Source organism: Rathayibacter sp. AY1E2 (genome assembly GCF_002932325.1).
Classification (GTDB): domain Bacteria; phylum Actinomycetota; class Actinomycetes; order Actinomycetales; family Microbacteriaceae; genus Rathayibacter.
On record NZ_PSVO01000013.1, the window covers coordinates 1 to 103,680 of the forward strand.

Genomic DNA, 103,680 nt, shown 5'->3' on the forward strand with positions numbered 1-103,680 from the left:
CCGTCCCGCCCGACCCTCGCCCGGTCTCGATCCGCCGCTCCGCGGCTACTCGACCAGCATCTACGGGCGCTCGCCCGGTCTCGATACGCCGCCGCGCGGCTACTCGACCACCAGGAGGACACCGGCGGCCGCAGGCTCGCCCTCCGATCCGCCACCCTCTCGCCCGACCCTCCGAGGCGATCCGCGTGCGAGCGGATCGCCCTAGACGTACGCACGACGCTCTTGAGAACCCGGCCACCCTCCCCAGCCGACCGCGCCGAGCCGGGCAGGGACCGGCTCGCCACAGACACCGCGAACCGGCGATCCGCGTGTCAGCGGATCGTCGTAGCCGGACGCACGACGCTCTCACCGACCCGGCCACCCTCCCCAGCCGACCGCGCCGAGCCGGGCAGGGACCGGCTCGGAATTCAATACAGACAGTTCGGCCCCAGCAGGCTCTTCAGCTCGCCGAAGAGGTCCGGGGTTATGCGCACGGGGAACGGCACCTCGAACACGCGGGCCGTGTCGCCCTTGATGAGCTTCAGGCGCACCTCGGTCTGGCCGGAGTGGCGGATGAGCACGTCGCTGAGCTGCGAGACCGTGTCGGTGGTCGCGCGCGACTCGGGCATCGAGACGGTGAGCGGTCCCGAGTCGCCGTCCTGGCTCATCTCGGGGGCGAACAGGCTGAACGCGTGCAGGTTCATCCCGTCGTCGCGCATGCTGACGCGGCCTCTGACGACGACGATGGAGTCGTTCGTGAGCGCCGGGGCGAACTCCTGGTACGCCTTCCCCATGAACATGCAGGTGATCTCGCCGCCGAAGTCCTCGACCTGGATCATCCCGTACTGGTTGCCGGAGGCCTTGGCCATGCGGTGCTGGACGCTCGTGACGAGGCCCGCGACGACCACGGTCTCGCCGTCGGCGATCGTCTCCGAGATCAGCAGGTCGGCGATCGTGGTGCTGTAGTGCTTGGCGAGCTCGGTCTCGAGTCCGGCGAGCGGATGGTCGGACACGTAGAGCCCGAGCATGTCGCGCTCGAAGGCGAGCTTGTCGCGCTTGGCCCATTCGGGCCGCTCGGGCACCTGGATCGCGGCCTGCGGCTCGTCCCAGAGGCTGTCGAAGTCGAAGCCGACCTGGCCGTTCGCCTCGTTGCGCTTCTCCCCCACCGCCGCCTCGACGGCGTCCTCGTGCACCTCGACCAGGGCGCGGCGGGTCGAGCCGAGCGAGTCGAAGGCGCCGGCCTTGATGAGCGACTCGATGGTGCGCTTGTTGGTCACCTGCAGCGGCACCTTGCGGAGGAAGTCGTGGAACGTCTCGAAGCGCCCCTTCTCCTCGCGGGCGGCCCGGATGCCCTCGACGACGTTCATGCCGACGTTGCGGACGGCGCCGAGGCCGAAGCGGATGTCGGTGCCGACGGCGGTGAAGAAGCCGATCGACTCGTTGACGTCCGGCGGGAGCACCTTGATCCCCATCCGCCGGCACTCGTTGAGGTAGGCGGCCATCTTGTCCTTGGAGTCGCCGACGCTGGTGAGCAGCGCGGCCATGTACTCCGCGGGGTAGTGCGCCTTGAGGTACGCCGTCCAGTAGGAGACGACGCCGTACGCCGCCGAGTGCGCCTTGTTGAAGGCGTAGTCGGAGAAGGGCAGCAGGATGTCCCAGAGGGTCTTGACGGCCTCCATCGAGTAGCCGTTGGCGATCATGCCGCCCGAGAAGCCCTCGAACTGCTTGTCCAGCTCGGACTTCTTCTTCTTGCCCATCGCGCGCCGCAGCAGGTCGGCCTGCGCGAGCGTGAAGCCCGCGAGCTTCTGCGCAATCGACATGACCTGCTCCTGGTACACGATCAGGCCGTAGGTCCCTCCGAGCACCTCCGAGAGCGGCTCCTCGAGCTCCGGATGGATCGGGGTGATCTCCTGCACGCCGTTCTTCCGCAGCGCGTAGTTGGTGTGGGAGTCGGCGCCCATCGGGCCCGGCCGGTAGAGCGCGAGGACTGCGGAGATGTCCTCGAAGTTGTCGGGCTTCATCAGTCGGAGAAGGCCGCGCATCGGGCCGCCGTCGAGCTGGAACACGCCGAGCGTGTCGCCGCGGGCGAGGAGGTCGTAGGCGGCCTGGTCGTCGAGCTCGAGGTCCTCGAGCACGAGGTCCTGTCCGCGGTTGGCGCGGATGTTGTCGAGGGCGTCGTCGATGATCGTGAGGTTCCGCAGCCCCAGGAAGTCCATCTTGATCAGCCCGAGCGACTCGCACGCGGGGTAGTCGAACTGCGTGACGATCTGGCCGTCCTGCTCCCGCTTCATGATCGGGATGATGTCCAGCAGCGGATCGCTGGACATGATGACGCCGGCCGCGTGCACGCCCCACTGGCGCTTGAGGTTCTCGAGCCCGAGCGCGGTGTCGAAGACCAGCTTGGCCTGCGGGTCCTCGGCGATGACGTTGCGCACGTCGAGCGCTTCCTTGTAGCGCGCGTGGGCGGGGTCGTTGATGCCGCTGAGCGGGATGTCCTTGCCCATGATCGCGGGCGGCATGGACTTCGTCAGCTTCTCGCCCATCCCGAACGGGAAGCCGAGGACGCGCGAGGCGTCCTTGAGAGCCTGCTTCGCCTTGATGGTGCCGTAGGTGACGATCTGCGCGACGCGCTCGTCGCCGTACTTCTCGGTGACGTAGCGGATGACCTCGCCGCGGCGACGGTCGTCGAAGTCGACGTCGAAGTCGGGCATGGAGACGCGGTCGGGGTTGAGGAAGCGCTCGAAGATCAGGCCGTGGCGCAGCGGATCGAGGTCGGTGATCTTCATCGCGTAGGCCGCCATCGAGCCGGCACCGGAGCCGCGGCCGGGACCGACGCGGATCCCGTTGCGCTTGGACCAGTTGATGAAGTCGGCGACGACGAGGAAGTAGCCGGGGAAGCCCATCTGCAGGATGACGCGGGTCTCGTAGTCCGCCCGGTCGCGCACCTCCTGGGAGATGCCGTCCGGGTAGCGCTCGCGCAGTCCGGCCTCGACCTCCTTCACGAACCAGGTGTCCTCCGTCTCGCCCTCCGGCACCGGGAAGCGGGGCATGTAGTTCGCCGAGGTGTCGAACTGGACGTCGCAGCGCTCCGCGATGAGGAGCGTGTTGTCGCAGGCCTCGGGGTGGTCGCGGAAGACCTGGCGCATCTCGCGCGGCGACTTGAGGTAGAACTCGTCCGCGTCGAACTTGAAGCGCTTGGGGTCGTCGAGGGTGGTTCCCGACTGCACGCAGAGCAGCGCCGCGTGCGAGGTCGCGTCGTGCGCGTGCGTGTAGTGCAGGTCGTTGGTGGCGACCAACGGGAGGTCGAGGTCCTTCGCGAGCCGGATGACGTCGCCGATCACCCGCCGCTCGATGTCGAGGCCGTGATCCATGATCTCGGCGAAGAAGTTCTCCTTGCCGAAGATGTCGCGGTAGTCGGCGGCCGCCTGGCGGGCCTCCTTGTACTGGCCGAGGCGCAGGCGCGTGTGGACCTCGCCGCTCGGGCAGCCCGTGGTGCCGATCAGGCCCTCGGAGTACTGCGAGAGGATCTCGCGGTCCATGCGCGGCTTGAAGTAGTAGCCCTCGATCGACGCGCGCGAGGAGAGGCGGAAGAGGTTGTGCATGCCCGTCGTGGTCGAGCTGAGCAGCGTCATGTGGGTGTACGCGCCGGAGCCGGACACGTCGTCCCCTCCGCCGTCGCCCCAGCGGATGCGGGTCTTGTCGGAGCGGTGCGTCCCCGGGGTGAGGTAGGCCTCGGTGCCGATGATCGGCTTGATCCCCGCCGCCGTCGCGGTGCGCCAGAAGTCGAAGGCGCCGAACACGTTCCCGTGGTCGGTCACGGCGATGGCCGGCATGCCCTCCTCGACCGCCGCGTCGATCAGCGGCTTCACCCGCGCTGCACCGTCGAGCATCGAGTACTCGCTGTGCACGTGGAGGTGGACGAAGGAATCGTTACTCGGCAAGGATGCGCCTCCGGCGGACTGCGGGCAGGGGAGGGATGGCCGGCGACCCGGGAGGGCCCGTGGACACGGCGGGAAGAAGTCTAACCGCGCCGGACGCGGGTCCGGCCGGGAGAGCGCGGATCACTCCCCGCGCAGCACCTCGAGGGCGTGCACCAGGTCGTCGGGGTAGGACGCCTCGAACTGCACCCACTCCCCCGAGCCCGGGTGGGTGAAGCCGAGCCGGACCGCGTCGAGCCACTGGCGGGTGAGGCCGAGCCGCTTCGAGAGGGTCGGATCGGCGCCGTACATGGCGTCGCCGACGCACGGGTGGCGCTGGGCGGCCATGTGCACGCGGATCTGGTGGGTGCGGCCGGTCTCGAGGTGGATCTCGAGGAGGGAGGCGAACGGGAAGGCCTCGATCGTCTCGTAGTGGGTCACCGAGGGCTTGCCGTCGGCGCGGACCGCGAACTTCCAGTCCGAGGACGGGTGGCGGCCGAGCGGGGCGTCGATCGTCCCGGCGAGCGGGTCGGGGTGGCCCTGCACGACCGCGTGGTAGACCTTCTCGACCGTGCGGTCGTGGAACGCGCGCTTCAGGTGCGTGTAGGCGCGCTCGGACTTCGCGACGACCATGAGGCCGCTCGTGCCGGCGTCGAGCCGGTGCACGATGCCCGCGCGCTCGGCCGCACCGGAGGTCGACACGGTGAAGCCCGCGGCGGCGAGGGCGCCGAGCACCGTCGGTCCCTCCCAGCCCACGGCGGGGTGCGCGGCCACTCCGACGGGCTTGTCGATCACCACGATGTCGTCGTCGTCGTGCACGATGCCGAGGCCGGGGACCGCCATCGGCACGATCCGCGGCTCCTCGCGCGGGCTCCACTCGACGCTCAGCCAGGTGCCTGCGTGCACGCGGTCGCTCTTGTCGAGGACCCGTCCGTCGGCGCTCACTCCGCCCGCCTCGGCGACCTCGGCCGCGAAGGTGCGCGAGAAGCCGAGCAGCTTCGCGACGGCCGCGTCCACGCGGAGGCCGTCGAGCCCGTCCGGGACCGGCAGCTCTCGGGACTGCGCCATCAGCGTCCGCCGGGGCGGTCGGCGTCGCGGGCCGCCTCCTCGACGGAGGAGGCCGCTGCGGGGGCGCCCGCTCCGGGGGCGGCGGGAGCGCCGTCCTCGGACGCGACCTGTTCGTCGCGGCCCGCGCGCTCGCGGGTGCCGTCGAGGCCGACGCCCCGCACGCTCAGGAGGACGAACAGCGCCATCGCCGTGCAGATCGCGATGTCGGCGACGTTGTAGATCGCCGGGAGCAGCCACGGCGTGAAGAGGAAGTCGACGACGTGTCCGAGCCCGAAGGAGGGCTCTCGGAACAGCCGGTCGAAGAGGTTGCCGAGGGTGCCGCCGAGCAGCAGGCCGAAGAAGACGCCCCACGCGGTGGAGCGGATCCGGCGCGAGAACCAGATCACGGCGACGACGACGCACGCCGCGATGATCGAGAAGATCCAGGTCGACCCGCTCGCGAGGGAGAAGGCGGCACCCGGGTTCTTCACGTAGTGCAGGATCAGGACGTCGCCGAGGACGTGGACGTCCTCGCCCAGGGTCAGGTTCGTCGTGACCAGGAACTTCGCGGTCTGATCGATCGCGAAGACCGCTAGCGCGACGAGGCCGAGGGTGACGAGCACCCTCGGCCTGACGTCCGCTGCGGCGGGACTACGCCCCAAAGCCCGACAGCGAGGACTCCGTCGACGCCGGCTGGGTGTCGAGGTCGCGGAGCTGGCCCTCGATGTAGCTCTTCAGCTTCTGGCGGTACTCGCGCTCGAAGGTGCGCAGCTCGTCGATGCGGTGCTCGACCGTCGCGCGCTCCTCCTCGAGCTTCGCGACCTGCTGGCGCTGCTTGGCCTCGGCCTCGGCGACGATGCGGGCGGCCGTGGCACGACCCTCGGCGACGAGCGCGTCGCGCTTCTCGGCACCCTCGCGCACGTGCTCCTCGTGGAGGCGGCGGGCGAGCTGCAGGAGTCCGCTGGAGCTCTCGGCCTCGTCGACCGGAGCCGACTGCGAGGAGCTGACGGGAGCGACGACCGGTGCGGGAGCCGGGGTGGGCTCGGGCTCGGGCTGCGGCTCCGGCTCGGGTGCCTCATCGACCACCGGGGCGGGAGCAGGAGTGCTCTCGCGCGGGGCGTCGGAGACTCGGGCGTCCGAGGGGCGGCTGTCGCCGGAGGAGAGGCGCTGACGAAGCTCCTCGTTCTCCTGGTTCAGGCGGCGGAGCTCCACGACGACCTCGTCGAGGAAGTCGTCGACCTCGTCCTGGTCGTATCCCTCACGGAACTTGGTCGGCTGGAACCGCTTGTTGACAACGTCTTCGGGAGTGAGCGCCATGGCTTTCCACCTTCGATTTCAAGTAGGTACACGTTTAACAACGCGCGACTAAAGCTAGCAACTTCAGGCGCACGGCGCAGTGCTGACACCGCGGGGAACGTCCGGACGTGCCAACGATACAGGGACGGTCAGGCGCGCTGGAGCCACGTGGCGATGTACATGCCCACGATGACGCAGAGCATGGTGAGGCTCCAGCCGAAATCGAGGGCGATCGGACCGATCGAGACCGGCTTGATCAGGCGTCGGAAGAAGCCGATCGGCGGGTCCGTGACGGTGTAGACGCCCTCCGCGGCGACGAGGCCGGCACCGCGGGGGCGCCAGTCGCGTCGGATCACGCGGACGAGGTCGAGCACGAACCGCGCCCACATCGCGAAGAAGTAGAGCAGCAGCACGAAGTACAGGACGCTCCCGAGGAGCGAGACGACGGAGGTCACCGGGGGCCAGGGCTCCCCGGGATCAGGACTTCGCGAAGAACGACGCGTCGGCGTCGCTCTCGGCGGAGGCGGAGTCGCCGGCGACGGTGATGTGCGACGGCGAGAGCAGGAAGACCTTGCTCGTCACGCGCTCGATGCGGCCGTAGAGGCCCTGCGAGAGTCCGCTCGCGAAGTCGATGAGGCGGCGGGCGTCCGCATCGCTCATCTGCGAGAGGTTGATGATCACGGGGATGCCGTCGCGGAAGTTCTCCGCGATGACCTGCGCGTCGCGGTACTGCTTCGGGTGGACGGTGAGGATCTCGTTCATCTCGGCGGGTGCCGTCGCCTTCGGGGTCTGGGGGGTGGGCTTGCGGAGCGGGGTGACCGTCGCGCGGGGCTGCTGCACCGGCTCGACGGGAGGGACGGGCTGCACCGGGGAGACCGGTGCTCGGTGGGCCGTCGCCGGGGCCGCCTCGACGGGCTCTGCGCGCTCGTACTCGACCTCTTCGTCGGCGAGTCCGAGGTAGACCATCGTCTTCTTCAGCGGGTTGGCCATGGGGTGTCCTCCGTGTCGTGTGTGCTCCCACAGGTGGGTCACCACGAGGTTAGGTGCGGGCGGGGCGTTCTCCGGTGATTGCCGATCCGATTCGCAGGTGTGTCGCACCCTCCGCGATCGCCTCGGCGAAGTCGTTCGACATGCCCGCCGAGATCGCCGCGGCGGAGGGCTCGACGGCGCGCACGCGGTCGGAGATGGACCGGAGCCGGGCGAACGCCGGACGGGGCTCCTCGTCCAGCGGGGCGACCGCCATCACGCCGCGCAGCGTGAGGCCGGGCGCCCCGGCGAGAGCCTCGGCGAGGGGCTCGACGTCGGCGGGCGACGCTCCCCCGCGGTCGGGATCCTCGGTGAGGTTGACCTGCAGGAACACGTCGAGCGGCTCCTCCCCCGCCTCCAGCAGCGGGACGAGCGCGAGCCGGTCGACGGAGTGGACCGCGTCGGCGTAGCGGCGCACCTGGCGCGCCTTCTTGCTCTGGAGCTGCCCGATGAAGTGCCAGCGCGCAGCGGTCCCCGCCAGCTCGGCCGACTTCTCCTGCGCCTCCTGGTGCCGGTTCTCGCCGAAGTCGACGACGCCCAGCTCGAGGAGGTCGCGGAGCAGCGACACGGGGTGGAACTTGGTCACCACGATGGTCGTGACCGAGGACGCCTCGCGACCGGCCGAGCGGGTCGCGTCGGCGACCCGCTCGGAGACCTCGGCCCAGCGCGCGGCCAGCTCCGGATCCGGCACGACTACTTGAGGAAGTCGGGGATGTCCAGGTCGCTGTCGTCGTCGTCGAAGGACGGGTCGGCGACAGGGGCCGGGGCGGCGACGGGGGTGCTCGACCAGATCGAGCCGGCCGCAGGGGCGGCTGCGGGCGCCGGGACGGGCTCGGCGGCCGACTCGCTCGCCGAGCTCTGCTGCTGGCGCGGCTGGGCGATCGCGGCCTGAGCGGTCCCGCCCGGCTCTCCGCCGTCGAAGCCCGCGGCGATGACGGTGACGCGCACCTCGTCGCCGAGCGTGTCGTCGATCACGGCACCGAAGATGATGTTCGCCTCGGCGTGCACCGCCTCCTGGACGAGGCGCGCCGCGTCGTTGATCTCGAAGATGCCGAGGTTCGAGCCGCCCTGGATCGAGAGGAGCACGCCGTGCGCGCCGTCGATGCTGGCCTCGAGCAGCGGTGAGGCGACGGCCAGCTCGGCCGCCTTGATCGCGCGATCGGCGCCGCGCGACGAGCCGATGCCCATCAGCGCCGAGCCCGCGCCCTGCATGACCGACTTCACGTCGGCGAAGTCGAGGTTGATCAGGCCGGGCGTGGTGATCAGGTCGGTGATGCCCTGGACGCCGGCGAGGAGCACCTGGTCGGCGGTCGCGAAGGCCTCGAGCATCGAGATGCCGCGGTCGCTGATCTCGAGCAGGCGGTCGTTCGGAACGACGATGAGCGTGTCGACCTCGTTCTTCAGCGTCGCGACGCCGGCCTCGGCCTGCGTCTGCCGACGGCGTCCCTCGAACCCGAAGGGCTTGGTCACGACGCCGATGGTGAGGGCGCCGATCGACTTGGCGATCCGCGCGACGACGGGCGCGCCGCCTGTGCCGGTGCCGCCGCCCTCGCCCGCGGTGACGAAGACCATGTCGGCCCCCGCGAGGACCTCCTCGATCTCCTCGGCGTGGTCCTCGGCGGCGCGGCGGCCGACCTCGGGGTCGGCGCCGGCGCCGAGTCCGCGGGTCAGCTCGCGGCCCACGTCGAGCTTGACGTCGGCGTCGCTGAGCAGGAGCGCCTGGGCGTCCGTGTTGATCGCGATGAATTCGACACCGCGCAGGCCGAGCTCGATCATGCGGTTGACGGCGTTGACGCCGCCACCGCCGATGCCGACGACCTTGATCACGGCGAGGTAGTTCTGGTTTGAAGTCACGTCTCCGGCCTCCGGGCTGAACCTTAAACCTGTAGTTGAGGCTTAAAGTTATGCTGAGTATGCATTTGGGGTTCGGCTCCGACGGTAGGCGGAGTCCGGTCGCGCTCCCAGCAGACACGCCCGCAACGCTCGAAAGAACGCGCGGATCCGCCGCCGGTCAGGGCCGGGGCGCCACGACGGCGGCCTGGGGCGAGGACACGTCGTAGGTGCCGACGACGGCGGGGTCGGTCGCGGCCATCAGCTTCTCGAGCACGACGGCTTTGAGCGCCGACTCGTCCGACCCGCCCCAGACGACTTCCGTGCCGTTCTGCAGGGTGAGCGAGACGTCGTCGCCGGTCGTGGCGGTGGCGGCCGTCACCTGCGGAGCGAGCGACGCGGGCAGGGAGCGCAGCACCCGCGCGGTCGCGCGGAAGCCGGCTCCCGAGGCGTCGCCGGACGCGGTGGTGAGGACCGGGTAGCCGGGCTGCGCCGAGTCCGCCGTCTCGATGACGACTCCGGCCGCGTCCACGAGCTCGAAGCGGCCCCCCGCCGCGATCACGCCGAGGGGCGTGCGCTCGACGATCGACACCACGAGGGTGCTCGGCGGCCGGGTCTGCACCGAGTAGCTCTGGATGAGCGGGGACGCGCCCAGCACGCGGCCGACCTCGTCCCGGTCCACGAGGGTGAGCGGGACGCCGAGCTGGTCGTCGAGCTCGCTCTGCAGGGCGGCGGCGTCGACGCGCTGGGTGCCCGAGATCTCGATCGTGCGCACGGCCATGAGCGGCGAGAAGGCCGCGACTCCGACGATCAGGGCGAGGGCGACGAGCGACCCGGCCACGACCAGGGCGATCAGGCGGCGCCGACGCGCGCGCTTCGTGAAGCGGCGGACCTCCCCCCGCTCGTAGCGCCTCCGCTCGCGGGCGGCCCGGGAGACGGCCCGGTTCTCGGCACCGGGCAGACGCAGGCCCGAGAGGGTGCGGCGGACCGCGCCTGCGCGCGACGGAGTGCGCTCGGCCGGCTCCGGGTCCACGCGGATCGCGGTGACGATCCGGATCGGCTCGGTGTCCGGCTCCGGCTCGCCGCCGCGCGCGGGGACGCTCCGACCGCGCGCCGGAGGGCGTCCGCCGTCGGGCCGCTTCACGGCCGCTCCCCCGCTTCGGGCGCGAGGACCGCGGTCATCGTGCGACCGGCGCGGCCTCGCTCGCGCCGAGCGACTCGAGCACCTGCGGGATGATCCGGTAGACGTCGCCGCAGCCGAGGGTGATGACGAAGTCGCCCTCGCGCGCGATGCCGGCCGTGAGGCGGGCCGCCTCCGCCCAGTCCGGGACGAACGAGACGTGCGACGGGTCGGCGAACTTCTCGCTGACCAGCGCTCCGGTCACTCCGGGCTCCGGATCCTCGCGCGCCCCGTAGACGTCGAGGACGATCGTCTCGTCGGCGTAGCGCTCGAGCGTCTCGGCGAACTCGCGGGCGAAGAGGCGGGTGCGGCTGTAGAGGTGCGGCTGGTGCACGGCGATGATGCGGCCCTCGCCGACCACGGTGCGCGCGGCGGAGAGGGCGGCGGCCACCTCGGTGGGGTGGTGGGCGTAGTCGTCGTAGACGCTGACTCCGCGGACCGCTCCGTGCAGCTCGAAGCGGCGCTCCGTGCCTCCGAACGCCGACACGGCCTCGAGCGAGGCGGCCGGATCGAAGCCCAGGCCCACCAGCACTGCGAACGCGCCGGCCGCGTTGATCGCGTTGTGCCGGCCGGGGATGCGGAGGCGGGCCGAGTAGCGCCTGCCCTCGTACTCGACCGAGAAGCCGACGGGGCCGACGAGGTCGAGGTCGACGACGCGGACGTCCGCCCCCTCGGCCTCGCCGAAGGTCAGCACCCGTCCGCCGTCCAGCCGCTCGGTGACGCGGACGGCGCCGGGGTCGTCGGAGGAGATGACGACGAGCTCGCTCGCGGAGGAGGCGAAGGTGACGAAGGCCTCCTCGAACGCCTCCAGTGATCCGTAGTGGTCGAGGTGGTCCGGGTCGACGTTCGTGATGAGGGCGACCGCGGTGTCGTACAGGAGGAAGCTGCCGTCCGACTCGTCGGCCTCGACGACGAAGACCTCGCCGGAGCCGGCGGCGGAGGAGGTGCCGAGGCTCTCGATGATGCCGCCGTTGACGAAGCTGGGGTCGGCGTCGACGCCGAGGAGGCCGGTGACGATCATCCCGGTCGACGTGGTCTTGCCGTGCGCTCCGGCGACCGCGACCAGGCGCTTGCCGCGCACCAGCCAGGCGAGGGCCTGCGAGCGGTGCAGCACGGGCAGGCCGCGCTCCTTCGCGAGCAGGTACTCCGGATTGTCAGGCCACAGGGCGGAGGTGACGACGACCGCCTCGGCGTCCCCGAGGTTCGCCGCGTCGTGGCCGATGGCGACCGGGACGCCGAGCTCCCGCAGCTGCTCGATGGGGTGGGACTCGCGGACGTCCGACCCGGTGACGCGGTGCCCGGCGTGGTGGAACAGCCGGGCGATCCCGCTCATCCCGGAGCCGCCGATGCCGATGAAGTGGACCGAGCCGAGCTCGTCGGGGACGGTGATGCCGAGGTCGGGCTTGATCACGGGGCTCTCGCTTTCGGGTGGGTCGCGGCGGGCGGGAGGGGCCTCCCGCGGTGCGCCGGATCAGTGTAGACGGTGGGCGGGAGTGCTCTCACGAGCCGCGCGGAGCGGGCTCAGCGCGGAGCGGAGAGGGTCGACTCGATCAGGTCGACGAGCCGCCCGGAGCCGTCGCGGACTCCCACGCGGGCGGCCCGGCGCGCCATCTCGTCGCGACGGGCGGTGTCGCCCAGGAGCGGTACGAGCTCCCGCTGGACCCAGCCGGGGAGGAAGGCGGCGTCCTCGACGAGGACCGCTCCCCCGGCGTCGACGACGCCGCGCGCGTTGTAGCGCTGCTCGCCGTTGCCGACCGGGTACGGGACGTAGACCGCGGGCAGGCCGAGGGCTGTCAGCTCGCTGACCGTCGCTGCCCCCGCGCGGGAGACGGCCACGTCCGCGGCGGACAGCGCGAGGTCCATCCGGTCGCAGTAGGCGAGGAGGTGGTAGCCGGCCACCCCCGGGTCCGTGATCTCGGCGCGGTCGCCCGTGATGTGGAGGACCTGGAAGCCGGTGGCGACGAGATCCCGGGCGGCGGCGTGCACCGTCGCGTTGATCCGTCGAGCGCCGAGGGAGCCGCCGGTGACCAGGAGGGTCTGCCGGGACGGGTCGAGGCCCAGCGCCGCCATCGCCTCGTCGCGGCGCGCGGCCCGGTCGAGCTCGGCGATCTCGCGGCGCAGCGGCATGCCGACCACCCGCGCGTGCGGCAGGGGCGTGCCCTCGAAGGCCACGCCGACCGAGCGGGTCGCGCGCGCGCCGAGGCGGTTGGCGAGCCCGGGGCGCGCGTTGGCCTCGTGGACGGTGAAGGGGACGCCGGCGCGGCGGGCCGCCAGGTAGGCGGGTGCTGCCGCGTACCCTCCGAAGCCGACCACCGCGTCGATCCGCCGGTCGCGGATCGTCCGGACGATGCCGGCGATGGTCGCGCGGAAGGCTCCGGGGAACCGCAGCGCCGCCGCGTTCGGGCGGCGCGGGAACGGCAGCCGCGGGATCACCGAGAGCTCGTAGCCGCGGAGGGGGACGAGGCGCGCCTCGAGCCCCTCGGCGGTGCCGAGCACGAGCACCTCGTCGCGCGGGTTCCGCCTGCGGATCTCGTCGGCCGTCGCGAGCAGCGGATTGACGTGGCCGGCGGTGCCGCCGCCGGCGAGCAGGTAGCGGGTCACTCCGCCGCCGCCTTCCTGCGGCGCAGCACGCCAGCGCCGGGCAGGGGCGCGGTCTGGGTGCGGGCGAAGGAGAGGACGACGCCGATGGCGAGGAGCGAGCTGAGCAGGGCGGTGCCTCCGGAGGAGATCAGCGGCAGCGGGACCCCCAGCACCGGGAGCACCCCCAGGACGACGCCGATGTTGACGAACGCTTGGCCGATCAGCCAGACCATGATCGCGCCGGTGCTGATCCGCACGAACGGATCGGAGGACGCGTGGATGACGCGGAAGAAGGCGACAGCGAGAACCACGAACAGCGCCAGGACGACGATCGCTCCGATCAGCCCGAGCTCTTCGCCGATGATGGCGAAGATGTAGTCGTTGTCCGCGGCGGGCAGCCAGGACCACTTGGCCTTGGAGTTGCCGAGGCCCACGCCGAAGATCCCGCCGGAGGCCATCGCCCAGGTCCCGTGCACCGGCTGCCAGCACGAGTTCTGGTACTCCTCGACGTTGGAGCAGTCGCCGAGGAAGGACATGATCCGGGTGAGGCGGTTGTCGCTGGAGACGGCGAACAGCACCGCTCCGATCGCGCCGACCACCACGATCGGCACGAGGACCTTCATCTGGACGTTCGCGTAGAAGAGCGCGGCGAGGACGATGCCCGCCATGATCACGACCGTGCCCAGGTCGCCTCCGATGAGGACCAGTCCGATCGCTGCGCCGCCGACGATCAGGACGGGGATGAGCGCGTCCTTCCAGTCCTTCGGCGACCGGTAGCGGCGGGCGAGCAGGAGCCCCAGCCAGAGGGCGAGCGCGAGCTTGATGATCTCGGAGGGCTGCATGCTGAAGGCGCCGAGGCGGATCCAGTTGCGGTTCCCGCCGACGGAGTCGCCGAGCGGCGTGAAGAGCACGAGGCACTGGAGGACGCAGCCGGCGATGAGCAGGATCGGCGTCACGCGCTTCCACACGCCGAGGGGCAGCCGCGAGACCACCAGCATCATCGGGATCCCGAGGAGGGCGAATCCGCCCTGGCGCAGGAAGCCGCCGAAGGAGTCGTCGCTCGACACGTAGGAGGTGACCGACGAGGAGGAGAGCACCATCGTCAGTCCGAACAGCACCAGGAAGAGCGTGGTGCCGAAGAGGAGGTAGAAGTTCGGCGAGTGGGACGCGAAGACCTTCGACAGGACGATCCGCGCGGAGCGGGCCCCGCTCCGGTCCTTCCCGCGCGGCTCAGTGCGCGAGCGGCCCGCGGGGCGGCTCGTCGTCGGAGCGGTCATCGGCTCCCCCTCCCAGGTGTGTCGCCACGGCGGCCGCGAAGGAGCGGCCCCGAGCCGCGTAGTCGAGGAACTGGTCCATCGAGGCCGCGGCAGGTGCGAGCAGGACGACGTCCCCCGAGCGGGCGAGCGTCGCGGCGGCCTCGACGGCCGCCTGCATCACCGCACCAGTGTCGTCCGGCACCGCCTCGCTCACGGGGAGGGCGGGCGCGTGTCGCCGGAATGCCGCGAGCAGCGCCGAGCGGTCGGCGCCGATCACCACGGCGCCCCGCAGGCGGCCGACGTGCGCGGCCACGAGGGCGTCCACGTCGACGCCCTTGAGCAGCCCGCCGACGACCCAGACGACCGACGGGTACGCGCGCAGCGAGGCGTCGGCGGCGTGCGGGTTCGTGGCCTTGGAGTCGTTCACCCAGGTCACCCCGTCGTGCTCGGCGACGACCTGGATGCGGTGGGCGTCGAGCTCGAAGGACGCCAGCGCGGTGCGGACGGCCGTGACCTCGATCCCGCACGCTCGGGAGAGCGCTGCCGCGGCGAGCACGTTCTGGACGATGTGCGGAGCGGCGAGGTTCCGTGCGGCGAGCTCGTCCACGGTGGTGATCTCGAGGGCACTGGTGCGGCGGTCCTCGAGGAAGGCGCGGTCGCAGAGGATGCCGTCGACGATCCCGAAGTCGCTCGGGCCGGGCACGCCGAGGCCGAACCCGATCGCCCGGGCGCCCTCCACCACCTCGGCGTCGAGCACCATCTGCTCGGTCGCCGCGTCGGCGCGGTTGTACACGCAGGCGACGCGGGTGCCGGCGTAGACCTTGCCCTTGGCCGCGCGGTAGGCGTCGAACGAGCCATGCCAGTCGAGGTGGTCGTCGGCGATGTTGAGGCACGCGCTCGCGATCGGCTCGATCGCGCCCAGGTAGTGCAGCTGGTAGCTCGAGAGCTCCACGACGAGGACGTCGAAGCCCTGCGGGTCGCGGACCGCGTCGAGCACGGGCACGCCGATGTTGCCGCAGGGGGCGGCGCGGAGGCCGCCGGCCACGAGCATCGTCGCCGTGAGCTGGACGGTCGTGGTCTTCCCGTTGGTGCCGGTGACGGCCACCCAGTCGGCCGGAGTGCCGTCGGCGCGCACGACCTTGTCGCGGACACGCCAGGCGAGCTCGACGTCGCCCCACACGGGGATCCCGGACTCCGCCGCCCACACGAGGATCGGGTGCGTCGGCCGGAAGCCGGGCGACACCACGACCAGCTCCGGTGCGAACGCGTGCAGCTCCTCCGGAGCGGAGTCGAGGCGGTCGGCCCGGTGCAGGCGGGCGCCGATCACCTCGAGCAGGCGCTCGCGCTCCTCATCGGCGCGGTCGGCGAGGACCAGCACCTCGGAGCCGAGCTCGGTCAGGGTGTCGGCCACCGAGAACCCGGTGACGCCCAGGCCCAGTACGGCGACGCGCAGGCCGCGCCAGTCCGAGTGCCAGCTGCGGAGGGAGTCGGGACGGGCGGGATCGGTCATGCCAGCGACAGCCATTCCAGGTAGAAGAGCCCGACTCCGGCGGCGACGAAGATGCCGGCGATAATCCAGAACCGGACCACGACCGTGATCTCGGCCCAGCCCTTGAGCTCGAAGTGGTGGTGGAGCGGGCTCATCAGGAAGATGCGCTTGCCCCGGGTCAGCTTGAAGTAGATCCGCTGGAGGATGACCGAGCCGGTCACGATGACGAACAGGCCGCCGATGAGGATGACCAGCAGCTCGGTGCGGGTGAGGATCGCCAGGGCCGCGAGCGCGCCGCCGAGGCCGAGCGAGCCGGTGTCGCCCATGAAGATCTGCGCCGGCGAGGTGTTCCACCAGAGGAAGCCCACCAGGGCACCGGAGACGGCCGCCGCGATGATGGCCAGGTCGAACGGGTCGCTCACCTGGTAGCACTTGTCGACGACCTCGGGGTTGAGGTGCTGGTCGAAGCACCACTGGTTCGACTGCCAGAACCCGATGATGACGTAGGAGCCGATCGCGAGGATCGAGGACCCGGTCGCGAGTCCGTCGAGCCCGTCGGCGACGTTCACGCCGTTCGACGTGCTGGTGACGATGATGCAGATCCACAGCACGAACAGGCCGATGCCGATCCAGCCGAGGGAGGCGAAGTCGAACGGCAGGTCGCGGATGAACGAGATCGAGGTCGACGCGGGGGTGAGCCCGTTGGAGTCGCGGACCATGATCGCGATCACCGCGAAGGCCGCGGCGACGATGACCTGGCCGGCGATCTTCGCCCAGCCGCCGAGGCCGAGGCTGCGCTGGTTGCGGGTCTTCAGGAAGTCGTCGACGAAGCCGACGAGTCCGAGCCCGACCATCATGAAGAGCACCAGCAGGGCCGACGGCGCGATCGCCCGGTTGCCGAACAGCATCCCGAGGAAGTAGCCGACCACGGTGCCGATGATGATGACGATGCCGCCCATCGTCGCCGTGCCGTGCTTGACGTGGTGCGACTTCGGTCCGTCCTCGCGGATGAACTGGCCCCACTGCAGGCGGTGGAAGAGGCGGATGAACAGGGGCGTCATCAGGAGCGTGAAGGCTCCCGAGAACGCGCCGGACAGGAGGAGTGCCCTCATCGGTGACGCTCCCCGAGACGGTCGGCGAGGAAGCGCAGCCCCGCGGAGTTGGACGACTTGACCAGCACGGTGTCGCCGGGTCGCAGGTAGTCCTCGAGGAGGTCGAACGCCTCGTCGGAGGTCTCCGCGAAGACGGACTCGCCGCTCCACGATCCCTCGCGCTCGGCCGCGACGTGGATCCGGCGGGCGCCTCGGCCCACCACCACGATCTGGGAGATGTTGAGGCGGACGGCCAGCAGGCCCACGCGCTCGTGCTCCTCGTCGGCCCACTCGCCGAGCTCGCTCATCTCTCCCAGGACGGCGACGGTGCGCCCCCCGGGCTTCGCGATCTGGGCGAGGGTGCGCAGGGCGGCCGCGGTGGAGTCGGGACTCGCGTTGTACGCGTCGTTGATGACGCGGACGTCCTCGCCGCCCAGGACCTCCATGCGGCCGCGCTCGGCGAGGGTGACGGTCGCGAGAGCCTCGACGATCGCGGGCAGCGCCACTCCGACAGAGAGCGCGGCGGCGGTCGCCGCGAGGGCGTTCATCACGTGGTGCTCGCCGAGGACGCGCAGCAGGAGCTCGGCGCGAGCGGCCTCGCGGCCCTCCCCCGCCGAGACCTCGATGGCGAAGCGGGTGCCGTCGGCGGTCGCGTCGATGTCGACGGCGCGGACGTCCGCGCTCTCGCCGCGGCCGAACCAGAGGACCCGGGCGGCGGTGCGGCCCGCCATCGAGGCGACCCGGCCGTCGTCGGCGTTCAGCACGGCGACGTCGTCGGCGGTGAGGTCGGCGACCATCTCCGTCTTGGCCTCGAGCGTGCGCTCGATCCCGCCGAACTCGCCGGCGTGCGCGAGGCCCACGGCGAGGACGACGCCGACGTCGGGCCTGGCCATCCGGACGAGGCGGCGGATCTCGCCGACCGCGCTCGCGCCCATCTCGGCGACGAGGAAGCGCGTCGACTCGGACACCTGGAGCATCGTGATCGGCGCGCCGACCTCGTTGTTGAAGGATCCGCGCGGAGCGACCGTCTCGCCGACCCGCTCGAGGACGGTGCGGAGGAGGTTCTTGGTCGTCGTCTTGCCGTTCGAGCCGGTGACGCCGATGACGGTGAGCCCGCCCTTCGCGCGGACGCGGCGGACGACCTCGGTCGCCAGTGCGCCGAGCGCCTCGACGGAGTCGTCGACGAGGACCTGCGGCACGTCGAGGTCGAGGGGGCGCTCCACGATGAGGAGCGCGCCACCGCGCTCGAGCGCGGCGGGAGCGAAGAGGTGGCCGTCGGTGTACTCGCCGCGCTTGGCGACGAAGATGCCGCCGGGCGCGATCTCGCGGGAGTCGGTCTCGGTCGCTCCGTCGATCACGGTGGCGGCCGTGGCGGACGAGCCGGCCAGGTGGAGGCGTCCGGAGACGGCCTCGGCGATCTCGGTGAGGGTGAGGGCGATCATCTACAGCCAGCCCGCCTCGCGCAGCGCGTGACGGACGTCGTCTCTGGCCGAATACGGCATGTGCACTCCTGCGATCTCCTGGTGGTCCTCGTGGCCGGGCCCGGCGTAGAGGATCGAGTCCCCTTCGCGCGCGAGGGCGACGGCGGCGCGCACGGCGGCGCGCGGGTCGGCGATCTCGTGGATCTCCCGGTCGGGCACGGCGGCCCGGGCGCCCTGGAGGAGCGCGGCGCGGATGGCGGCCGGATCCTCCCAGCGCGGGTGGAAGTCGGTGACGACCACGACGTCGGCGAGGCGGGCGGCGATGGCGCCCATGTCGCTCCGCTTGGTCGTGTCGCGGTCCCCGTCCGCCCCGAACACCATGAACAGGCGGCCGGGCGTGATGGTCCGCAGCGCCTCGAGCGCGTTCTGGAACGCGTCGGGGGTGTGGCCGTAGTCGACGTAGACGCGCGGTCCGCGCTCCCCCGAGACGAGCTCGGCGCGGCCCGGGATGTAGACGTCGAGACGGCTGTCCTCGAGCGCGTGCGCGACGGCGTCCAGGTCGAAGCCCGACTCCACCAGCATCACGATCGCCAGCGCCGCGTTGGACGCCATGTACCAGCCGATCAGCGAGACGGTGACGACGACGGAGCGGTTCTCGGGCCCCTCCAGGCGGAAGGTGGTGCTGTCGGGCGTCGCGTCCAGCACCGTCATCGACCAGTCGGCGGGCGTCGTCGGGGCGACTCCGACGACCGGCGAGCCGGCGAGCGTCGCGACGGGGATGCGGCTGCGCTCGGCGAGCTCGCGCCCCCAGGCGCTGTCGACCGTGACGACGCCGCGGCGTGCGCGCTCCGGCTCGAAGAGGTCGGCCTTGGCCTCGAAGTACTCGCGCAGATCGGAGTAGTCGTCGAGGTGGTCGTGGCTGAGGTTCGTGAAGCCGACGACGTCGAAGACGAGGCCGTCGATCCGGTGCCGCGTGAGCGCCTGCGCCGACACCTCGATGGAGACCGCGCGGACGGCGGACTCGCGCATCCGCGCGAGCAGGCCGTGCAGCTCGCTCGCCTCGGGAGTGGTCAGCGAGCTGACCACGGCGACGTCGCCGATCCGGCGCTCGGCGGTGGAGCTGAGGCCGGAGACGACTCCGAGCCGGCGCAGCAGCGCGTCGAGGATGTAGACGACGCTCGTCTTGCCGTTGGTCCCCGTCACGCCGAAGAGCGTCGGGACGTCCTCGCGGGTGCGGTGGATCCACGCGGCGACGTCGCCGAGGGCGGCCCGCGGGTCGGGGGTCACCAGCACGGGCAGGCCGCTGTCGGCGGCGAGCTCCGCTCCGGCCGGGTCGGTCAGCACGGCGACGGCTCCGGACGCCGCGGCGGCCGACGCGAAGGCCGCGCCATGGGCACGGCGTCCTGCGACACCGACGTAGAGGTCTCCGGACTCGACCTGGTTCGAGTCCAGCGTGACTCCGCTCACCTCGACGCCCTCGAGGCCGCGGACCGGGCCGAGGGAGAACTCGGCCACGAGCTGCGAGAGACTCCGCGGCACGGGGTGCTCGGGGCGGAGGGAGGACTGCGGGCGAGGGTCGTGCACTGCCCGCTCTTTCTCTCGTTCTGGTGCGTGGATCGTGGTCCGGCCGGGGCTCACCACGTCGTGGGGTACTCGACGGGCGGCACCGTGGACGGCTCCACCCGGTTGGTCTTGAGCACCTGGGTCATGACCTGCTGGAAGACGGGAGCCGTCGCCTGGGACGTGTTCATCTTAACCGGATCGGCGATGGTGACGGTCACGACGTACTCCGGGTCCTCCGCCGGCGCGAGCCCGGCGAGCGAGACGGTGTAGCTCTTCGAGTAGCCGCCCTTCCCGTCGGGCTGCTGCGCGGTACCGGTCTTGGTGGCGATGTTGTAGCCGTCGACATGGATGTCGTTCGCCAGCCAGCCCTCGTTGTAGTGGGTCTGCAGCATGTCGACGACCTGCTTCGCGGCCGAGCTCGACACCACCTGGGTGCCCGTCGCATCGGGGACGTCCACGACGGAGCCGTCGGCCGTGGTGCAGCCGTCGATCAGCTGCGACGGGAGCCGCACTCCGCCGTTGCCGAGTGTCTGGTAGATGCTCGCGACCTGCACCGCGGTCGCCGAGACGCCCTGGCCGAACATCGTCGTGTAGTTCGTCTGGTTGTCCCAGTCCTGGTAGTCGGCGAGCAGGCCGCCCTCCTCGCCGGGGAAGCCGCTCGTGGTGGGCGTGCCGAGACCGAACTTCTGCAGGTAGTCGTAGCGGGTCTGGGCCGACAGGCGGGAGCCGAGCATCGAGATGCCGACGTTCGACGAGTCCTTGAGGATGCCGGTCAGCGTGTAGTTCGTCGGGGTGTGCGCGAAGTCGTCGCTGAACGAGGCGCCGTCCTTCTCGAAGGAGTCCGGGACGACGACCTGGGTCGTCGGGCCCGCCTGGCCCTGGTCGATCAGCATCGCGGCCGTCATCGGCTTGAAGGTCGAGCCCGGCTCGAACGGCGCGCGGAAGGCGCGCGAGCTGCGGTCGGCGGAGGCGCTCGCCTCGACGTTGTTGGGGTCGACGGTCGGCGTCTCGGCCACGGCGAGCAGCTTGCCGGTCTTGACCTCCTGCACCACGACGATCCCGTAGCTGCCGCCGACCTCGGCGACGCGCTGCGAGAGGACCTGCTGGGAGTAGTACTGGAGGTCGGAGTCGATGGTGAGCTTCAGCGTCCCGCCGTCGACGGCCGGGGTCTCCGAGACGGTGCTGCCCGGGATCCGGACGTAGTCGGCGCTGCGCTCGTAGCTCTCGGACCCGTTCTGCCCCACGAGGCAGGTGTTCTCCGCGTACTCCATGCCCTCCTGGGCCGCTCCGTCCGCCCCGACGTAGCCGACGAGGTTGCCGGCCACCGCGCCGTTGGGGTAGCTGCGTCCCTGCTCTGTCTCGAAGTAGGTCCACGGGATGTCGAGCGCGACGAGCTTCTGGTAGGCCTCGAGGTCGAGCCCCTCCGAGAGGATCAGGTAGTTGGCCTTCGCGTCCTTCGCGAGCGCGGCGTCCACCGCTCCGGTGATCTGCTCGACCGACTGCCCGGTGATCGCTCCGATCTCGGAGGCGGCCTGCTGCACGCTGACCATGACCTTCTGGTCCTCGCCCAGCTCGCGCGGGAACTCGGCCACGTTCTTCGGCGAGGTCGTCAGCCGGTAGCGCGTGGTGGTGTCCGCGAGCACCGTCCCGGAGCGGTCCACGATGGGGCCGCGCTGACCGTAGGTGACGACGCTGTTCGACTGGTTCTGGGCGGCCGCATCGGTGAGCTCGTTCGCCCGCACGATCTGGATGTCCACCAGCTTACCGATGAAGAGTCCGACGACGGCGACGATGATGACGAACGTGACGGCCGTGCGGCGTCTGCTCGAGCGGTGGTGTCTCACTGCGGCGGTGTCCTTCTTGCTCCGGGCGGGCGGGCCGCCGTTCGTCGGGTCCGGATGGTCGTCGTGCGCCCCGCGGGGCGGGTGCCCGCGCGGAGGCGGACCGCGACGCCGTGCGTCAGTGCGTGATGGGCGCGGGCAGCTCGCCCTGCAACGGTACGGCCGCACCATCGACAGCCAGGGAGGACGCGCTCGCGCCGGGCTGGAGAGCCGGGACGAGGGCGTTGGGCACGAGCGGCGCGGAGGCGGTGCCCGCGACTTCGCTCGACGCGGCGGAGGAGGGGTCGCCCAGCACGGCGCCGTCCGAGAGGCGGAGGTAGACCGGCGCGGTGTTGGCGACCATGCCCAGGCCCTGAGCGGCGGTGGCGAGGTTCTGCGGCGAGCTCAGCGTGTCGACGGCGTCCTGCTTCTCCGCGTTGCTGCGGGTGAGCGACTTCTGCTCGGTCTGCAGCGCCGAGATCTGGTAGGCCCCCTGCGAGAGGCCGACGCTCACCAGGAGCTGGACGACGATGATCGCGAAGAGGCCGGCGACGGCGACGATCCCGTAGACGAGCTTCGGGCGCGACTGCGCCTGACCGGCCGGGACGGCCTCGATGCGGGGGCGGGGTGCCTCCTCCTCGGGGCGTGCTCGGCGGGCGGTGTCGATGACGGCGGGGTCGATGACGGCGGTGGCGCTCATGCGGTGCTCCTGATCCTCTCGGCCGCGCGCAGACGCACGGGTGTCGCTCGGGGGTTGCGGGCCTTCTCGTCGTCGGAGGCGAGCTCGGCTCCGCGGATGACGAGTCGGAACTCGGGTCGGTGCTCCGGCAGCTCCATCGGGAGGCCGGCCGGGGCGGTGGAGGAGGACGCGGCCTGGAGCGCGCGCTTGACGATCCGGTCCTCGAGCGACTGGTACGCCTCGACGACGATCCGCCCGCCCTCGTTGATCCGGCCCAGGGCGGCGGGGATCGCCCGCTCGAGGACGGACAGCTCCTGGTTGACCTCGATCCGCAGCGCCTGGAAGACGCGCTTGGCGGGGTGGCCGTTCCGCTGGATCGCGACCGGGGTCGCCGCCTGGATGATCTCGACGAGACGGCCGGAGCGCTCCAGCGGAGCCTCGCGGCGGGCCTCCACGATCTTCTTGGCGTAGCGCGCGGCGAGGCGCTCCTCGCCGTACTCGTGGAAGATGCGGCGCAGGGCGGTCTCGTCGTAGTCGGCGAGGATGCTCGCCGCCGTGAGCGGGGCGGTCGAGTCCATCCGCATGTCCAGCGGCGCGTCCTTGGAGTAGGAGAAGCCGCGCTCGGTCTCGTCGAGCTGGAGCGAGGAGACGCCGAGGTCGAAGAGCGCACCGTCGATCGTGTCGATGCCCAGCTCGTCGAGCACGTCGGGCAGCTCGTCGTAGACGGCGTGCACGAGGTCGATCCGGGAGCCGTGGGCGGAGAGCCGCTCCCCCGCGAGCTGCAGCGCCTCGGGGTCGCGGTCCAGGCCCACGAGGTGCAGGCCGGGGAAGCGCTCGAGCAGCGCGAGCGAGTGCCCGCCCATGCCGAGCGTCGCGTCGACGACGACCGCCCCGTCGCGCTCCAGCGCCGGAGCGAGGAGCTCGACGCAGCGCTCGAGCAGCACCGGGAGGTGCCGCTCCTCGGTCGGGCGCGGAGCGTCCTTCGGAGTGTTCTCTGCCATGGCGGTCCCGCCGTTCCCGTTCCTGTCGTCCGATCCCCATCCACCTCGCGTCCGGACACCGGGGAAGGTGCGTCCGGGCGCCGAGTGGCTGGGAGTCGCGCGACAGGACCTAGAACAGGCCGGGGATCACCTCCTCCTGGGTGTCGGAGAACACGGACTCCTGCTCCTGCAGGTAGGTCTCCCAGGCGCCCTGCGCCCAGATCTCGGCGCGGTTGCCCGCTCCGATGACGGTGAGGTCGCGGTCGAGGCCCGCGTACGCACGCAGCGGAGCCGGGAGAGTCACGCGGTTCTGCTTGTCCGGCGTCTCGGCGCTCGCGCCCGAGAGGAACACCCGGAGGAAGTCCCGCGCCTGCTTGCTGGTCACCGGCGCCTGCCGGATCTTCCCGTGCATCACCTCGAACTCGGCCTGGCTGAACACGTACAGGCACCGCTCCTGGCCGCGCGTGACGACGACTCCGGAGGAGAGCTCGTCGCGGAACTTGGCGGGGAGGATCACGCGGCCCTTCTCGTCGAGCTTGGGGGAATAGGTGCCGAGGAACACGGACTGCCCCCCACTTCTTCCGGCCAAGGATGGTGTGTCCTCCACAGTACTCCACTTCCCCCCACTCACAACCCCGGCGCGGCGCGGGGCTCGCCGGAGAGGCCCCGGTCATCCGCGTGTTTCCGCGGAATCACGACAGTGGGGCGAAGTGGAGGGGGAAGGCCGCGGGAGGGAGGTCGCGGGCACGAAAAAAGGGCCGATCCGTGAGGATCGACCCTGTGGTGGAGCGGAGGGGGGCTAGCCGCGCCCGTCTCCGCGGTTGTCCCACCTGTCGTTCAGACGGTCCATGAAGCCGGACCCCTGGCGGTTGCCCGAGCGGGGCTTCGACGGACGGCCGACGTCGGGCAGGCCGGGCTCGGAGGAGCCGCCGACTGCCGGGCGCATGGCCACGATGACGCCGCCGAGCATGAAGGCGAACCCGAGGATGCCGACGAGGGGCTGGCGCACGACCACTCCCGCGACGAGCACGGCGAGACCGAGGATGCCGAGCAGGATGCCGAGCACGAGGGCCCGGTAGTTGGTGCCGCCGCGCCCCTTGCCGACCGCCGCCACGAAATCGGCGTCGTTCTGGTAGAGGTTCCGCTCCATCTCATCGAGGAGCCGTTGCTCGTGTTCCGAAAGCGGCATCGTGACCCCTTCAGGGTGCGGCGTCGACCCTTTCGGGGATCGGCACCGGAATAGGCGGCGTCTGGGCTCGACCGGTCGGGCGGCGCTTCAGTGTAGACCGAGCCCGACGCAGGCACCAGGCACCTTCGGTGCATAGGCTGGTCGGGTGAACCACAGCTCTCGACTGGTCGATCGCGTCCAGCTCCGAATCGATGAATTCCTCACCGGGCGCACGCCAATTCTGCGCTCCATAGGAGAGGACGTCTCCGCCCTCGGCGACCTTTCGCGGGACTTTCTCAGCGGGGGCAAGCGGTTCCGTGCGCGCTTCTGCGAGGCGGGCTGGAACGCCGTGTCGAGCACCCCGAGCGAGGCCCATCCGAGCGGCTCCGATCCGATCGCGAGGGTGGGCGCCGGGCTGGAGCTGTTCCACGCCGCCGCCCTCGTCCACGACGACGTGATCGACAACTCCGACACCCGCCGCGGCGCTCCCGCGGCCCACCGGCGCTTCTCCTCCTTCCACGCCGACGGCGGCTGGACCGGCGACCGCGACGAGTTCGGCCGCTCCTCCGCGATCCTCCTCGGCGACCTCCTCCTGGTCTGGTCGGACGAGATCTTCGCCGCGGCGGAGTGGTCGCTCGGGGATCGAGTCGCAGCCGAGCGCGCGCGCGCGGAGTTCAACCTGATGCGCACCGAGGTCACGCTGGGCCAGTACCTCGACATCCTCGAGGAGAGCGCGTGGGTGCAGCACCCCGAGCACGAGCACCTGCAGCGGGCGGAGCGGGTGGTGGTCTACAAGAGCGCGAAGTACAGCATCGAGGCGCCGCTGGTGATCGGCGGCTCCCTCGCCGGCGGCGACGACGCTCAGCTGGACGCCCTGCGCCGCTTCGGGCTCCCGGTCGGGATCGCCTTCCAGCTGCGCGACGACGTCCTCGGAGTCTTCGGCGACCCGGCAGTGACGGGCAAGCCGGCCGGCGACGATCTGCGGGAGGGCAAGCGCACCGTGCTGCTCGGCCTCGCCCGCGGCGCGTGCTCGCCGGGCGAGCGGGCCGAGCTCGACGCGGTCGTGGGCCGGAACGACGCCGACGCGGCGTCCATCGCGCGGGCGCAGGAGATCATCGCGGGCAGCGGCGCCCTCGAGCGGCTCGAGGAGCGCATCGACCAGGAGGTGGCCGCGGCGATCGCGGTCCTCCCCGACGCGCCGCTCCGCACGGAGGGCGTGGCGGAGCTGCGCGAGCTGGCCGCCCAGGTCACGGTCCGCACCTCCTAGGAGCGGACCGGCGGGATCAGGCCAGGGCCTGGGCGACCCGCCGGACCTCGGCCTTGCGGCCGGCGCGGAGGGCGACGATCGGGCTCGTGCCCAGGCTCTCCTCGACCGTCAGCATCCAGTCGACCGCCTCGTCGTCGGTGAAGCCGGAGTCGGCGAGCAGGATCGCGGTGCCGCGGATCTCGCTCATCGGCTCCCCGTCGCGGAGGAAGAGGGCGGGGACCTTCAGCACGCCGTCGCGGCGGGTGCCGAGCAGGTGGCGCTCCTCGAGGAGGCGGCGGACCCGGCCGGCGCCGAGCCCGGTCAGCTCCACGAGGTCGGGGACGGTCAGCCACTCGAGCTCGGAATCGGTCGAGGTGGCGGGGGCAGCGGACGAGTCGGTCACGCGTCAAGACTGCCACGAGCCCGGAGGGCCGCCAACTGCGGGCGCCGCGGAGAAGGAGCCGAGCCCGTCCTGTGCCGCCCGGGCGTCGCTCACCGGTTCCCCCGGGGGTCTTGCCTAGACTCGTCGCGTGACCACCAGCCAGCTCGACCCTCTCCTCGGCCGTCTCGTCGACGGCCGGTACGAGGTGCGCTCGAGGATCGCCCGCGGCGGCATGGCGACGGTCTACCTCGCGCACGACCAGCGCCTCGAGCGCCGCGTGGCGATGAAGGTCATGCACGGCCACCTCTCCGACGACGCGACGTTCAAGAACCGCTTCGTCCAGGAGGCGCGCTCCGCCGCCCGTCTCGCCCACCCGAACGTGGTCAGCGTCTTCGACCAGGGCCAGGACTCGGACATGGCCTACCTGGTGATGGAGTACCTCCCCGGGATCACTCTGCGCGACCTGCTCAAGGAGCGCGGCCGGCTGACCGCCCAGCAGGTCGTCGACATCATGCACTCCGTGCTCTCGGGTCTCGCCGCCGCGCACCGCGCCGGGATCCTCCACCGCGACCTCAAGCCCGAGAACGTGCTCCTCGCCGACGACGGCCGGATCAAGATCGGCGACTTCGGCCTCGCGCGCGCCGCCTCCGCCAACACCGCCTCCGGCCAGGCCCTCCTCGGCACGATCGCCTACCTCTCCCCCGAGCTGGTCACGCGCGGCACCGCCGACACCCGCAGCGACATCTACGCCATCGGGATCATGATCTACGAGATGCTCACCGGAGAGCAGCCCTTCACGGGCGAGCAGCCGATGCAGATCGCGTACCAGCACGCCAACGACTCCGTCCCGTACCCCAGCGCGACGGTCGCCTCCGTCCCCACCTCGCTCGACGAGCTCGTCCTCTGGGCGACCGAGCGCGATCCGGACATGCGACCCCGCGACGCCGGTGTCATGCTCGCGCAGCTGCTCGAGGCCGAGCGGCTCATGGGCATCACACCGAGCGACCGCCGCGGCGACACGCAGGCGGTCACGCCCCTCCCGCTGCCCGTCGCCGATCCGGCGCCGGCGACGGCCGTCTTCGATCCGGCGGAGCCCGGGCAGACCTCGGTCTTCGACCCGGCGCCGGCCCCCGGAGCGGTGCTCGTGGTCGACGAGGACGACGACACCGTCGCCCGGCTCGCGAGCAGGCGCCGCGTCCGACGGCGCCGCGGCGTCCTGCTCACGGTGGTCGTGCTCCTCCTGGCGCTCATCGGCGGCGGGACGGCCTGGTGGTTCGGCGAGGGACCCGGCGCGATCGTGTCGATCCCGGACGTCGTCAGCCAGTCGCAGCAGGACGCGACGGCCCAGCTGCAGGCGCAGGGCTTCGAGGTGCAGCCGCAGGAGACGCCCGACCTCACCGTGCCCGCGGGGACGGTGGTGAGCTCCGATCCGCCCGGCGGGCAGGGGGTGCACAAGGGCTCCGTCATCACGCTGACCGTCTCGAGCGGGCCGCGCCAGCTGCCGGTCCCGTCGCTCGCCGGCCTCTCGGAGGCCGACGCTGCCGCCGCGGTGACGGGCGGCTCCTTCACCGTCGGCGACGTCTCGAAGATCTTCGACGCCGACGTCGACGCGGGTGTGGTCGTCTCCGCCTCGCTGCCTGACGGATCGGCGCTGCCCGAGACGATGTCCGAGACCAGCACCATCGCGATGGTGGTGAGCCTCGGACCGATCCCGAACGTCGTCGGCCTCTCGATCGACGACGCGACGGCGAAGGCGGAGGCGGCCGGTCTCGCCCTCGACCGCAGCGGCGAGGACTGGAGCGACACCGTGGCCGCGGGCGTCGTCCTCACGCAGGCGAACCCGGAGGCGCCCGCCGTGACCGGTGACACCGTCTCGGTCGTCGTGTCGAAGGGGCCCGAGCCCGTCGCCGTGCCGAACGTCGTGGGGATGAAGCGCGATGAGGCGAAGGCGGCCCTCGAGGCGGCGGACCTGTCGTGGAGCTACTCCCTGACGACGCTCGGCCCGCTGATCGACGCGGCGCCGAACGAGCTGACCAAGGTCACGAACCAGTCCAACAAGGCCGGCGATCTCGTGCAGCGCGGCACGACGATCCAGCTGTCGATCACCATCACGACCTGACGCCGCCGGTCGAGCCCTCAACGAGGACTCGACCGGCGGTCGGGGTCGGATCAGATCGCGCGGCCCCGGAGCTCCTCCGCCACGAGGAACGCAAGCTCGAGCGACTGCATGTGGTTGAGGCGCGGGTCGCAGACCGACTCGTACCGGGTGGCGAGCGTCGCCTCGTCGATGTGCTCCGAGCCGCCGAGGCACTCGGTGACGTCGTCGCCCGTGAGCTCGACGTGGATGCCGCCCGGGTGCGTCCCCGCGGCGCGGTGCGCCTCGAAGAAGCCCTTGACCTCGTCGACCACGTCGTCGAAGCGACGGGTCTTGTAGCCGGTCGGCGTCGTCAGCCCGTTGCCGTGCATCGGATCGGTCACCCACAGCGGCAGGGCGTCGCTCCGCTTGACGGCCTCGAGCAGCGGCGGGAGGGCGTCGCGGATCCTCCCGGCACCCATGCGGGTGATGAAGGTGAGGCGACCGGGCTCCCGCTCGGGGTCGAGCTTGTCGATCAGCTCGAGCATCGTCTCGGGCGTGGTCGACGGGCCGAGCTTCACGCCGATCGGGTTGCGCACCCGCGACAGGAAGTCGACGTGCGCGCCGTCGAGCTCGCGGGTGCGCTCGCCGATCCAGATGAAGTGGCTGGAGGTGTTGTACGGCGTGCCGGTCCGCGAGTCGATGCGCGTCATGGGGCGCTCGTAGTCCATCAGCAGGCCCTCGTGGCCGGTGTAGAACTCGGTGCGCTTCATGCCCTCGAAGTCGGCCCCGCACGCCACCATGAACTTGACCGCGCGGTCGATCTCGCGGGCCAGCTGCTCGTAGCGCTGGTTCTGCGGGTTCTCGGTGAAGCCCTTGTTCCAGTAGTGGACGAGGCGCAGGTCGGCGAATCCGCCCTGCGTGAAGGCGCGGATGAGGTTCAGCGTCGAGGCGGCGGTGTGGTAGCCCTGCACGATGCGGCGCGGGTCCGCGGCGCGCGACTCCGGGGTGAAGTCGTAGCCGTTGACGATGTCGCCGCGGTAGGCGGGCAGGGTCACGTCGCCGCGGGTCTCGAGGTCGCTCGAGCGCGGCTTCGCGAACTGGCCGGCCATCCGGCCCATCTTGATGACGGGCATGCTCGCGCCGTAGGTCAGGACGACGGCCATCTGCAGCACGGTCTTGACGCGGTTCCGGATCTGCTCGGCGGTCGCTCCGGCGAAGGTCTCGGCGCAGTCGCCGCCCTGCAGGAGGAACGCCTCGCCGCGGGCCGCGGCTCCGAGACGCTCGCGCAGCTGGTCCACCTCGCCGGCGAACACCAGCGGAGGGAGCGCGGCCACCTCGGCTGACGCCGCTCGCACGGCCTCCGCATCGGGCCACTGCGGCTGCTGCTTGATCTCGAGCTCGCGCCAATAGTCCAGGCCGGCGACCACGGAGGGGGCGGCGAGGACGTACGGTTCGTTCGGATCGATGACCACGAGGGTGTTCCCGGTTCTGACGGGCGCCAGCGGCGCGCGGAGGGCCGCCGTCCGGACGGACGGCAGCGGTTGACGAGCTTATCGCCTGGCAGGGCGCTCGGCCGGGAGGGGGCCCCGGGCGTCGAGCGGGCGCTCAGCGGGTGAGGGCCGCGCGCTTCTCCTTGACCGAGGTCGCGTAGACGTCGAGGTACTCCTGGCCGCTCAGGGCGAGGAGCTCGTACATGATCTCGTCGGTGATCGAGCGGAGGATGAACCGGTCGCCCTCCATGCCCTCGAAGCGGCTGAAGTCGAGCGGCTCCCCGAAGACGATGCCGATGCGGCCCAGCTTCGGCAGGCGCTTGCCGATGGGCATGATGCGCGCGGTGTCGATCATGGCGACCGGGATGACGGGCACGCGGGCCTCGAGGACCATGCGCGCGACACCGGTGCGGCCGCGGTACATGCGGCCGTCGGGGCTGCGCGTGCCCTCGGGATAGATGCCCAGGGCGTGGCCGCCCGCGAGGACGCGGAGGCCCGTGTTGAGCGAGGCCTCCGACGCCTTGCCACCGGAGCGGTCGATGGGCAGCATCCCCGTGGCGGTGAAGAACGTCCGCGTCGCCCAGCCCTTGAGGCCCTTGCCGGTGAAGTAGTCGCTCTTGGCGAGGAAGACCATGTTCCGCTCGATCACCAGCGGGAGGATCACGGAGTCGATGAAGGAGAGGTGGTTGCTCGCGAGGATCACGCCGCCGTTCTGCGGCACCTTGTCGGCACCGACCACCCACGGCCGGAAGATCGTCTTCAGGAGCGGGCCCGCGACGATGTGCTTCATGAACCAGTAGAACATCGGGCTCCTCGGCGGTGCGGCGGATCGGGTGCGGCGGGTGCCGCTAGAGGGAGCTCGCGTGCAGGCGCGCCAGGTCGGCGGCCCCCACGACTCCGGCGTCGTTGACGAGCTCCGCGATGCGGAACTCGGGCTCGGGGTGGTAGCCCCGGGCGGGGAGGTTGTCGAGGTAGGCCTGGCGGATGGGGTCCAGCAGGAGGTCGCCCGCCTGCGCCACTCCGCCGCCGATGACGAACATCTGCGGGTCGAGGACGGCGCTCAGGCTGGCCGCCGCCTCGCCCAGCCAGTGGCCGAGCTGTCGCAGCGCCGCGAGGGCGCCGAGGTCGCCGGCGGTGATCAGCTCGGAGATGAGGTGGCCGTTCAGCTCGCCGCCGTTGCGGGCGCGGGCGTCGGCGATGCCCTGGCCGATCCCGCCCGCGTCGGCCAGCTCGCCGGCGAAGCGCTGGAGCGCGCGGCCCGAGCCGTACTGCTCGATGCAGCCGCGGGCGCCGCAGCCGCAGGGCAGGCCTCCGGGGACGACCCGCATGTGCCCGATCTCGGCCGCTGCGCCGAAGCCGCCGCGCAGGAGCCGGTCGTTGATGACGATCGCGCCACCCACTCCGGTGCCGATGGTGAGCATCAGCATGTCGCTGACGAGGCGGCCCGAGCCGTAGCGGAACTCGGCCCAGCCGGCGGCGTTCGCATCGTTCTCGATGATGATCGGCAGGTCGATGCGGGCCGAGAGCTTCTCGCGGAAGGGCTCGTTGCGCCAGTTGATGTTCGGGGCGTAGTAGACGATCGACTGCGAGGCGTCGATGAAGCCGGCGGCGGCGACTCCGACCGCGGAGACGTCTCCCGGGAGCAGGCCGGAGCGCAGATGCTCGACCATCTCGACCACGACGTCGACGATCAGCTCGGGGTGCCCGGCAGGAGTGGGCCGACGGTCCTCGCGGAGGATCCCCCCGAACTCGTCGACCAGGGCTCCGGCGATCTTCGTGCCGCCGATGTCGATCCCGATCGCGTGCACGCGAACCGCCTTCCCGTCGCCACCGGCGCGGCAGCGTCGGCGGGCCGCCCTGAGCGGCGGCCAGGACGAGTGTAGTGACCGCGAGCGCTCCGATGCGGCTCAGCGGCGAGACCCGGCGACGCGTGTCGGCCCTCCTCGCGGAGCCACCACTGGATCGTTACCCTGAACGGATCCACAGCTTGCGCCGCGCCGGTACAGTGGAGACGACGTTCATTCAGGTACCGAAGGAGTTGCCGTGGACCAGTTCGATTCCCCCCTGGTGGTTCCGGCCGATCCCCAGGCCAACACGACCGCCCTCCTGCTGGACCGCGTCCGCGAGACGCCCGATCGCCCGCTCTTCGCGCTGCCCGACGGCGACGGCTGGCGCGATGTGACGGCGCAGGAGTTCCTCGACCAGGTCACGGCCCTCGCGAAGGGCTTCGTCGCCGCCGGCCTCGAGCCGGGCGAGAAGGTCGGGCTGATCTGCAAGACGCGCTACGAGTGGACGCTGATCGACTTCGCCGTCTGGTTCGCCGGCGGGATCCTCGTCCCGGTGTACGAGACCTCCTCCCCCGCGCAGGTGCAGTGGAACCTCGCCGACTCCGGCGCGCACGCCGTGATCGTCGAGACCCCCGAGCACTTCGCCCGCTTCGACGAGATCCGCGCCGACCTTCCCGAGGTCCGCCTCGCCTGGCAGATCGGGCTGGGCGATCTGGACAAGCTGGTCGCGCGCGGCATCGACGTGCCGGATGCCGAGATCGAGCGCCGCCGCTCGCTGGCGACCGGCACCGACATCGCGACGATCATCTACACCTCCGGCTCCACCGGCCGCCCCAAGGGCTGCATCATCCGGCACTCGAACTTCGTCGAGCTCAGCCGCAACTCGGCGGTCGCCCTGACGGAGCTGATCCACCAGCCCGGCGCGTCGACGCTGCTGTTCATCACCACCGCGCACGTGTTCGCCCGCTTCATCGCGATCCTCTGCGTGCACGGCGGGGTGAAGGTGGGGCACCAGGCCGACACCAGGCAGCTGCTCCCCTCGCTCGCGTCCTTCAAGCCGACGTTCCTCCTGGCCGTGCCGCGCGTGTTCGAGAAGGTCTACAACTCCGCCGAGCAGAAGGCCGAGGCCGGGGGGAAGGGGAAGATCTTCCGCCGCGCGGCCGACGTCGCCGTCGCTCACTCGATGGCGCTCGAGGCGGGTTCGGTGCCGCTCGCGCTGAAGCTGCAGTTCCTCCTCTTCGACCGGCTCGTCTACTCGAAGCTGCGCACCGCCATGGGCGGGAACGTCCGCTTCGCCGTGTCCGGCTCGGCGCCGCTGGGAGACCGGCTCGGGCACTTCTTCCACAGTCTCGGCATCAAGATCCTCGAGGGCTACGGCCTCACGGAGACGACGGCGCCCGCCACGGTCAACCGCACCGAGCGGTTCAAGATCGGCTCGGTGGGCCCGGCGATGCCCGGGGTCTCGATCCGGATCGCGGGCGACGGCGAGATCCAGGTGCGCGGCATCGACGTCTTCGGCGGCTACTGGAACAACGAGGCGGCGACGGCCGAGTCGTTCGACGGCGAGTGGTTCCGCACGGGCGACCTCGGAACCCTGGACGAGGACGGGTACCTGCGCGTCACCGGGCGGAAGAAGGAGATCATCGTCACCGCCGGCGGCAAGAACGTCGCTCCGGCGGCGCTGGAGGATCCGATCCGCGCGAACCCGCTGGTCGGCCAGGTCGTCGTCGTCGGCGATCAGCGCCCGTTCATCGCCGCTCTGGTCACGCTCGACTCCGAGATGCTGCCGACGTGGCTCGCCAACAACGGGCAGGACAAGGGCCTCTCACTCGAGGACGCGGCCGTGAACCCGGTCGTTCTGGCCGAGGTGCAGCGGGCCGTCGATGCGGCGAACGAGCGCGTGTCCCGCGCCGAGTCGATCCGGAAGTTCGTGATCCTCCCGACCGAGTTCACGGAGGCGAGCGGTCACCTGACTCCGAAGATGAGCATCAAGCGCAACGTCATCCTCGCCGACTTCGCCGACACCATCGCCGCCGTCTACTCCGCCGCCCCCGCCACCGAGGGCATCTCCCTCCGCTGACCCCGCGCTCTCCCCGCGTCACCAGCAGGCCGTCCCGATCGCAGCCGCCTCCGGGACAGCGCGCCCAGCTCTATCCCGTCGGCGGAACGCCCGACGCTCTCCTCGACGCGCCCCTGTCGCGGTGCCGACCGCGCCGGGGCAGGGACCAGATCCCCTCAACACAGCCGTATCCGGGAAAGCGCGTCCCAGCGGTTTCCCGTCGGCGGAACGCACGACGCTCCACAGAACGCGCCCACCCCGAAAAGCCGACCGCGCCGAGCCGGGCAAGGACCGGCTCCCCAAAACACAGCCGTATCCGGTGAAGCGCGTGCCAGCGCTTCACCGTCGGCGGAACGCACGACGCTCCATGGAACGCGCCCACCTCGAGCGGCCGACTGCGTGGAGCCGGGCAAGGACCGGCTCCCCACCAACACAGCCGTATCCGGGAAAGCGCGTCCCAGCGCTTTCCCGTCGGCGGAACGCACGACGCTCCCCAGAACGCGCCCACCTCGAAAAGCCGACCGCTCCGAGCCGGGCAGGGACCGCCCCCCTCGACACAGCCGTATCCGGAAAAGCGCGTCCCAGCGCTTTCCCGTCGGCGGAACGCACGACGCTCCCCAGAACGCGCCCGCCTCGAAAAGCCAACCGCGCCGAGCCGGGCAGGGACCGGCCCGGAATCGAACTCAGAACCAGTCGGATTCCCGGACGGCCTTCATGGCGGCGCGGCGGTCGTCCTTGGAGAGGCGGTCGAGGTAGAGGCGTCCGTCGAGGTGGTCGCATTCGTGCTGGAGGGCCTGGGCCATGAGGCCGTCGCCTTCGAGGACGATCTCGTTGCCGTCGAGGTCGGTGCCGCGGACCTTCGCGTGCGGGTAGCGGATCGCGGGGTACCAGAGGTTCGGGACGGAGAGGCAGCCCTCGTCGACCGGTCGCGGGTCTCCGCTGAGCTCGATGATCTCGGGGTTGAGGATGTACCCGATGACGCCGTCGACGTTGTAGCTGAAGGCGCGGAGGTTGACGCCGATCTGGGGGGCTGCGACGCCGGCGCGGCCGGGCGGTCGGACGCTGTCGACGAGGTCCTCGACGAGGCCGCGGACGCCGGCGTCGACCGTCTCGATGGTCGTGGACGGGGTCTTCAGCACCGGGTCCCCGAAGATGCGGATCTGGCGTTCGGTCATGTGGTGCGCTCCCTCAGGGCCTCCTCCGCGCTCAGGAGGGCGTTCTCGACGACTTCGCTCGCTGCGGGGTGCGGCCAGTACTGGCTGCGGGCGAGTCCGCGGATGCCGGTGCCGGCGCTGGCGGCCTGGACGAGCGGCTGAATGAGGATACTGGCCTGCGGCCCGATGATGTGCGCGCCGAGGAGGGTGCCGTCGAGTCCGACGACCAGGAGGCAGGCGCTGGAGTCGTCCTCGAGCGCCCAGCCGAAGGCGGTGGAGCCGTACTCCTGGGTGACGGTGACGACGTCCAGGCCCTGGTCCCGCGCTTCGGCCGCGGTGAGCCCGAAGTGGGCGATCTGCGGGTGGGCGAAGATCGCGCCGGGCACCGGCGAGAGGGTGTCGGAGAGCAGCTCGCCCGGGTGCAGGAGGTTGTGCGCCACGAGGCGCGCCTCGTGGTTGGCGACGTGCTTGAGCTGCCAGCGGGACGACACGTCACCGAGGGCGAAGAGGCCGGGCACGGGGCGTCCGCCGGAGAGGACGCGCTGCTCGGTGTCGACGCTGATCCGGCCGTCCTCGTGCAGATCGATCCCGACGGAGGCGGCGGCGACCGTGTCGCTGTTGGGGTCGCGGCCGAGCGCGACGAGCAGCAGGTCGGTCTCGACCGTCGTGCCGTCGCTGAGGGCGACGCGGAGCCCGTCAGGGCGGGCGTCGACGCTCTCGGCGCTCACTCCGGTGAGCACCGTGTACCGCTCGGCGGCGATCCCGGTGAACCGGCGCGAGACGTCCTCGTCGAGGGCGCGGAGGAGGCGGTCGCCGCGGACGGCGACGGTCACGGCCGTGCCGAAGGAGGAGAAGACGTGGGCGAACTCGACGGCCACGGCACCGCCGCCGAGGATCAGCATCCGCTCGGGGAGCTCGTCGAGCCGCATGACCGAGGACGAGTCCTGGATGCGGGGGTCCGGCTCGTACGCGGCGAGGAGCGGCCTGGGCCGCGAGCCGGCGGCCACGACCACCTGCCGAGCACTGATGCGGGCACCGCTGGCGCTGACGAGGACGTGCGGGCGGTCGCCGTCTCCGAGCGACTCGAAGCCGAAGCTCTCGCGGAGGACGGTCACGTTCGGGGAGCGCTGATCGCGGTACTCGAAACCGCCCTCGCTGATCGCGTCGATCCGGCCGAACACACGGTCGCGCACCTCGGCCCACTCGGGGCGGCGGAGGCGGGAGTGGACGCCGATCGGGCCGCCCTGGTCGACGTCGGTGACCACGTCGGCGACGTGGACGAACATCTTGGTCGGGATGCAGCCGGCGTTGAGGCAGGTGCCGCCGAACCACTCCCCGTCGTCGAGGATCGCGACCCGCAGGCCGTCGAACTCCGGACCGACGATCGAGTTGCCGGAGCCGGCCCCGACGACGATCAGGTCGAAGGCGTCGGTGGACGCGTCGGGCCCGTCGGTGCGGTCCTGGTGCGCGGCGGACGCCGCCCCGAAGCCCCGGGGCTCAGACACGTCGGACCGGCATGCCCTCGACCACGAGCGCGGCGAGCAGGCGTGCGGCGTCCTTCGTGCCCTCGCGCAGCTGCTCCCACTTCACCACGGAGCCGGCGGCGAGCACCGGGTCGTAGGGGATGCGGACGATGTCGCGGACGCGGGAGCGGAAGTGCGACTCGATCTCCTCCAGCTTCACCAGGCTCGTGCCCTGCGTCGCCGTGTTGAGCGCGACGACCGCGTTGCGCACCAGGGCGCCGTAGCCGTTCGCGTCCAGCCAGGTGAGGGTCTCGGAGGCCAGGCGGGCCTCGTCGACGCTGCCGCCCGAGACGATCACCACCGTGTCGGCGCGCTGCAGCGTGGGCCGCATCACCGAGTGCACGATGCCCGTGCCGCAGTCGGTGAGCATGATCGAGTAGAAGCGCTCGACCAGGTCGGCGACCACGTTGTAGTCGTCCTCGTCGAAGGCCTCGGAGAGCTGCGGGTCGGTGTCGGAGGCGAGGACGTCGAGGCGGGTCTCGTCGCGGGAGACCATCGTCGAGAACTCGGTGAATCCGGTCACGCCGGCCGCGCGGTTCACGACGTCGCGGACGGTCGCCCGCGTCTGCTTGGGGACGCGCTCGGCCAGGGTGCCGCGGTCGGGGTTCGCGTCGACCGCGATGATGCGGTCCTCGCGCGCGTCGGCGAGGGCCATGCCCAGGAGCGTCGTGACCGTGGTCTTGCCGACGCCGCCCTTGCGGGTCATGACCGGGACGAAGCGGGTGCCGCCCTCGAACTGCCGGCCGATCCGCTCGTCCATCGCCTTCCACGCCTTCACCTTCGCGGAGTCGCCGAGGTTGACCGTGTGGAAGGTCAGGCCGTAGAGGAAGCGGTGCCAGCCGCCCGTGGGAGCGGGACGGGTCTTGCGGTTGACCTCCAGGAGCCTGTCCGGGGTGAGCATCGACGCCGACTCTGGGACGGCGGCGCTCGGCGCGGACGGGGCGGGAGCGGCGCTCGAGGACTCGGCGCGGAGGCGGTCGCGGCGCGTGGGGACGGCGGCGGGCTCCCCCGCGGACTCGGACGCCGCGGGCTTCTCGGCGGACTCCGCTCGGGCGGGGATCCCCGCCGAGACCGGTCCGTTCGCGCCGGACGGGTGAGCGGGAGCCGGTGAGGGGGTCGGAGCAGGACTCGGCTCCGGGGGCGCGAGAGCGTGCGAGCGCGAGGGCGGCAGGCCGAGGCGGCCGACGTCGATCGCGTCCTCGTCCTCGACCGGAGCGGGGGCGGTGGAGCGGCGTCGCGGGCCGGGCGGAGTGATCCGCACGCCGTCGGGCAGGAGGGTCGGAGCGGTGTCGCTCGCTCGCGGGGAGTACTGACCCGATTCCCGAGCCGCGTCCATGGCGGTCCGCGGCGTGGGACCGGTGCCGGTGTCGGGCTGTTCGTCGTTGCGCTCATCCATGCGAACGAGCCTCCTTCCGCTCAGGACGAGTGTACCGGCGGGCCCGGATCGCGCCGGGCGGCTTGGTCGGAGCGCGCTCCGACTGCTAGTGCTGCCCGCTTCCGGGGGCGGCGCGGACGGCGCGTGCAGCGAACGGTTAGGTTCTGCCGCCCGGAGGAACGTAAAGTAGTCAGCCATGCATGTACTCAGCGTGAGCTCCCTCAAGGGCGGCGTCGGCAAGACCACGGTGACGCTCGGCCTTGCATCCGCGGCGTTCTCGAAGGGCCTGCGAACGCTGGTCGTCGACCTCGATCCCCAGTCCGACGTGTCGACCGGAATGGACATCAACGTCGCCGGCCACCTCAACATCGCCGACGTCCTGACGTCGCCGAAGGAGAAGATCGTCCGCTCGGCGATCGCCCCCTCCGGCTGGACCAAGGAGCACCACGGCACGATCGACGTGCTGATCGGCAGCCCCTCCGCAATCAACTTCGACGGGCCGCACCCCAGCATCCGCGACATCTGGAAGCTCGAGGAGGCCCTCGCTAGCGTCGAGGCCGACTACGACCTCGTGCTGATCGACTGCGCCCCCTCGCTCAACGCCCTGACCCGCACTGCCTGGGCCGCGAGCGACCGCGTCGCCGTCGTCACGGAGCCGGGCCTGTTCTCGGTAGCCGCCGCCGACCGGGCGCTCCGGGCGATCGAGGAGATCCGCCGCGGACTCAGCCCGCGCCTCCAGCCGCTAGGCATCATCGTCAACCGCGCCCGCGTCCAGTCGCTGGAGCACCAGTTCCGGATCAAGGAGCTGCGCGACATGTTCGGGCCGCTCGTCCTCAGCCCGCAGCTCCCGGAGCGCACCTCCCTCCAGCAGGCGCAGGGCGCGGCGAAGCCCGTCCACGTCTGGCCCGGGGAGAGCGCCCAGGAGATGGCGCACAACTTCGACCTGCTGCTCGACCGCGTCATCCGCACCGGACGCATCGGCGAGCAGGTCCCGGCCGCGACCTAGGGCCGGCGGGTCCGCCGGACTTCTCCGGCTCGAGGTCTCGGGACGCGGGCGATGCTCGTTGCTCGAGGAGTGCCAGGGACGGCGCCGGTAGACGCTCGGCGTCGGAGTTCAGCGCGGACTCTCGATGCGCGGGCGGAGCCCGCCACTCGATCAGCACGGTCAGACTCGGGTGGCACCCGTTGCTCGCACAGCACGGCTGCAGGCGGGTCCGCTCCTGATCGGCTGAGCGTGCGGAGGGGACCCGGGAGTCCCCGGGGCCGCGGCCGACCCGCGAGCGGTGGGCGGTCAGCCGACGCGGCGGGAGGCGCGGCGCTGGGCGAGCTCGTCGCCAGGGTCGACCGACTGGTGGTCGAGCTCGACGAGGCTCGACTCGACCTCGCGGAGGACCTTGCCGACGGCGATGCCGAAGACGCCCTGGCCGCGGCTGAGCAGGTCGATGACCTCGTCGTCCGAGGTGCAGAGGTAGACGCTCGCGCCGTCGCTCATCAGGGTCGTCTGCGCGAGGTCGTCGACCCCGGACTCGCGGAGCTGGTTGACCGCCGTGCGGATCTGCTGGAGCGAGATCCCGGTGTCGAGCAGGCGCTTGACCAGCTTCAGCACGAGGATGTCGCGGAAGCCGTAGAGGCGCTGCGTTCCGGAGCCGGACGCGCCGCGCACGGTGGGCTCGACGAGCTCGGTCCGCGCCCAGTAGTCGAGCTGCCGGTAGGTGATCCCCGCGGCGCGCGCCGCGACGGCCCCGCGGTAGCCCGCGTCGGCGTCGAGCTCGGGCAGTCCGTCGGTGAACAGGACGAGGTCGCGCTGGCCGCTGACGTCGCGGCTGACTTCTCTCATCCCTGTGCCTCTCGGATCCGGACGCCGGATCCTCCGAACGCGCTCCCTACCGTACCGACCGGCGCAGGCCGAGTAAACGACATCGGCCTCGGCGCCGCGGCGTGTCGCACGGGCCGCCCGACGGCCGGCGGCGCGGCCCTCACGAGCGGGCGATCCGCGAGAGGGCGCTGCGCACCATCGCCCCGCGGATCGTGCCCAGCTGGGTCGCGAGCCCCACCGCGTTCTCGGCAGCGCCGGCGGAGCCGGACGCCTCTCCGCGGCGGGCGCTGGAGGCGACGACGCTCTCGATGAGCGACATCTCGCGCTCGACGGCGACGCGGAGCGGTCGGAGATGGCGGGGCTCGATACCGGATCGGCCGAGGTCGACGAGCGCCTTGAGCGTCGTCACGGCCTCGTCCCCGAACACGTCCCCGCCCCGCACGAGCCCGGCGGCGATGGCCTCCTGGACGAGAGCGGGCGTGGCACCGGACTCGGCCGCGAGGCCCTCGCGGGTCAACCGCGTGGCGGGGCCGAGGAGCGAGGCGCTCGGACCCCCGACACCGGCCGGCAGGGCGGGCTCGCGTCCGGCGTCGATGTCGTCGAGGTATCCGCGGATGACCTTGAGGGGGAGGTAGTGGTCGCGCTGCAGAGCGAGGATCATCCGGAGCCGCTCGACGTCGGAGCCCGAGAACTTGCGGTAGCCGGAGTCGGTGCGGGCCGGCGAGACGAGCCCCTGCTCCTCGAGGAAACGCAGCTTGGACGGGGTGACGTCCGGGAACTCAGTGGTCAGCCTGGCCAGCACCTGCCCGATGCTCAGCAGAGCGGCGGAGCCGGTGGGGAGGGCGCGCGCGGAGGAGCGGCCCACGGCTCACGCGTCCGGAGCGGCGACGAGGTCGGCGCGGGACGCGTAGAAGGTGAGTCGGAACTTGCCGACCTGCACCTCGGAGCCGTCGGTGAGGATCGCGGACTCGATCCGGACCCCGTCGAAGTAGGTGCCGTTCAGGGAGCCGAGGTCGTGGACCTCGAACGCCGTGCCGCGGCGGACGAACTCGGCGTGCCGGCGCGAGACCGTGACGTCGTCGAGGAAGATGCCCGCGTCGGGGTGACGGCCGACCGTCGTGGAGTCGGTGTCGAGGAGGAAGCGGGCGCCAGTGTTCGGTCCGCGGCGCACGACCAGCAGCGCGGATCCCGAGGGCAGAGCGCCGACGGCCTCGGCCTCCTCGCGCGACGCGCGGTTGTCGAGAGCGGCGAGCTGGGCGCCGATGTCGTCGGTGAACGTCAGAGTCGTCTCCGTCGACGGCTCACCGGGAACGGAATTGTGCTGGGCGGATGATGCTCCACCGACGGGCTCGACCAAGACGTACCTCCTATCAGGTCAGCGTATCCGAATCGTGACCCTCGTCGGACCCCTGAGCACCTGTGCGGACCCCCAGGACGAGGTCCCGTGTCTGGACGGCGTAGACGATCCCGGCCCACCAGTAGAGGAACGCGCCCCACAGCGCGAAGGCCCAGGCGATGGGGAGCGAGGCGGCCGCGAGGGCCGGGAACGCCTGCCCCAGCATGATCAGCGGGAGCGCGTAGAAGAGGCAGAAGGTCGCGAATTTCCCCAGGTGGTGCACGGGAAGCGCTCCGTAGCCGTTGTTCGCCAGGACGACCGCCAGGACCACGAGCATCAGGTCGCGGGCGAGCAGCACGGCGACCAGCCACCAGGGCACCAGTCCGCGGGCCGCGAGGCCCAGGACGGTGGCGAAGATGTAGAGGCGGTCGGCGGCCGGATCGAGGACGCGGCCGAGGCGCGTCATCTGGTCGAAGCGGCGCGCGATCCAGCCGTCGAGGTAGTCGGTGAGGCTCGAGACGACGAGGGTCAGGAGCGCGAGCGCGTCCTCGCCGAGGACCACGAGCACGAGGAACACCGGCACCAGCGCGAGACGCACCATGCTGAGGACGTTCGGGACCGTCCAGATCCGGTCCTCACCGGTGCGCGCCATGCGCCCAGCCTAGGCGGGGCGCACGGCGGCATGGTCAGCGCTTGTCGCGCCAGACCCGCTCGAACGGCAGGCGCCAGGCGTGCGGCGCGATCAGCTGGTGGATCGCGTTCGGCCCCCAGGAGCCGGGCGCGTAGAGACGGACGGGCGGCGGATCCTGCAGGAGCGGCGCGGAGACCTCCCAGAGCCGCTCGATGCCCTCCGCGGTGGTGAACAGCGTGTGGTCTCCGCGCATCGCGTCGAGGATCAGGCGCTCGTAGGCCTCGAGCGCGTCGCCCGCGCGGTCGGTCTCCTGGAGCGCGAACTGCATGCTCAGCTTGTCGAGCCGCATGCCGGGACCGGGGCGCTTCCCGTAGAACGAGAGCGAGACCTTCGAGGCGTCCGCCAGGTCGAAGGTGAGGTGGTCCGGGCCGTGGGCACCGACTCCGGAGCCCTGCGGGAACATGCTCTTCGGGGGCTCGCGGAACGCGATCGAGATGATGCGCTGGCCCTCGGCCATCCGCTTGCCGGTGCGGAGGTAGAACGGCACTCCCGCCCAGCGCCAGTTGTCGATCTCGCACTTCAGCGCGACGAAGGTGTCGGTCTCGGAGTCGGCGGCGACGCCCGGCTCGTCGCGGTAGCCGATGTACTGGCCGCGCACCACGTTCTCGGGGTTCAGCGGACGCATCGAGCGGAAGACCTTGTTCTTCTCCTCGCTGATGGCCTGGGGCTCCAGCGCGGTCGGCGGCTCCATCGCCATGAACGCCAGCACCTGGAAGAGGTGGGTGACGACCATGTCCTTGTACGCGCCGGTGGACTCGTAGAACTCGGCGCGACGGTCGAGCGTGAGGCGCTCGGGGATGTCGATCTGGACGTGATCGATGAAGTTGCGGTTCCAGATGGGCTCGAAGAGGCCGTTGGCGAAGCGGAAGGCGAGGATGTTCTGCGCCGGCTCCTTGCCGAGGAAGTGGTCGATCCGGAAGATCTGCTCCTCGCTGAAGGTCTCGTGGAGCTCCGCGTTGAGGACGACCGCGCTCTCGAGGTCGACGCCGAACGGCTTCTCCATGATGATCCGCGAGCGCTCGACCAGCCCGGCCTCGGCGAGCATCCGCACGACGGAGAGAGCTGCCCTGGGCGGGACGCTGAGGTAGTGCAGCCGGCTCACGTCCGGGCCGAGGACCGCCTCGGCGTCGGTCACGGCGGCGGCCAGCGCGGCCGGACCGGCGGACTGCGGGACGTAGCGGAGCTTGGACGCGAACTCGTCCCACTGCGCCGGCGTCAGGGAGCGGCTCCCGAACTCGTCGTAGGCCAGCTTCGCGAAGGCGCGGAACGAGGCGTCGTCGTGCTCCTCGAGCGAGGTGCCGACGATCTGCAGGTCCGGTGCGAGGGAGGAGAGCGCGAGGTGGGCCATCCCCGGGATGAGCTTGCGCCGGGCCAGGTCGCCGACGGCGCCGAACAGCACGACGACATGGGGTGCCGCCTGCTCGGTCTGGACGGCGGGAGCGGGGGGTGCGGTTGTCACGGTCACCCCTCGATCATTCCAGTTCGGATCGTGACGCAGGCGTCATGTGCTCGATACGCACCGCCGCTAAGGTCTCTCCCGTGCCTCCGTTCTCCGACGCGTCCGCCGCGACCGCAGCACCCGCCTCCGCCACCGCCCCCTCCTCCGCCGACGGGACGACCGCGCCTCCACTCGACGAGAGGATCCGCGCCGACGTCCACCTGCTGGGCGAGCTGCTCGGCCAGGTGCTCCGCGAGTCGGGCGAGCCCTCCCTCTACGAGGACGTGGAGCGCCTGCGCGCGCTCACGATCAGCGCCTACGACAGCGGCGACGCCGCCGGGACCGCGGAGGCGGAGGAGTTCGTCGCCTCGCTCACGCTCGAGCGCGCCGAGGAGGTCGCCCGGGCGTTCACCTGCTACTTCCACCTCGTCAACGTGGCGGAGGAGTTCCACCGCGTCCGCGTGCTGCGCCGGCGCGAGGCCGACGCCGGCGCGCAGTCGCCCGAGGACTCGATCCTCGCCTCGATGCGCCGGCTGACCGGGGAGCTCGGGGAGGACGAGGCGTTCGCGCGCCTGTCCCGACTGGAGTTCCGCCCGGTCCTCACGGCGCACCCGACCGAGGCGCGCCGCCGCGCAGTGGCCTCGACCATCCGCCGCATCAGCGACCTGCTCGAGCAGCGCGACGACCCGCGCATGGGCGGCGTCGTGCTGGTGGAGATCCGCCGCAGGCTGCTGGCCGAGGTCGACACGCTGTGGCGCACCGCTCCGCTGCGCGAGTCCAAGCCCACTCCCCTCGACGAGGTGCGCACCGCGATGAGCGTCTTCGACGAGTCGCTGTTCTCGGTGCTCCCCCGCGTCTACCGCCGCCTCGACGACGCTCTGCTCGGCGAGGGCTCGGGCACCCGGGCACCGGTCGCGCCGGCCTTCGTCCGCCTGGGCACCTGGATCGGCGGCGACCGCGACGGCAATCCCTTCGTCACCGCCGAGACGACCCTCGCTGCCGTGGACATCGCCTCCGAGCACGTCCTCATGGGCCTCGAGCGGGTCGCCCGCCGCGTGGGCCGCGCGCTGACCCTCGACGCGTCGACCACTCCCCCGTCGGCCGCCGTCGAGGCGCTCTGGGCCTCCTGCGTCGAGCGGGCTCCCGAGCTCGCCGCCGACATCGCCGAGCGCTCGCCCAACGAGGCGCACCGCCGCGTCCTGCTCTTCGCGGCCGAGCGCCTGGCGGCGACCCGCTCCGAGGGGCCGCTGGCCTACTCCGCCGCCGCCGAGCTGCTGGCCGAGCTGCGCACCCTCCAGGAGTCCCTGGTCGAGGCCGAGGACGTCCGCGCCGCCTACGGCGACCTCCAGGACTTCGTCTGGCAGCTCGAGACCTTCGGCTTCCACCTCGCCGAGATCGAGGTGCGCCAGCACTCGAAGGTGCACCGCGAGACGATCGCCGCGATCCGCGCCGGCGAGGAGCTCGACGAGCGCGGCCTCGAGGTCCTGTCGGTGTTCCGGGCGATCGCGAAGGTCCAGGAGCGCTTCGGCACCGACGCGGCGAGGCGCTACATCGTCTCCTTCACGCAGTCGGCCGACGACCTGCGGACGGTCTTCGAACTGGCCGAGGCGGCGACCGACGGCGTGCCGCCGATCATCGACGCGGTCCCGCTCTTCGAGACCTTCGCCGACCTCGACGCCTCGACCGACATCCTCGCCGAGATGATCCGCCTCCCCCAGGTGCAGGCGCGCCTCGCGGCCACCGGCAACCGGCTCGAGGTGATGCTCGGCTACTCCGACTCGTCGAAGGACGTCGGACCGGTCTCGGCGACGCTCGCGCTCTACGACGCGCAGGCGCGCATCGCGCAGTGGGCGGCCGACGAGGGCATCGTGCTCACGCTGTTCCACGGGCGCGGCGGAGCGCTCGGCCGCGGCGGCGGGCCGGCCAACCGGGCCGTCCTCGCGCAGCCGCCCGGATCGGTGGACGGCCGCTTCAAGCTGACGGAGCAGGGCGAGGTCATCTTCGCCCGCTACGGCAACCCGGACATCGCCACCCGGCACATCGAGCAGGTGGCGGGAGCGACGCTGCTCGCCTCCTCCCCCGCGGTCGGCGAGCGCAACGCGGGCGCCGCGGAGCGCTTCGCCGAGGTGGCGGCGACGATGGACCGCGAGTCGCGCCGCCGCTTCTTCGAGCTCGTGAAGGCCGACGGCTTCGCGCCGTGGTTCGCCCGGGTCACCCCGCAGGAGGAGGTGGGCCTGCTCGCCCTCGGCTCGCGTCCGGCCCGCCGCGGCCTCTCCGTCGAGTCGCTCGAGGACCTGCGAGCGATCCCGTGGGTCTTCGCCTGGACCCAGGCCCGCGTCAACCTGACCGGCTGGTTCGGGCTGGGCAGCGCACTCGAGGCCGTCGGCGACCTCGACCTGCTCCGCGAGGCCTACGCCTCGTGGCCGCTGTTCACGACGATGGTCGACAACGTCGAGATGTCGCTCGCGAAGACCGACGAGGGCATCGCCCGCCGGTACCTCGCCCTCGACTCCCGCGACGACCTCGCCGGACTCGTGCTCGACGAGATGGCGCTCACCCGCCGGTGGGTGCTCTCGATCACCGGCGAGGAGAGCCTGCTCACGGGCCACCGCGTGCTCGGCCGTGCCGTGCGCCTGCGCACCCCGTACGTCAACGCGCTCTCGCTCCTGCAGCTGCGCGCACTGAAGGCGCTCCGCACCGACCCGGGCGGATCCGGGACGGAGCAGAACCAGCGCCTGCTCCTGCTCGCGGTCAACGGAGTCGCGGCGGGTCTGCAGAACACCGGCTGATCCCGGCTCGGAACGACGGAACCCCCGGCGGCCTCACGGCTGCCGGGGGTTCTCGTGCGTCTGCGGGCGCCTCCCGCCTGCGGAGCGGATCGAAGCGCCGCGCGGATCAGGCCTGCGGAGCGGCGCCGGCCTCCTGAGCGGCCTTCGCCTCCTCGTACTGGCGGCGCACCTCGACCATGTCGAGGCCGCGGACCTGCTCGATCAGGTTGTCGAGCGCGGGGGCGGGCAGGGCGCCGGGCTGAGCCATCAGCGGGATCCCGTCGCGGTACACCACGAGGGTGGGGATGGAGGAGATGCCGTAGCTCGCGGCGAGCTGCTGCTGGTCCTCCGTGTCGACCTTCGCGAAGGTGATGTCGGCGTTCTTCTCGCTCGTGGCCTCGAAGACCGGAGCGAACTGCTTGCACGGGCCGCACCAGTCGGCCCAGAAGTCGATGAGGACGATGCCGTCGGCGATCGTCTGGTCGTGGGAGTCGAGGGTCATCGCAGTCGTAGCCATGGGGGATGCAACCGGGTGCCCCCGCGGCCTATTCCCGGGCGGGATCGAGGAGGTCGAGCAGCGAGCGCGGACCGACCACGGCGGCCCCGAGCGCCTCGACGCGGGCGGCCAGTCCACGGTCGGCCGTCACGACGACCGCGGTCTCGAGCGCGCCGACCAGCTCGACGATCGCGTCGTCGCCCGAGCCGTCGGCCGAGTGGACCGTCAGCCGCTCCGTGAGAGCGCCCGCCTCCGGACGGGCGGCGCGCGCCACTCCCTCGAGCACCACGGCGATGCGCGGCCAGACCGTGTCGGCGTCGATCCCCAGGAGACGGCCGGGAACGCCGGCCTCCGCGAGGCGGGCCAGGGAGGCGAGGAGGCGCTCCGCGGCGCCGGCGCGGTCGCGCCACCAGCCGTCGGGGCGTGAGCCGACCACGTTGGCGGCGTCCACGACGAGCACCGGGATCGAGGAGCCGAGCGCGCGCAGACCCGGCCAGGCCGCTCCGAAGCCCGGGTGCAGCGGCAGGGAGGCGACGTCCTCGGGGGCGACCCAGCGCAGCTCGGTGCTCTCGGCGTCGCTGATGCGGGGAGTGAAGTGCTCGCGGGACTCGGCCAGGACGGTGGAGTAGCTCCACGGGCCGATCACGACGACGCTGGAGAGCACGGGCAGGATCAGGTCGGCGGGGACGCCCGCCTCCTCCTCCGACTCCCGGAGGGCCGCCTCGAAGGCCGTCTCCTCGGGGTGACGGGCGCCGCCGGGCAGCCCCCAGGTGTCCCCGAAGTGGCTCCAGCTGACGCGGTGCTGGAGCAGGACGCGTCCCGACGGATCGCGCAGGAGGAGGCCGGCGGCGCCGAAGCGCCCCCAGAAGCGGCGTCCGTCGCCGATCTCGACCCAGCCGTCGCCGAGCGACGCGTCGAAGGGGTGGCGCGGGAGCACGGCGTCCGCGCCGGGGTCCTCGCTGGTCATGCCCTCCAGCCTCCCACACCGCGCCCGCCGCGCCCGACCCCGACGGGCTGGCAGAATCGGACGATGCGCCGCTCGAGACCCCTCCGCCTCGCGACGCTCGCCTGGCTCGCGCTGATCGCCCTGATCACGCTGACGCCCGCGCCCTACCCCGCCGGGGAGCCCAACGCGCTGATCCGCGGGATCATCGCGTTCCTCGCCTCCACGCCGCTCACCGGCTGGTTCGACTTCGACGTGGCGGAGTTCACCGCGAACGTGCTGCTCTTCGTGCCGCTCGGTGCGCTGATCGCCGCGCAGCTGCCGGCGGGGCGCCGCCTGTGGGCCGCCGCCATCGGGCTCGCCGTATCGGCGGCCGTCGAGACCGCGCAGCTGCTGTGGCTGCCGACCCGCGTCTCCGACGTGCAGGACCTGGTCTCGAACGGCAGCGGCTCCCTGATCGGCGCCCTGCTGACGATCGCGCTGCTCCGCTTCTCCCCCCGCCGCCGCTCCCGGAAGGACCGCACCGCCCATGCCCGCTGAGACCCTCGTCGTCCTCGACCGACCCTCCCTCGACGCCGAGGCCCACTCGCCGGGAGGACCCGCGCACCGCATCGATCCGAGCGGGCGCGGCGATCTGGACGTCACCGACCTCGGCTTCACCCGCGGCGACGGCGTGTTCGAGACGATCAACCTGGTCGACGGACGGCTGCAGGCGCTCGACGCGCACCTGGACCGCTTCGAGCGCTCGGCCCGGATGCTCGACCTGCCCCGGCCGGACCGGGCCGCCTGGCTCGAGGCGATCGGAGCGGCGGTGGCCGCGCACCCGCCCGTCGCCGAGGCGATGGTGAAGACGATCCTGACCCGCGGCGTCGAGGGCGGCGGGCGGCCCACCGGCGTCGTCTTCGTGCAGACCAGCCCGGACTTCGGCCCGGCCCGCCGCGACGGCGTGCGCGTGGTGCTCCTGGACCGCGGGCTGCGCTCGGACGTGCAGTCGACGTCCCCCTGGCTGCTCGCCGGCGCGAAGACGCTCTCGTACGCGGTGAACCGTGCGGCCGCGCGGGAGGCCGCCCGGCGCGGTGCCGACGACGCCCTGTTCGTGTCGAGCGACGGCTACCTGCTCGAGGGGCCGACCTCGAACCTCGTGCTGCTGACGGGCGGGGAGCTCGTGACTCCTCCGCCGAGCCTCGGGCTGCTGCCCGGCACCACGCAGGCCGACCTGTTCGCGCTCGCGCCGGGCCTCGGCCTCGGGACGGCGGTGCGTCCGCTGCGCGCGGGCGATCTGGAGGCGGCGGACGCGGCGTGGCTGGTCTCGAGCGCGCGCAACGCCGCTCCCGTCCGTGCCGTCGACGGGACCGACCGCCGCGTCGACGCCGACCTCTCGGCCCGGATCAACGCCGCGCTGCTCGACCGCTGAGCGTCCGATCCTCCTCCGTGGGACGCCCCGCGCCGAGCGCGGACGGCGTCCCGGAGGGGAGGGCTCAGGAGAGGCCGTCGACGTCCGCGGGGCCGCGGCTGATCAGTCCGCCGCGGACGTGCTCGACGGTGGGGTCGAGCTGGACCGGATCGCGCTCGTCCGCCGCCTCGTCGTTGATCACGGCCGACACGATGCCGCGCCAGTCGGTGCCCTCGGCCACGGCCTCCTCGGAGCCGACGCGGCGTGTGACGAACACGGCCTCCGACTCCTCGCCCGCGTGCGAGATGACGGCGAGGACGCCGACGGTGCGACCGCCCGGGTGCTCGATCCGCCACTCCTCGTGCCCGGACGGGACGAGCGAGAACTCCAGGCCCGCGTGCGGGAAGCCGGTGGGGCGCAGCTCGGACGGGGATCCGCTCTGCGGAGGCGCGCCGCGGGTGGGGACCCCGGTACCCTCGCCGCTCGTCGTGCTCATGCCGACGTCGCCGCGGGTTCCGCCGGCTCCGGAGCTGTCGTTCGCCGCGACCATGCGGTCGTCGCCGCTCCGCAGCGCGTCGTCCGCTCCGGTGTAGATGCTGTCGTCTCGGTTCATGGGAACCTCCTTGTCGGCGGCCAGTGTAGGACCGCGGGGTGGGTGGCGAGCGGGCGCCGTTCGTAGACTGGGGGGATGCAGATCCCGGTGACCGGTGCCGTGCGGGTGGACGCGTGGCTCTGGGCGGTGCGCATCTACAAGACGCGCTCCGCCGCGACGACCGCGGCTCGGGCCGGCCACATCCGCGTCAACGGCGAGCGGGCCAAGGCGGCGCAGACCGTGCGGGTGGGCGATGAGGTCCGCGCCCGGATCGGCGGCTTCGACCGGGAGCTGATCGTCCGCGGACTCGTGGTCAAGCGGGTCGGTGCGCCGGTGGCCGCCGAGTGCATGGAGGACCGGACGCCCCCGCCGCCACCCCGGGAGTACGCGCCGGGCGTGATCGTCCGTGACCGCGGAGCGGGCCGCCCGACGAAGCGCGACCGGCGCGACATCGAGCGCCTCCGCGGATTCTGACCGCGCGACCCGCCAGCGGCCTCAGGGGGCGAGTGCGCGTAGGCGCTCCAGGAGCCCCTCCGCCGCCTCGTCGAGGAACCGCTGCTGCAGCTCGTCGCCGACCTGGACGAGGGCGATGTCGGTGAACCCCGCCTCGATGTAGGGCACGAAGCTCTGGGCGAGCTCGTCGAGGTCGGGGCCGCAGGCGATCTGCTCGGCGACGTCCTCCGGGCGCACGAACTGGCTCGCTCCGGCGAAGCCGGCGGGGGTCGGCAGATCGGAGTTGACCGCCCAGCCGCCGGCGAACCAGCGGAACTGCTCGTGGGCCAGCGACACTCCCTGCTCCTTGTCCGGCGCCCAGCAGATCGGGATCTGGCCGATCGTGCGCGAGGGGGCGGCGTCCGCACCGCGGACCGCGGTCCACTGCGAGATCAGCTCGGCGTCGGGCTCGGTCGTGATGAGGTGGTCGCCGATCGGCGCGAAGCGGGCGATCGACTTCTCCCCCGAGACCGCCAGGCCGATCTCGACCGGCTTGTCCGGCAGGTCCCAGATGCGGGCGGAGTCGACGCGGAAGTACTCGCCCTCCCAGGTCACCAGCTCGCCGGTGTGCAGCTCGCGGATGAGGTGGACGGCCTCCTCGAGCATGTCCTGGCGCACGGCGACCGAGGGCCAGCCCTCGCCGACGACGTGCTCGTTGAGGTTCTCGCCCGAGCCGAGGCCGAGCGTGAAGCGGTCGTCGGAGAGGATCGCGAGCGTCGCAGCCTTCTGCGCCACTACGGCCGGGTGGTAGCGGATGGTCGGCGCGGTGACGTAGGTCGTGAGATCGATGGTCGACGTGGCCTGCGCGACCGCACCGAGCATCGTCCAGGCGTAGGAGGCGTGCCCCTGCTCGGTCAGCCACGGCGAGTAGTGGTCGCTCGAGACCGCGAACTCGAAGCCGAGCCTCTCGGCGTCGACCGCGTAGCCCACCAGCTGCTTGGGTCCGCTCTGCTCGGTCATCAGGGTGTATCCGAATCGCACCATGGTCCGTCCTCGTTCCGCTCGTCGTGGGATGCCCGGGGGCACGTCCCATGGTGGGCGGGGGGCCGGATGCGCGCTAACCCCTTGCCCCGGTCGCGAGCGGCGGCTAGCGCGGTGTCAGACGAAGCGGATGCGGTTCTGCACGCGGGTGCGGACCTCGAACGACTCGCCGTACCCGCCGAGCCGCGGGTCGTCCGTGCCGGAGCGCAGCAGCTGCGGCAGCAGCGAGCGGCGGATGACGACGGTGCCCTGGTGCCGGCCGCGCTCGACCTGCTCGAACGGCTGCTCCAGCGCGTCGTCCGACACGACCACGACGCTCGTCGAGAAGCGGACGCCCAGCTCGCGGCCGAGACGGCGCGCGGCCTTCGCGAGCGAGGCGATCGGCTTCTCGTCCTCGGCGATCCCGGGGCCCTCGAGCTCGCCCTTCCTCAGACGGACCGGGTCGCCCCAGTCGGCGGAGGTCAGCGCGAGCAGGCCGGCCGGCCCGAGCACGAGGTGGTCGATCTTGAGCCCGCCGTCGCCGACCGCGACGTCGTTCCAGATCGTGTAGGCGATGCCGAGCGCGCCGACGAGCGCGGCCGTCGCCTCCTCGGCCTGAGCCTTCGCGAGCCAGGAGCGGACCTCGCGAGGAGCGGAGCGGACGATCGCCGGGTCGAAGGGGTCCTCGGTATCGACGCCGCGGCCGAGCCACTCGCGCACCAGGCGCAGGTAGTACTCGCGCGCCGCGCCTCCCGGGTGACCGTAGGAGCGGGCGCGCACGGCCGAGGCGGTCTGCGGGCGCGGTGAGCCGGTGTACGGCGACTGCGGGGAGGACCTCCCGGGGGCGGGAGCGCCTCGGTCGTAGTCGCCGCGGGCGGAGGCGCTGCCGATCCGCTCCCAGGCGAGCTGCACCGCGTGGAACGACGCGGCGTCGCCTCCCGTGTCCGGATGGGTCTCGCGGAGGCGGAGCCGGTACGCCCGGCGGAGCTCGTCGTCGGACGCGGTGGCGGCGACGCCCAGCACCTCGTAGGGGGTGCGGGCGGCGTGGCTGTCGGGCATGTGCTTCCGGGAGGGTCGGGGCGGGGGGTTCTGAGTGTATCGACGCGGGCCGGACGCCCGGTGGGAGCGCGCACCGCGTCGGCTCGGAACGCGCCGAGCGCCCGGCGGAGAACGGGCGCCCGGCGGGGATCAGTGCGCGAGCAGCTCGCGCACCCGCGGGATGACCTGCGTGCCGTAGAGCTCGATGTTGCGCATGATCGCCGGGTGCGGCAGCGTCCCGGCGCTGTACTTGAGGTCGAAGCGGTCGATGCCCAGGGCCTCGACCGTTCGCGCGATCTTCCGGGCGACCGTCTCGGGCGAGCCGAGGTGGATGGCGCCGTCGGGGCCGGCCTCCTCCTCGAAGCGCTCGCGGGTCATCGGGGACCAGCCGCGCTCGCGGCCGATGGCGTCCATCATCGCCTTGTGGTGCGGGAAGTACAGCTCGCGCGCCTCCTCGTCGGTGTCGGCGACGAAGCCGGGCGAGTGCACGGCGACCGGGAGGCGGGGCTGCTCGAGCTGGTCGAGCGCGCGGCCGAAGAGGTCGACATAGGGGCGGAAGCGGGCCGGCGAGCCGCCGATGATCGCCAGGACGAGCGGGAAGCCGTACCGGGCGGCGCGGACGACCGACTCGGGGCTGCCGCCGACGCCGATCCAGGTGCGGAGGGTGCCGTTGTCGAGGGTCGGGTAGACGCTCTGCTCGGTGAGCGCGGGGCGGGTCGTGCCCTGCCAGGTGACCGGGCCGCCCTGGATCAAGGCGTGGAAGAGGTCGAGCTTCTCCTCGAAGAGGACCTCGTACTGCGCGAGGTCGTAGCCGAAGAGCGGGAAGGACTCGGTGAAGGAGCCGCGGCCGAGGATGACCTCGGCCCGGCCGCCGGAGAGTCCGTCGAGGGTGGCGAAGCGCTGGTAGACGCGCACCGGGTCGTCCGAGGAGAGGACCGTCACGGCGGAGCCGAGGTGGATGCGCTCGGTGCGGGCCGCGATGGCGGCGAGCACGACGTCCGGTGCGCTCACGGCGAAGTCGGCGCGGTGGTGCTCGCCGATCCCGAAGAAGTCGATGCCGACCCGGTCGGCCAGGACTCCCTCCTCGACCACGTCGCGGAGGACCTGGCCGTGCGGCAGCGGGGCGCCGTCGGGGCCGGCGGTGACGTCGCCGAACGTGTCGACGCCGAACTTGACTTCATGCATACTCATGGACTTCTGCAACCTCCGGGGGTCGACGGCTATTCCTGCGGGCGGGGTCCGACGTCCCCGGGCAGGAGCGCGTCGGAAGAGACGATCCCCGCCTCGAGCGCCGGCTCGCGGTAGGCGCGCCCGAGCGAGGCGACGGTGTCGTGCGCGTTCAGGCCGCTCGGGTTCGGCAGCACCCAGAGCGGCGCGCCCGCCACGTCCTCCTCCTGCCTGCCCTGCACCGCCCTGCGGCGTCCGAACGCGATCCGGTAGGCGGTGATGCCGACGACCGCGACGGCCCGGGGCCGCACCCGCTCCACGGTGGCGACCAGCCGCTGAGCGCCCTCGCGCAGCTCCTCCGCGGTCAGCTCGTCGGCACGGGCGGTCGCCCGGGAGGCGAGATTGGTGATGCCGACGCCGCGGGAGACGAGCTCCGCGCGGTCCGCGGCGCTCATCCCCTCGGACACGCGCGGCGCGCGCTCGAGGATCCCGGCCGCGACGAGCGCCGGGTAGAAGCGGTTGCCGGGGTGGGCGAAGTGCGCGCCGGTGGCGGCGGTCCACAGTCCCGGGTTGATGCCGACGAAGAGGAGCCGGACGTCGTCGCCCAGCAGGTCCTCGACGGTGCGGTCCTGGAACGCTGCGAGCTCGGCGCGGGTGAACGGCATGCGACCATCCTGCCGCGGCGCAAGTCCTCTCGGCACGGGGTCGCCGGTGCCAGCATGGAGGCATGACGAACGCATCCCAGGACCATCCGATCCAGCACGGCAGCGACGACGCGCAGCTCGACGAGAAGCTGCGCGGCCTGCTGCTGCAGGTCGCCGGCGACGCCGAGCTGCGACCGGAGGAGGACGTCGAGACCCTGCTGCGCCAGCGCCTGCGCGACACGCGGATCTCGATCTCGGACGAGGCGATCCCGGGGCTCGCCAAGCGCATCCCCGGACTCATGCAGCGCGGGGGCGGCGACGTGAACCCCGGGGCGCACTAGCCCCGAGGGACGGGCGCGGGCCGAGCGGCCGCTCGGGCCGCGCCGGCTCGCGCTACTCGGGGACCGCCGGGCCCTTGCGGTGGTGGTCGAACACCAGGCTCGTGCGCGTCGAGGCCACCGCCGGGTTCGCCGAGAGGTTCGAGACCACGAAGTCCCGCACGTCGCTGGAGTCGCGGACCGCGACGTGGATGATGAAGTCCTCCGAGCCGCCGAGGAAGAACACCTGCACCACCTCGGGCAGCGCGCGGATCTCCTCCGCGAAGCGCGTGATCGCCTGGCGCTGGCCGACGCGGATGCTGACGCTGATCAGCGCCTGCAGGGTCAGGCCGAGCGCCGCCGGGTCGAGCTCGGCGGTGAAGCCGGTGATGACGCCGCGCTCGACGAGGCCCCGGACGCGTGCGACGCAGGTCGACGGGGCGATGCCGGCGCGCTCGGCGAGCCGGCTGTTGGGCGTCCGCGCGTCGGCGCGGAGGAGGCGCACCAGGGTCCGATCGACCGGATCCAGGTCGTCGAGGTCGTGCAGATCCTTCGGTGGCATGCGCCCGCTCCCCCACTCCGCCGACGAACCTTCGGCCCGTGCGGTGACTTCCGACCGATCCTGCGGAGTTCCTCCGCTCCGGGCACGATCTTCGCACGATGGGGGCAGAGCCGGTGCAGGATCGGCGCCCACCGCCCGCCCCGCGGGCCGCAGCGAAGGAGCCGCCGTGCGCGTCGGGATCCCCACCGAGATCAAGAACAACGAGAACCGGGTCGCCGCCACTCCGGCCGGCGTCCACGAGCTGGTGCGCCGCGGCCACGAGGTCCTCGTCGAGGCCGGCGCGGGCCTGGGCTCGCGCGTGTCGGACGACGACTTCCGCCGCGCCGGCGCCCTCGTCGTCGACGGGCCCGACGAGGTCTGGGGCGAGTCCGAGCTGGTCCTCAAGGTCAAGGAGCCGATCGAGGCCGAGTACCCGCGGATGCGCCGCGACCAGGTGCTCTTCACCTACCTCCACCTCGCCGCCTCCCGCCCGTGCACCGATGCGCTGCTCGCGGCGGGGACGACCTCCATCGCCTACGAGACGGTCCAGCTGGACGACCGGCGGCTGCCGCTGCTCTCGCCGATGAGCGAGGTCGCCGGGCGCCTGTCGATCACGGTCGGCGCCTACCACCTCATGAGCGCCGTCGGCGGACGGGGCACGCTGCTCGGCGGGGTCCCCGGCACTCCGAAGGCGAAGGTCGTCGTGATCGGCGGCGGCACGGCCGGCGAGCACGCCGCGGCCAACGCCCTCGGCATGGGGGCCGACGTCACGATCGTCGACCTCTCGCTCCCCCGCCTCGCGCAGCTCGAGAACCGCTTCCAGGGCGCGATCCAGACCCGCGCCTCCTCGGCCTACGAGATCGCCGCGCAGCTGGCCGACGCCGACCTCGTGATCGGATCCGTCCTCATCCCTGGCGCCAAGGCGCCCAAGCTGGTGACCGACGAGATGGTCGCCACGATGAAGCCGGGCTCGGTGCTGGTCGACATCGCGATCGACCAGGGCGGCTGCTTCGAGGGCTCGCGTCCGACCACGCACGACGACCCGGTGTTCCCCGTGCACCGGAGCGTCTACTACTGCGTCGCGAACATGCCCGGCGCCGTCCCCGAGACCTCGACCCGCGCGCTCACCAACGCGACGCTCCCCTACGCGCTCGCGCTGGCCGACCGCGGGTGGCGGGCCGCCCTGGCCGCCGACCCGGCGCTCGCCCGCGGCCTGAGCACCCACGACGGCCGGGTGACGAACACCGCCGTCGCCGCGGCCTTCGACCTCCCGGCCGTGCCGGTGGAGTCGCTGCTGCTCTAGGCGCCCGCGGGCGCGAGGCCGAGCCCCCCGAGGATCTCGGCGATCTCCTCCTCCGGAGCGCCGCCCACGTCGACCGTGACGTGGAGCTCGTCGTCGCCGAGGGGCTCGAGCGCCTCGAACTGCGAGTCGAGCAGCGTGGTCGGCATGAAGTGGCCGACCCGCGAGGCGAGCCGCCCGGCGATACGGTCCCTCGATCCCGCGAGGTGCGCGAAGACGAGGTCGTCGCGGCGCAGGACGTCGCGGTAGCGGCGGCGCAGGGCAGAGCAGGTCACGACGACCGAGCCGCCCGCGGCGATCCGCTGGTCCACCACGCGGGCGATCTCGGCCAGCCAGGGCGCCCGGTCCTCGTCGGTCAGCGGGATGCCGGCGTGCATCTTGTCGACGTTCGCCTGCGGGTGCAGGTCGTCCCCCTCGAGGAACTCCCAGCCCAGTCGGCGCGCCAGGAGCGACGCGACGGTCGACTTGCCGCTGCCGGAGACGCCCATGACGACGACGGCGCGGACGGGGACGGTGGGAAGAGCGGTCATCAGATACCTCCTACGAAGAGACCGATCAGGAGGACCCCGGCGAGCCCGGTCACCGAGACCAGGCACTCCATCACGGTCCAGGTCTTGAGCGTCTGGCCGATGCTGAGCCCGAGGTACTCCTTCACCAGCCAGAACCCGGCGTCGTTGACGTGCGACAGGAACACCGAGCCGGCGCCGATCGCGAGCACCATGAGGGCGACCATCGGCCCGTCCATGGTCTCGGTCAGCGGCTGGAGGATCCCTGCGGCGGTCACGGTGGCGACGGTCGCGGAGCCGGTGGCGACGCGGATCACGACGGCCACGAGCCAGGCGAGCAGCAGCGCCGAGGCGCCGCTCCCCTCCGCGAGCTGGGCGACCACCCCGCCGATCCCGGTGTCGACGAGGACCTGCTTGAAACCGCCGCCCGCGCCGACGATGAGCAGGATGCCCGCGATCGGCGGCAGCGAGCTCGAGAGCGAGGCCTGCAGCTCGGTGCGGTTCATCCGGCCGCCGCGTCCGAGCAGGACCAGACCGGCCAGGAGCGCGATCCCCAGCGCGATGGTCGGTGTGCCGAGGAAGTCGAGGGCGCCCTTCCAGGCGTCCGTGGATCCGGGGGCCGCGATGTCGGCGATCGCCTTGCCCAGCATCAGCAAGACCGGCAGCAGGATGCTCGCGACGGCGGCGGCGAAGCCCGGGCGGTGCTCGCGCGTCTCGCCCGCGCCCTCGCCGAAGAGCGGCGGCGTCTCCACCGGCGCCCAGCGGGCGGCGACCCGGCCGAAGAGCGGGCCGGCGACGACGACGGTGGGAATCGCGACCAGGACGCCGAACGCGAGGGTCACGCCGAGGTTCGCGCCGAGCGCGTCGATCGCGACCAGCGGTCCGGGGTGGGGCGGGACGAGGCCGTGCATCACCGAGAGGCCGGCGAGCGTCGGGATCGCCACCTTCATCAGCGGCAGACCGCTCCGGCGGGCGACCAGGATCACGACCGGGATCAGCAGCACGAGCCCGACCTCGAAGAACATCGGCAGCCCGATCAGCGCGCCGACGAAGCCCATCATCCAGGGCAGCGCGCGAGTGCTCGAGCGGGCGATGAGGGTGTCCACGATGCGGTCCGCGCCGCCCGAGTCGGCGAGGAGCTTGCCGTACATCGCGCCGAGGCCGATGAGGATGCCGACGCCGCCCATGGTGTTGCCGAACCCCAGCGCGAAGCTGGCGACCGCGTCCGCCGCCGCCAGCCCCGCGATCAGGCCCGTCGTCAGCGCTCCGATCAGCAGGGAGACGAAGGGGTGCAGCTTCAGCCAGGTGATCAGCACGACGATCACGGCGATGCCGACGACGGCGGCGAGGATCAGCTGCCCCTGCCCGGCGGTGGTGGCGGGGGCGTCCCCGGCGGCGGCGCGGAGGGCGGGGAGGAGGGTCGGTGTCATGAGCATCCTTGGTCGAGCCGACGGCCAGCGGCCGGCTTTTGTCCGACATAACCTGCGTGTGTCCCGATCATGCCCGAAGATCGGCCGGGGCGCGACTCCGGCGATGGCAGGATGACCGCATGCCCGCGCCGACGCCCTCGCTGCACCACTCGGTGCTGGACGAGCTCGGTTCGCAGATCGTGCGCGGCGAGCTCGCGCCGGGCACCACCTTCAGCGCCGACGAGCGTGCGGAGCGGCGCGGGGTCTCCCGCTCGGTGATGCGGGAGGCGGTGCGCGTCCTCGAGACGCTCGGGCTCGTGACGTCCCGCCGCCGCGCGGGGACGCGGGTCCAGCCTCCGGAGTGCTGGAACGCCCTGGACACGCGGGTCGTCGCATGGGGACTGGACGGCCCGGACCGGCGGCGCCAGCTGCACCAGCTCAGCGAGCTCCGACTCGGGGTGGAGCCGCTCGCCGCCCGGCTCGCAGCGGCGAACGCGAGCGAGGAGCAACGGCGGGCGCTCACGGAGGCGGGCGACGCCCTCTCCACCCACTCCCGCGCAGCCGACCAGTCCGCCTACCTCGCCGCCGACACCGCCTTCCACCGCTCCCTCCTGGCCGCGTCCGGCAACCGGATGCTCGCGCAGCTGGGCGATCTGGTCGCCGAGGTCCTCGCCGGCCGCACCCGCAATGCGCTCATGCCGCGCGAGGCCGACTCCACCGCGGTGCGGCTGCACCGGGCGGTGGCCGCCGCCGTCGCCTCGGGCGACGCGGACGCTGCGGAGGCCGCGATGCGGGCGATCGTCGAGGAGTCGGACCGGGCGGTGCAGGAGAGCTGACGGGGTTGCACGCCCGCAGCGCCGCGCGCACAGTGGAGCGCATGGTCGAGGGATACACGTCCGCGCAGGTGCGGGCCGCCGAGGCTCCGCACCTGGCCCGGCGGGAGCCGCTGATGCAGCGCGCCGCCGACGGCCTCGCCCGCGAGCTGCGTCTCGTGCTCGCCGGGCGCTCCGCCCGCTCCCGTCCGGCCTCGGTGCTCGTCCTGGTCGGTCCGGGCGACAACGGCGGTGACGCGCTCTACGCGGCCGCCGAGCTCTCCTCCTCCGGAACCGACGTCGTCCTCGTCCTCACGGCCGAGCGGGTGCACCGCCGGGGCCTCGCCGTGGCGCTCGACGAGGGCTGCGGGCAGGTGCCGGCCGACGACGCGCCCGGCCTCGCCGCGGCGGTGGCGCGGGCGGACGTCCTGGTCGACGGGATCCTCGGCATCGGAGCGACGGAGCCCGCGCTGCGGGGGCGGCCGCGCGTCGTCGTCGAGGCGGTGCTCGACGCGCTGGAGCGGCGGGCCGAGCGCCCGGTGGTCGTCGCGGTCGACCTGCCGAGCGGCATCCATCCCGACGACGGGTCGGTCCCCGATCCCACCGTGCTGCGCGCCGACGTGACGGTCGCCTTCGGCGCGATCAAGGCCGGTCTGCTGCTGCCTCCGGGCGACTCCTACGCGGGCCGTCTGCGCCTGGTCGACATCGGCCTCGGCCCGGACCTGGCCGGAGCGGAGCCCGCGGTCCGCGAGTGAGCGAGCGGCTCAGGAGAGAGCGAGGAGGTGCGCCTTCTCGGGGTGCTGCTCGAACCACTGCCCGACGTACCAGCACATCGGCACGACGCTCCGCCCGCCGGCGGCCTCGATGTCGTCGACGGCGAAGGAGACCAGCTCCCCTGCGAGCCCGCGGCCTCGGAAGGGCGGGGTCGTGAAGGAGCGGACGAGGGAGACGCTGCCGGGCGCCTCGCGGTAGTCGAGGACGCCCACCAGGGCGCCGTCGAGGTGGAGCTCGTAGCGCGACGCGTCGTCCGCCCGGCGGAAGTCCTTGGCCATGCCTCCAGAGTAGGACGGCCCGGACGGATCAGGCCTCGTCGCCGAGCATCTCGCCGTCGACGTAGAGCCAGCGACCGTCCTCGCGCAGGAAGCGGCTGCGCTCGTGCACGAGGCCTGGGCCGGCGGGCGAGCGGTAGGAGGCGCGGAACTCGACCAGGCCCTCCTCGTCGCCCTCCCCGCCGAACGAGGTGTCGACGATCTGGAGCCGGCGCCACTGGAGGTCGGGATCGAGGTCGATGCGGCGCGGCCGGGTCGAGGGGTGCCAGCTCGCGAGCAGGTAGGGGGCGCTGCCGAGGACGTTCGCGCTGTAGCGGCTGCGCATCAGGCGCTCCGCCGTCGGCGAGGGCTCCTCGCCGAGGTGGGCGGGGCGGCAGCAGTCGGCGTAGTGGCGGCGGCTTCCGCAGGGGCAGGAGTCGGCGGGATGCATCCGGCCAGTGTGGCAGGCGATGCGGCGCCCCCGGCCCGGCGAGGCTCCGGCGAGCGCCGTGACTCCCCGGACCGTCCAGGTGTGCATCCCCTCCATATCCGCTCCGCCGCCTTGAGGGTGCCGCCGGATCCCGGCAACGTGGCCCCCTCATCGACCACGGACGGAAGGAACGACCCGATGCTCACGCTCACCGACAACGCCAGCACCGTCGTCAAGACCATCACCGGGCAGACCGAGACCCCCGTCGAGGGAGGCCTGCGCATCAGCGGCACCGATCTCGACGCCCGCAACTTCGCTGTCGCGGTCGCCGCGGCCCCCGAGACGACGGACGCCGTCGTGGAGCAGGACGGAGCGCGCGTGTTCCTCGACGTCGCCGCCTCCGTCGCTCTCGGCGACAAGGTCCTCGACGCGCAGGTGGACGAGGGCGGCTCCATCAGCTTCGGGATCGCTCCCCAGGACTGACCCCGTCGACATCGGAGGCCGCCCCCACCGCAGTGCGGGAGGGCGGCCTCCGTCGTCCCAGGATCAGGAGAGGATGTCGCGGGTGGTGAAGCGGCCGATCGCGAGCGACCCGAACACGGCGACGTAGGCGAGCTGGAGCAGCGCGTTCTCGCCGAAGGAGCTCCACGCGATCGGGTCGCGCAGGAGGTCGGCGAAGTCGAACCACCGGTCGGTCAGCAGGAACGGGTGGAGGGCGTCCAGCTGCGAGAGCGAGCCGACGATCTGCGCCGCGATGGAGACGACGACGGTGGCCGCCATGGCGCCGACCGGCACATCGGTCAGCGTCGAGATGAAGAGGCCGATCGCCGAGAGCCCGACCAGCGAGAGCGCCGCGTACACGGCGATCGCCAGGGCCCGGCCGATCGCGTCGCCGAGCGGGACGGTGCTGCCGGAGAGCAGCGTCACCGGTCCCGCCGGGAAGAGTGCCAGGCCGATCAGGATCCCGACCACCATGACGGTGAGTGCTGCGGCGAGGCAGAAGGCGAGGGAGGCGGCGAACTTCACCGCGAGCAGCCGCACGCGGCCGACGGGGCTGACCAGCAGGTAGCGCAGCGTCCCGAGCGAGGCCTCGCCCGCGATCGCGTCGCCGGAGACGACCCCGACCGTGAGCGGGAGGAACAGCGGGACGGCGACCGTGATGGCCGCGAAGCCGGTGAAGAGGCCGTTGCCGGCGATCGCGCCCACGAAAGAGGGCCCGCCTCCGTCCCCGCCCGAGAGCCGCACTGCGACGGCGAGCAGGATCGGGATGGCGGCCAGGGCCGCGAGCAGCGCCCAGGTGCGGCGCCGGCGGAAGAGCAGGGCGAGCTCGGAGGCGAGCAGGGACCCGATCCCTGCGCGGCGGACGGTCGCGTCAGCGCTCGACATCGAAGCCCTCCCCGGTCAGCTCGACGAAGCGCTCCTCGAGCGAGGGGCGGCGGACGGCGAACCCGCGGACGCGGACGTCGGCCCGCACGAGGTCGGCGACCAGCGTCTCGGCCTCGAGCCCGGGCGGCAGTGCGGCGACGACCAGCGGCGGATCGGCGGGGTGCGGGCCCGGCGCGGTGCGCGGCTCCAGACCCCGGGTGTGCAGGGCCACGATCGCGCGCTCGCGGTCGGGCGTCAGCAGCTCGACCGAGGCGGCGTCCCCGCGCAGCTCGTCGAGCCCGCCCTGGGCGACGAGGCGCCCGGTGCGCATGACGGCGGCGTGGGTGCAGAGCTGCTCGATCTCGGCGAGGAGGTGGCTGGAGACGAGGACGGTCGTGCCGTCCTGGTTCAGTCCGCGCACGAGAGCGCGGACCTCGCGGGTGCCCTGCGGATCGAGGCCGTTCGTGGGCTCGTCCAGCACGATCAGGTCGCGCGGCGAGAGCAGGGCGACCGCGATGCCGAGCCGCTGCTTCATGCCCAGGGAGTAGGAGCCGACCTTCTTGCGCGCCGCGGCCGAGAGACCGACGCGGGCGAGGGCCTCCTTCGCACGGGTGTCGCGGGTGCGGGACGAGGTGCCCGCCTCCGCGGCGTCGAAGCGCCGGAGGTTGGCCACTCCGGAGAGGAACGGGTAGAAGCCCGGCCCCTCGACCAGCGCCCCCACCCGGGGCAGGACCTCGGCCGCGCGCCGGGGCATGGCCTGCCCGAGGACGGTGATGCTGCCCGCGGTCGGCGCGGCGAGGGCGAGCAGCATCCGGATCGTCGTGGTCTTGCCCGAGCCGTTCGGGCCGAGGAAGCCGAAGACGGCGCCGCGGGGAACGGCGAGGTCGAGACCGGAGACCGCTTCCTGGCGCCCGAAGCGCTTGGTGAGGCCCCGCGTCTCGACTGCGAGCTCGCCCGCCGTCACCGAGCGGAGGCCGCGTCGCGGAGCGTCTCGGCCGGGACCGCTCCGGCGAGGACGCGTCCGTCGTCGGTGACGAGGACGGTCAGCAGGGCGGAGGAGAGGATGCGGCCGCCGTCGACCGGCGTGGTGACCGCGTCGAGCGAGGAGAGCGCGTCGGCGTCACCGGCGGGCAGCTCGACGACGCTCGTCCAGCCGGAGCCCGTGGTGACGACGTCGGAGTGCTCGGCCGTGCCCGCGGCGGGCGCGTCGGAGGCGTCCGCCGCGTCGTCGACCGGAGCGGCCTGCTCCGTCACCTCGGCGCCGGCCGGGGGCGTGAAGGAGAAGAGGGACGCGTCGGGCGTCGAGAAGTCGATTTTCGTGTACGCGACGCTGAACGCGGGCGCGGTGCCCCCGCGGGCGGTCATGGCCACTCCGAGCGGGAGGCCCGTCTCGCCGTCGACCGAGACGGTCACGGAGCCCACGAGGGTGCCGCCGTCGCGGGGCGTGAGCACGAGCTCGTACGCGTCGCGCCCGGCGACGCTGACGTCCGAGCCGACCGCGACCGTGGTCGTCGGGTCGATCGCGGCGAGCAGCCGCTCGGCGGCGGACGACGGCGTCACGACCTGATCGCCCGGCGAGGCCTCGGGGGCTCCGCCCGCGGGAGGCACGAGGTGGGTGGCGGTGTTCGCACTCGAGTCGTAGATCCAGACTCCGTCGGTCGTCGAGGCGACGACGTCGCGCTCGGCCAGCCGGTCGAGCACCTGGAGGCGCGCGCCCTTCTCGGCGTCGACGTACACGCGCGCCTGGTGCGAGCCCGTGGCGAGCTCGACGAGGGAGTCGGCGGGGTCGGCGGACGCCGAGCCGGCCGAGCCGCCGAGCGCCGAGAGGTCGGGCAGGCCGAGGTCCGAGGTCTGCCGGATCTCGCCGGAGAACGCCGTGGTGTCGCTCTCGGCGACGAAGGCGAGGAGGTCGGCGGCGGACTTCTCGGGGAGGTCTCCCGCGGCGCTCGCCGAGAGGGGGAGGGCGACGGCCGCGGCGACGACGACCGCGGGGACGACGGCGACGGGCGTCCAGCGCTTCCAGTCAATGCTCATGCCGGGAACGCTACGCCTCGAACCTCCGCGGCGGGCCCGGGACGTGCCGGTCCACAGCCTTCCGGAAGGGGGTGCGGTCGGAGACCGCGGCCGGGATGATCAGGGCATGGACCTCCCGTTCGCGCTCCCCCTCGCCCCGATGCTCGCCAAGGCCGTTCCGGCGGTGCCGGAGCAGACCGCCGTCGCGGGCGGATACTCCTACGAGCCGAAGTGGGACGGGTTCCGCGCGATCGTCTCGGTCTCCGGCGGGGAGTGCGAGATCGGGAGCCGCGGCTCCAAGCCGCTGACCCGGTACTTCCCCGAGCTCGTCGAGGCCTTCCTCCGGCTGCTCCCCGACGGCTGCGTGGTCGACGGCGAGATCGTCCTGGCGACCGGCGAGCCGGGAGCGCAGCGGCTCGACTGGGACCTGCTCTCGCAGCGCATCCATCCGGCCGCGAGCCGCGTGAGGATGCTGGCGGAGACCACCCCGGCGATGCTCGTCGCCTTCGACCTGCTCGCCGTGGACGGGCGCAGCATGCTCGAGGAGCCGTACTCGGCGCGGCGGGAGGCGCTCGCCGCGGTGATGGCCGGCGTCCCGCATCCGCTGCACCTCGGCCGCGCCACCGACGACGAGGCCCTGGCGCGCGACTGGCTGGAGCGCTTCGAGGGCGCAGGACTGGACGGCGTCGTGGCGAAGCCCCTGGCCGCGCCCTACTCCCCCGGGAAGCGCGCCGTGCTCAAGGTCAAGCACCACCGCACGGCCGACGTGATCGTGATCGGGTACCGCGAGCACGCCTCCAAGCCGGGCGTGGGCTCGATCCTGCTCGGCCTGCACGGCGACGACGGAGAGGTCCGCCAGGTCGGCGGGGCCTCGGCCTTCAGCGACGAGCGTCGCGTGCAGCTGCTGGAGGAGCTCGCACCCGCGGTCGAGCGCGACGCGGGGGGAGCGCCGGTGCGCGGCGAGGGCGAGCGGAGCCGGTTCTCGAGCGGCCGCGACACCTCCTTCGTGCGCCTGCGTCCCGAGCTCGTGCTCGAGGTCCGCTACGACCAGCGCGAGGGCGACCGCTTCCGGCACACCGTGCAGTTCGAGCGCTGGCGCCCGGACCGCGACGCCGCCTCCTGCACCATGGAGCAGCTGGAGCAGCCGACCGCGTACGACCTCGGCGACGTCCTCGGCTAGGCCTTCTTCGCGCGGCTGGGCTGCACGCGGGGCGGCTCGCCCGGCATCTTGGGGAAGTCGGGCGGGAACGGCAGCTCGCCGAGGCCGGCGGCGACATCGCGCTCCCACCAGCCGAGCAGGGCGTCGAGGCGGCCAGGGGCGTCGTGCATCCGGGCCCACGGATCACCGCGCTCGGCGAGGCGCGCCGGGACCGTGCGGATCGTGAAGGCCCGCGGGTCGACGCCGTCGAGCTCGTCCCAGTCCAGCGGAGTGGAGACGGGAGCGTGCGCGAGCGGCCGCGGGCTGTAGGCACCGGCGATCGTCCGGTCGCGGTTGGCCTGGTTGAAGTCGACGAAGATCCGCTCGCCGCGCTCCTCCTTCCACCACGCCGTCGTGACCTGCTCGGGCATCCGCCGCTCCAGCTCGCGCGCCGCGGCGATCACCGCGTGGCGGACGTCGAGGAACTCGTGCTCGGCGACGATCGGCGCGAAGACGTGCAGGCCGCGGTTGCCGGACGTCTTCACGAACGGGTCGAGGCCGGCCTCCCGCAGGACCTCCCGCAGCGCGTGCGCGGCGACGACCGCGTCGGCGACGTCGGTGCCGGGCTGCGGGTCGAGGTCGATCCGGAGCTGGTCGGGCAGGTCGGGCGCATCGGCGCGGGACGCCCACGGGTGGAAGACGACGGTGTTCATCTGCGCCGCCCAGACGGCGGCCGCGGGCTCGTCGATCACGAGCTGCGGATGCACCCGCCCGCTCGGGTACGTCACCGGGACGGACCGGACGTACTCGGGCGCGCCCTTGGGCGGGTTCTTCGAGAAGAACTGCTCGCCCTCGATCCCGGAGGAGAAGCGCTGCAGCGAGACGGGCCGGCCGCCGTTCGCCGCGACGAACGGCTCACCGACGGCGATCAGGTACTCCGCGACCTCGCGCTTGGTGATGCCCGGCTCCGGGAAGAGCACTCGCTCGGGGCTCGAGATCCGCACCTCCCGGTCGCCGTGCGGTCCGGGGACGGTGAGGACGACGGCGTCGCTGCTGGGCATCTGCTGAGGCTAGCCCGCGGCGCCGCCCGGCGACAGGGGTCCGCCGGGGCGCCGCCGCAGCCGGATCGGGCCCTTCGCCCGCGAGGGGTCGACGACCTGTCCGCCCTGCACGATGTCGATCTCGCCCCGGTCGACCAGGCGGCGCGCGGCCCGGCGCACGGGCTCCATCAGCGGCCGCCACTCCTCGCCGCCGACCCGGCGCGCGACCTCGGACGGGCACGCCGTCGACGACGCCGCTCGCGCGAGCAGGACAGTGCGGATCTCCTCCTCGAGCCGCGCCTCCTCCGGTCCGACTCCGCGACGGCGGCAGGCGTCCGAGCAGTAGCGGACGTCCTCCCAGTCCCGTGCCCACTTCGCGCGCCACTCGATCTCGCGACCGCAGGAGGCGCAGGTCTTGCTCTCGGGGTGCGCGGTGGACGTGCGCTGACGGTGGGCCATGCCCTCGAGTCTGCGCGCAGACCGCGGCCGCGGCGACGGGTTGCGCTGAGGGCGAGCGACGGGCGCGCGGAGGCCGGCGCCGACGACGGGCACCCGATCCGGCGTGATCGGGAACAGGGAGCGGCGGATCGGCGTTCCCCGAGGTGGCGGCGTCATACTCCGCAATGGGGCGGCCCTCCCCCGGCCTGTGCGCCAGTCTGGAGGAGCCGTGCTGCGGCGCGACGGCGGGCCACCACCCCGTGCCGCACCCTCGACCGATCAGGAGTCTCCGATGAGCCGCGAGAACCTCGCCACCACCCCGGACCGCGAGCCGGAGCACCGCGCCTTCGCCGGACTCTCCCCGGAGGACTTCAAGCTCGCGTTCCGCAACCACGCCGCCGGAGTCGCGCTGATCACCGCCGACCCGGGCACCGGCCCGGTCGCCCTGACCGCGACCTCCGTCTTCTCGGTGAGCGCCGAGCCGCCGCTGTTCGTCTTCTCGCTCTCGTCCGCCTCGTCCAGCTCTCCGGCCATCCAGGCGTCCGAGACGCTGGTCGTGCACCTGCTCGGGGCGGAGCAGCTCGACCTGGCGCGTCTGGGCTCGACCAGCGGCATCGACCGCTTCGCCGACACGTCGCTCTGGTCGCGGCTGCCCACCGGCGAGCCGTTCTTCCCGGGCGCCGCCGCCTGGATCCGCGGCACGGTGATCAACCGCATGGAGGCGGGATCGTCCACGATCGTCGCCGTGCACGCCCTCGAGGCCCACGTGCCCGAGGACTCCGAGACCACGGCGCCGCTCGTCTACCACAACCGCACCTGGCACCACCTCGGCGAGCACTCGCGCCTGAGCTGAGCTCCGCGGGCGCTCCGGAGCAGGCGGTTCAGGCCTCCGGGCCGGTCGCCACCGTCCGGCCCGGCGTGCTCGACCACTGCGACCAGGAGCCCGGGTAGAGCGCCGGCGCGAAGCCCGCGAGCGTGAGCGCGACGACGTCGACCGCGGCCGAGACGCCGCTGCCGCAGTACACGCCGACGGGGGCGTCCTCCCGCACGCCGAGCGCCTCGAATCCGGCGCGCAGGTCGGAGGCGGGCCGGAACCGCCCCTCGGAGTCGAGCGCCGCGGACGCGGGAGCGTTCCGAGCGCCGGGGATGTGGCCCGCCCGCGGGTCGATCGGCTCGACCTCGCCGCGGTACCGCTCAGGGGCGCGGGCGTCGAGCAGGACGCCCGCCGAGGGCAGCGCCGCCGCCTCGTCGATGTCCAGCACCGGGAGCCGACCGTAGGCCAGCTCGACGTCGCCCCGCTCGCGCGGGACGTCGCCCGTCTCGAGCTCCCGCCCCGAGCGGATCCAGCCGGCGAGCGACCCGTCGAGCAGGCGGACGTCCTCCACTCCCGTCGCCCGCAGCAGCCACCAGGCCCGCGCGGCCGGGACGCTCTGCGCGTCGTCGTACACGACGACGGACCGGCCCCGGCGGAGCCCCCAGCCGCGCGCCGCCTCCTGCAGCACCTCGATCGGAGGCAGCGGGTGGCGCCCCTCCTCCGGCTCGCCGTGGGCGGCCAGCTCGTGATCGAGGTCGACGTGCACCGCGCCGGGCAGGTGGCCCGCGAGGTACTCCGGTCGGCCGTCGGGCCGGTCGAGGCGCCAGCGCACGTCGAGGACGAGCGGCGGCTCGGTGGAGGCCATGAGCTCGGCGAGCTCGTCGGGGGTGACCAGCAGGCTCTCGCGGCTGGAGGGGGTCGTCGGGGTCATGGCGTCCTTCCGATCCGCGTCGTCGGCGGAGTCCTGCCCCAGCATGCCGCGTCGCCCGGCGGCGCGGGAGCTCGGGCGGCAGCGGAGCATCAGTGCGCAAGGCGCCTTGTCGATGGTCGTCTGCCGGAGAGCCTCTCGCGCAGGCGGGTCGTCTTCGCCACTCGATACCCGCGAGCGTGGCCCGGAGGCCTGCAGGGGACCGCTCGGGCCTGAGAGCGGAGGGCGAGGCTCTCGACGTCGGAGGACCGCCGAAGGCCCGCCCCTCCGGCAGGGGCGGACCTTCGCTGCCTTCAGTTGGACTCGCAGGCGAACCCGTCTTCGTCCCTGTCGAGCCCTGCGACATCGCCGTAGTACGGGTAGTACAGGTCGAAGTACCGCTGAGCTGAGGCCTGGTCCGGGAAGTCGTCGCAGTTCACAGCGTCGCCGGGATAAGCAGGTCGTCCCGGGCCGGGCGCCGGTGCCGCGGCCTGCGCGCTCGCCCAGAGTGCGCGGCCCTGCGGCGAGTAGATCACCAGATTGCCGTCGTTCTGCATGACCATCCGGGAGCCCGGGCTGCCCGCCGTGCCGGACTGCCAGCGCGCTCCGCCGGAGCCCGCGTAGACCACGGCGTTGCCGTCGGACTGCATCTCGAGCCGGTTGCCGCCTCCGGACGTGCCGGCCGCCCAGCGGGCCGAGCCGCGCGAGTACACGACGAGGTTGCCGTCGCCCTGCATGACCGCCTCGCTCCCTCCGTCGGAGGAGCGCAGCAGCTGTCCGGACGCGAGCCGGCTCCCGGAGGAGAGGGTGTCCCGGACGGCGGGCGCGGGCGGCGCCGGAGGGGTGTCGCTCGCCCACAGCGCGCGGCCCGAGGCGGAGTAGACGACCAGGTTGCCGTCGTTCTGCATCTGCAGGCGGGATCCCGGGTTGCCCGCCGTACCCGAGGCCCACAGGGGTCGGCCCGAGGCGGAGGTGACCACGGCGTTGCCGTCCGACTGCATCGAGAGCGTCTCGCCCTCGCCCTGGGTGCCGGCGCCCCAGCGGACGTCCCCCCGCGAGTAGACCGCGAGATTGCCGTCTCCCTGCAGGGAGGCGCGCGACCGGCCGTCCGGCGAGGTGAGCTGCTGTCCCCGGCTGAGCCGCGAGCCGGAGGAGAGGACGTCGCGGATCTCAGGCGCGCGCGAGGTCGAGCTCGCCCAGAGCGGCCGTCCGGAGGCGGCGGTGATCACCAGGTTGCCGTCGTTCTGCATCCGCATCCGCGCGCCCGGGTTCCCGGGCGTTCCCGCCTGCCAGCGCACGCCGGACCCGGGGGCCGAGACCACCGCGTTCCCGTCGGTCTGCATCGCGAGGCGGTTGCCCGCTCCGGAGGTGACGGAGCTCCAGCGCGGCGATCCGTCCACGTAGACGACGAGATTGCCGTCGCTCTGCATCGCGGCGCGCGAGCGGCCGTCGGAGGCGGTCAGCTGCTGTTCCGGAGAGAGCTCGCGCCCGCTGTCGAGGACGTCGGCGATCGGCTCCGGCTCGGGCTCCTGCTCGTCGGCCGAGGACCAGGCCGTGTCCCCGTTCGGGCGGACGAGCACGAGCTGCCCGTCGTCCTGGATGAGGGCGAGCGCGCCGGTCTCCCCCGCGGTCCCGGACGCCCAGACGGGCGTGCCGGAGCCGGTCACGACGACGAGGTTGCCGTCCTCCTGCATCCGCACCGTGGTCGCTCCGGTGCCCTGGGTCCTGGTGCTCCAGACGGGGCGGCGCCCGGCGTCGTAGATCACGGCGTTGCCGTCCGCCTGCATCTCGAAGCTCGCGGAGTCTCCGTTCGAGAAGATGCGCTCGCCCGCGTCGAGCGAGTCGCCGCCGAGGAGGGCGTTCGTGTAGGTCTGCGATCCGCGCGCCTCGGCGGGCGGAGTCTCCCCCGGGACGAAGGCGGTCGGAGTCTCGGCGACGGCCTGCGTCGCGAGGGCGGACGGCGCCAGAGCGGCGGAACCGCCCGCGGCGAGCAGGCAGGCGAGGGCCATCGCCGCGAGGCGATAAGGAGGTCGTGGCACGGAGAGCCCTTTCGGAGGCGGCGGCGGCGGCGGAAGCCGGGGTCGAGCGGAGCCTGGCACGCGCTCGCCACGGCCGTCCATCCGGGCCGCGCGGAACTACTCAGCCGGAGCGGGCGATCCGCGCCGGCTGCGCGGGCGCCGCCTCCGGACCACGGAGCCTCCGGCCGGCTCGCGCGCCCCGGTCGGGGTTGTCGGCGATCGACGCGGATCGACGGAGGACGTGCTCCCACGGCCGGAGCGCACCCCGCGCGGGCGCCCCGGGAGGCGGCTCGGACCTCCCGCGGCACGGAGGAGGTCCCCGTTCCTCCTAAAATCGGAGGCATGTCGAAAGTGTTGAGCAGTCTGCCCGTGGGCGAGCGTGTCGGAATCGCATTCTCGGGAGGCCTCGACACATCCGTCGCCGTCGCCTGGATGCGCGAGAAGGGCGCGGTGCCCTGCACGTACACGGCCGACATCGGCCAGTACGACGAGCCCGACATCGAGAGCGTCCCGTCCCGCGCGGCCCAGTACGGCGCCGAGATCTCGCGCCTCGTCGACGCGAAGAGCGCGCTGGTCGAGGAGGGGCTCGTCGCCCTGCAGTGCGGCGCCTTCCACATCCGCTCCGGCGGCAAGACCTACTTCAACACCACCCCCCTCGGCCGCGCCGTGACCGGAACCCTCCTCGTCCGCGCCATGCGCGAGGACGGCGTCGACATCTGGGGCGACGGCTCGACCTACAAGGGCAACGACATCGAGCGGTTCTACCGCTACGGCCTGCTCGCCAACCCCCGCCTGCGCATCTACAAGCCCTGGCTCGACGTGCAGTTCGTCAACGAGCTCGGCGGCCGCACCGAGATGTCGGAGTGGCTGGTCGCCCGCGGCTTCCCCTACCGCGACGCCACCGAGAAGGCCTACTCGACCGACGCCAACATCTGGGGCGCCACACACGAGGCCAAGCGCCTCGAGGAGCTCTCCAGCGGCCTCGAGCTCGTCGAGCCGATCATGGGTGTCGCGTCGTGGCGCGACGAGGTCGAGATCGCCTCCGAGGTCGTCTCGGTGCGCTTCGAGGCCGGCCGCCCCATCGCGCTGAACGGCGTCGAGTTCTCGGACGCCGTCGCGCTCGTGCTCGAGGCGAACGCGATCGGCGGACGCCACGGGCTCGGCGTCTCGGACCAGATCGAGAACCGGATCATCGAGGCCAAGAGCCGCGGCATCTACGAGGCCCCCGGCATGGCGCTGCTGCACATCGCCTACGAGCGCCTGCTGAACGCGATCCACAACGAGGACACCGTCGCCCAGTACCACTCGGAGGGCCGCCGTCTCGGCCGCCTGATGTACGAGGGCCGCTGGCTCGACCCGCAGTCGCTGATGCTGCGCGAGTCCATCCAGCGCTGGGTCGGCTCGGCCGTCTCCGGGGAGGTCACCCTGCGCCTGCGCCGCGGCGACGACTACACGATCCTCGACACGACCGGCCCCGCGCTGAGCTACCACCCCGACAAGCTCTCGATGGAGCGGGTCGGCGACGCCGCCTTCGGCCCCGAGGACCGCATCGGGCAGCTCACGATGCGCAACCTCGACATCGCCGACTCCCGCTCGCGGCTCGAGCAGTACGCGGCCGCCGGCCTCGTCGGCGGTCCGACCGCCGAGCTCGTCGGCGAGCTCGAGATCGGCGAGGCCGACGCGATCACCGAGGGCGGCGGGTCCGCAGCGGCCGATGCGCTCGGACGCGCCACCGACCTGGCCTCGGAGGGTGCGGCGTTCGACGCCGGAACCGACTGACCCCGCCCTTCCGACGCCCCCGCGCGCATCCGTCCCACCGGGACGCGACGCGCACGGGGGCGTCGTGCTGTGCGGGCCGACCCGGCGCGCCGGGTGCGAGGGCGGGCCCGGCGCGAGAGCGGTGCTCCGGCGTTCGTCGCGACGGCCGTCAGGGCGCGGAGGATCGGACGAGCGCGAGCGCGGCGTCCACGGTGGCGAGCGACTGCGCCGGATCGACGCGGGCCAGCACGAGCGCGGCCACCAGGAGCGACACGAGGACGTCCGCCTGAGCCGACGCCCACGCCTGCGCGTCGGGCCAGCGGGCCAGCGCTCCGGTGCGCAGTGCGCCCAGCAGCTCGGCCCGGTAGTCGGCGATCACCTCGCGCACGGCGTCGTCGCGCGCGATCGGCGCGCCCGCGGCGTTGAGCAGCAGGCAGCCGCTCCTCGCGGAGAGCGTGCGGGAGTCGGCGAGCGCCGCCCGCAGCCCGGTGAAGTACTCCTCGAGCGCCGTCGGCGACGCCCCTCCCGGATCGACGAGCGGGGCGAGCCGGGGCCGCACCACCTCGTCGAGGTAGCTCTGCACGGCAGCGTCGAAGAGCCCGCGCTTGCTGCCGAAGGCGTGGTAGAGGCTGGAGCGGCGCAGTCCGGTCGCGGACTCCAGGTCCGGGAGGGACGCCTCCTCGAAGCCGCTCTCCCAGAAGACGGCGCGGGCGGCGCGGACGACCTGCTCGGTGTCGAAGCCCTGCGTGCGACCCACGGTGCTCCTCCTGAGGGGTGACAGCTGCGGCGCCGCACTGGCGCGGACCGCTCGCTCCAGTATATTGTGGACTGGTCGTTACACAATCGGTGCGGAGCCCTCCGCACCACGACCATCGCCTGGAGGCCCGCCGTGATCGTTCTCGGACTGGTGCTCGCCGCTCTCGCCGCGGCGCTGCACGTCTACATCTTCGTGCTCGAGTCGGTCCTCTGGACGACCTCGCGCGCCCGATCGACGTTCGGCACGACCGCCGGCGAGGCGGAGGCGACGAAGGAGATGGCCTACAACCAGGGCTTCTACAACCTCTTCCTCGCCGTCGTCACCGTGGCGGGCATCGTCGCCGTCGCGATCGGCGCCACCGCCGTCGGCGCGGCCCTCGTCTTCGCCGGCGCCGGATCGATGGTCGCCGCAGCACTCGTCCTGCTCCTCTCCGCTCCGACCAAGCGCCGCGCCGCGCTGACCCAGATGACCCCGGGTCTGCTCGCGGTGGTCGCGCTCGCCGTCGGCCTCTCACTCTGATCCCCTCCGCTCCACCACCACGAAAGGTCCTATGAGCACCGTCACCAGCACCCAGATCCAGCTCGTCCGCCGCCCCGACGGCTGGCCCGTCCCCGAGGACTTCCGGACCGCGACCGTCGAGTACGGCGACCCGGCCGCGGGCGAGATCCGCGTCGAGAACGCCTTCCTCTCGGTCGACCCCTACATGCGCGGCCGCATGAACGACGTGAAGAGCTACACCCCGCCCTTCGCCCTCGGCGAGACCATGACCGGCGGTGCCGTCGGCCGGGTGACCGTCTCCGACGACCCCGCGTTCCCCGTCGGCAGCGCGGTCCTGCACCAGCTCGGCTGGCGCGACGTCGTGCAGGCCGAGTCGTCGCAGTTCCGCGTCGTCCCCGAGATCCCCGGAGTGCCGCTCTCGCTCCGCCTCGGCATCCTCGGGATGACCGGACTCACCGCGTACGTCGGGCTCACCGCCATCGCGGGCATGAAGGAGGGCGACACCGTCTTCGTCTCGGGCGCCGCGGGAGCCGTCGGCTCGGCCGCCGGTCAGATCGCGCGCCTCCTCGGAGCCGAGCGGGTCGTCGGATCCGCGGGCTCGGCTGAGAAGGTCGCCCTGCTGACCGAGAAGTACGGCTACGACGCCGCCTTCGACTACCACTCCGGCCCGGTCCGCGAGCAGCTGGCCGAGGCCGCGCCCGACGGGATCGACGTGTACTTCGACAACGTCGGCGGCGACCACCTCGAAGCGGCCCTCGACGCCTTCCGCGACGGCGGCCGCGCGGCGCTCTGCGGAGCGATCGCCGGCTACAACAGCACCGAGAAGACGCCCGGCCCCGACAACATGGCGAACATCATCACCCGCGGTCTCACGCTGCGCGGATTCACGCTGTCCGGCTACCTCGACCACGCGCCGGAGTTCAACCGGCTGATGGCCGGCTGGTTCGCCGACGGAGAGATCGCCTACGACGAGACCGTCGTCGACGGCATCGACCACGCCGTGGACGCGTTCCTCTCGATGATGCGCGGCGGCAACACCGGGAAGATGGTCGTCCGCGTCTAGCGCCGACCCCGGTACGGCGGGCGCGGGGAGGGGCACCTCCGGACGCCCGCCGCATCCGTCCTCCGCCTCCCCGTCCGGGATCTCCGAGCATGCTCGCGCATCCACGGGGCCGTTCGGTCCGGGCGGTGGCAGACTGCGGACATGAGCACGTTCTCGCACCGGACCGGCGCCTCCGCGCTGGCAGCAGCAGCACTCGTCCTCGTCCTCTCCGGCTGCGCGGGCAGCGGCGGAGCCCCGTCCGCGCGGACGCCGCTCCCGACGCCGACCGCGACCGCGACCCCGACGTCTTCGCCGACTCCCGCTCCGACGCCGACTCCCACCGTGACCGTGACGGTCACGGCGACCCCCGAGCCCTCGTCGACCGGTTCTCCCGCCGCGGATCCGGCGGCGGCGCGCTGCACGGGCTCCGACCTGACGATGGAGTACCGCCCCGACCCCGACGCGTCGGGTGCCGGGAACAGCGCCTTCGACCTCGTGCTCACCAGCACCTCCTCCTCCGACTGCGCTCTCGCGGGAATCCCCGGCGTCTACGCGACCGACGCCGACGGGAACCGGATCAGCGCGGTCGCCGACGCGTCCGGCCCGAACCCCGACGCTCCCGTGATCCTCGTCCCGGGCGCCCGGGCGGACGTCCGGGTCGCCTGGCACTCCCCCGGCGCCTACGGCTGCGCGGTCGGGACCTCCGCGTTCCTCGTCGCCGAGGTCCTCGACGCCCCGGACGGCGCGGTCCGCGCCCCCGCCGAGCTCCAGGTGTGCACCGACGGCACCGTGATGATGGACGCGTCCGCCTACACGCTGCTCTGAGCCCTCGCCGAGCGCGCACACCTCCCGCGCGGCCCGCTCACCGGGCGCGACCCCTTGACCGGGCGCGGCGCAGCCGGGACCCTCGCACTACACGTCCCCACCCCACCCCGGAGGTCACCATGAAGGTCGGCTCACTCGTTCTCCGTCTCGCCGTCGGCGGGCTCTTCGTCGGACACGGTCTGCAGAAGCTGCGGGGCTCGTTCGACGGCCCCGGCCTCGACGGCACCGAGCAGATGATGTCGAGCCTGGAGATGCACCCGGCCCGGCGCAACGCCGTCGCCGCAGCGGTGACCGAGACGGCCGGAGGCGCCGCTCTCGCCCTCGGCGCCGCGACTCCGCTCGCCGCCGCCGGACTCGTCGCCACGATGGTCACCGCCGTGCGCAAGGTGCACTGGAGCAACGGCCTGTGGAACGCGGGCGGCGGGTGGGAGTACAACGCCGTCCTCGTCGCGGCGACGGCCGCGATCGTCGCGGACGGCCCCGGCGCGCTCTCGTTCGACGCCCTGATCGGCAAGCGCAAGTGGGGAGCCGGCTGGGCGCTGTTCGCCCTGATCGGCGGAGCGGCTGCGTCGACCGCCCTGATCGAGGCCGGGCGACGCGCCGCGCCGGTCGGAGCGGGCACCTCCGGCTCCGACGACGGCGGGTCGGACGACGACGGCGCCGACTCGACCGCCTCGTAGCCCCGCTCCGCCGCACTGTGCGGGCGCGGTAGCGTCGGAGGCGTGACCGAGACACGCGCCTCCGACCCCGACCGCCCCGAGACCGACGCGCTCGCCCTCTGGCTCGCGGCGGTCGAGCGACTAGACGCTCAGGACGACCCGGACGGCGTCGTCGAGCGGATGCGCGTCCTCGCAGCCCGCTACCCGGGACACGACGGAATCGCCGCTTTCGAGCTGGGCGGCGCCCTCGACAGCGCGGGACACGAGGCGGAGGCGGCGGTCGAGTACGAGCGCGCCCTCGCAGCCGGCCTGGATGACGAGCGGCGGGCGCGGTTGACGATCCAGTACGCCTCGACACTCCGGAACCTCGGCCGCACCGATGAGGCGATCGACCTCCTCGCCGGCGCCGCCGCGCACCCCGCGGTGGGCTCCGCGCGGGAGGTGTTCCTCGCGCTCGCCCTGCACAGCGCCGGGCGCGTCGACGAGGCCCTGCGGATCGCGCTGGAGGCGCTGGCTCCGGGGCTCCCCCGATACCAGCGCTCCGTCCGCGCCTACGCCGCCGCCCTCACCGACCCCGAGCAGTAGCGCGGACGGCTCCTCCGCCCGGAGGCTCGGCGCGGCGAGCGCCGAACCTCCATGGGCGCCGACTCAGTCCTCGAGCAGGATCGCGTCGATCTGCCCCATCGCCTGGCGGAGTCCCTCCTCCATGCCCATCTGGACCATCTGCTCGAGCTGCTCGACCGACTCGAAACGGCTGCTGAGGACCATCCGCGTGCGCCCCGGCTCGATCTCGTCGAGGGTGACCGTGGCCCGGGTGATCCCCAGCGCGTCGACCGGGTCGCCGCGCTCGTCGGCGAAGCCGTCCTCGAACTCGAACCGCGTCGGCTCCTCCGCCCGGGTCACGCGCCACCAGCCGCGCGCCTGCTCGCCGTCCGGTCCCGTCATGACGTAGGCGCTCCGTCCGCCCTCGACCGGCTCGTGCCGCTCGAAGGTCGCCGGCCAGGTCGGCGGCCCCCACCAGCGCTCGAGGCGGCGCGGATCCGTCCAGAGGAGCCAGACGCGCTCGATCCCCGCGTCGAACTCGGCGGTCACGGTCAGGGTCAGTTCCTCGATGTCCTTCACGGACTGCAGCACGCTCATCGCGCCTCTCCCTCCAGCAGATCCCGCGCGCCGGTCGGCTCGCGGGTGTCACTCCTCGTCGAGGAGGTCCGACATGCGGTCGATCCTCCCCGCCCACAGCTGCTCGTAGGCGTCGAGCAGGCGCGACGCCCGCCGCACTGCGGCGACCTCGCCCTGCACCAGCTGCTCCCGCCCCCTCCTCCGCTTGCGGACGAGTGCCGCCCGCTCGAGGACGGCCACGTGCTTCTGCACCGCCGCGAACGACATCTCGTAGCGCGCCGCGAGTGCGGAGACGGACTGCTCGCCGACCATCACCCGGGCGACGATGTCGCGGCGGGTGCTGTCGGCCAGCGCCCGGAAGAGCAGGTCGATGTCGGCGTCCATTCGTACAACCATGTGGTTGCACATTAGGGCCGTCCCCTCCCCCGCGCAAGAGCATCCGTCTCCGGGCGAGCGCACCGGCCCGCGCCCGACCTCAGGCGCTCGCGGCATCGAGGGCCTCGGCAGCGGCCGCGAGCACCCAGTCCGGCAGGGGGCGGGCCGCGAACAGCGAGGCGTAGAGCCGGGCCATCGAGTCGTCGGGGTCGAGCCGCAGCGCCTCGTCGAGGTGGAGCCCCGCGAGGCTCGAGACTCCCCTCGCCCACCAGCACCACGCGAGAACGGTGAGCACGGAGGAGCGCGCCTCCTCCGGCGCCAGCGCGGCGGCGCGGGCGAGGAGCCCGGTCGCCCGCGCCAGACGGCCGCGCTCCGGAGCACGCCCGCTGCCGAGCAGCAGGGCCGACAGCTCGAGGTCGTGGTCGTCGTCCGTTCCGGCGCGGGCGTCGCCCACCGCGCCGGGCGGCACTCCCACTCCTGCCTGCGGGCTCCGCGCGATCTGCACGGTCACCCGGTCGCGGAGGGGCGGCGACTGCAGGGTCCGCACGATCAGTCCTTCGCGGCGGACGTCCCGCGGTCCGCTGAGCCAGCGCTCGACGAGCCGTTCCGTGTCGCCGACCAGGGGCGGCCGGCGGAGCACCTCCGCGACGAGCGCGCGATCCTCCTCGGCGACCGGCGGCAGCACGGAGAGCGCGTCGATGTCCAGTGGCTCGTCGGCCACCGCTCGGGCGAGGACGCCGGTCTCGCTCCGCTCGATCTCGAGGAGCGGACGTGGCCTGCGGCACTCCTCGGCGTCCGTGTAGCGCCCCCATCCGTCGGCGGCGATGCAGGCCACGGCGATGATGTCCAGGCGCGTGCGCTCCAGGCGCCGGAGCACCGCGTGGCCGAGGTCGAGATGCGGGATCCCCCGCTCCTCGGCGTAGCCCGCACGGGTGCAGACCACCACCAGCACACCGGTGGCCCGCGGCATCGTCTCCATCATGGCCGCGCAGCCGCCCGCCAGCGCCTCCGCCTCCATCCCGCGCAGCGTCTCCGGGAGCGGGACCCGGAAGCCTCCCCCGGCGCGCGTGCCGAGGAACGGCACCACCACGACGGACTCCTCCGGACGGATGCCGATGATGGAGGGGACGGCCGCCAGGAGGTCCTGGATCGCGCTCGCCCGCAGGACTTCGGGATCGCGGCGGCGGGACGGAGGAGCAGGGGTTCGCTGTGTGGATGTCATGTCCGACACCCTGCTCGCGTCGCCGGCGGCGCGAGATCCCGCCGGCCCGGACCGGGGAGAACCGGAGCGGATCGGCGCCTGTGGAGGAGCGCCCGGGTCCGGCGGCTCAGCCGGCCGCGGGAGCCCGCAGCACCTTCGCCATCGGCCGTCCCTTCGCGATCTCGTCGATCAGCTTGTCGAGGTACCGGATGCGCTGCATCAGCGGATCCTCGATCGTCTCGACCCGCACGCCGCAGATCATCCCCGTGATCGCCGAGGCCTGCGGAGGCAGGCGCGCCGCCGCGAAGAACTCCTCGAAGGTCGTCCTGCTCTCGAGGTGCCGGGCCAGCTCCTCGTCCGAGAAGCCGGTGAGCCAGCGGACCGCCTCGTCGACCTCCTCCCTCGTCCGGCCCTTGCGCTCCGCCTTCGCCACGTAGAGGGGGTGCACGTCGGCGAACGCCACGGAGAAGATCCTGCTCATGGCCGGGAAGCGTACTCGCGCGACGCCCGGCGCGGCAGAGGCGCCCGCCCCGCTATCCTCCCCAGTGGCCCTCGCGCCTCCACCCCGCAGCCCACAGAGAGAACCACCGTGAGCCTCCTCCGCACCAAGTCCGTCGAGCAGTCGATCGCCGACACCGATGAGCCCGAGTACAAGCTCAAGAAGTCGCTGACCGCGCTCGATCTCACGGTCTTCGGCGTCGGAGTCGTCATCGGCGCCGGCATCTTCACCCTCACCGGCCGCGCCGCCCACGACATCGCCGGACCGGCGATCGTCCTGAGCTTCGTCGTCGCCGCCTTCGCCTGCGCCCTCGCGGCCATGTGCTACGCCGAGTTCGCCTCCACGGTCCCGGTGTCGGGCTCCGCCTACACCTTCTCCTACGCCTCCCTCGGCGAGCTCTTCGCCTGGATCATCGGCTGGGACCTGATCCTCGAGCTGTTCCTCGGAGCGAGCGTGGTCGCGCAGGGGTGGAGCGCGTACCTCGGGTCGCTGCTGCAGCAGCTGGGAGTGACCCTCCCGCCGGCGCTCACCTACGGCGGCGTGGTCGACGTGCCGGCGATCCTGCTCGTCCTCGTGCTCGGCGCGCTGATGACCTTCGGGATCAAGGAATCGCTGCGCGTCAACCTGGTGCTCGTCGCGATCAAGCTGTTCATCGTCCTGTTCGTCATCATCGCGGGCCTGCAGTTCGTGAACACCGCCAACTACACCCCGTTCGTCCCCGCCGCCGAGCCCTCGCAGTCCGCGTCCGGTCTGACCCAGCCGCTGCTCCAGTTCCTCTCGGGCATCGAGCCGGCCACGTTCGGCGTCGGCGGCATCATCGCCGGCGCCTCCCTGGTGTTCTTCGCCTACATCGGGTTCGACGTCGTCGCGACGACCGCGGAGGAGACCCGCCGCCCCCAGCGCGACCTGCCCATCGGCATCATCGCCTCGCTGATCATCTGCACGGTCCTCTACTGCGCCGTCGCCCTCGTCGTGACCGGCATGGTCCCCTACCGCGAGCTCGACCCGTCGGCCGCGCTCGCCAATGCGTTCGCCTACCACGGGCAGACCTGGATGGCGACGGTCATCTCGGCCGGCGCCGTCGCCGGTCTGACCACCGTCGTGCTGACGCTGCTGATCGGAGCGACGCGCATCATCTTCGCGATGGCGCGCGACGGGCTCCTCCCCCGGCGCCTGGCCACCGTCCACCCGCGCCTGCGCACGCCGTGGTTCACCTCCGTGGTCGTGACCATCGTCGTCGCGCTGCTCGCCGGGCTCACCCCGATCGGCGTGCTCGAGGAGATGGTCAACATCGGAACGCTCTCGGCGTTCGTGCTGGTCTCGGTCGGCGTCGTGGTGCTGCGCCGCAAGCGGCCCGACCTGAAGCGCGGCTTCCGGGTCCCGCTGAACCCGTGGCTCCCGCTGCTCTCCGCCCTGATCTGCACCTACCTGATGCTCAACCTCTCGATCGAGACCTGGCTGCGCTTCCTGATCTGGCTGGCCGTGGGCTTCGCGATCTACTTCGCCTACTCGCGCAGCCACGCGAAGATCGGCACGAAGCCCTAGGGGGCCAGGCCCACCTTCGGCCTGGCCCAGGAGCGTCCGCGCGTGTCCTTGAGGATGTCGTACTCCACCTCGACGTGCGGCTCGATCGCGCTGTACTTGTCGTTCGGGGCGCCGATCACGAGCTGGAAGCCGAGACCGCGCCACGCACCGATCGCCCGCTTGGTGAAGTGGGCGTCGGCCTTGATCAGCGCCTCGTCCATGAAGACCGGGGCGTACCGGGGGCGGTCGGCTCCCGCGTCGCCGAGCTGGTAGCGCAGCGCCGCTCCGACGATGAAGGCGATCAGCTCCTGCGACTCCCCGCCGGACTTCTCGCCGATGTGGTCGTACAGCGCCACATGCGCTCGGGTGACGGCGTCCACGCGCTCGGCGCTGACCCGGACGTGGTTGCGGACGTCGACGAGGTCGCCGAAGTCGGGCGCGGTGCGCCGCAGCCGCTGGATGAGCCGGGACATCCGCCGGTAGACCTGCTCGCGCTCCTCCTCCGCGGACACGGCCTGGATCTGCGCGCGCACCTCGCGGAGCTCGCGGCGGAAGCGACGGCGCACCTCCGACTGGTTCTCGCGCGTCGTGATCTGCAGGCGGTGGCCGTCGTCGTAGAACGGCAGATCCTGCATGATCACGTTGATCGGCTCGATCCGCTCGCGGATCTCCCGCAGCGAGCGGCCGAGCGTGGAGTCGAAGCTCGTGAGGTCGTTGCCGGAGAGCGTGAGCAGGCTGTCGCGCCACTCGGTCTCGAGCCGGTGCAGGCCGCTGGTCTCGAGGGCGTCGAGCAGCCGCTCGAAGTCGCCCGCGGACGCCTCGGGGTCCGCGAGCAGGTTGGGGTTCGGCCAGCGGTCGAGGAAGCCGGTCATGATCCGGCCGGCGCTCTCGCGCTGCTGCTCGTGCGACTCGGCCGCGGAGCGGCGGTCCTCCGCCAGTCGCTGCGCCGCCGTGGCGAGCGCTGCGTCGAAGCGGACCAGGACGTCCGAGACGCTGCCGGACGCCGCGGCCTCGGTCAGCGTGAACCGGGCGTCCAGGAAGGCGCGCTGGTCGTCGTCGAGCTCGCGTCCTGCGCGCTCCGCCGCATCGAGAACCGCCTGGCTCGCGTCGACGTCGTCGACCACGACGGCCCACTCCGCCTCGATCCGCTCGCGTTCCACACCGGCGCGCGCGATCTCCTGGCGGAGGCGCTCGAGGCGGCCGCGCAGCCCGTCGATCCGCTCCTGCAGGCCGGCGAGCTCGGGGTTCGCCTCCGCCGCCTCGGCGCCGACCGCCTCCCAGCGCTCCTGCTCGGCGAGCAGCGACTCGACGTCGACCGTCTCCCAGCTCACCAGCGCGAGGCGGGCGTGGCGCGTCATCCGGTCGTCGAGCGCATCGAGGGCCTCCTCCGCCGCCGACGCCGCCGAGACGGCCGCCGCGCTGCGGGCCCGGGCCGCCTCGACCAGGGCGTTCAGCTCGCGGAGTCGACGGGAGTTGGAGAAGCCGAGGACGTTCGCGGCGCCGTGGCCGCCGTGCGTACCGCGCTGCCCCTGCGAGAGCTGACCGGTGAGGGTCAGGGCGAGCCGGTGGCGTCCGAGCTCCGCAGCGCTGTCGACGCACACGTAGCCGAAGCGGTCCTCGAGCCGGTCCTGCAGCCAGCCGGTGAAGGCGGTGGCTCGGTAGTCGAGGCGCCCGGGCAGCGTCTGCGGGTCGAGGCCCCGCACCTCCTCGAGCCCGGTCTCCACGCCCTCGTAGCGGAGCCGGACCGGGAGCCGGAGGGAGTCGATGGCGCGGCGGAAGCGGTCGAGGTGGGCGGAGTCGATCATCAGCGTCGTCGCGAAGCCGCCGAGGGCGAGCGTGAACGCCTCGCGCCAGGGCTCGAACTCGGCACGCACCTCGACCAGCTCGCCGACGAAGGGCAGGTCGTCGGCGGTGAGGCCGGCTGCCTCCGCGATCCGCTCGCGCGCCTCGTGCAGAGGCCGGGGGATGCTGTCCCGACGGTCCGAGGCCGAGCGCTGCTCCGCCTCGAGCTCGGCGAGATCGCGCGCCGCGGCCTTCCGCTCGGCGACCGCGTCCGACCAGGCCGCACGGGTGCTGCGCTTGGCGTCGGCCGCGCTCGCCGCCCGGGCGAGCACCGCCTCGAACCGCTCGCGGGTGGTCTCCGGCTCGCCGAGAGCGCGCAGGTCCTCCTCGAGCCGGGCGCGGTTCTCGCGCGCCGCGCCCAGCCGCCGCTCCACCTCGCGGAGCTCGCGCTGGGCCGTCTCGAGGCGGTCGCCGCCGGAGGCCCGCAGCACCTCGGCGAGCCCGTCCCGCTCCGACTCCGCCGCCTCGGCGAGGGCCCGCTTCTCGCGGAGCACGGCGTCGACGGCGCGGGTGCGCTCGCGCAGCTCGACCTCGACGTCGCGCAGCAGGCCGAGGCGCTGCTCAGCGCGCCACAGGGCCGCCGGCGACACCGGGGCATCGAACTCCCCGAGCGCGTCGATGAGGCGCACGCGCTCCGCGGACGCGGCGATGCGCAGGCGCAGGCCCCGCAACGGCTCGAGTGCCGCGACCTGCTGGCGCGCGGTGAGCATCCGCTGCCGGGTGCTCTCGAGCTCGTCGAAGTGGGCGACGACCGCGTCGGCGGAGGCCAGGGTCTCGGGCTCCTCGAGCACGAGCCGCTTGTAGAGGTCGTCGACGGTCGTGATCTGCTGACCGGCCTGGATGCGGGCGAGCAGGCTCATCGCCTTCGATCCGGCTCCCGCCGCTCCGATGCCGAGCACCGCGTGCAGACGCGCCGAGAACTCGCGATCGGTGCCGAGCGGATCCAGGCCCGCCGCGCGCAGCGACGCGTCGGAGAAGCGGTGCGCCGCCGCCCGGTCGAGCGCGGCCAGGTCGACCGGGCCCTCGGCGCTCGCGCGGATCCGCACGGTCTCCTCGAGCACCCGGGAGCCGGCCGGGACGTACCAGGCGCGGACCGCGCTGAAGCGCGAGCCGTCGTGGTCGACCCAGGTCATCGCGACGGCGGTCCAGGTGTCGACTCCGTCGCCGCGCAGGACGCGCATGGTCGTGCCCTCGTCCGTGCGCGACTCGTCGAGCTTGCCGCGCGCGTAGGAGAGGATGTTGCGCTGGTCCTCGCCGCGCGGACGGCCCGTCACTCCGCCGTTCGAGGCGCCGTTGAACGGCGTGGTGTGCGGCATCATCAGGGCGATGTAGGCGTCCATCAGCGTGGACTTGCCGGAGCCGGAGCCGCCGCAGAGGAGCGTGGCGCCCGGCGAGAAGCGGACCCGGTGCGCGCCGTCGTAGCCGCCCCAGTTGACCAGCTGCAGGTCCTCGGCGAGCCACTGCTGACCGCGGGAGGCGGCGGGGATCAGGCCGAAGAGGGTGTCGAGCATCGTCATCGGGGGTCGTCCTCGGGGTCGGGGGTGTCGTCGTCGGTCGGCTCGTCGTCCAGCGGCTCGTCGTCGGCCGGCTCGTCGTCCGCGACATCGGCTCCGGGCAGGACGCCGTCCGTGGGCGGGTCCGCGTCCTCGTCGAGGCCGTCGTCCTCGAGCGCGTCGTCGTCCGCCTGCTCCGGATCGTCCGAGCCGGGCTCCTCGGCGAGCGCCGCTTCTGCGACCACCGAGGAAGCGTCTTCGCCCGCCCGCCCGCGCAGCCAGTCGCTCAGCTCCCGCAGCTTCGGCGCGCTCAGCACGATCTCCACGATCGGGCTGATCCGGTACCGCCCTGCGGACTCCTCGTCGACGATGCCGTCGCGCCCGAGCCGCTCCAGCGCCTTGCGGACCATGCGCTGCCGGCGGGCGGTGTCGCGCTCGGCGTCGGCGAAGTAGCTGAGCACCGTCTGCTCGACCTCCTCGACGTCCACGCGCGCCGACGCCTCGCCGGCCGCCGACTCCCGCTGATGGACCGTGCGCAGGTGCACCAGCACCAGCGTCTCGGCGCGGGTGTAGGGGAGGTCGCGCAACAGCACCGGCATCTCCACCTCGTCGGAGCGCACCTGCTGCTTGTAGGCGACCCCGCGCTCGTGGTCGACGACGAGCCGCACGAACAGGTCGTTCAGCCGCGACTCGATCAGCTGCCGGTGCTCCTGGAGCACGGCCCACTGCTCGCGGTGGCGGTCGGCGAGGAGGAAGCGGCGCTGCAGCACGTGCACGAGCACCCGGCGCACCTCGGTGTCGAGGACGCCGCGGTCGCCGGGGAAGAGCTCGTCGGGGTCCTCCTCCATCGACACGGGCGCGATGAACGGATCGGCGGCGGGCCCGTCGGTCGCCAGGGTGTCACTCATCGTCGGTCTCCTCCTCGGTGCGGGCGGTCACGGATCCGAAGGCGAAGCGGCGCACGGTCCCGTCGGGTCGGCGCGTGCTCACGACGGAGTAGCCCTCGCGGTCGACGAGGCCCGTCCGGTGCGCGATCTCGAGCAGCCCGAGCAGGTCGACGGGCCGTCGAGTGTCCTCCGGAGCCGCGCTGAACGCGTCCGCCAGATCGAACTCGTCGCCGAGCTCCGCCACGTAGGCCTCCAGCTCCGCGTAGCGGGGACCGCCCCAGGCCCGGCTGTCATCGCCGACGAACTCGGCGTCGCCGTCGTCTCCGGCCAGGGGCGCCGGCCCGCCGGCCGGACGCACGTCTCCCAGGGTCTGGCGCAGGTGGCCGATCCCGGCGACGGGCAGGTGCCGCAGCGGCGTGACCGGCGCGTCCGGCGAGATCCCGCCCGTCCACTCCTGGAGCCCCGCCATCACGTCGCGCAGCAGCTCGTCCACCTGGCGGTCGCGAGCCGGGTCGTGGGTGCGGACCTGGCCCGTGATGACGTGGGACGCGCGGCGCTGCGCGGTCAGGACCTCCTGCACGCCCAGCTCCACCCGGCGGCCGATCGCGGCCAGCTCCGCGCGCTGGGCGGGGTCCATCAGGCGGGAGAACGGCTGCACGAGCACGGTGTGCAGCTGATCGGCGAGCGCGTCGATCCGCTCGGGGTCGCCCAGGAGGCGGAGGGCTCCGGCGAACGCCCGGCCCTCGCTGGTGGCCTGCATCACGTGCTGACCTCGCTCGAGGTACTCCCGCAGCACCTCGCCGGTCGGGCGGACGTCGCGGCGCAGGTCCGCGACCACGTCGCGCTGCATCGCCTTGATCGACTCCGCCACCCGCGCGAAGTCGGCCGGCAGCTCGCGGGCGAGGTGCACCACGTTCTCGGCCTCCTCCAGGAGATGCTCGTCGTCGGCCGGCTCGAGACCGGCGCCCTCCTCGAGTGTTGCGATCTCGGCGTCCAGGCGCGCCCGCTCCTCGCGGAGCCGCGAGAGGCGGGCCTCCGGGTCGGGATCGACGTCCGCGGCCAGCCGCTCGACCGCCTCCAGCAGGGTGCGCACCCGCGAGTTCGAGACGCGCGTGCGTCCACCTCCGGTGCGCCCGGTGATCTCGAGGGCGCTCACGGCGTGGGCGCTCAGCCGGTAGACCTCGGCCTCGCCCTCGATCTGCGGCACGAGCCAGCCGACGCGGACCCAGTAGCGGCACACCTCGCGCGCCGTGCCGCTCGGCAGCGCGCGCTCGCCCTCGTCGTACCCGGCCGAGCGCAGCTCCTCGAGCAGCTCCCCCACCTCGGCGTGCGCGTCGGCGACCGCCACGGCCTGCCGGTCGACGGTGAACACGAGCGACAGGGCGGCGACGACGAACGGCGCGTAGCGGCCGTGGAGGAGATCGAGGGTCGGCGTCCGGAAGGCGCCGAGGGAGCGCAGGTAGGCGGCCTCGGCGCGGGAGTTCGACATCGCCCTCAAGGATAGGCGGCGGGCCGGCATCGCGCGGACGGGGCGCCAGGGGCCCTCCCGCTCGCGGACCCGACCTCCTCGGCCCGGCTCGATCCTCCGAGCGGCAGGCGGCAGCCGCTCCTCGCCGTTCCGCCGGGGTCGCGATCGCATCGACGCGAGAATCGCCCGACGCCATCACCGGCCGACAGCCGCCACCCCGCCCGCCGAGCTCTGCGGCACCGGTCCGCACCTCCACAAGGAGAACCCGGTGACCGCGGAGGCGTGCTCCCCCGACGCCGTCGCCGCCGGCCCCCACTCCTGCAGCTCGGTGCACCCGTCCGCCACCACGGCCTTCCGCACCGACTCGGTCGGTGGCGCCGAGTTCTTCAGCACCAGCAGAGGCGCGCGTCCTGCCGCGATCATCCGGGTGACGTCCTGCTCGGTGAAGACCCGCGCCTGGCCGGAGTAGCCGCCGTCGGTGAGCACGCTCGCGCCGGTCGCCGTGATGATCGGCGCCGAGATCGCCCAGGAGTCGGTGAGGAACAGGGGCGCGCCGTCCACCCCGCCGCCGGCGGCACGAGCGGCGGCGACCAGGCCGGTCTCGTCGGCGGTCATCGAGTCGTGCCCGCCGACCGCGTCCGGCGATGAGACCGCGAACGGAGCCGAGGTCTCGGCCCGCTGCGGGAAGCGCAGGCCGACGAGCGCGTCGCCGCCCGACCCGTCGAGGGACGCGTCGAGCACCTGCAGGCTGAACGCGACCGGACCGGCCAGGATCACGACCGCTGCCGCGAGCACGACGGGACGACGGCGGGCCGCTTCCCTCCGGCTCCCGACCGCTCGCTCCACCGCACCGCCCCTCCGTCGCCGCGCCACCACCGCGACCACGACGAGCCCTGCTCCGGCGAGCGCCGCGAACGGCAGGCCCAGCACCGCGGGCAGCTGCCCGCCCACGGCGAGCACCGCGCTCCACGCCGTCTGCGCGACGAGGAGGAGCGGCAGCACCAGCCGCGCGACGACCCGGGTCGACGCGAGCAGCCGCACCGCTTCCGCCCAGCCCAGCGCCGCGAGGAGCGCCAGCTGCACTCCGATCGCCGCGACGTAGGCGGTGTGCGGCACCGTCGCCACCGAGAGCACCGCCGCCGCCGTCGCCAGCCACACCGCGGTCAGGACCAGGAGGGCGAACGGACCGCGGGTGCTCCCCCGCCGCGGCCGCCAGCGCACCGCCCCCAGGATCAGCCCCGCGAGCGCCGCGGGGTACAGCCAGCCCACCTGGGTCGCGTACTGCGCGAGCAGAAGCTTCACCGGCGACGATCCCGCCGCTCCGCCCATCGCCGCGACGTGGGCGGACGCGACGACGGCGCCGGGCACCGCGCCCGAGATCAGCCGGTCGAGCCCGTTGAATCCGAACACCATCGCGAACACGTCGTTCCCCGTCGACCCGTCGATGTAGGGCCGGCCGCCCGCAGGCACCGCCTGGATCGCGACCGTCCACGCCACGGAGGCGCCCACCGCGACGGCCAGGAGCCCGCCCGCCCAGGCGAGGGCTCGGCGCCACCCGTGCACCCCGACGAGAGTCGCCACCACGAGCGCCGGCAGGACGAACCAGGCCTGCATCATCTTCGCCTGGAAGCCGATCCCGATGGACAGCCCGGTCATCAGGAGCGGCCACCACCGCCCGGTCAGCACCGCGCGCTGCCACCACACCAGCGCCACGGCGAGTGCCGCCGTGAGCAGCCCGTCCTCCATCGGGTGCCCGAACATCGACACGAAGATCGGCGTGCTCGCCGCCGCTGCCGCCGCGACCAGCCCGAGCCCCCGGCCGCCCCACCGGAGCCCGACGACCGAGCACGCCGCGACCGTGATCAGCCCCTCGATCAGCTGCGGCAGCGCGATCGACGACGTCGACATGCCGAACAGCCGGATGCTCAGCGCCTGCGGCACCGCGAACCCCGCCAGCTTGTCCAGCGTCACCGTGGCCGCGGGATCGAAGGCTCCGAACTCCAGCGCGTGCCACGACTCCGACATCGACCGTGCCGCCGCCTCGTAGAAGACGGCGTCTCCGCCCCGGGCGAGATTCCAGCCGGTGAGGACCGTCGATCCGCACAGGATCGCGAGGAGGGTGAGCCGCGCCCACCAGGGTTCGCGCCACCAGCGGGCGAGCGGAGCGGAGTGGGTGACGTCCACCGACGCTAGGGAGCCGGCCTGCCGCCGCCCTTGCGGGCGGTCGGGGAGACGCCGTGCATGCCGCTCCGGCTTCTCAGTCCGGACGCCGTCGGCACGGCCGACGACCAGGAAGGGTGCCGCGCCGCCCCGGTGACCCTCTAGGGTGCGGACATGCCCCGCTCCATGGCCGACCTCTCCTTCCGCCGCGCCCAGTGGGAGCAGCGCTACTCACCGCACGTGGCTCCCGTGAACCGCTGGATCGACGAGCTGCGGAACCCCTACGGACGCGGCTGGCTGCCCTACGTCGCTCCCCTGCACGGCGGAGTGGAGGCGCGCGTCGTCAGCGTCCTCCGCGATCCCGGCCCCGCCACCCAGGACGGCGTCGGAAGCGGCTTCCTCTGCACCGAGAACGACGACCGACGGCGGAGCTCATGGCCGGGCTGATGGACGAGGTGGGCCTCGCCCCCGCCGACCTGCTGCCGTGGAACGCCTACCCCTGGTACATCAACCAGGCACCGAACGCCGAGCAGCTCGACGCCGGCGTCGAGACCGTCCTGCATCTGCTCGCGCTCGCCCCCGACGTCGAGGTGGTCCTCCTGCAGGGCGGCGACGCCGATCACGGCTGGCGGCGCCTCCTCAGGCGGCACCCGGCGATCGAGCGCGAGCGCGGCCTCACGGTGATCCGCACCTTCCACCCGTCGCGACAGGCGCTCTGGGCACGGGATCCCGCCGAGCGGGAGGCGCGCTCCGCCCGACGTCGCGAGGCCTTCGCCGAGGTCGCCGCAGCGCTCCGGTGAGTGGCCCGCAGCCTCACGACGAGGCCCGGAAACGACGGAAGCCCTGACGACGACCAGTGGTCTCATCAGGGCTTTCCGTCGGGCTGACAGGATTTGAACCTGCGACCCCTTGACCCCCAGTCAAGTGCGCTACCAAGCTGCGCCACAGCCCGTGGCAGACCGGGCCGAGGCCCGGGCAACTCGACTACCTTAGCGGATGCCGACGCCGGAAGTGAAAACGAGCGGGCCCCGTAGACTCGCTGCGCGGAACGCGTCGGCACGGGTCGACGCGCCGTCGGCAGCTCGGGAGGCGTCAGCAGTGGATGCGCGGCAGAAGCGATCACAGGTGGCCCTGCACCGGGCCATCATCGAACTCGCGACCGGCCGCGACGTCGCCACCCTCACCGTCTCCGAGATCACGGATCTCGCCGGCGTGAACCGCTCCACCTTCTACGCCCACGCCTCCTCCGCCGCAGAACTGCTCTGCGCCGCGCTGCGGGACGAGCTCGATGCGATCCGCGAGGGCTACCTCCAGCAGCTCCGGAGCGGCGCCGCGACCGACGCGAGCATCCGCGAGGGCACCTCCCGCGTCCTCGGCCACCTGGACGGCCACCGCGACCTCTACCTCCGCGCCTTCGACGCCCCCGGCGGGGACTCGGGTCTCCGCGCGATGCTCGCGGGGCACTTCCGCACCGCCGTCTCCGCGACGCTCGACACGGGGATCCTCGACGTCCCGGCCGCGGACGCACCGCTCGGGTTCCTCGAGGACGCGACCGCCTCGTTCCTCGCGGCGGGCTCCGTCGGCCTGATGGAGCAGTGGCTCCGCCTGCCCGCGCCCCGCGATCCCGGCAGCTACCTCGCCGCCTACCGACGGCTCCTGCCGCCGTGGTGGCCCTTCGCCACCGGCGACTGACCGGCCTCCCGGCCCTGCCGACGCCCGCTCGGAAAGACGACCGCCCGGTTCGAGGGAGGCCGCCGTGTAGGCGGCAGCGCCGCGCCGCCCGTCGCTCCCGCTCGCGAGGAGGCCGACCTGCTCGATCGGGCCGCATCGGAGCGGCATCCGCCCCCTCGACTCGACGACCGCTCCTCCCGGAGACGCGGACGGCCCGCGGGAGGAGCTCCCACGGGCCGGACACGGTACGGCTGCGCTCAGCGCGCGCGCTTCTCGCGGACGCGCATGTTGACGTTCACCGGCGACCCCTGGAAGCCGTAGATCTCGCGCAGGCGGCGCGCGATGTAGCGGCGGTAGCCCGGGTCGAGGAACCCGGTCGTGAAGAGGACGAATGTCGGCGGGCGCGACGAGGCCTGCGTGCCGAAGAGCACGCGGGGCTGCTTGCCTCCGCGGAGGGGGTGCGGGTGCGCCGCGGTGAGCTCGGCGAGGAACGCGTTGAACTTGCCCGTCGGGATGCGCGTGTCCCACGACTCGAGGGCGAGCTCGAGCGCCGGCACGAGCTTCTCGAGGTGGCGGCCGGTGCGGGCCGAGATGTTGACGCGGGGCGCCCACGCCACGTGGGCGAGGTCGGTCTCGATCTCGCGCTCGAGGTAGCGGCGGCGCTCGTCGTCGAGGAGGTCCCACTTGTTGAAGGCGAGCACGAGCGCCCGGCCCGACTCCAGCACCAGGTCGATGATGCGGACGTCCTGCTCCGAGATCGGCTGCGAGACGTCGAGGACGACGACGGCGACCTCGGCCTTCTCGAGCGCCGTCGAGGTGCGCAGCGACGCGTAGAAGTCGGCGCCCTGCTGGAGGTGCACGCGGCGGCGGATGCCCGCGGTGTCGACGAAGCGCCAGACCTTGCCGGCGATCTCGACCTGCTCGTCGACCGGGTCGCGCGTGGTGCCGGCGAGCTCGTTGACGACGACCCGCTCCTCCCCCGCGGCCTTGTTGAGCAGGCTGGACTTGCCGACGTTCGGGCGGCCGAGGATCGCGACGCGGCGCGGTCCGCCGACCTCGCGCTTGGCGACGGCCGACTCCAGAGGCAGCTTCTCGAGCACCGCGTCGAGCAGGTCGGCGACGCCGCGGCCGTGGACGGCCGAGACGGGGCGGGGCTCGCCCAGGCCGAGCGACCACAGCGAGGCGGCGTTCGGCTCCTGGCGGGCGTCGTCCACCTTGTTGGCGGCGAGGAAGACCGGCTTCTTCGTCTTGCGCAGCAGCTTCACGACGTGCTCGTCGGTCGCGGTCGCGCCGACGTTCGCGTCGACGACGAAGATGACGGCGTCGGCGAGGTCGATGGCGATCTCGGCCTGCATGGCGACGGAGGCGTCGATGCCGCGGGCGTCAGGCTCCCAGCCGCCGGTGTCGACGATGGTGAACGCCCGGTCGATCCACTCCGCCTTGTAGGACACGCGGTCGCGCGTGACGCCCGGGGTGTCCTCGACGACGGCCTCGCGGCGGCCGAGGATGCGGTTCACCAGCGCGGACTTGCCGACGTTGGGGCGGCCCACGATCGCCACGACCGGGAGGGCGGGGAGGTAGCGGACCTCGTCCGAGTCCTCCCCGGCGAACTCGAGGAGGTCGAGGTCCTCCTCGTCGAGGTCGTAGTCCTCGAGTCCGCTGCGGAGCGCCTGCGCGCGTGAGGAGGCGAGCTGCTCGTCGAGGTCGCCGAGGCGCTCGACGAGGTCGTCGTCTCCGAAGTTCAGCTCGTCGTCACCGACGTGCGTGTCCTGTGCCATGACCGGCCCTTGCTCTCGAAGTTCGGACCTCGGCGACGACCGCGTCGACGGTCTGCTCGAAGTCGAGATGAGTGGAGTCGAGAAGAGTGACTCCTTCTGCGGCGTTCATGAAGTCGACCACCTGCGAGTCGGCGCGGTCCCTCGACCGCAGCGCCTGACCCGTCGCCTCGGCAGATTCCGTGGTGACCTCGCGCGAACGCCTGGCCATTCTAGCCTCTTCGCTCGCCGTCAGCAGGATCCGGACCGGAGCGGTCGGTGCGACGACCGTCGTGATATCGCGGCCCTCGACGATGATGCCCTCCCGACGCGTCTCGCCGATGATCCTCCGGAACAGCAGGGTGATCCTCCGACGGACCTCGGGGACCTTCGCCACGGCCGAGACGCGCGCGGTCACCCGGGGCTCGCGGATGGCGGTGGTCACCTCGGTCGGACCGACCCACACCGAGTACGACTCGGGGTCGGTGCCGATGGAGTAGTCGAAGCCGTCGAGCGCGTCGACGATCGCGTCCTGGTCCTCGAAGTCGAGGCCGCGGTCGAGCCCGTGCCAGGCGAGCGCGCGGTAGGCCGCTCCCGTGTCGAGGAACTCGAAGTCGAGGCGGCGGGCGGCAGCCCTCGACACGCTGGACTTGCCGCTGCCGGCCGGGCCGTCGATGGCGACCACGACGGCCTCGCCGAAGTCGCCCTGCTCGGCGGCCTCGGAGCGCGCCTCGCGCTCGGGAGCCGCGCCCCCGTCCTCCGGGATGCTCTGCTGTGCCCGGCGGGCGGGCGTCATCCTGTTCAGGCCGCCCTCCTGCCTGTTCTGCTCGGTGCTCATCCGGCGATCCTCCAGCCGCGTATGGTCAGTTCTTCGGTCAGCGGCGCGACCGCTTCGGGCACCACCGAGATCTCGGCGAGACCCACTCGGCGCCCCTGCGCGTGCTCGAGGCGCACGTCCTCGAGATTGACGCCCGCCTCGCCGATCTCCACCAGGAGCCGCGCGAGAGTTCCGGGAGAGTCGTCGACGAGGACGATCAGGGTCGAGAAGCGCTGGTCCTGGCCGTGCTTGCCGGGCAGGCGCGCCACTCCGGCGTTGCCAGCGGCGAGGTGCTCGGCGAGCACGCGGCGCGAGCCGGGCGCCTCGAGGTCGCGAAGCGCGTCGGCGACCGCGGCGACGTCGTCGCGGAAGGCGTCGAGCACCGCGACGACGTGCTCGCGGTTCGCGGCCAGGATCTGCATCCAGAGCTCGGGGGCCGAGGCCGCCAGGCGCGAGACGTCGCGGACGCCCTGCCCGGCGAGGCGGAGCGCCGCGTTCGGGGCGTCGAGGAGGCGCTGGCCGAGCAGTGACGAGATCACCTGCGGGGCGTGCGAGACGAGGCCGACCGAGAGGTCGTGCTCCTCCGGATCCATCTCGACGATGGTGCCGCCGAGGTCGAGAGCGAGGCCCTCCACCCGCGCGAGCGCGTCGGGCGCGGTCTCGCCGTCGCGGCAGATCACCCAGGGCCGGCCGACGAAGAGGTCTCCCCGCGCGGCGACCGGTCCGCCGCGCTCGCGGCCGGCCATCGGGTGCGAGCCGATGTAGCGGGCGAGGTCGACGCCGCGGGAGCGCAGCTCGCGCAGCGGCTGGGTCTTGACGCTCGCCACGTCGGTGACGACGGCTCCGGGGTGCGCCGCGAGCTCGCGCTCGACGACGCTCGCGGTGACGTCAGGGGGGACGCAGACGACGACGACGGAGGGCCGGTCGTCGGCGGAGGCGGCGCGGCCGGCCCCGTAGTCGATGGCGAGGGAGAGGCTCGCGGGCGAGGCGTCGTCGAGGACGACGTCGATCCCGCGGGAGGCGAGGCCGAGGCCGATGGAGGCGCCGAGCAGCCCGGAGCCGACCACCCGCACCGTCCCGGTCGTCCGCATCGCGGGCGGCGCGGGGTGCAGGAGCTCGTTCACCCCGACAGCCTAGCGATCGGCGCGGCGCTGCTTGTCGGCGCCGGACCGGCGCGGAGGACCGTCGCTCCGCCCGCCGCCGGCGGAGGAGCCGCCGCGATCGGACGACCGTCCCGCCGAGCCGCCGCGGTCGGACGACCGTCCGGACGATCCGCCGCGATCCGAGGATCGCCCGGCCGAGCCGCGCTCCGCCGGGGCGACGCGCTCGCCGCTGTCAGGCCGGGGCCGCCGCGCACCCGCGCTCGCCTTCTTCGAGGGGACCGCGGGAGCGGCCGCCACCGCCTCGCCGCCCTGCCGCGCGATCGTGAGCAGCGCGCCCAGCTCCTCCCGGGTCAGGTCGCGCAGATCGCCCGAGCGCAGGGTGCCCAGGTGCAGCGGCCCGAACTGGCGCCGGACGAGCTCGATCACCGGGTGGCCGACCGCCGCCATCATCCGGCGGACGACCCGGTTGCGACCGGAGTGCAGGGTGATCTCGACGAGCGAGGCGTTCGAGCGGCCCTCCGGCCGGCCGAGGAGACGCGCCTTGTCGGCGGCCACCGGTCCGTCGTCGAGCTCGATCCCGGAGGTCAGCGTCGCGATCGTCTGCGGGAGGACCTGCCCGTGCACCTTCGCGATGTAGGTCTTCGTCACTCCGAACGACGGGTGCGCGAGGACGTGGGCGAGCTCGCCGTCGTTGGTCAGCACGAGCAGGCCCGAGGTCTCGGCGTCGAGGCGCCCGACGTTGAACAGCCGCTCCTCGAAGTTCTTCGTGTAGAGGCTGAGGTCGGTGCGTCCGTTCTCGTCCGCCAGCGAGCTGACGACGCCGATCGGCTTGTTGAGCATCACATAGCGGCGCGAGGTGTCCAGCTGCACCGCGACCCCGTCGACCTCGATCCGGTCGGTCGCCGGATCGATGCGGCGGCCGAGCTCGTCCGCCACCTCGCCGTTGACGCGGATCCGCCGTGCCACGATCATCTCCTCGACCACTCGTCGGGAGGCGACCCCCGCTGCCGCGAGGACCTTCTGCAGTCGTTCGCCGTCGGGGCCGCTGTCAGGCGCGCTCATCGAATCCGTCTCTTCCGTCGCTCAGTAGGGGGGAGATCTTCGGCAGCTCGTCGAGCGAGGTGAGGCCGAGGTGCACGAGCAGCTGCTCGGTGGTGCCGTAGAGGACCGCGCCCGTCTCGGGGTCGTGGCCGACCTCCGCGATGAGGCCGCGGCCGAGGAGGGTGCGCGCGACGGAGTCGACGTTGACCGCGCGGATCTGCGCGACCTGACCGCGCGAGACCGGCTGCTTGTAGGCGATCACGGCGAGCGTCTCGAGCGCCGCCTGCGAGAGCCGCGTCGGGTTCTGCGTCAGGACGAAGTCCTTGACCACCGGGTCGTACTCGCGGCGCACGTAGATCCGCCAGCCGGCGCCGACCTCGCGCAGCTCGAAGCCCCGGCGGATCGCCCCGTCGGCGCCGTCGTAGTCGGCGACCAGGCGCTCGATCGACTGGCGGACCACGGCGATCGGCCTCGACAGCGCAGTCGCGAGGGAGGCGAGCGGCTGCGGCTCGTCCGCGACCATCAGGATCGCCTCGATCGCCCGGTCGATCTCGAACGCGACGGTCCCGGGGCCGGCATCAGGAGTCATAGTCGGCTCCGAGCGCGGCGAGGCTCGCATCGCTCCACTGCTCGGCGACCCAGCGCAGCGCGAGCTCGCCGAGCGGCTCCGGCTGGTCGAACGAGATCGCGGCGTGCCGGTAGAGCTCGAGCACGGCCAGGAAGCGCGCGACGATCACGCCCTTCTCGTCGGCGTCCGCGATCAGCTCGCCGAAGGTGGCCCTCCCGCGGGCGCGCAGCACCGCCACGACGTGCGCGGCCTGCTCCCGGATGCTGATCTGCGGGGCGTGCAGGTGGTCCAGGCCCACCGTCGGCAGCTCGCGCGGAGCGAGGGCGACGGTCGCGAGGGCGGCGAAGTCGGCGGGCGACAGGGACCAGACGAGCTCCGGCTTCGCGGACCGGTACTCCTCCTCCAGAGGCACGTCCCGCACGTGGCGGGCGGTCTCGATCGCGATCCGCTCGGCGAACCACGACGACACCTGCTTGAAGGCCCGGTACTGCAGGAGCCGGGCGAACAGCAGGTCGCGCGCCTCCAGCAGCGCCGCGTCCTCCGCGTCCACGAGCTCGCCCTGGGGCAGGAGTCCGGCGATCTTCAGGTCGAGGAGCGTCGCGGCGACGACGAGGAACTCCGACGCGCGGTCCAGCCCCTCGAGCGAGTCGATCCCGTGCAGGTACGAGAGGAACTCGTCCGTCACGGCGCTCAGCGCGATCTCGGTGATGTCGACCTGCTGCTTCGCGATGAGGCTCAGCAGGAGGTCGAACGGACCCTCGAAGTTGGTCAGCGCGAGGTGGAACCCGGTGGGAGCGGTGCGCTCCTCGAGGAGGACCTCAGGCGACCGCGCCACGCGAGATCAGCTCCCTGGCGAGCTTGCGGTACGCCTTCGCGGCGTTGTGCTCGGGCGCGAACTGGGTGATCGGGACGCCGGACACGCTGGCGTCCGGGAACTTCACCGTGCGGCCGATCACCGTCTCGAGCACGCTGTCGCCGAAGGCGTCGACCACCCGGTCGAGCACCTCCCGCGAGTGCAGGGTGCGGGAGTCGTACATCGTGGGCAGGATGCCGTCGAGCTCGATCACCGGGTTGAGCCGGTCGCGGACCTTGTCGATCGTCTCGATCAGCAGGGCGACGCCGCGCAGCGCGAAGAACTCGCACTCGAGCGGGATGAGGACGCCGTGGCTCGCGGTGAGCGCGTTGACCGTGAGCAGGCCCAGCGAGGGCTGGCAGTCGATCAGGATGACGTCGTAGTCCGCGCTCACCTTGCGGAGCACCCGGGCGAGGATCTGCTCGCGCGCGACCTCGTTGACGAGGTGGACCTCGGCGGCGGAGAGGTCGATGTTGGCCGGGATGACGTCCAGGCCCGGCACGCGGGTCCTCCGGATCGCCTCGGCCGGGTCCTTCACGGTGCCGAGGAGCAGGTCGTAGATCGTGATGGCGTCGTAGGTCGTGACCCCGAGGCCGGCCGAGAGGGCGCCCTGCGGGTCGAAGTCGATGGCCAGCACGCGGCGGCCGTACTCGGCGAGGGTCGCGCCCAGGTTGATGGTCGTCGTCGTCTTTCCGACGCCGCCCTTCTGGTTGCAGAGGGAGATGATCCGAGCGGGGCCGTGACCGGTGAGCTCCACAGGCAGCGGGAAGTCGCGCAGGGGGCGGCCGGTCGGGCCGAGCGTCGGGGCTTCGAGACCGGTGAGCTCGGCCTTGTCGTCCGTCTTGCGTGTCACCTGCGTCGTCCTCGCTTCCGTGGCGGCGTGCGCTCCCGCGCGGCCTCCGACGAGTGTACCGGCGCCCCGCTCCCCGGCCGCCGCGCCCCGCCGCGCGGGTCCGCGGCTCTAGCGCCGCGCTCGCGGGTGCGCGGACGTGTAGACGTCCCGGAGCGTGTCCGCCGTCACCAGCGTGTAGATCTGCGTCGTCGCCACCGAGGCGTGCCCGAGGAGCTCCTGCACCACGCGGACGTCGGCGCCGCCCGCGAGCAGGTGGGTCGCGAAGGAGTGCCGGAAGGTGTGCGGCGAGATCTCCCGGTCCAGCCCGGCCTTCTCGGCGACGGCGCGGATGACCAGCCAGGCGCTCTGCCGCGACAGGCGGCTCCCGCGGACCCCCAGGAAGAGCGCCGGCGTCGCGCGCCCCCTCCGCGAGAGCTCCGGCCGCGCACGCACGAGGTACTCGTCGACCGCCTCGCGGGCGAAGCGGCCGAGCGGCACCATCCGCTGCTTGGACCCCTTGCCCGTCAGCCGCACCACCTCCGCGGCGACCACGTCGTCGACGTTCAGGTCCACCGCCTCCGAGATGCGCGCGCCCGTCGCGTAGAGCAGCTCCAGCAGGGCCCGGTCCCGCAGGTCCGCGAGCTCCTCGCCGCGCGCAGCGTCGAGCAGCGCCGCCATCTGCTCGACCGTGACCGCCTTCGGCAGGGTCATCGGGATCTTCGGCGGCACCACGTCCCGGGCAACGTCGTCCGCGACGACCCCCTCCTCGAGGGCGAAGCGGTGCAGCCCTCGGACGCTCGAGAGGATCCGTGCGCGCGAGCTCGCCGCGAGCGGCCGCTCCGGGCGTGCGGCCAGCCAGGAGGAGAACTCCCCCACGTCGACCCGTCCGAGCTGCGCCAGATCGACGGTCCCGCGCTCCTCGAGCCAGCCGAGGTAGAGCTCCAGGTCGCGCCGGTAGGCCGCGAGCGTGTGCGCCGAGAGCCCGCGCTCCACGCTCGCCTGCCGGAGGTACGCCTCGGCGCAGGCGCGGGGGCTCACCCCCGGGGGTGGCGGACCCGCGGGTGGCGCGTCCACGGCGAGGACGCGTCGCCCAGCCCGTCCCAGCCGCGCGAGCGGAACGCGTGCGCCGCGAGCACCGCGATCGTCAGCGAGGGGTTCTGCACCCGGCGGGCGAGGACCGCCTCGACCGCCTCGTCCAGCGGCACCCACCGCAGCTCCATGTCCGCCTCCTCCGCCTCGCGGTCGAAGGCGGAGCCGGTGGACGAGAGCCCGCGGGCCAGGTAGATCCGGATGACCTCGTCGCTGCCGCCCGGCGAGGTGGCGAACTCCGAGAGCAGGTCCCAGCGCTCGGCCTGCAGGTCCGTCTCCTCGCCCAGCTCCCGCTGAGCGGCGACCAGGGGATCCTCGCCCTCCACGTCGAGCAGGCCGGCCGGGATCTCCCACTCGCGGGTGCGGACAGGGTGCCGGTACTGCTTGATCAGGGCGACGCGGTCCTCGTCGTCGAGGGCCAGCACGGCGACGGCTCCCGTGTGATCAAGGAACTCCCGGCGCAGCTCGCCGCCGCCGTAGCGGAACGTCTCCGCGCGGACGCCCCAGACCATCCCGTCGAAGACGCGCTCACTGGTCAGGACCTCCGGCTCGACGAGCTCGTCCGACAGCGGCTCACTCATCGGCGCCCGCCTCCGATGCCGGGAAGAGGCGCGAGGCCTCCTGGCGCTCGAGGGCGGCGGTCACGAGGCCGCGGAAGAGCGGGTGCGCGGCGTTCGGGCGCGAGCGGAGCTCCGGGTGCGCCTGCGTGCCCACGTAGTAGGGGTGCTTCTCACGGGGCAGCTCGACGTACTCCACGAGGTGGCCGTCGGGCGAGAGGCCGGAGAACCAGAGCCCCGCCTCGGCGATCCGGTCGCGGTAGCGGTTGTTGACCTCGTAGCGGTGACGGTGGCGCTCGGCCGCCTCAGGTGCGCCGTACACCTCGGCGACGATCGAGCCCTCGGCGAGCTCGGCCGTGTAGAGGCCGAGGCGCATCGTTCCGCCCATGTCCCCGGACGCGAGGATCTCGACCTGCTCGGCCATCGTCGCGATGACGGGGAACTCCGTCTCCGGGTCGAACTCCGACGACGAGGCCCCCTCGAGGCCGGCCTCGTTGCGGGCGTACTCGATGACCATGCACTGCAGGCCGAGGCAGAGCCCGAGCGTCGGGATCCCGTTCTCCCGCGCGAAGCGCAGCGCGCCGAGCTTGCCCTCGATGCCGCGGATGCCGAAGCCGCCGGGCACGCAGATGCCGTCGAGCTCGGAGAGCGCCTTGGCCGCAGCCTCGGGGTCCTCGAGCCCGTCGGAGGCGATCCAGCGGATGGCGACCTTCGTCTGCTGCGCGAAGCCGCCGGCTCGCAGAGCCTCCGTCACGGAGAGGTAGGCGTCGGGCAGGTCGATGTACTTCCCGACCAGGCCGATGGTGACCTCGTGCTTGGGCTCGTGCACGGCCTCGAGCAGTCGCGACCAGCCGTCCCAGACGACCTCGCCGGCCGGGAGGCCCAGCTGGTCGATGATGTAGGCGTCGAGGCCCTGCTCGTTGAGCATCTGCGGGATCTCGTAGATCGACGCGACGTCCTTGGCGTTGACCACGGCCTGCTCGTCTACGTCGCACATCAGCGCGATCTTGCGCTTGTTCGACTCCGAGACGGGCCGGTCGCTCCGCAGCACCAGGGCGTCCGGCTGGATGCCGATCGAGCGCAGCGCAGCAACGGAGTGCTGGGTGGGCTTGGTCTTCTGCTCACCGGAGGCGCCCATGAAGGGCACCAGCGAGACGTGCACGAAGAAGACGTTGCGGCGGCCGAGCTCGTGGCGGACCTGGCGGGCCGACTCGATGAACGGCTGGCTCTCGATGTCGCCGACGGTGCCGCCGATCTCGGTGATGATGACGTCCGGCTGCGGGTCGTCCTCCGACTGGAGGCGCATGCGCCGCTTGATCTCGTCCGTGATGTGCGGGATGACCTGGACCGTGTCGCCGAGGTACTCGCCGGCGCGCTCCCGCGCGATGACCCGCGAGTAGATCTGGCCGGTCGTGACGTTCGCGGCCTGGTTCAGGTTGATGTCGAGGAAGCGCTCGTAGTGGCCGATGTCGAGATCGGTCTCGGCGCCGTCGTCGGTCACGAAGACCTCGCCGTGCTGGAACGGGTTCATCGTCCCCGGGTCCACGTTGAGGTACGGGTCGAGCTTCTGCATGACGACGCGCAGCCCGCGCGCGGTCAGCAGGTTGCCCAGGCTCGCGGCAGTGAGTCCCTTGCCGAGCGAGGAGACGACACCGCCGGTGACGAAGATGTGCTTCGTGATCTTCGAGGGGGCGTCCTGCCCGGCCGTCGAAGCGCTCCGGGTCGAGGACCCGGAGGAGCCCTCGGGATCCGAGGGAGAAGAAGAGGAAAGGCCCGCGTTCGTAAAGTCCACCACGGGGTTCCACCGTAACAGCAGAACGGCGGCGGCGGACCGCCCGGGACGGATCGATGTCGTCCCGGGCCGCTCGCGATCAGCCCCGCCGACTCGATTCGAGGAGCTCCCGCGCATGAGCGAGAGCGTTGGCGGAGTCGGTGAGCCCCGAGAGCAGGCGCGCCATCTCGGACACCCGCTCCTCGGAGTCGAGCTGCGTCACGGCGCTCGAGGTCACCGCGCCGTCCGAGCCCTTCTCGACGCGGAGGTGGTTCGTGGCGAATGCGGCGACCTGCGCGAGGTGGGTCACCACGATGACCTGCGACGTCTCGGCGAGCCGCGCGAGCCGTCGGCCGATCTCGATCGCCGCCGCTCCGCCGACCCCTGCGTCGACCTCGTCGAAGACGAACGTCGGCACGGGGTCGTTGGCGGCGACCACGACCTCGATCGCGAGCATCACCCGCGAGAGCTCGCCTCCCGAGGCTCCGCGGGCGAGGGGCCGGGGTGCGGCCCCGGTGTGCGGCTGGAGCAGCATCTCGACGGAGTCGCGCCCGTGGACGCTCGGCTCCCCCGCGGCCGTCACCTTCACGTGCAGGCGCGCATCCGCCATGGCCAGCGCGGTGAGCTCGTCGCTGACCCGCTCCCCCAGCTCGGCGGCCGCCGCGGTCCGCAGCTCGGTCAGCCGGGTCGCGAGGCGGTCGACGAGGTCCGCGTCGGCCGCGGTGTCGGCCTCGAGAGCCGCGATCCTCTCGTCGTCGCCGTCGAGCTCGAGCAGGCGGAGTCCGGAGGAGTCCACCAGGTCGAGCACGTCGTCCAGGGTCGGTCCGTAGGTGCGGGCGAGCAGGGACAGCTCCGCCCGCCGGTTCTCGATCAGCTCCAGGTCGTGCGCGCCGTCGAGGTCGAGCTCCGCCAAGTAGGAGGAGAGCCCGCCGGCGGCGTCGACGAGGAGCACCGCCGCCTCGCCGAGCGTCTGGACCGTCGGCTGCAGGGCGGCGTCGTGCTCGGCCGCCCGCTCCAGCACGCGCCGCGCCGTCTCGAGGAGCCCGAGCGCGTCCCGCCCGTCCAGCTCCTCGGACGAGATCGCCTCGCGGGCCTCGCCGGCGGCGAGCCGGAGCTGCTCGATGCTCCCGAGCCGGGCGGACTGCGCCGCGAGCTCGACGTCCTCCCCGCGCTGGGGGGCGACCACCTCGATCTCGGCGAGGGCGGAGCGGAGCCGTTCGGCTTCGCGGGCGCGCGTCTCCCGGGCCTCGGTGAGCGAATCGAGCTCCTCCCGGTTGGCCCGCCAGCGCTCGAAGGCGCTCGCGTAGTCGCGGAGGGCGTCGGCGAGACCGGGTCCGCCGAACCGGTCGAGCGCCTCGCGCTGCGCCGCGGCGGAGCGGAGGCGGATCTGGTCCGACTGCCCGTGCACGACGACCAGCTGATCGGCGAGCTCGCTCAGCACGCTGACAGGTGCGCTCCGGCCGCCGACGACGGCTCGCCCGCGTCCCTCCGCCGAGACCGACCGCGCGAGGAGCAGCTCCGGGCCGTCGAGATCGCCGCCGGCGTCATGGACGCGCTCGGCGACCGGGCCCTCCTCGGGGACCAGCCAGCGCCCCGACACCCAGGCCTGCTTCGCTCCCGAGCGCACCGCGGACGCGTCCGAGCGCGCGCCCAGCACGAGGCCGAGCGCCGTGACCACCATCGTCTTGCCTGCGCCGGTCTCGCCGGTGACCGCGGTGAAGCCCGGTCCGAGCGGGAGCGTCGCCTCGGCGATCACTCCGAGGTCGCGGATCTGCAGCTCTTCGAGCATCGGGCCTTACTCCGTCTCCGCCGACCCCCGCCATCCGCGGATGGGGAGACCGAACTTGTGCACGAGTCGATCGGTGAAGGGGGCGTCGTGCAGGCGCGCGAAGCGCACGGGCACGGGCGAGCGACGGTAGACGACGCGCGCTCCCGGCGGCAGCTCGTAGGCGCGCCGGCCGTCGGCCCAGAGGACGCCGACGCCGTCGGTCCTCTCCTTGACCTCGACGGCGAGGCTCGACGACGGACCCACGACGAGGGGCCGCGCGAAGAGCGCATGGGCACTGAGCGGAACGAGGAGCATCGCCTCGACGGTCGGCCACACGACGGGGCCGCCCCCGGAGAAGGCGTAAGCGGTGGAACCGGTCGGAGTGGACACGACGATGCCGTCGCAGCCGAAGCTCGACAGCGGACGTCCGTCGACGCCCACCATGACCTCGAGCATCCGCTCGCGGCTGCCCTTCTCGACCGTGGCCTCGTTGAGCGCCCAGGTCTCGTAGACGACGGCCTCGTCGATCTTGACGCGCACCTGCAGGGTCATCCGCTCCTCGACCGCGTAGTCGCCGTCGAGCGCACGGGCGACGGCGTCGTCGAGATCGTCCCGCTCGCTCTCGGCGAGGAACCCGACGTGGCCGAGGTTCACGCCGAGCAGAGGGGCCGTCCCGGACCGGACGATCTCCGCCGCGCGGAGGATGGTCCCGTCCCCGCCGAGCACGAACACGAGCTCGATGGACTCGAGCGGCACGTCGGACCCGAGCACGGCGACGTCGCTCAGATCCGGAGCGACCGCGACGATGTCGCCCTTGTCGTCGGCACAGAGGACGGGGTGGGCGCCGGAGTTCCGGAGGCGCTCGACGACGAGGACCGCCGCATCGAGGGAGTCCGTCCGTCCGGTGTGGGCGACGACGAGGATGTTGCGCTCGTCACGAGGGGACTGCATCGAGGGTGTGTCCTTCTGGTCGGTCGACAGCGGCGGACACGATCGCGTCATCCGGTGGTGAGCGCGGTGACCGCGTCCCTCCATTCTGTCGGAATCGTTCCGCGGTCGCGGTGGAGGTGCGCCAGATACTCACGATTCCCAGCGCCCCCCGGGAGTGGCGACTCGGCCAGCCCGACGACGCCGAGCCCCAGGTCCCAGGCCGACCACAGGACGTCCGAGAGGGCCTCGCGACGCAGCTCCGGATCCCGGACGATCCCCTCCCGCACTCCCAAGCGGCCGACCTCGAACTGCGGCTTCACCAGCACCACGAAGTCAGCGAGCGGATCCACGGAGGCGGCGACGGGAGGCAGAACCATCCGCAGGGAGATGAAGGACACGTCGGACACGACCAGGTCCGGGACGATCTCGGTCCTGGCGGCTTCGGCGAGCCGGGCGGTGGTGAGATCCCGCGCATTGAACCCCTCCACCACGTGGACGCGATCGTCGGACCGGATCCGCGCAGCCAGCTGGGCATGCCCGACGTCGAGGGCGATCACCGAGGCGGCGCCGCGCTCGAGCAGGACCTGCGAGAACCCGCCCGTCGACGCCCCGACGTCGAGAGCGTTCCGGCCGGCGACTCGCACCGTCACGAAGGTGTCGAGGGCGGCGAGCAGCTTGTGGGCGGCCCGGCTGACGTAGTGGTCGAGGCCGGCGACCGCGACGTCCTGATCGTCGCGGACGCGGATCGAGGGCTTCAGTGCAGGGACGCCGTCCACCGTCACCAGACCGTCGGCGATCATCCGAGCGGCATGGGTGCGGGACCGGGCGATGCCCCGTTCGGCGAGAGCCGAGTCGAGTCGCGAGTCGTCGGTCATCGGTCGCGGTCCGCGTTCTCGAGTCGGATGCGCAGCTGCTCCTGCAGCTGGACGTATCCGGCTGCCCTCTTGTCGAGCGCAGTCTGCTCGATCCGGAGGAGCTCGTCTGACAGGACGTGTTCCTCCACGACGTCGAAGCCGTTCTGGAGCGGCCTCGATTCCGGAGAGGGCGTCGGGTCGTGCTGAGTCATCGCTGCTCCTCGTTCCGGAGTCGGGCGACGACGGTCATCGTCGCTCCGGCCGGCCCTGTTCGTCCTCGAACAGAGACCGACCGGTTAAACAGCGATGGCCACCCATTTCTGGGTGGCCATCGTGAATGGTGTCCGGCGGTGTCCTACTCTCCCACAGGGTCCCCCCTGCAGTACCATCGGCGCTGAGAGTCTTAGCTTCCGGGTTCGGAATGTGACCGGGCGTTTCCCTCTCGCTATGGCCGCCGTAACCCTCGCGACACACGCACCCGAAGGCACATGGTCAAATCTGGGTTACACGCCGTGCGTGTATTCAATTGTTCCGCTCCTCCCGAAGGAGGATGCGGGGTGCCCGTCTTCTGGGAACCACAAAGTGGACGCAAGCAATCTCTGACCACTCCTACCAGCCTTTACAACGGTATGAGTGTAGTGATTATCAAGTTATCGGCTTATTAGTACCGGTCAGCTCCGACAGTCTTTAGTCCTGTCTT

99 protein-coding genes, 1 tRNA gene, 1 rRNA gene and 1 pseudogene are annotated in these 103,680 nt (G+C 72.7%); 25 read left to right on the forward strand and 77 right to left on the reverse strand.

Annotation, left to right across the window (positions count from 1 at the left end):
- Positions 1-407: 407 nt before the first annotated feature.
- From dnaE to C5C49_RS10735, 21 genes are all read right to left on the reverse strand, one after another.
- Positions 408-3,869, reverse strand: a complete 3,462-nt coding sequence (gene dnaE / locus C5C49_RS10635; protein ID WP_374953850.1) for a DNA polymerase III subunit alpha — start codon at positions 3,867-3,869, stop codon at positions 408-410.
- 171 nt (positions 3,870-4,040) lie between these two features.
- The gene (locus tag C5C49_RS10640; protein ID WP_104233341.1) at positions 4,041-4,964 is read right to left on the reverse strand and encodes an RluA family pseudouridine synthase; all 924 of its coding nucleotides are present in this window, start codon (positions 4,962-4,964) and stop codon (positions 4,041-4,043) included.
- Positions 4,964-5,566 carry a signal peptidase II gene (gene lspA, locus C5C49_RS10645; protein WP_104239385.1) on the reverse strand — a complete coding sequence of 201 codons (603 nt, stop codon included), beginning with the start codon at positions 5,564-5,566 and terminating at the stop codon, positions 4,964-4,966. Before lspA ends, C5C49_RS10640 begins: the two co-directional genes overlap by 1 nt.
- 28 nt (positions 5,567-5,594) lie before the next feature.
- Positions 5,595-6,260: a DivIVA domain-containing protein gene (locus C5C49_RS10650; protein ID WP_104222600.1), complete on the reverse strand. Its 666-nt coding sequence runs from the start codon at positions 6,258-6,260 to the stop codon at positions 5,595-5,597.
- A 128-nt stretch (positions 6,261-6,388) separates the two neighbouring features.
- Entirely contained in the window at positions 6,389-6,694 is a 306-nt protein-coding gene (locus C5C49_RS10655) for a YggT family protein (protein ID WP_258059242.1), read from the reverse strand.
- 22 nt (positions 6,695-6,716) lie between these two features.
- On the reverse strand, positions 6,717-7,229 hold the full coding sequence (locus C5C49_RS10660) for a cell division protein SepF (protein ID WP_104222599.1): 513 nt from the start codon (positions 7,227-7,229) through the stop codon (positions 6,717-6,719).
- A 49-nt stretch (positions 7,230-7,278) separates the two neighbouring features.
- Positions 7,279-7,956 carry a YggS family pyridoxal phosphate-dependent enzyme gene (locus tag C5C49_RS10665; protein WP_104346142.1) on the reverse strand — a complete coding sequence of 226 codons (678 nt, stop codon included), beginning with the start codon at positions 7,954-7,956 and terminating at the stop codon, positions 7,279-7,281.
- Between the two features lie 2 nt (positions 7,957-7,958).
- Positions 7,959-9,119 (reverse strand): cell division protein FtsZ, encoded by a 1,161-nt coding sequence (gene ftsZ, locus C5C49_RS10670; protein WP_104222597.1) that lies wholly within the window; start codon positions 9,117-9,119, stop codon positions 7,959-7,961.
- 157 nt (positions 9,120-9,276) lie between these two features.
- Complete coding sequence (locus C5C49_RS10675; RefSeq protein WP_104346143.1) at positions 9,277-10,239, reverse strand: cell division protein FtsQ/DivIB; 963 nt, start codon at positions 10,237-10,239, stop codon at positions 9,277-9,279.
- A 34-nt stretch (positions 10,240-10,273) separates the two neighbouring features.
- Positions 10,274-11,686 (reverse strand): UDP-N-acetylmuramate--L-alanine ligase, encoded by a 1,413-nt coding sequence (gene murC / locus C5C49_RS10680; RefSeq protein ID WP_104233346.1) that lies wholly within the window; start codon positions 11,684-11,686, stop codon positions 10,274-10,276.
- 110 nt (positions 11,687-11,796) lie between these two features.
- Positions 11,797-12,876, reverse strand: coding sequence for an undecaprenyldiphospho-muramoylpentapeptide beta-N-acetylglucosaminyltransferase (murG, locus tag C5C49_RS10685; RefSeq protein ID WP_104273472.1), 1,080 nt, complete (start codon positions 12,874-12,876; stop codon positions 11,797-11,799).
- Positions 12,873-14,132, reverse strand: a complete 1,260-nt coding sequence (gene ftsW / locus C5C49_RS10690) for a putative lipid II flippase FtsW (RefSeq protein ID WP_104222593.1) — start codon at positions 14,130-14,132, stop codon at positions 12,873-12,875. The genes murG and ftsW overlap by 4 nt, the downstream gene beginning before the upstream one ends.
- Positions 14,086-15,621, reverse strand: coding sequence for a UDP-N-acetylmuramoyl-L-alanine--D-glutamate ligase (murD, locus tag C5C49_RS10695; protein WP_104225371.1), 1,536 nt, complete (start codon positions 15,619-15,621; stop codon positions 14,086-14,088). Before murD ends, ftsW begins: the two co-directional genes overlap by 47 nt.
- Positions 15,618-16,712, reverse strand: coding sequence for a phospho-N-acetylmuramoyl-pentapeptide-transferase (mraY, locus tag C5C49_RS10700; RefSeq protein ID WP_104222591.1), 1,095 nt, complete (start codon positions 16,710-16,712; stop codon positions 15,618-15,620). Before mraY ends, murD begins: the two co-directional genes overlap by 4 nt.
- Positions 16,709-18,133: a UDP-N-acetylmuramoyl-tripeptide--D-alanyl-D-alanine ligase gene (gene murF / locus C5C49_RS10705; protein WP_104346144.1), complete on the reverse strand. Its 1,425-nt coding sequence runs from the start codon at positions 18,131-18,133 to the stop codon at positions 16,709-16,711. Before murF ends, mraY begins: the two co-directional genes overlap by 4 nt.
- Entirely contained in the window at positions 18,134-19,696 is a 1,563-nt protein-coding gene (locus C5C49_RS10710) for a Mur ligase family protein (protein ID WP_104238697.1), read from the reverse strand.
- A gap of 50 nt (positions 19,697-19,746) precedes the next feature.
- Positions 19,747-21,519: a penicillin-binding protein 2 gene (locus tag C5C49_RS10715; RefSeq protein WP_258068443.1), complete on the reverse strand. Its 1,773-nt coding sequence runs from the start codon at positions 21,517-21,519 to the stop codon at positions 19,747-19,749.
- A gap of 115 nt (positions 21,520-21,634) precedes the next feature.
- Entirely contained in the window at positions 21,635-22,195 is a 561-nt protein-coding gene (locus C5C49_RS10720) for a hypothetical protein (protein ID WP_104328914.1), read from the reverse strand.
- Positions 22,192-23,175, reverse strand: a complete 984-nt coding sequence (gene rsmH / locus C5C49_RS10725) for a 16S rRNA (cytosine(1402)-N(4))-methyltransferase RsmH (RefSeq protein ID WP_104346146.1) — start codon at positions 23,173-23,175, stop codon at positions 22,192-22,194. Before rsmH ends, C5C49_RS10720 begins: the two co-directional genes overlap by 4 nt.
- A 109-nt stretch (positions 23,176-23,284) precedes the next feature.
- Positions 23,285-23,716: a division/cell wall cluster transcriptional repressor MraZ gene (mraZ, locus tag C5C49_RS10730; protein ID WP_104346147.1), complete on the reverse strand. Its 432-nt coding sequence runs from the start codon at positions 23,714-23,716 to the stop codon at positions 23,285-23,287.
- Positions 23,717-23,953: 237 nt separating this feature from the next.
- Positions 23,954-24,343: a DUF3040 domain-containing protein gene (locus tag C5C49_RS10735; protein WP_104346148.1), complete on the reverse strand. Its 390-nt coding sequence runs from the start codon at positions 24,341-24,343 to the stop codon at positions 23,954-23,956.
- A gap of 145 nt (positions 24,344-24,488) precedes the next feature.
- Here C5C49_RS10735 and C5C49_RS10740 point away from each other — a divergent pair, with 145 nt between their 5' ends.
- Positions 24,489-25,589 carry a polyprenyl synthetase family protein gene (locus C5C49_RS10740; protein WP_104346149.1) on the forward strand — a complete coding sequence of 367 codons (1,101 nt, stop codon included), beginning with the start codon at positions 24,489-24,491 and terminating at the stop codon, positions 25,587-25,589.
- A gap of 16 nt (positions 25,590-25,605) precedes the next feature.
- On the opposite strand, the gene C5C49_RS10745 is transcribed toward C5C49_RS10740, so the two are convergent.
- On the reverse strand, positions 25,606-25,971 hold the full coding sequence (locus C5C49_RS10745; RefSeq protein ID WP_104238694.1) for an Rv2175c family DNA-binding protein: 366 nt from the start codon (positions 25,969-25,971) through the stop codon (positions 25,606-25,608).
- Positions 25,972-26,098: 127 nt separating this feature from the next.
- Between C5C49_RS10745 and pknB the strand changes: the two genes are divergently transcribed.
- Positions 26,099-28,069 carry a Stk1 family PASTA domain-containing Ser/Thr kinase gene (gene pknB / locus C5C49_RS10750; protein ID WP_104346150.1) on the forward strand — a complete coding sequence of 657 codons (1,971 nt, stop codon included), beginning with the start codon at positions 26,099-26,101 and terminating at the stop codon, positions 28,067-28,069.
- Between the two features lie 50 nt (positions 28,070-28,119).
- On the opposite strand, the gene C5C49_RS10755 is transcribed toward pknB, so the two are convergent.
- From C5C49_RS10755 to C5C49_RS10765, 3 genes are all read right to left on the reverse strand, one after another.
- Complete coding sequence (locus C5C49_RS10755) at positions 28,120-29,454, reverse strand: class II 3-deoxy-7-phosphoheptulonate synthase (protein ID WP_104222617.1); 1,335 nt, start codon at positions 29,452-29,454, stop codon at positions 28,120-28,122.
- Between the two features lie 178 nt (positions 29,455-29,632).
- Positions 29,633-30,322 carry a 1-acyl-sn-glycerol-3-phosphate acyltransferase gene (locus C5C49_RS10760; RefSeq protein WP_104222581.1) on the reverse strand — a complete coding sequence of 230 codons (690 nt, stop codon included), beginning with the start codon at positions 30,320-30,322 and terminating at the stop codon, positions 29,633-29,635.
- A 43-nt stretch (positions 30,323-30,365) separates the two neighbouring features.
- Positions 30,366-31,325 carry an ROK family glucokinase gene (locus C5C49_RS10765; RefSeq protein ID WP_104222580.1) on the reverse strand — a complete coding sequence of 320 codons (960 nt, stop codon included), beginning with the start codon at positions 31,323-31,325 and terminating at the stop codon, positions 30,366-30,368.
- Between the two features lie 235 nt (positions 31,326-31,560).
- Here C5C49_RS10765 and C5C49_RS10770 point away from each other — a divergent pair, with 235 nt between their 5' ends.
- Positions 31,561-33,384: a long-chain fatty acid--CoA ligase gene (locus C5C49_RS10770; protein WP_104346151.1), complete on the forward strand. Its 1,824-nt coding sequence runs from the start codon at positions 31,561-31,563 to the stop codon at positions 33,382-33,384.
- Between the two features lie 662 nt (positions 33,385-34,046).
- Here C5C49_RS10770 and def read toward each other — a convergent pair.
- From def to C5C49_RS10785, 3 genes are read right to left on the reverse strand one after another with little or no spacing between them, the layout of a single operon-like run.
- Positions 34,047-34,538, reverse strand: coding sequence for a peptide deformylase (gene def / locus C5C49_RS10775; protein ID WP_104346152.1), 492 nt, complete (start codon positions 34,536-34,538; stop codon positions 34,047-34,049).
- Positions 34,535-36,022: a mycothione reductase gene (locus C5C49_RS10780; protein WP_104346153.1), complete on the reverse strand. Its 1,488-nt coding sequence runs from the start codon at positions 36,020-36,022 to the stop codon at positions 34,535-34,537. Before C5C49_RS10780 ends, def begins: the two co-directional genes overlap by 4 nt.
- Positions 36,015-37,436: a MinD/ParA family protein gene (locus C5C49_RS10785; RefSeq protein ID WP_258063289.1), complete on the reverse strand. Its 1,422-nt coding sequence runs from the start codon at positions 37,434-37,436 to the stop codon at positions 36,015-36,017. Before C5C49_RS10785 ends, C5C49_RS10780 begins: the two co-directional genes overlap by 8 nt.
- A gap of 175 nt (positions 37,437-37,611) precedes the next feature.
- Between C5C49_RS10785 and C5C49_RS10790 the strand changes: the two genes are divergently transcribed.
- Positions 37,612-38,421, forward strand: a complete 810-nt coding sequence (locus C5C49_RS10790) for a ParA family protein (protein WP_104222576.1) — start codon at positions 37,612-37,614, stop codon at positions 38,419-38,421.
- Positions 38,422-38,706: 285 nt separating this feature from the next.
- Here C5C49_RS10790 and C5C49_RS10795 read toward each other — a convergent pair whose 3' ends face one another.
- The 5 genes from C5C49_RS10795 to zwf all read right to left on the reverse strand — a co-directional run bounded on the left by C5C49_RS10795 (position 38,707) and on the right by zwf (position 42,717).
- Positions 38,707-39,252, reverse strand: coding sequence for a MerR family transcriptional regulator (locus tag C5C49_RS10795; protein ID WP_104346154.1), 546 nt, complete (start codon positions 39,250-39,252; stop codon positions 38,707-38,709).
- Positions 39,253-39,391: 139 nt separating this feature from the next.
- Complete coding sequence (locus C5C49_RS10800; protein ID WP_104225380.1) at positions 39,392-40,096, reverse strand: MerR family transcriptional regulator; 705 nt, start codon at positions 40,094-40,096, stop codon at positions 39,392-39,394.
- 3 nt (positions 40,097-40,099) lie between these two features.
- On the reverse strand, positions 40,100-40,588 hold the full coding sequence (locus C5C49_RS10805) for an FHA domain-containing protein (RefSeq protein WP_104222573.1): 489 nt from the start codon (positions 40,586-40,588) through the stop codon (positions 40,100-40,102).
- A 13-nt stretch (positions 40,589-40,601) separates the two neighbouring features.
- Positions 40,602-41,219 (reverse strand): CDP-alcohol phosphatidyltransferase family protein, encoded by a 618-nt coding sequence (locus C5C49_RS10810; RefSeq protein ID WP_104346155.1) that lies wholly within the window; start codon positions 41,217-41,219, stop codon positions 40,602-40,604.
- A 34-nt stretch (positions 41,220-41,253) separates the two neighbouring features.
- Positions 41,254-42,717 carry a glucose-6-phosphate dehydrogenase gene (zwf, locus tag C5C49_RS10815; protein WP_104225448.1) on the reverse strand — a complete coding sequence of 488 codons (1,464 nt, stop codon included), beginning with the start codon at positions 42,715-42,717 and terminating at the stop codon, positions 41,254-41,256.
- 80 nt (positions 42,718-42,797) lie between these two features.
- Here zwf and C5C49_RS10820 point away from each other — a divergent pair, with 80 nt between their 5' ends.
- Positions 42,798-45,485: a phosphoenolpyruvate carboxylase gene (locus tag C5C49_RS10820; RefSeq protein ID WP_374953554.1), complete on the forward strand. Its 2,688-nt coding sequence runs from the start codon at positions 42,798-42,800 to the stop codon at positions 45,483-45,485.
- A gap of 106 nt (positions 45,486-45,591) precedes the next feature.
- On the opposite strand, the gene trxA is transcribed toward C5C49_RS10820, so the two are convergent.
- Both trxA and C5C49_RS10830 read right to left on the reverse strand, forming a co-directional pair.
- Positions 45,592-45,981, reverse strand: coding sequence for a thioredoxin (gene trxA, locus C5C49_RS10825; RefSeq protein WP_104225382.1), 390 nt, complete (start codon positions 45,979-45,981; stop codon positions 45,592-45,594).
- A 28-nt stretch (positions 45,982-46,009) separates the two neighbouring features.
- Complete coding sequence (locus C5C49_RS10830) at positions 46,010-46,927, reverse strand: NUDIX domain-containing protein (RefSeq protein WP_104346156.1); 918 nt, start codon at positions 46,925-46,927, stop codon at positions 46,010-46,012.
- A 63-nt stretch (positions 46,928-46,990) separates the two neighbouring features.
- Between C5C49_RS10830 and C5C49_RS10835 the strand changes: the two genes are divergently transcribed.
- Both C5C49_RS10835 and C5C49_RS10840 read left to right on the forward strand, forming a co-directional pair.
- Positions 46,991-47,443, forward strand: coding sequence for a VanZ family protein (locus C5C49_RS10835; RefSeq protein WP_104225384.1), 453 nt, complete (start codon positions 46,991-46,993; stop codon positions 47,441-47,443).
- On the forward strand, positions 47,433-48,317 hold the full coding sequence (locus C5C49_RS10840) for an aminotransferase class IV (protein WP_104346157.1): 885 nt from the start codon (positions 47,433-47,435) through the stop codon (positions 48,315-48,317). The genes C5C49_RS10835 and C5C49_RS10840 overlap by 11 nt, the downstream gene beginning before the upstream one ends.
- Before the next feature lie 64 nt (positions 48,318-48,381).
- Here the strand turns inward: C5C49_RS10840 and C5C49_RS10845 are convergent, their stop codons facing one another.
- A complete protein-coding gene (locus C5C49_RS10845) occupies positions 48,382-48,909 on the reverse strand; it encodes a hypothetical protein (protein ID WP_104238684.1) in 528 nt (175 codons plus the stop codon).
- 75 nt (positions 48,910-48,984) lie between these two features.
- On the opposite strand from C5C49_RS10845, the gene C5C49_RS10850 reads away from it, so the two are divergent.
- Positions 48,985-49,362 carry an RNA-binding S4 domain-containing protein gene (locus tag C5C49_RS10850; RefSeq protein WP_181135757.1) on the forward strand — a complete coding sequence of 126 codons (378 nt, stop codon included), beginning with the start codon at positions 48,985-48,987 and terminating at the stop codon, positions 49,360-49,362.
- Positions 49,363-49,383: 21 nt separating this feature from the next.
- Here the strand turns inward: C5C49_RS10850 and C5C49_RS10855 are convergent, their stop codons facing one another.
- From C5C49_RS10855 to C5C49_RS10870, 4 genes are all read right to left on the reverse strand, one after another.
- The gene (locus C5C49_RS10855; RefSeq protein ID WP_104346158.1) at positions 49,384-50,364 is read right to left on the reverse strand and encodes a TIGR03557 family F420-dependent LLM class oxidoreductase; all 981 of its coding nucleotides are present in this window, start codon (positions 50,362-50,364) and stop codon (positions 49,384-49,386) included.
- 114 nt (positions 50,365-50,478) lie between these two features.
- Positions 50,479-51,399, reverse strand: coding sequence for a J domain-containing protein (locus C5C49_RS10860; RefSeq protein ID WP_104346159.1), 921 nt, complete (start codon positions 51,397-51,399; stop codon positions 50,479-50,481).
- Between the two features lie 129 nt (positions 51,400-51,528).
- The gene (locus tag C5C49_RS10865; RefSeq protein WP_104225389.1) at positions 51,529-52,563 is read right to left on the reverse strand and encodes an LLM class flavin-dependent oxidoreductase; all 1,035 of its coding nucleotides are present in this window, start codon (positions 52,561-52,563) and stop codon (positions 51,529-51,531) included.
- Between the two features lie 35 nt (positions 52,564-52,598).
- Positions 52,599-53,210: a mismatch-specific DNA-glycosylase gene (locus C5C49_RS10870; protein WP_104222562.1), complete on the reverse strand. Its 612-nt coding sequence runs from the start codon at positions 53,208-53,210 to the stop codon at positions 52,599-52,601.
- A 62-nt stretch (positions 53,211-53,272) separates the two neighbouring features.
- Here C5C49_RS10870 and C5C49_RS10875 point away from each other — a divergent pair, with 62 nt between their 5' ends.
- Entirely contained in the window at positions 53,273-53,530 is a 258-nt protein-coding gene (locus C5C49_RS10875; RefSeq protein ID WP_104269163.1) for a hypothetical protein, read from the forward strand.
- 52 nt (positions 53,531-53,582) lie between these two features.
- Here C5C49_RS10875 and C5C49_RS10880 read toward each other — a convergent pair whose 3' ends face one another.
- Positions 53,583-54,068, reverse strand: coding sequence for an Lrp/AsnC family transcriptional regulator (locus tag C5C49_RS10880; RefSeq protein ID WP_104222560.1), 486 nt, complete (start codon positions 54,066-54,068; stop codon positions 53,583-53,585).
- A gap of 166 nt (positions 54,069-54,234) precedes the next feature.
- Between C5C49_RS10880 and ald the strand changes: the two genes are divergently transcribed.
- Positions 54,235-55,350: an alanine dehydrogenase gene (gene ald, locus C5C49_RS10885; protein ID WP_104250738.1), complete on the forward strand. Its 1,116-nt coding sequence runs from the start codon at positions 54,235-54,237 to the stop codon at positions 55,348-55,350.
- On the opposite strand, the gene C5C49_RS10890 is transcribed toward ald, so the two are convergent.
- Together C5C49_RS10890 and C5C49_RS10895 are read right to left on the reverse strand one after the other, a co-directional pair.
- Positions 55,347-55,877: a gluconokinase gene (locus tag C5C49_RS10890; protein WP_104225392.1), complete on the reverse strand. Its 531-nt coding sequence runs from the start codon at positions 55,875-55,877 to the stop codon at positions 55,347-55,349. The two genes, ald and C5C49_RS10890, sit on opposite strands and share 4 nt — an antisense overlap.
- A complete protein-coding gene (locus C5C49_RS10895) occupies positions 55,877-57,283 on the reverse strand; it encodes a GntP family permease (RefSeq protein ID WP_104346160.1) in 1,407 nt (468 codons plus the stop codon). The genes C5C49_RS10890 and C5C49_RS10895 overlap by 1 nt, the downstream gene beginning before the upstream one ends.
- A 119-nt stretch (positions 57,284-57,402) precedes the next feature.
- On the opposite strand from C5C49_RS10895, the gene C5C49_RS10900 reads away from it, so the two are divergent.
- Positions 57,403-58,098, forward strand: coding sequence for a FadR/GntR family transcriptional regulator (locus tag C5C49_RS10900; protein ID WP_104346161.1), 696 nt, complete (start codon positions 57,403-57,405; stop codon positions 58,096-58,098).
- A 41-nt stretch (positions 58,099-58,139) separates the two neighbouring features.
- Positions 58,140-58,829, forward strand: coding sequence for an NAD(P)H-hydrate epimerase (locus tag C5C49_RS10905; protein ID WP_104346162.1), 690 nt, complete (start codon positions 58,140-58,142; stop codon positions 58,827-58,829).
- Between the two features lie 9 nt (positions 58,830-58,838).
- Here the strand turns inward: C5C49_RS10905 and C5C49_RS10910 are convergent, their stop codons facing one another.
- Together C5C49_RS10910 and C5C49_RS10915 are read right to left on the reverse strand one after the other, a co-directional pair.
- Positions 58,839-59,126 (reverse strand): GNAT family N-acetyltransferase, encoded by a 288-nt coding sequence (locus C5C49_RS10910; RefSeq protein ID WP_104288291.1) that lies wholly within the window; start codon positions 59,124-59,126, stop codon positions 58,839-58,841.
- A gap of 28 nt (positions 59,127-59,154) precedes the next feature.
- Positions 59,155-59,553: a YchJ family protein gene (locus C5C49_RS10915; protein ID WP_104222613.1), complete on the reverse strand. Its 399-nt coding sequence runs from the start codon at positions 59,551-59,553 to the stop codon at positions 59,155-59,157.
- Between the two features lie 177 nt (positions 59,554-59,730).
- Between C5C49_RS10915 and C5C49_RS10920 the strand changes: the two genes are divergently transcribed.
- Entirely contained in the window at positions 59,731-60,015 is a 285-nt protein-coding gene (locus C5C49_RS10920) for a hypothetical protein (protein WP_104263029.1), read from the forward strand.
- A gap of 63 nt (positions 60,016-60,078) precedes the next feature.
- Here C5C49_RS10920 and C5C49_RS10925 read toward each other — a convergent pair whose 3' ends face one another.
- From C5C49_RS10925 to C5C49_RS10935, 3 genes are read right to left on the reverse strand one after another with little or no spacing between them, the layout of a single operon-like run.
- A complete protein-coding gene (locus C5C49_RS10925) occupies positions 60,079-60,918 on the reverse strand; it encodes an ABC transporter permease (protein WP_104346163.1) in 840 nt (279 codons plus the stop codon).
- Positions 60,905-61,861 (reverse strand): ABC transporter ATP-binding protein, encoded by a 957-nt coding sequence (locus C5C49_RS10930; RefSeq protein WP_104346164.1) that lies wholly within the window; start codon positions 61,859-61,861, stop codon positions 60,905-60,907. The genes C5C49_RS10925 and C5C49_RS10930 overlap by 14 nt, the downstream gene beginning before the upstream one ends.
- Positions 61,858-62,931: a DUF2092 domain-containing protein gene (locus tag C5C49_RS10935; RefSeq protein WP_104346165.1), complete on the reverse strand. Its 1,074-nt coding sequence runs from the start codon at positions 62,929-62,931 to the stop codon at positions 61,858-61,860. Before C5C49_RS10935 ends, C5C49_RS10930 begins: the two co-directional genes overlap by 4 nt.
- Positions 62,932-63,037: 106 nt before the next feature.
- Between C5C49_RS10935 and C5C49_RS10940 the strand changes: the two genes are divergently transcribed.
- Positions 63,038-64,090 (forward strand): ATP-dependent DNA ligase, encoded by a 1,053-nt coding sequence (locus C5C49_RS10940; protein WP_104346166.1) that lies wholly within the window; start codon positions 63,038-63,040, stop codon positions 64,088-64,090.
- Here the strand turns inward: C5C49_RS10940 and ligD are convergent.
- A complete protein-coding gene (gene ligD / locus C5C49_RS10945) occupies positions 64,087-65,109 on the reverse strand; it encodes a non-homologous end-joining DNA ligase (RefSeq protein WP_181028781.1) in 1,023 nt (340 codons plus the stop codon). The genes C5C49_RS10940 and ligD overlap by 4 nt on opposite strands.
- Before the next feature lie 9 nt (positions 65,110-65,118).
- Positions 65,119-65,547, reverse strand: a complete 429-nt coding sequence (locus C5C49_RS10950; RefSeq protein ID WP_104233370.1) for a DUF2256 and DUF3253 domain-containing protein — start codon at positions 65,545-65,547, stop codon at positions 65,119-65,121.
- A 271-nt stretch (positions 65,548-65,818) separates the two neighbouring features.
- On the opposite strand from C5C49_RS10950, the gene C5C49_RS10955 reads away from it, so the two are divergent.
- Positions 65,819-66,379, forward strand: a complete 561-nt coding sequence (locus C5C49_RS10955) for a flavin reductase family protein (RefSeq protein ID WP_104222547.1) — start codon at positions 65,819-65,821, stop codon at positions 66,377-66,379.
- Positions 66,380-66,407: 28 nt separating this feature from the next.
- Here C5C49_RS10955 and C5C49_RS10960 read toward each other — a convergent pair whose 3' ends face one another.
- The gene (locus tag C5C49_RS10960; RefSeq protein ID WP_104346181.1) at positions 66,408-67,271 is read right to left on the reverse strand and encodes a sulfurtransferase; all 864 of its coding nucleotides are present in this window, start codon (positions 67,269-67,271) and stop codon (positions 66,408-66,410) included.
- Positions 67,272-67,561: 290 nt separating this feature from the next.
- Positions 67,562-69,256 carry an excalibur calcium-binding domain-containing protein gene (locus tag C5C49_RS10965; protein WP_181135758.1) on the reverse strand — a complete coding sequence of 565 codons (1,695 nt, stop codon included), beginning with the start codon at positions 69,254-69,256 and terminating at the stop codon, positions 67,562-67,564.
- Between the two features lie 351 nt (positions 69,257-69,607).
- Between C5C49_RS10965 and argG the strand changes: the two genes are divergently transcribed.
- On the forward strand, positions 69,608-71,044 hold the full coding sequence (gene argG, locus C5C49_RS10970) for an argininosuccinate synthase (protein WP_104346168.1): 1,437 nt from the start codon (positions 69,608-69,610) through the stop codon (positions 71,042-71,044).
- 148 nt (positions 71,045-71,192) lie between these two features.
- Here the strand turns inward: argG and C5C49_RS10975 are convergent, their stop codons facing one another.
- Entirely contained in the window at positions 71,193-71,780 is a 588-nt protein-coding gene (locus C5C49_RS10975) for a TetR/AcrR family transcriptional regulator (protein ID WP_104346169.1), read from the reverse strand.
- Positions 71,781-71,912: 132 nt separating this feature from the next.
- Here C5C49_RS10975 and C5C49_RS10980 point away from each other — a divergent pair, with 132 nt between their 5' ends.
- From C5C49_RS10980 to C5C49_RS11005, 5 genes are all read left to right on the forward strand, one after another.
- The gene (locus C5C49_RS10980) at positions 71,913-72,299 is read left to right on the forward strand and encodes a DUF1304 domain-containing protein (RefSeq protein WP_104283753.1); all 387 of its coding nucleotides are present in this window, start codon (positions 71,913-71,915) and stop codon (positions 72,297-72,299) included.
- Positions 72,300-72,330: 31 nt separating this feature from the next.
- Positions 72,331-73,341 carry an NADP-dependent oxidoreductase gene (locus tag C5C49_RS10985; protein ID WP_104346170.1) on the forward strand — a complete coding sequence of 337 codons (1,011 nt, stop codon included), beginning with the start codon at positions 72,331-72,333 and terminating at the stop codon, positions 73,339-73,341.
- 141 nt (positions 73,342-73,482) lie between these two features.
- Entirely contained in the window at positions 73,483-74,145 is a 663-nt protein-coding gene (locus C5C49_RS17025) for a DUF4232 domain-containing protein (protein WP_181135759.1), read from the forward strand.
- 119 nt (positions 74,146-74,264) lie between these two features.
- A complete protein-coding gene (locus tag C5C49_RS11000; RefSeq protein WP_104222539.1) occupies positions 74,265-74,825 on the forward strand; it encodes a DoxX family protein in 561 nt (186 codons plus the stop codon).
- A gap of 42 nt (positions 74,826-74,867) precedes the next feature.
- Positions 74,868-75,389 carry a tetratricopeptide repeat protein gene (locus tag C5C49_RS11005; protein ID WP_258059938.1) on the forward strand — a complete coding sequence of 174 codons (522 nt, stop codon included), beginning with the start codon at positions 74,868-74,870 and terminating at the stop codon, positions 75,387-75,389.
- Between the two features lie 63 nt (positions 75,390-75,452).
- Here the strand turns inward: C5C49_RS11005 and C5C49_RS11010 are convergent, their stop codons facing one another.
- The 4 genes from C5C49_RS11010 to C5C49_RS11025 form a co-directional block, all read right to left on the reverse strand.
- Entirely contained in the window at positions 75,453-75,944 is a 492-nt protein-coding gene (locus C5C49_RS11010; protein WP_104346172.1) for an SRPBCC domain-containing protein, read from the reverse strand.
- A 48-nt stretch (positions 75,945-75,992) separates the two neighbouring features.
- Complete coding sequence (locus tag C5C49_RS11015; protein ID WP_104346182.1) at positions 75,993-76,319, reverse strand: metalloregulator ArsR/SmtB family transcription factor; 327 nt, start codon at positions 76,317-76,319, stop codon at positions 75,993-75,995.
- Positions 76,320-76,398: 79 nt separating this feature from the next.
- Complete coding sequence (locus tag C5C49_RS11020; protein WP_146084878.1) at positions 76,399-77,520, reverse strand: DUF4192 family protein; 1,122 nt, start codon at positions 77,518-77,520, stop codon at positions 76,399-76,401.
- A 106-nt stretch (positions 77,521-77,626) separates the two neighbouring features.
- The gene (locus C5C49_RS11025) at positions 77,627-77,980 is read right to left on the reverse strand and encodes a DUF2200 domain-containing protein (RefSeq protein ID WP_104257296.1); all 354 of its coding nucleotides are present in this window, start codon (positions 77,978-77,980) and stop codon (positions 77,627-77,629) included.
- Between the two features lie 108 nt (positions 77,981-78,088).
- On the opposite strand from C5C49_RS11025, the gene C5C49_RS11030 reads away from it, so the two are divergent.
- Complete coding sequence (locus tag C5C49_RS11030; RefSeq protein WP_104292439.1) at positions 78,089-79,543, forward strand: amino acid permease; 1,455 nt, start codon at positions 78,089-78,091, stop codon at positions 79,541-79,543.
- On the opposite strand, the gene C5C49_RS11035 is transcribed toward C5C49_RS11030, so the two are convergent.
- The 4 genes from C5C49_RS11035 to C5C49_RS11050 form a co-directional block, all read right to left on the reverse strand.
- Complete coding sequence (locus tag C5C49_RS11035) at positions 79,540-82,881, reverse strand: ATP-binding protein (protein ID WP_104346174.1); 3,342 nt, start codon at positions 82,879-82,881, stop codon at positions 79,540-79,542. The two genes, C5C49_RS11030 and C5C49_RS11035, sit on opposite strands and share 4 nt — an antisense overlap.
- Positions 82,878-83,765, reverse strand: a complete 888-nt coding sequence (locus C5C49_RS11040; protein WP_104346175.1) for a DUF4194 domain-containing protein — start codon at positions 83,763-83,765, stop codon at positions 82,878-82,880. Before C5C49_RS11040 ends, C5C49_RS11035 begins: the two co-directional genes overlap by 4 nt.
- Positions 83,758-85,233, reverse strand: coding sequence for a DUF3375 domain-containing protein (locus tag C5C49_RS11045; protein WP_104346176.1), 1,476 nt, complete (start codon positions 85,231-85,233; stop codon positions 83,758-83,760). Before C5C49_RS11045 ends, C5C49_RS11040 begins: the two co-directional genes overlap by 8 nt.
- Before the next feature lie 174 nt (positions 85,234-85,407).
- Positions 85,408-87,396, reverse strand: a complete 1,989-nt coding sequence (locus C5C49_RS11050) for a glycosyltransferase family 39 protein (RefSeq protein WP_104346177.1) — start codon at positions 87,394-87,396, stop codon at positions 85,408-85,410.
- A gap of 150 nt (positions 87,397-87,546) precedes the next feature.
- On the opposite strand from C5C49_RS11050, the gene C5C49_RS17215 reads away from it, so the two are divergent.
- On the forward strand, positions 87,547-87,819 hold the full coding sequence (locus C5C49_RS17215) for a hypothetical protein (protein WP_219814589.1): 273 nt from the start codon (positions 87,547-87,549) through the stop codon (positions 87,817-87,819).
- A complete protein-coding gene (locus C5C49_RS17220; protein ID WP_219814590.1) occupies positions 87,807-88,172 on the forward strand; it encodes a hypothetical protein in 366 nt (121 codons plus the stop codon). The genes C5C49_RS17215 and C5C49_RS17220 overlap by 13 nt, the downstream gene beginning before the upstream one ends.
- Before the next feature lie 78 nt (positions 88,173-88,250).
- On the opposite strand, the gene C5C49_RS11060 is transcribed toward C5C49_RS17220, so the two are convergent.
- Positions 88,251-88,324: transfer RNA gene (locus tag C5C49_RS11060), tRNA-Pro, on the reverse strand.
- 173 nt (positions 88,325-88,497) lie between these two features.
- Here C5C49_RS11060 and C5C49_RS11065 point away from each other — a divergent pair.
- Complete coding sequence (locus C5C49_RS11065; RefSeq protein WP_104318932.1) at positions 88,498-89,064, forward strand: TetR/AcrR family transcriptional regulator; 567 nt, start codon at positions 88,498-88,500, stop codon at positions 89,062-89,064.
- A 236-nt stretch (positions 89,065-89,300) separates the two neighbouring features.
- Here C5C49_RS11065 and der read toward each other — a convergent pair whose 3' ends face one another.
- The 15 genes and pseudogenes from der to rrf form a co-directional block, all read right to left on the reverse strand.
- Positions 89,301-90,821, reverse strand: a complete 1,521-nt coding sequence (gene der, locus C5C49_RS11070; protein ID WP_104222506.1) for a ribosome biogenesis GTPase Der — start codon at positions 90,819-90,821, stop codon at positions 89,301-89,303.
- The gene (gene cmk, locus C5C49_RS11075) at positions 90,796-91,635 is read right to left on the reverse strand and encodes a (d)CMP kinase (RefSeq protein ID WP_244230649.1); all 840 of its coding nucleotides are present in this window, start codon (positions 91,633-91,635) and stop codon (positions 90,796-90,798) included. The genes der and cmk overlap by 26 nt, the downstream gene beginning before the upstream one ends.
- The gene (locus C5C49_RS11080) at positions 91,632-92,705 is read right to left on the reverse strand and encodes a prephenate dehydrogenase (protein ID WP_104222605.1); all 1,074 of its coding nucleotides are present in this window, start codon (positions 92,703-92,705) and stop codon (positions 91,632-91,634) included. The genes cmk and C5C49_RS11080 overlap by 4 nt, the downstream gene beginning before the upstream one ends.
- Positions 92,706-93,008: 303 nt before the next feature.
- Positions 93,009-93,779 (reverse strand): annotated as a pseudogene (locus C5C49_RS11085) (pseudouridine synthase); the annotation flags it as partial.
- Entirely contained in the window at positions 93,766-94,347 is a 582-nt protein-coding gene (gene scpB, locus C5C49_RS11090) for an SMC-Scp complex subunit ScpB (protein WP_104238575.1), read from the reverse strand. The gene scpB and the pseudogene C5C49_RS11085, both read right to left, overlap by 14 nt.
- On the reverse strand, positions 94,337-95,161 hold the full coding sequence (locus C5C49_RS11095; RefSeq protein WP_104346178.1) for a ScpA family protein: 825 nt from the start codon (positions 95,159-95,161) through the stop codon (positions 94,337-94,339). The genes scpB and C5C49_RS11095 overlap by 11 nt, the downstream gene beginning before the upstream one ends.
- On the reverse strand, positions 95,145-96,032 hold the full coding sequence (locus C5C49_RS11100) for a ParA family protein (protein ID WP_104222502.1): 888 nt from the start codon (positions 96,030-96,032) through the stop codon (positions 95,145-95,147). Before C5C49_RS11100 ends, C5C49_RS11095 begins: the two co-directional genes overlap by 17 nt.
- A gap of 108 nt (positions 96,033-96,140) precedes the next feature.
- The gene (xerD, locus tag C5C49_RS11105; RefSeq protein WP_104238573.1) at positions 96,141-97,049 is read right to left on the reverse strand and encodes a site-specific tyrosine recombinase XerD; all 909 of its coding nucleotides are present in this window, start codon (positions 97,047-97,049) and stop codon (positions 96,141-96,143) included.
- On the reverse strand, positions 97,046-97,681 hold the full coding sequence (locus tag C5C49_RS11110; RefSeq protein WP_104250719.1) for an NUDIX hydrolase: 636 nt from the start codon (positions 97,679-97,681) through the stop codon (positions 97,046-97,048). The genes xerD and C5C49_RS11110 overlap by 4 nt, the downstream gene beginning before the upstream one ends.
- The gene (locus C5C49_RS11115; protein ID WP_104222604.1) at positions 97,674-99,338 is read right to left on the reverse strand and encodes a CTP synthase; all 1,665 of its coding nucleotides are present in this window, start codon (positions 99,336-99,338) and stop codon (positions 97,674-97,676) included. The genes C5C49_RS11110 and C5C49_RS11115 overlap by 8 nt, the downstream gene beginning before the upstream one ends.
- A 190-nt stretch (positions 99,339-99,528) precedes the next feature.
- Positions 99,529-101,217 (reverse strand): DNA repair protein RecN, encoded by a 1,689-nt coding sequence (recN, locus tag C5C49_RS11120; RefSeq protein WP_104247183.1) that lies wholly within the window; start codon positions 101,215-101,217, stop codon positions 99,529-99,531.
- A 6-nt stretch (positions 101,218-101,223) separates the two neighbouring features.
- Entirely contained in the window at positions 101,224-102,147 is a 924-nt protein-coding gene (locus C5C49_RS11125; protein WP_104222498.1) for an NAD kinase, read from the reverse strand.
- 47 nt (positions 102,148-102,194) lie between these two features.
- The gene (locus C5C49_RS11130; protein WP_104346179.1) at positions 102,195-103,001 is read right to left on the reverse strand and encodes a TlyA family RNA methyltransferase; all 807 of its coding nucleotides are present in this window, start codon (positions 102,999-103,001) and stop codon (positions 102,195-102,197) included.
- On the reverse strand, positions 102,998-103,192 hold the full coding sequence (locus C5C49_RS11135; protein ID WP_104261116.1) for a hypothetical protein: 195 nt from the start codon (positions 103,190-103,192) through the stop codon (positions 102,998-103,000). The genes C5C49_RS11130 and C5C49_RS11135 overlap by 4 nt, the downstream gene beginning before the upstream one ends.
- Before the next feature lie 130 nt (positions 103,193-103,322).
- A 5S ribosomal RNA gene (gene rrf / locus C5C49_RS11140) occupies positions 103,323-103,439 on the reverse strand.
- Positions 103,440-103,680 lie beyond the last annotated feature (241 nt).

Excerpts from the sequence above, each read along its gene's own strand:
- C5C49_RS10760 (WP_104222581.1), bottom strand. The coding sequence starts at position 30,322 with ATGTTCTACTGGTTCATGAAGCACATCGTCGCGGGCCCGCTCCTGAAG.
- C5C49_RS11020 (WP_146084878.1), bottom strand. The coding sequence starts at position 77,520 with ATGACATCCACACAGCGAACCCCTGCTCCTCCGTCCCGCCGCCGCGAT.
- C5C49_RS10850 (WP_181135757.1), top strand. The coding sequence starts at position 48,985 with ATGCAGATCCCGGTGACCGGTGCCGTGCGGGTGGACGCGTGGCTCTGG.
- C5C49_RS10830 (WP_104346156.1), bottom strand. The coding sequence starts at position 46,927 with ATGACCAGCGAGGACCCCGGCGCGGACGCCGTGCTCCCGCGCCACCCC.
- C5C49_RS10640 (WP_104233341.1), bottom strand. The coding sequence starts at position 4,964 with ATGGCGCAGTCCCGAGAGCTGCCGGTCCCGGACGGGCTCGACGGCCTC.
- rsmH (WP_104346146.1), bottom strand. The coding sequence starts at position 23,175 with ATGGCAGAGAACACTCCGAAGGACGCTCCGCGCCCGACCGAGGAGCGG.
- C5C49_RS10965 (WP_181135758.1), bottom strand. The coding sequence starts at position 69,256 with ATGGCCCTCGCCTGCCTGCTCGCCGCGGGCGGTTCCGCCGCTCTGGCG.
- C5C49_RS10935 (WP_104346165.1), bottom strand. The coding sequence starts at position 62,931 with ATGAGCATTGACTGGAAGCGCTGGACGCCCGTCGCCGTCGTCCCCGCG.
- C5C49_RS10865 (WP_104225389.1), bottom strand. The coding sequence starts at position 52,563 with ATGCATGAAGTCAAGTTCGGCGTCGACACGTTCGGCGACGTCACCGCC.
- recN (WP_104247183.1), bottom strand. The coding sequence starts at position 101,217 with ATGCTCGAAGAGCTGCAGATCCGCGACCTCGGAGTGATCGCCGAGGCG.
- C5C49_RS10650 (WP_104222600.1), bottom strand. The coding sequence starts at position 6,260 with ATGGCGCTCACTCCCGAAGACGTTGTCAACAAGCGGTTCCAGCCGACC.
- scpB (WP_104238575.1), bottom strand. The coding sequence starts at position 94,347 with ATGACTCCTGATGCCGGCCCCGGGACCGTCGCGTTCGAGATCGACCGG.
- C5C49_RS17220 (WP_219814590.1), top strand. The coding sequence starts at position 87,807 with ATGGCCGGGCTGATGGACGAGGTGGGCCTCGCCCCCGCCGACCTGCTG.
- C5C49_RS11125 (WP_104222498.1), bottom strand. The coding sequence starts at position 102,147 with ATGCAGTCCCCTCGTGACGAGCGCAACATCCTCGTCGTCGCCCACACC.
- C5C49_RS11015 (WP_104346182.1), bottom strand. The coding sequence starts at position 76,319 with ATGGTTGTACGAATGGACGCCGACATCGACCTGCTCTTCCGGGCGCTG.
- C5C49_RS10875 (WP_104269163.1), top strand. The coding sequence starts at position 53,273 with ATGACGAACGCATCCCAGGACCATCCGATCCAGCACGGCAGCGACGAC.
- cmk (WP_244230649.1), bottom strand. The coding sequence starts at position 91,635 with ATGAGCACCGAGCAGAACAGGCAGGAGGGCGGCCTGAACAGGATGACG.
- mraY (WP_104222591.1), bottom strand. The coding sequence starts at position 16,712 with ATGAGGGCACTCCTCCTGTCCGGCGCGTTCTCGGGAGCCTTCACGCTC.
- ligD (WP_181028781.1), bottom strand. The coding sequence starts at position 65,109 with ATGCCCAGCAGCGACGCCGTCGTCCTCACCGTCCCCGGACCGCACGGC.
- def (WP_104346152.1), bottom strand. The coding sequence starts at position 34,538 with ATGACCGAACGCCAGATCCGCATCTTCGGGGACCCGGTGCTGAAGACC.
- C5C49_RS10840 (WP_104346157.1), top strand. The coding sequence starts at position 47,433 with ATGCCCGCTGAGACCCTCGTCGTCCTCGACCGACCCTCCCTCGACGCC.
- C5C49_RS10835 (WP_104225384.1), top strand. The coding sequence starts at position 46,991 with ATGCGCCGCTCGAGACCCCTCCGCCTCGCGACGCTCGCCTGGCTCGCG.
- C5C49_RS10735 (WP_104346148.1), bottom strand. The coding sequence starts at position 24,343 with ATGCCGCTTTCGGAACACGAGCAACGGCTCCTCGATGAGATGGAGCGG.
- C5C49_RS10890 (WP_104225392.1), bottom strand. The coding sequence starts at position 55,877 with ATGACCGCTCTTCCCACCGTCCCCGTCCGCGCCGTCGTCGTCATGGGC.
- C5C49_RS10910 (WP_104288291.1), bottom strand. The coding sequence starts at position 59,126 with ATGGCCAAGGACTTCCGCCGGGCGGACGACGCGTCGCGCTACGAGCTC.
- dnaE (WP_374953850.1), bottom strand. The coding sequence starts at position 3,869 with ATGCTCGACGGTGCAGCGCGGGTGAAGCCGCTGATCGACGCGGCGGTC.
- C5C49_RS10900 (WP_104346161.1), top strand. The coding sequence starts at position 57,403 with ATGCCCGCGCCGACGCCCTCGCTGCACCACTCGGTGCTGGACGAGCTC.
- C5C49_RS10855 (WP_104346158.1), bottom strand. The coding sequence starts at position 50,364 with ATGGTGCGATTCGGATACACCCTGATGACCGAGCAGAGCGGACCCAAG.
- C5C49_RS11130 (WP_104346179.1), bottom strand. The coding sequence starts at position 103,001 with ATGACCGACGACTCGCGACTCGACTCGGCTCTCGCCGAACGGGGCATC.
- C5C49_RS11110 (WP_104250719.1), bottom strand. The coding sequence starts at position 97,681 with ATGAGTGAGCCGCTGTCGGACGAGCTCGTCGAGCCGGAGGTCCTGACC.
- C5C49_RS10895 (WP_104346160.1), bottom strand. The coding sequence starts at position 57,283 with ATGACACCGACCCTCCTCCCCGCCCTCCGCGCCGCCGCCGGGGACGCC.
- C5C49_RS10795 (WP_104346154.1), bottom strand. The coding sequence starts at position 39,252 with ATGAGAGAAGTCAGCCGCGACGTCAGCGGCCAGCGCGACCTCGTCCTG.
- ftsW (WP_104222593.1), bottom strand. The coding sequence starts at position 14,132 with ATGACCGCTCCGACGACGAGCCGCCCCGCGGGCCGCTCGCGCACTGAG.
- C5C49_RS10920 (WP_104263029.1), top strand. The coding sequence starts at position 59,731 with ATGCTCACGCTCACCGACAACGCCAGCACCGTCGTCAAGACCATCACC.
- C5C49_RS17215 (WP_219814589.1), top strand. The coding sequence starts at position 87,547 with ATGCCCCGCTCCATGGCCGACCTCTCCTTCCGCCGCGCCCAGTGGGAG.
- C5C49_RS11025 (WP_104257296.1), bottom strand. The coding sequence starts at position 77,980 with ATGAGCAGGATCTTCTCCGTGGCGTTCGCCGACGTGCACCCCCTCTAC.
- C5C49_RS10905 (WP_104346162.1), top strand. The coding sequence starts at position 58,140 with ATGGTCGAGGGATACACGTCCGCGCAGGTGCGGGCCGCCGAGGCTCCG.
- C5C49_RS11000 (WP_104222539.1), top strand. The coding sequence starts at position 74,265 with ATGAAGGTCGGCTCACTCGTTCTCCGTCTCGCCGTCGGCGGGCTCTTC.
- murF (WP_104346144.1), bottom strand. The coding sequence starts at position 18,133 with ATGATCGCCCTCACCCTCACCGAGATCGCCGAGGCCGTCTCCGGACGC.
- trxA (WP_104225382.1), bottom strand. The coding sequence starts at position 45,981 with ATGGCTACGACTGCGATGACCCTCGACTCCCACGACCAGACGATCGCC.
- C5C49_RS10845 (WP_104238684.1), bottom strand. The coding sequence starts at position 48,909 with ATGAACCGAGACGACAGCATCTACACCGGAGCGGACGACGCGCTGCGG.
- C5C49_RS10870 (WP_104222562.1), bottom strand. The coding sequence starts at position 53,210 with ATGCCGTTCACCCGCGCCGAGCTCGCAGCGTTCCAGGACCGCACCGTC.
- C5C49_RS10790 (WP_104222576.1), top strand. The coding sequence starts at position 37,612 with ATGCATGTACTCAGCGTGAGCTCCCTCAAGGGCGGCGTCGGCAAGACC.
- argG (WP_104346168.1), top strand. The coding sequence starts at position 69,608 with ATGTCGAAAGTGTTGAGCAGTCTGCCCGTGGGCGAGCGTGTCGGAATC.
- C5C49_RS11080 (WP_104222605.1), bottom strand. The coding sequence starts at position 92,705 with ATGCGGACGACCGGGACGGTGCGGGTGGTCGGCTCCGGGCTGCTCGGC.
- C5C49_RS10785 (WP_258063289.1), bottom strand. The coding sequence starts at position 37,436 with ATGGATGAGCGCAACGACGAACAGCCCGACACCGGCACCGGTCCCACG.
- C5C49_RS10940 (WP_104346166.1), top strand. The coding sequence starts at position 63,038 with ATGGACCTCCCGTTCGCGCTCCCCCTCGCCCCGATGCTCGCCAAGGCC.
- C5C49_RS11040 (WP_104346175.1), bottom strand. The coding sequence starts at position 83,765 with ATGAGTGACACCCTGGCGACCGACGGGCCCGCCGCCGATCCGTTCATC.
- C5C49_RS10950 (WP_104233370.1), bottom strand. The coding sequence starts at position 65,547 with ATGGCCCACCGTCAGCGCACGTCCACCGCGCACCCCGAGAGCAAGACC.
- C5C49_RS10925 (WP_104346163.1), bottom strand. The coding sequence starts at position 60,918 with ATGTCGAGCGCTGACGCGACCGTCCGCCGCGCAGGGATCGGGTCCCTG.
- C5C49_RS11045 (WP_104346176.1), bottom strand. The coding sequence starts at position 85,233 with ATGTCGAACTCCCGCGCCGAGGCCGCCTACCTGCGCTCCCTCGGCGCC.
- C5C49_RS10660 (WP_104222599.1), bottom strand. The coding sequence starts at position 7,229 with ATGGCCAACCCGCTGAAGAAGACGATGGTCTACCTCGGACTCGCCGAC.
- C5C49_RS10960 (WP_104346181.1), bottom strand. The coding sequence starts at position 67,271 with ATGACCCCGACGACCCCCTCCAGCCGCGAGAGCCTGCTGGTCACCCCC.
- C5C49_RS11135 (WP_104261116.1), bottom strand. The coding sequence starts at position 103,192 with ATGACTCAGCACGACCCGACGCCCTCTCCGGAATCGAGGCCGCTCCAG.
- C5C49_RS10915 (WP_104222613.1), bottom strand. The coding sequence starts at position 59,553 with ATGCATCCCGCCGACTCCTGCCCCTGCGGAAGCCGCCGCCACTACGCC.
- der (WP_104222506.1), bottom strand. The coding sequence starts at position 90,821 with ATGGCACAGGACACGCACGTCGGTGACGACGAGCTGAACTTCGGAGAC.
- C5C49_RS11010 (WP_104346172.1), bottom strand. The coding sequence starts at position 75,944 with ATGAGCGTGCTGCAGTCCGTGAAGGACATCGAGGAACTGACCCTGACC.
- C5C49_RS10880 (WP_104222560.1), bottom strand. The coding sequence starts at position 54,068 with ATGCCACCGAAGGATCTGCACGACCTCGACGACCTGGATCCGGTCGAT.
- murD (WP_104225371.1), bottom strand. The coding sequence starts at position 15,621 with ATGACCGATCCCGCCCGTCCCGACTCCCTCCGCAGCTGGCACTCGGAC.
- C5C49_RS17025 (WP_181135759.1), top strand. The coding sequence starts at position 73,483 with ATGAGCACGTTCTCGCACCGGACCGGCGCCTCCGCGCTGGCAGCAGCA.
- C5C49_RS10955 (WP_104222547.1), top strand. The coding sequence starts at position 65,819 with ATGAGCCGCGAGAACCTCGCCACCACCCCGGACCGCGAGCCGGAGCAC.
- C5C49_RS10810 (WP_104346155.1), bottom strand. The coding sequence starts at position 41,219 with ATGGCGCGCACCGGTGAGGACCGGATCTGGACGGTCCCGAACGTCCTC.
- C5C49_RS11035 (WP_104346174.1), bottom strand. The coding sequence starts at position 82,881 with ATGACGATGCTCGACACCCTCTTCGGCCTGATCCCCGCCGCCTCCCGC.
- C5C49_RS10985 (WP_104346170.1), top strand. The coding sequence starts at position 72,331 with ATGAGCACCGTCACCAGCACCCAGATCCAGCTCGTCCGCCGCCCCGAC.
- C5C49_RS10860 (WP_104346159.1), bottom strand. The coding sequence starts at position 51,399 with ATGCCCGACAGCCACGCCGCCCGCACCCCCTACGAGGTGCTGGGCGTC.
- C5C49_RS10720 (WP_104328914.1), bottom strand. The coding sequence starts at position 22,195 with ATGAGCGCCACCGCCGTCATCGACCCCGCCGTCATCGACACCGCCCGC.